Origin of the sequence: Streptomyces sp. SP18BB07 (genome assembly GCF_036322545.1) — a bacterium.
Classification (GTDB): Bacteria; Actinomycetota; Actinomycetes; order Streptomycetales; family Streptomycetaceae; genus Streptomyces; species Streptomyces deccanensis.
Genome location: NZ_JAQYWT010000338.1, coordinates 1 through 91,940, shown reverse-complemented (window position 1 = coordinate 91,940; position 91,940 = coordinate 1). Strand labels below are relative to the sequence as shown.

Annotated in this window: 85 protein-coding genes and 3 pseudogenes; 50 read left to right on the top strand and 38 right to left on the bottom strand. The window is 71.2% G+C overall.

Translation table 11 applies throughout. The annotated features are described in order from the left end of the window. The 5 genes and pseudogenes from PUR53_RS28130 to PUR53_RS28110 form a co-directional block, all read right to left on the bottom strand. Window positions 1-268, bottom strand: a pseudogene (locus PUR53_RS28130) (hypothetical protein); the annotation flags it as partial. Between the two features lie 96 nt (window positions 269-364). Then, complete coding sequence (locus PUR53_RS28125; protein ID WP_329897855.1) at window positions 365-1,618, bottom strand: FAD-dependent oxidoreductase; 1,254 nt, start codon at window positions 1,616-1,618, stop codon at window positions 365-367. 17 nt (window positions 1,619-1,635) lie between these two features. Then, the gene (locus PUR53_RS28120) at window positions 1,636-2,277 is read right to left on the bottom strand and encodes a maleylpyruvate isomerase family mycothiol-dependent enzyme (RefSeq protein WP_329910071.1); all 642 of its coding nucleotides are present in this window, start codon (window positions 2,275-2,277) and stop codon (window positions 1,636-1,638) included. Continuing rightward, on the bottom strand, window positions 2,274-3,110 hold the full coding sequence (locus PUR53_RS28115) for a fumarylacetoacetate hydrolase family protein (RefSeq protein ID WP_329897857.1): 837 nt from the start codon (window positions 3,108-3,110) through the stop codon (window positions 2,274-2,276). Before PUR53_RS28115 ends, PUR53_RS28120 begins: the two co-directional genes overlap by 4 nt. After that, complete coding sequence (locus PUR53_RS28110) at window positions 3,107-4,261, bottom strand: cupin domain-containing protein (RefSeq protein ID WP_329910070.1); 1,155 nt, start codon at window positions 4,259-4,261, stop codon at window positions 3,107-3,109. The genes PUR53_RS28115 and PUR53_RS28110 overlap by 4 nt, the downstream gene beginning before the upstream one ends. A gap of 89 nt (window positions 4,262-4,350) precedes the next feature. On the opposite strand from PUR53_RS28110, the gene PUR53_RS28105 reads away from it, so the two are divergent. Then, window positions 4,351-5,100, top strand: a complete 750-nt coding sequence (locus tag PUR53_RS28105) for an IclR family transcriptional regulator (RefSeq protein WP_329910069.1) — start codon at window positions 4,351-4,353, stop codon at window positions 5,098-5,100. Window positions 5,101-5,143: 43 nt separating this feature from the next. On the opposite strand, the gene PUR53_RS28100 is transcribed toward PUR53_RS28105, so the two are convergent. The 3 genes and pseudogenes from PUR53_RS28100 to PUR53_RS28090 form a co-directional block, all read right to left on the bottom strand. Further along, window positions 5,144-5,521, bottom strand: coding sequence for a DUF805 domain-containing protein (locus tag PUR53_RS28100; protein ID WP_329897860.1), 378 nt, complete (start codon window positions 5,519-5,521; stop codon window positions 5,144-5,146). Between the two features lie 119 nt (window positions 5,522-5,640). Further along, window positions 5,641-6,290: pseudogene (locus tag PUR53_RS28095) on the bottom strand (alpha/beta hydrolase). A gap of 71 nt (window positions 6,291-6,361) precedes the next feature. Next, the gene (locus PUR53_RS28090; protein ID WP_329897861.1) at window positions 6,362-7,036 is read right to left on the bottom strand and encodes an SDR family NAD(P)-dependent oxidoreductase; all 675 of its coding nucleotides are present in this window, start codon (window positions 7,034-7,036) and stop codon (window positions 6,362-6,364) included. Window positions 7,037-7,183: 147 nt separating this feature from the next. Between PUR53_RS28090 and PUR53_RS28085 the strand changes: the two genes are divergently transcribed. The 7 genes from PUR53_RS28085 to PUR53_RS28055 all read left to right on the top strand — a co-directional run bounded on the left by PUR53_RS28085 (window position 7,184) and on the right by PUR53_RS28055 (window position 14,374). After that, complete coding sequence (locus PUR53_RS28085; protein WP_329910068.1) at window positions 7,184-7,930, top strand: TetR/AcrR family transcriptional regulator; 747 nt, start codon at window positions 7,184-7,186, stop codon at window positions 7,928-7,930. Between the two features lie 154 nt (window positions 7,931-8,084). Beyond that, window positions 8,085-9,524, top strand: a complete 1,440-nt coding sequence (gene dctA / locus PUR53_RS28080) for a C4-dicarboxylate transporter DctA (protein ID WP_329910067.1) — start codon at window positions 8,085-8,087, stop codon at window positions 9,522-9,524. Then, the gene (locus tag PUR53_RS28075; protein ID WP_329910066.1) at window positions 9,524-10,675 is read left to right on the top strand and encodes a glycerate kinase; all 1,152 of its coding nucleotides are present in this window, start codon (window positions 9,524-9,526) and stop codon (window positions 10,673-10,675) included. Before dctA ends, PUR53_RS28075 begins: the two co-directional genes overlap by 1 nt. A gap of 41 nt (window positions 10,676-10,716) precedes the next feature. Further along, window positions 10,717-11,616: a LysR family transcriptional regulator gene (locus PUR53_RS28070; protein WP_329897865.1), complete on the top strand. Its 900-nt coding sequence runs from the start codon at window positions 10,717-10,719 to the stop codon at window positions 11,614-11,616. A 112-nt stretch (window positions 11,617-11,728) separates the two neighbouring features. Next, window positions 11,729-12,823 (top strand): tartrate dehydrogenase, encoded by a 1,095-nt coding sequence (locus PUR53_RS28065; protein ID WP_329897866.1) that lies wholly within the window; start codon window positions 11,729-11,731, stop codon window positions 12,821-12,823. A gap of 122 nt (window positions 12,824-12,945) precedes the next feature. Continuing rightward, the gene (locus PUR53_RS28060; RefSeq protein ID WP_329897867.1) at window positions 12,946-13,104 is read left to right on the top strand and encodes a CocE/NonD family hydrolase C-terminal non-catalytic domain-containing protein; all 159 of its coding nucleotides are present in this window, start codon (window positions 12,946-12,948) and stop codon (window positions 13,102-13,104) included. Between the two features lie 118 nt (window positions 13,105-13,222). Continuing rightward, a complete protein-coding gene (locus PUR53_RS28055; protein ID WP_329910065.1) occupies window positions 13,223-14,374 on the top strand; it encodes an acyl-CoA dehydrogenase family protein in 1,152 nt (383 codons plus the stop codon). 20 nt (window positions 14,375-14,394) lie between these two features. Here the strand turns inward: PUR53_RS28055 and PUR53_RS28050 are convergent, their stop codons facing one another. The 6 genes from PUR53_RS28050 to PUR53_RS28025 form a co-directional block, all read right to left on the bottom strand. Then, entirely contained in the window at window positions 14,395-14,919 is a 525-nt protein-coding gene (locus PUR53_RS28050) for a PaaI family thioesterase (RefSeq protein ID WP_329897869.1), read from the bottom strand. Window positions 14,920-14,935: 16 nt separating this feature from the next. Beyond that, window positions 14,936-15,910, bottom strand: a complete 975-nt coding sequence (locus tag PUR53_RS28045) for an LLM class flavin-dependent oxidoreductase (protein WP_329910064.1) — start codon at window positions 15,908-15,910, stop codon at window positions 14,936-14,938. After that, the gene (locus PUR53_RS28040) at window positions 15,907-18,315 is read right to left on the bottom strand and encodes a bifunctional acetate--CoA ligase family protein/GNAT family N-acetyltransferase (protein WP_329910063.1); all 2,409 of its coding nucleotides are present in this window, start codon (window positions 18,313-18,315) and stop codon (window positions 15,907-15,909) included. The genes PUR53_RS28045 and PUR53_RS28040 overlap by 4 nt, the downstream gene beginning before the upstream one ends. Before the next feature lie 22 nt (window positions 18,316-18,337). After that, window positions 18,338-19,420 carry an amidohydrolase family protein gene (locus PUR53_RS28035; protein WP_329897872.1) on the bottom strand — a complete coding sequence of 361 codons (1,083 nt, stop codon included), beginning with the start codon at window positions 19,418-19,420 and terminating at the stop codon, window positions 18,338-18,340. Window positions 19,421-19,506: 86 nt separating this feature from the next. Beyond that, the gene (locus tag PUR53_RS28030) at window positions 19,507-20,463 is read right to left on the bottom strand and encodes an electron transfer flavoprotein subunit alpha/FixB family protein (protein ID WP_329910062.1); all 957 of its coding nucleotides are present in this window, start codon (window positions 20,461-20,463) and stop codon (window positions 19,507-19,509) included. A 93-nt stretch (window positions 20,464-20,556) separates the two neighbouring features. Further along, window positions 20,557-21,321: an electron transfer flavoprotein subunit beta/FixA family protein gene (locus tag PUR53_RS28025; RefSeq protein ID WP_329910072.1), complete on the bottom strand. Its 765-nt coding sequence runs from the start codon at window positions 21,319-21,321 to the stop codon at window positions 20,557-20,559. Between the two features lie 162 nt (window positions 21,322-21,483). Between PUR53_RS28025 and PUR53_RS28020 the strand changes: the two genes are divergently transcribed. The 7 genes from PUR53_RS28020 to PUR53_RS27990 are packed head-to-tail and all read left to right on the top strand — an operon-like array spanning window position 21,484 to window position 28,471. Continuing rightward, a complete protein-coding gene (locus PUR53_RS28020; RefSeq protein ID WP_329910061.1) occupies window positions 21,484-22,806 on the top strand; it encodes a phenylacetate--CoA ligase family protein in 1,323 nt (440 codons plus the stop codon). Further along, entirely contained in the window at window positions 22,806-23,525 is a 720-nt protein-coding gene (locus PUR53_RS28015; RefSeq protein ID WP_329910060.1) for a hypothetical protein, read from the top strand. Before PUR53_RS28020 ends, PUR53_RS28015 begins: the two co-directional genes overlap by 1 nt. 14 nt (window positions 23,526-23,539) lie before the next feature. Beyond that, on the top strand, window positions 23,540-24,451 hold the full coding sequence (locus tag PUR53_RS28010) for an SDR family oxidoreductase (protein WP_329910059.1): 912 nt from the start codon (window positions 23,540-23,542) through the stop codon (window positions 24,449-24,451). A 1-nt stretch (window position 24,452) separates the two neighbouring features. Beyond that, on the top strand, window positions 24,453-24,929 hold the full coding sequence (locus tag PUR53_RS28005; RefSeq protein WP_329910058.1) for a Zn-ribbon domain-containing OB-fold protein: 477 nt from the start codon (window positions 24,453-24,455) through the stop codon (window positions 24,927-24,929). Next, window positions 24,926-26,074: a thiolase family protein gene (locus PUR53_RS28000; RefSeq protein ID WP_329897878.1), complete on the top strand. Its 1,149-nt coding sequence runs from the start codon at window positions 24,926-24,928 to the stop codon at window positions 26,072-26,074. The genes PUR53_RS28005 and PUR53_RS28000 overlap by 4 nt, the downstream gene beginning before the upstream one ends. Before the next feature lie 16 nt (window positions 26,075-26,090). After that, window positions 26,091-27,359: an acyl-CoA dehydrogenase family protein gene (locus PUR53_RS27995; RefSeq protein WP_329897879.1), complete on the top strand. Its 1,269-nt coding sequence runs from the start codon at window positions 26,091-26,093 to the stop codon at window positions 27,357-27,359. Further along, window positions 27,356-28,471, top strand: a complete 1,116-nt coding sequence (locus PUR53_RS27990) for an acyl-CoA dehydrogenase family protein (RefSeq protein WP_329897880.1) — start codon at window positions 27,356-27,358, stop codon at window positions 28,469-28,471. The genes PUR53_RS27995 and PUR53_RS27990 overlap by 4 nt, the downstream gene beginning before the upstream one ends. 88 nt (window positions 28,472-28,559) lie before the next feature. On the opposite strand, the gene PUR53_RS27985 is transcribed toward PUR53_RS27990, so the two are convergent. From PUR53_RS27985 to PUR53_RS27960, 6 genes are read right to left on the bottom strand one after another with little or no spacing between them, the layout of a single operon-like run. After that, window positions 28,560-29,717 (bottom strand): acyl-CoA dehydrogenase family protein, encoded by a 1,158-nt coding sequence (locus PUR53_RS27985; protein ID WP_329897881.1) that lies wholly within the window; start codon window positions 29,715-29,717, stop codon window positions 28,560-28,562. A gap of 14 nt (window positions 29,718-29,731) precedes the next feature. Further along, entirely contained in the window at window positions 29,732-30,256 is a 525-nt protein-coding gene (locus PUR53_RS27980) for a DoxX family protein (protein WP_329910057.1), read from the bottom strand. After that, the gene (locus tag PUR53_RS27975; protein WP_329897883.1) at window positions 30,253-31,164 is read right to left on the bottom strand and encodes an SDR family NAD(P)-dependent oxidoreductase; all 912 of its coding nucleotides are present in this window, start codon (window positions 31,162-31,164) and stop codon (window positions 30,253-30,255) included. Before PUR53_RS27975 ends, PUR53_RS27980 begins: the two co-directional genes overlap by 4 nt. Window positions 31,165-31,174: 10 nt before the next feature. After that, window positions 31,175-32,347, bottom strand: a complete 1,173-nt coding sequence (locus tag PUR53_RS27970; protein WP_329910056.1) for a CaiB/BaiF CoA transferase family protein — start codon at window positions 32,345-32,347, stop codon at window positions 31,175-31,177. 31 nt (window positions 32,348-32,378) lie between these two features. Beyond that, window positions 32,379-33,158, bottom strand: a complete 780-nt coding sequence (locus PUR53_RS27965; RefSeq protein WP_329897885.1) for an enoyl-CoA hydratase/isomerase family protein — start codon at window positions 33,156-33,158, stop codon at window positions 32,379-32,381. A 1-nt stretch (window position 33,159) separates the two neighbouring features. Next, window positions 33,160-33,915 (bottom strand): SDR family NAD(P)-dependent oxidoreductase, encoded by a 756-nt coding sequence (locus tag PUR53_RS27960; RefSeq protein WP_329910055.1) that lies wholly within the window; start codon window positions 33,913-33,915, stop codon window positions 33,160-33,162. Between the two features lie 101 nt (window positions 33,916-34,016). Here PUR53_RS27960 and PUR53_RS27955 point away from each other — a divergent pair, with 101 nt between their 5' ends. The 6 genes from PUR53_RS27955 (at window position 34,017) to PUR53_RS27930 (ending at window position 40,728) form a co-directional block, all read left to right on the top strand. Further along, a complete protein-coding gene (locus PUR53_RS27955) occupies window positions 34,017-35,159 on the top strand; it encodes an acyl-CoA dehydrogenase family protein (protein ID WP_329897887.1) in 1,143 nt (380 codons plus the stop codon). A gap of 76 nt (window positions 35,160-35,235) precedes the next feature. Further along, window positions 35,236-36,726, top strand: a complete 1,491-nt coding sequence (locus PUR53_RS27950; RefSeq protein WP_329910054.1) for an aldehyde dehydrogenase family protein — start codon at window positions 35,236-35,238, stop codon at window positions 36,724-36,726. A 40-nt stretch (window positions 36,727-36,766) separates the two neighbouring features. Then, a complete protein-coding gene (locus PUR53_RS27945; protein WP_329910053.1) occupies window positions 36,767-38,371 on the top strand; it encodes an AMP-binding protein in 1,605 nt (534 codons plus the stop codon). A gap of 7 nt (window positions 38,372-38,378) precedes the next feature. Further along, window positions 38,379-39,530, top strand: coding sequence for a thiolase family protein (locus PUR53_RS27940; RefSeq protein ID WP_329897890.1), 1,152 nt, complete (start codon window positions 38,379-38,381; stop codon window positions 39,528-39,530). 20 nt (window positions 39,531-39,550) lie between these two features. Next, window positions 39,551-39,961: a Zn-ribbon domain-containing OB-fold protein gene (locus PUR53_RS27935; RefSeq protein ID WP_329910052.1), complete on the top strand. Its 411-nt coding sequence runs from the start codon at window positions 39,551-39,553 to the stop codon at window positions 39,959-39,961. Window positions 39,962-39,978: 17 nt separating this feature from the next. Continuing rightward, complete coding sequence (locus PUR53_RS27930) at window positions 39,979-40,728, top strand: FadR/GntR family transcriptional regulator (protein ID WP_329897892.1); 750 nt, start codon at window positions 39,979-39,981, stop codon at window positions 40,726-40,728. A gap of 20 nt (window positions 40,729-40,748) precedes the next feature. On the opposite strand, the gene PUR53_RS27925 is transcribed toward PUR53_RS27930, so the two are convergent. From PUR53_RS27925 to PUR53_RS27915, 3 genes are read right to left on the bottom strand one after another with little or no spacing between them, the layout of a single operon-like run. Further along, window positions 40,749-41,771, bottom strand: coding sequence for an LLM class F420-dependent oxidoreductase (locus PUR53_RS27925; protein ID WP_329897893.1), 1,023 nt, complete (start codon window positions 41,769-41,771; stop codon window positions 40,749-40,751). After that, window positions 41,768-42,970 carry an acyl-CoA dehydrogenase family protein gene (locus tag PUR53_RS27920; RefSeq protein WP_329910051.1) on the bottom strand — a complete coding sequence of 401 codons (1,203 nt, stop codon included), beginning with the start codon at window positions 42,968-42,970 and terminating at the stop codon, window positions 41,768-41,770. Before PUR53_RS27920 ends, PUR53_RS27925 begins: the two co-directional genes overlap by 4 nt. A 59-nt stretch (window positions 42,971-43,029) precedes the next feature. Next, window positions 43,030-43,836: an enoyl-CoA hydratase/isomerase family protein gene (locus PUR53_RS27915; RefSeq protein ID WP_329897895.1), complete on the bottom strand. Its 807-nt coding sequence runs from the start codon at window positions 43,834-43,836 to the stop codon at window positions 43,030-43,032. An 83-nt stretch (window positions 43,837-43,919) separates the two neighbouring features. On the opposite strand from PUR53_RS27915, the gene PUR53_RS27910 reads away from it, so the two are divergent. The 3 genes from PUR53_RS27910 (at window position 43,920) to PUR53_RS27900 (ending at window position 47,965) form a co-directional block, all read left to right on the top strand. Further along, window positions 43,920-44,810 (top strand): crotonase/enoyl-CoA hydratase family protein, encoded by an 891-nt coding sequence (locus tag PUR53_RS27910; protein WP_329897896.1) that lies wholly within the window; start codon window positions 43,920-43,922, stop codon window positions 44,808-44,810. Continuing rightward, entirely contained in the window at window positions 44,810-46,411 is a 1,602-nt protein-coding gene (locus PUR53_RS27905; protein ID WP_329910049.1) for a GMC family oxidoreductase, read from the top strand. Before PUR53_RS27910 ends, PUR53_RS27905 begins: the two co-directional genes overlap by 1 nt. A 129-nt stretch (window positions 46,412-46,540) precedes the next feature. Further along, window positions 46,541-47,965 (top strand): family 1 glycosylhydrolase, encoded by a 1,425-nt coding sequence (locus tag PUR53_RS27900; RefSeq protein WP_329897898.1) that lies wholly within the window; start codon window positions 46,541-46,543, stop codon window positions 47,963-47,965. Here PUR53_RS27900 and PUR53_RS27895 read toward each other — a convergent pair. Then, the gene (locus PUR53_RS27895) at window positions 47,944-48,444 is read right to left on the bottom strand and encodes a MaoC family dehydratase (protein WP_329897899.1); all 501 of its coding nucleotides are present in this window, start codon (window positions 48,442-48,444) and stop codon (window positions 47,944-47,946) included. The genes PUR53_RS27900 and PUR53_RS27895 overlap by 22 nt on opposite strands. 26 nt (window positions 48,445-48,470) lie before the next feature. Continuing rightward, window positions 48,471-49,292: an enoyl-CoA hydratase/isomerase family protein gene (locus PUR53_RS27890; protein ID WP_329910048.1), complete on the bottom strand. Its 822-nt coding sequence runs from the start codon at window positions 49,290-49,292 to the stop codon at window positions 48,471-48,473. 122 nt (window positions 49,293-49,414) lie between these two features. On the opposite strand from PUR53_RS27890, the gene PUR53_RS27885 reads away from it, so the two are divergent. Genes PUR53_RS27885 through PUR53_RS27870 form a run of 4 tightly spaced genes read left to right on the top strand, consistent with a single transcriptional unit; the run spans window position 49,415 to window position 53,034 of the window. Continuing rightward, complete coding sequence (locus tag PUR53_RS27885; RefSeq protein ID WP_329897901.1) at window positions 49,415-50,536, top strand: acyl-CoA dehydrogenase family protein; 1,122 nt, start codon at window positions 49,415-49,417, stop codon at window positions 50,534-50,536. Window positions 50,537-50,564: 28 nt separating this feature from the next. Next, on the top strand, window positions 50,565-51,743 hold the full coding sequence (locus PUR53_RS27880; RefSeq protein WP_329897902.1) for an acyl-CoA dehydrogenase family protein: 1,179 nt from the start codon (window positions 50,565-50,567) through the stop codon (window positions 51,741-51,743). Continuing rightward, entirely contained in the window at window positions 51,740-52,279 is a 540-nt protein-coding gene (locus PUR53_RS27875) for a nuclear transport factor 2 family protein (RefSeq protein WP_329897903.1), read from the top strand. Before PUR53_RS27880 ends, PUR53_RS27875 begins: the two co-directional genes overlap by 4 nt. After that, window positions 52,279-53,034, top strand: coding sequence for an SDR family NAD(P)-dependent oxidoreductase (locus tag PUR53_RS27870; protein ID WP_329910047.1), 756 nt, complete (start codon window positions 52,279-52,281; stop codon window positions 53,032-53,034). The genes PUR53_RS27875 and PUR53_RS27870 overlap by 1 nt, the downstream gene beginning before the upstream one ends. A gap of 19 nt (window positions 53,035-53,053) precedes the next feature. Here PUR53_RS27870 and PUR53_RS27865 read toward each other — a convergent pair whose 3' ends face one another. Beyond that, window positions 53,054-54,250 (bottom strand): CaiB/BaiF CoA transferase family protein, encoded by a 1,197-nt coding sequence (locus PUR53_RS27865; RefSeq protein ID WP_329910046.1) that lies wholly within the window; start codon window positions 54,248-54,250, stop codon window positions 53,054-53,056. Between the two features lie 146 nt (window positions 54,251-54,396). Here PUR53_RS27865 and PUR53_RS27860 point away from each other — a divergent pair, with 146 nt between their 5' ends. From PUR53_RS27860 to PUR53_RS27835, 6 genes are all read left to right on the top strand, one after another. After that, window positions 54,397-54,942 carry a PaaI family thioesterase gene (locus PUR53_RS27860; RefSeq protein ID WP_329897906.1) on the top strand — a complete coding sequence of 182 codons (546 nt, stop codon included), beginning with the start codon at window positions 54,397-54,399 and terminating at the stop codon, window positions 54,940-54,942. Continuing rightward, complete coding sequence (locus PUR53_RS27855; protein WP_329897907.1) at window positions 54,939-55,823, top strand: enoyl-CoA hydratase-related protein; 885 nt, start codon at window positions 54,939-54,941, stop codon at window positions 55,821-55,823. Before PUR53_RS27860 ends, PUR53_RS27855 begins: the two co-directional genes overlap by 4 nt. A 95-nt stretch (window positions 55,824-55,918) precedes the next feature. Next, window positions 55,919-56,386, top strand: coding sequence for an FAS1-like dehydratase domain-containing protein (locus PUR53_RS27850; RefSeq protein WP_329897908.1), 468 nt, complete (start codon window positions 55,919-55,921; stop codon window positions 56,384-56,386). Next, window positions 56,383-56,805 (top strand): MaoC family dehydratase, encoded by a 423-nt coding sequence (locus PUR53_RS27845; protein ID WP_329910045.1) that lies wholly within the window; start codon window positions 56,383-56,385, stop codon window positions 56,803-56,805. Before PUR53_RS27850 ends, PUR53_RS27845 begins: the two co-directional genes overlap by 4 nt. A 4-nt stretch (window positions 56,806-56,809) precedes the next feature. Then, on the top strand, window positions 56,810-58,321 hold the full coding sequence (locus PUR53_RS27840) for a class I adenylate-forming enzyme family protein (RefSeq protein ID WP_329910044.1): 1,512 nt from the start codon (window positions 56,810-56,812) through the stop codon (window positions 58,319-58,321). Continuing rightward, a complete protein-coding gene (locus PUR53_RS27835) occupies window positions 58,314-59,411 on the top strand; it encodes a serine hydrolase domain-containing protein (protein WP_329897911.1) in 1,098 nt (365 codons plus the stop codon). Before PUR53_RS27840 ends, PUR53_RS27835 begins: the two co-directional genes overlap by 8 nt. Window positions 59,412-59,448: 37 nt before the next feature. Here the strand turns inward: PUR53_RS27835 and PUR53_RS27830 are convergent, their stop codons facing one another. Together PUR53_RS27830 and PUR53_RS27825 are read right to left on the bottom strand one after the other, a co-directional pair. After that, a complete protein-coding gene (locus PUR53_RS27830) occupies window positions 59,449-60,630 on the bottom strand; it encodes an amidohydrolase family protein (RefSeq protein WP_329897912.1) in 1,182 nt (393 codons plus the stop codon). 185 nt (window positions 60,631-60,815) lie between these two features. Then, window positions 60,816-61,619, bottom strand: a complete 804-nt coding sequence (locus tag PUR53_RS27825) for a FadR/GntR family transcriptional regulator (RefSeq protein WP_329897913.1) — start codon at window positions 61,617-61,619, stop codon at window positions 60,816-60,818. Between the two features lie 182 nt (window positions 61,620-61,801). On the opposite strand from PUR53_RS27825, the gene PUR53_RS27820 reads away from it, so the two are divergent. Both PUR53_RS27820 and PUR53_RS27815 read left to right on the top strand, forming a co-directional pair. Further along, a complete protein-coding gene (locus tag PUR53_RS27820; protein WP_329897914.1) occupies window positions 61,802-62,653 on the top strand; it encodes an enoyl-CoA hydratase-related protein in 852 nt (283 codons plus the stop codon). Then, on the top strand, window positions 62,650-63,231 hold the full coding sequence (locus PUR53_RS27815; RefSeq protein ID WP_329897915.1) for a DUF2889 domain-containing protein: 582 nt from the start codon (window positions 62,650-62,652) through the stop codon (window positions 63,229-63,231). The genes PUR53_RS27820 and PUR53_RS27815 overlap by 4 nt, the downstream gene beginning before the upstream one ends. Before the next feature lie 231 nt (window positions 63,232-63,462). Here the strand turns inward: PUR53_RS27815 and PUR53_RS27810 are convergent, their stop codons facing one another. Beyond that, on the bottom strand, window positions 63,463-64,689 hold the full coding sequence (locus PUR53_RS27810; RefSeq protein ID WP_329910043.1) for an acyl-CoA dehydrogenase family protein: 1,227 nt from the start codon (window positions 64,687-64,689) through the stop codon (window positions 63,463-63,465). A 123-nt stretch (window positions 64,690-64,812) separates the two neighbouring features. Between PUR53_RS27810 and fabG the strand changes: the two genes are divergently transcribed. Genes fabG through PUR53_RS27785 form a run of 5 tightly spaced genes read left to right on the top strand, consistent with a single transcriptional unit; the run spans window position 64,813 to window position 70,300 of the window. Then, on the top strand, window positions 64,813-65,559 hold the full coding sequence (fabG, locus tag PUR53_RS27805; protein ID WP_329910042.1) for a 3-oxoacyl-ACP reductase FabG: 747 nt from the start codon (window positions 64,813-64,815) through the stop codon (window positions 65,557-65,559). Between the two features lie 44 nt (window positions 65,560-65,603). After that, a complete protein-coding gene (locus tag PUR53_RS27800; RefSeq protein ID WP_329897918.1) occupies window positions 65,604-66,848 on the top strand; it encodes an acetyl-CoA C-acetyltransferase in 1,245 nt (414 codons plus the stop codon). Further along, entirely contained in the window at window positions 66,848-68,284 is a 1,437-nt protein-coding gene (locus PUR53_RS27795) for an OB-fold domain-containing protein (RefSeq protein WP_329897919.1), read from the top strand. Before PUR53_RS27800 ends, PUR53_RS27795 begins: the two co-directional genes overlap by 1 nt. Then, window positions 68,281-69,489 (top strand): acetyl-CoA acetyltransferase, encoded by a 1,209-nt coding sequence (locus PUR53_RS27790; protein WP_329897920.1) that lies wholly within the window; start codon window positions 68,281-68,283, stop codon window positions 69,487-69,489. The genes PUR53_RS27795 and PUR53_RS27790 overlap by 4 nt, the downstream gene beginning before the upstream one ends. Window positions 69,490-69,505: 16 nt before the next feature. Next, on the top strand, window positions 69,506-70,300 hold the full coding sequence (locus tag PUR53_RS27785) for an SDR family NAD(P)-dependent oxidoreductase (protein ID WP_329897921.1): 795 nt from the start codon (window positions 69,506-69,508) through the stop codon (window positions 70,298-70,300). Window positions 70,301-70,367: 67 nt separating this feature from the next. Here the strand turns inward: PUR53_RS27785 and PUR53_RS27780 are convergent, their stop codons facing one another. Further along, the gene (locus PUR53_RS27780) at window positions 70,368-73,118 is read right to left on the bottom strand and encodes a branched-chain amino acid ABC transporter permease/ATP-binding protein (protein ID WP_329910041.1); all 2,751 of its coding nucleotides are present in this window, start codon (window positions 73,116-73,118) and stop codon (window positions 70,368-70,370) included. Window positions 73,119-73,246: 128 nt separating this feature from the next. On the opposite strand from PUR53_RS27780, the gene PUR53_RS27775 reads away from it, so the two are divergent. The 4 genes from PUR53_RS27775 to PUR53_RS27760 are packed head-to-tail and all read left to right on the top strand — an operon-like array spanning window position 73,247 to window position 78,011. After that, window positions 73,247-74,485, top strand: coding sequence for an ABC transporter substrate-binding protein (locus PUR53_RS27775; protein WP_329897923.1), 1,239 nt, complete (start codon window positions 73,247-73,249; stop codon window positions 74,483-74,485). 16 nt (window positions 74,486-74,501) lie between these two features. Continuing rightward, a complete protein-coding gene (locus tag PUR53_RS27770) occupies window positions 74,502-75,260 on the top strand; it encodes an ABC transporter ATP-binding protein (RefSeq protein ID WP_329897924.1) in 759 nt (252 codons plus the stop codon). Window positions 75,261-75,270: 10 nt separating this feature from the next. Then, window positions 75,271-76,614, top strand: coding sequence for a hypothetical protein (locus tag PUR53_RS27765; protein WP_329910040.1), 1,344 nt, complete (start codon window positions 75,271-75,273; stop codon window positions 76,612-76,614). Next, window positions 76,611-78,011, top strand: coding sequence for an acyl-CoA reductase (locus PUR53_RS27760; protein ID WP_329910039.1), 1,401 nt, complete (start codon window positions 76,611-76,613; stop codon window positions 78,009-78,011). The genes PUR53_RS27765 and PUR53_RS27760 overlap by 4 nt, the downstream gene beginning before the upstream one ends. 243 nt (window positions 78,012-78,254) lie before the next feature. On the opposite strand, the gene PUR53_RS27755 is transcribed toward PUR53_RS27760, so the two are convergent. Beyond that, a complete protein-coding gene (locus PUR53_RS27755; protein WP_329910038.1) occupies window positions 78,255-79,304 on the bottom strand; it encodes a GlxA family transcriptional regulator in 1,050 nt (349 codons plus the stop codon). A 122-nt stretch (window positions 79,305-79,426) separates the two neighbouring features. On the opposite strand from PUR53_RS27755, the gene PUR53_RS27750 reads away from it, so the two are divergent. Next, window positions 79,427-80,275: a dienelactone hydrolase family protein gene (locus PUR53_RS27750; protein ID WP_329910037.1), complete on the top strand. Its 849-nt coding sequence runs from the start codon at window positions 79,427-79,429 to the stop codon at window positions 80,273-80,275. A gap of 37 nt (window positions 80,276-80,312) precedes the next feature. Here PUR53_RS27750 and PUR53_RS27745 read toward each other — a convergent pair whose 3' ends face one another. Continuing rightward, window positions 80,313-81,026, bottom strand: coding sequence for a TetR/AcrR family transcriptional regulator (locus PUR53_RS27745; protein WP_329910036.1), 714 nt, complete (start codon window positions 81,024-81,026; stop codon window positions 80,313-80,315). A 103-nt stretch (window positions 81,027-81,129) separates the two neighbouring features. Between PUR53_RS27745 and PUR53_RS27740 the strand changes: the two genes are divergently transcribed. Next, complete coding sequence (locus tag PUR53_RS27740; protein WP_329897930.1) at window positions 81,130-81,660, top strand: GNAT family N-acetyltransferase; 531 nt, start codon at window positions 81,130-81,132, stop codon at window positions 81,658-81,660. Here PUR53_RS27740 and PUR53_RS27735 read toward each other — a convergent pair. Further along, window positions 81,653-83,086 carry an eCIS core domain-containing protein gene (locus PUR53_RS27735; RefSeq protein WP_329897931.1) on the bottom strand — a complete coding sequence of 478 codons (1,434 nt, stop codon included), beginning with the start codon at window positions 83,084-83,086 and terminating at the stop codon, window positions 81,653-81,655. The two genes, PUR53_RS27740 and PUR53_RS27735, sit on opposite strands and share 8 nt — an antisense overlap. Before the next feature lie 466 nt (window positions 83,087-83,552). Between PUR53_RS27735 and PUR53_RS27730 the strand changes: the two genes are divergently transcribed. After that, complete coding sequence (locus PUR53_RS27730; protein WP_329897932.1) at window positions 83,553-84,233, top strand: adenylate kinase; 681 nt, start codon at window positions 83,553-83,555, stop codon at window positions 84,231-84,233. A 145-nt stretch (window positions 84,234-84,378) separates the two neighbouring features. Here the strand turns inward: PUR53_RS27730 and PUR53_RS27725 are convergent. Both PUR53_RS27725 and lpdA read right to left on the bottom strand, forming a co-directional pair. Beyond that, window positions 84,379-84,627: pseudogene (locus tag PUR53_RS27725) on the bottom strand (transposase); the annotation flags it as partial. A gap of 96 nt (window positions 84,628-84,723) precedes the next feature. After that, window positions 84,724-86,136: a dihydrolipoyl dehydrogenase gene (gene lpdA, locus PUR53_RS27720; protein WP_329910035.1), complete on the bottom strand. Its 1,413-nt coding sequence runs from the start codon at window positions 86,134-86,136 to the stop codon at window positions 84,724-84,726. Between the two features lie 642 nt (window positions 86,137-86,778). On the opposite strand from lpdA, the gene PUR53_RS27715 reads away from it, so the two are divergent. Both PUR53_RS27715 and PUR53_RS27710 read left to right on the top strand, forming a co-directional pair. Then, complete coding sequence (locus PUR53_RS27715; protein WP_329910034.1) at window positions 86,779-87,720, top strand: NADP-dependent oxidoreductase; 942 nt, start codon at window positions 86,779-86,781, stop codon at window positions 87,718-87,720. Between the two features lie 30 nt (window positions 87,721-87,750). Next, window positions 87,751-88,203, top strand: a complete 453-nt coding sequence (locus PUR53_RS27710) for an SDR family oxidoreductase (RefSeq protein WP_329910033.1) — start codon at window positions 87,751-87,753, stop codon at window positions 88,201-88,203. Window positions 88,204-88,249: 46 nt separating this feature from the next. Here PUR53_RS27710 and PUR53_RS27705 read toward each other — a convergent pair whose 3' ends face one another. The 3 genes from PUR53_RS27705 to PUR53_RS27695 form a co-directional block, all read right to left on the bottom strand. Beyond that, a complete protein-coding gene (locus PUR53_RS27705) occupies window positions 88,250-88,630 on the bottom strand; it encodes a DUF4982 domain-containing protein (protein ID WP_329910032.1) in 381 nt (126 codons plus the stop codon). An 18-nt stretch (window positions 88,631-88,648) separates the two neighbouring features. Further along, complete coding sequence (locus PUR53_RS27700) at window positions 88,649-90,376, bottom strand: glycoside hydrolase family 2 protein (protein WP_329910030.1); 1,728 nt, start codon at window positions 90,374-90,376, stop codon at window positions 88,649-88,651. A gap of 8 nt (window positions 90,377-90,384) precedes the next feature. After that, a partial coding sequence (locus tag PUR53_RS27695) for a beta-galactosidase (RefSeq protein ID WP_329910028.1) occupies window positions 90,385-91,940 on the bottom strand: 1,556 nt, incomplete at its 5' end.

Here is a 91,940-nt window from a genome sequence, read left to right as displayed (position 1 = left end):
GGAACTCCCGGTAGCGGTAGTCGTAGGACAGCACGCCCTCGGTGCTCACACAGACGCCGATTGCCTCCGGGAACCCCTCGGTGACCGGCCCGGCGGTCCAGGACGAGGTCGGGTGCGGCGGCAGCTGGGACGCCGACAGGAGCGTGGGCGCGGCGGCCTTCGACGCGGCGCCCGCGGCCGGCGCCATGAGGACCGTGCCGACCGCGAGGGCGGCGACGGTGAGGGCGGCGACGGCGAGTGCGGTGAGAGCGCTGGTTCGGATGCGCATGGACATGGGTTCGACGCCCGATCGAGCACCCTGGAACCATCTCACCCATCTGACCTGCAGATACTGGGGTGCCTGGGATGCCGTCCCGGGCCGCCGCTACCTCCGTCCGATGTCGCGCGGCAGGTCCGGCAACTGATTCGGGGTCAGCGCCGTCGGGCCGTAGACCCAGTCGGTGTAGGCGTAGTCGTACGGGTCGCGCGAGCGCAGCAGAACGTTGCGCCGCAGCCGCTCGATGCCGTCGAGGTGCCACAGCCTGCCCCACGCACGTGCGGTGAGGACCACCCGTCGGCAGTGTTCGGCGCGGACGGCTTCGTAGGCGGTGAGCGCCGTCTCCCAGTCGACTCCGGAGGAGTGCCCGGTGCGCTGCCGGCGTCCGGCACGCACGTGTTCGGCCAGGACCCAGCCGTCCTCGATGGCCATGACGGCGCCCTGTGCCATGTACTGCAGCGGGGGATGCGCGGCGTCACCGAGCAGTGCGATCCGGCCGGTCACCCAGTCCGGGATCGGATCGCGGTCGTACATACGCCACCAGCGGTCACGCCACATCAGCGGCAGCCCCTCGTGGATCTGGGCACACGTTCCCTCGAAGGCCCGGTCGAGCTCATCCGGGGTGCCCCAGTCCTCCTCGCCGGCCACCGCCTTGGGCGACTCGAAGACGGCGACCTGGTTGAACATCTCGCCGCCGCGCAGCGGGTACTGCACGAAGTGGCAGCGCGGGCCGACGTAGACCACGACGTCCTTCTCGTGCACCTCGTGGGCGCGCACCTGATCGAAGGAGACCGCACCGCGATAGGAGACGTAGGCCGAGTTCACCAACTCGTCGGCCACGACGAGCGGGCGGGCCACCGAGTGCAGCCCGTCGGCGGCGATGACGGCCTCGGCCTCGTCGGTCGTGCCGTCGGCGAAGGTGACCCGGGCTCCGAACGGGGTGTTCTCGTACGCGGTGCAGTGGGCGCCGTTGACCAGCTCCACGTCCGCCCGTCGGCACGCGCGCAGGAGGATGCCGTGCAGGTCGCCGCGGTGGATCACCAGGTACGGCGAGCCGTAGCGCCGCTCCAGGTCCGCCAGGTCGAGGAAGGTCAGCTCCTCGGCGTCCAGGGCGTCCTTCATCACGATGCGCTCGGGTACCACGCCCAGTGAGCGGGCCTCGTCGAGGAGCCCGTGGGCGTCGAGGATCCGCGTGCCGTTGGGGGCGAGTTGCAGACCCGCCCCGACCTCGCCGAACTCCGCGGCCCGCTCGTACACGCGCACCCTCAGTCCCTGACGGGTGAGCGCCAACGCCGTGGAGAGCCCGCCGATCCCGCCGCCGACGACCAGGACGTCGGGGCGGGAGGCGTCTGCCGTGTTCATGCCGTTCACCTGGGCGGTCACAGCCACGGTGTCAGGGGTTCGGCGGGGGAGCCGTCGACCGTGGTCACACCCGTGTAGGGGCGGCCCGCCAGATAGGCGGTGATTTCTGCGGGAGCACCGACTACAGAGGGAGTGCTCTCGCCCCGCCTTGCGCCGATGTCGTCGCGCAGGGCGGTGAGGAAGTCCTCCGGCAGATCGGTGAAACGCACGCCGGCGTCGAGGTCGACGGCGTGCACCATGACCTCTCTGCCGCGCAGCCAGGGGATGTCGGAGGCGGGCACCGTGCGTCCCTGCGCGGTGACCACATCGGCGCGCCACTGGGCGTCGGTCAGTCGGGTCATGGCGTCGTGCAGGGTCTGCGCGGACTGCTCGAACCACGCGGTGAGCCGGTCCGCGGGCAGACGCGCTCCCGACTCGATGCCGGCGTTCCGCTGTTCCGGGGACGAGTACATAGGGGTGCGCTCACCGGTGCGCGCCCAGTGCACCAGGTTGCCGAGCGCCTCGGCGTTGCCGGCCAGGTGGGCCACGACGTGCCCCCGGCTCCAGCCGGGCAGCAGCGAGGGCGCGCCGTACGAGGCGTCGTCGTATCCGGCGAGGGCCTTGCGGCACAGGTCGGTGCCTTCGGTGACCCAGGCGAGCGCCGTCCGCAGGTCGGTCATGCCGCTCCCTCGGTGATCACGCGGTTCTCCAGGCGGCCCAGACCGTCGATCTCGGTGACCACGGTGTCGCCCTCCCGCAGGTAGACCTGGGGCTTGCGGGCGTGGCCGACGCCGCCCGGTGTGCCGGTGGCGATGATGTCGCCGGGGTTCAGCCGGATCATCGTGGACACGTACCGCACCAGGTCGACCGGGTCGAAGAGCAGGTCGCCGGTGTTGTCCTGCTGCACCAGCTGTCCGTTCACCTCGCAGCGGATGTCGAGCGCGGGGCGGGGGCCGCCTACCTCGTCCGGTGTCACGAGGTAGGGGCCGAGGGGGGTGGTGGAGTCCCAGTTCTTGCCCTGCAGCCACTCGCGGGTGCGGAACTGCCAGTCGCGGCAGGTGATGTCGTTGAGCACCGTGAAGCCCGCGATCGCCGCCGCGGCCTCCGCCTCGTCGGCACGCCGGACCTGCCGGCCGACGACCACGGTGAGTTCGGCCTCCCAGTCGAACTGCTCGGTCTCGACGGGACGGTGGATGTCGTCGCGGGCGCCGACGAGGGTGTCGGCGAACTTGCTGAAAAGGGTGGGGTATTCCGGCAGGTCGCGGCCCATCTCCTTGATGTGGTTCCGGTAGTTGAGTCCCACGCAGACCACCTTGCCGGGACGCGGCACCAGGGGCGCGAACACCGCGTCGGCGGCGGACAGTACCGTTCCCTCGGTCCGCGCCGCCGCGTCGAGACCGCCGGGCGATGCCAGGACCGCACCCACGTCCGGCAGTCCGAGATCGATGAGTGAGTCGCCCTCGACCCGGACGGCTGCGGTCCGGCCTGCGAGGCGGATGGTGGCGAGCTTCACGCGAGTGTCTCCTCGGTGTGGGTGCGGAACAGGTCGAGCTTGGTGAAGATCGGGGCGTCGCTGAACTGGAACAGGTCCAGCGCTCCGGAGTCCGAGTCCGACGGCGACGCCTGCGACCGGATCGACAGCGGGGTCCACGACGGGACGACGAAGAGGTCGCCACGGGTGACCGACCAGGAGAGGCCGCCCGCGGTCACCTGGCCCGAGCCGTCGAACACCTGGTACACGGACGACCCGGTCTCCCGGCGCGGGGCGGTCTCCGCGCCGCTGCGGATGCGGTGGAACTGCGCGCGGATGGTCGGCAGGACGTCTCCGCCGTGGGTGGGGTCCGTGTAGCGCACCAGTGCGTGGCCGGGCTCGACGGTGCCGGGGTGTCCCGCGCGCTCCAGCTCCAGCTGGTCGGTCAGCGCGGCGTCGGTGTCCGCCCAGCGGTGGCACAGCAGCGGCGTCCCCTCTCCGCGGCCGAGCTGGGAGACCGGCACCAGCCCCGGGTGACCCCACAGCCGCTCGGAGCGCGAACGGTCGGGCGTCGCGTGCTCCTCGTCGGACAGCCGGTCGCGGCCGAAGTCGAAGAACTGCGCCTCGATGCCGTACTGGAAGGGGATGTCGAGACCGTCGATCCAGGCCATGGGCCGGTCCGTGGCGTTGTGGTGAGCGTGCCAGTGCATGCCGGTCTGCGGAAGGAAGTCGCCGCGGCGCATGGGTACCGGGTCGCCCTCCACGACCGTCCACACGCCCTCGCCCTCGACGACGAACCGGAACGCGTTCTGGGAGTGGCGGTGCTCGGGTGCGTCCTCGCCCGGCATCAGGTACTGGATGGCCGCCCACAGGGTCGGCGTGGCGTAGGGCCGGCCGCCCAGGCTCGGGTTGGCCAGGGCCATCGCGCGCCGTTCGCCGCCCCGGCCGACCGGAACCAGGTCGCCGGAGCGGCCGGCCAGGTCGAGCAGCGTCTTCCATTCCCACCGGTGGGGCCGGGCCTTCGAGCGCGGGTGCTCGGGCATCAGGTCCCCGATCCGGGTCCACAACGGCACCAGCAGGGCCTGCTCGAAACCTCGGTACAGGTCTTCGAGCGCGGGAGTCACAGGCGGCTGGTCCGGCCCTTCCTCGGCGATCAGTGAGACGGGGGAGGCCCCGTCGCGGAGTGCGGTCATACGCAGACCGTGCTCCGCGCGGCACCTCCTGGAACAGTGGATTCTGCTCAGCAGAACGCCATGAGAGGGTGGCGGTCATGGTGAGGTCGATGAAGAATCCGCCGTCGTACGGCGTGACGAGCGTGGACCACGCTCTGCAGCTGGCGGTCATTCTGCAGGTCGAAGGGCCCCTCACGGTCTCCGAGGCCGCCCGACGGATCGGAGTGGCCCGTTCCAGCGCCCATCGCCTGCTGTCCACGCTCGTCTACCGCGACTTCGCTGTCCAGGACGAGGACCGCAGCTACCGGGTGGGCCCCGTCCTCGAGATCGCGGCCCAGGCGCACTCGAACGTCTCGGCCCTCCGGGAGGCTGCTCTCGGCCCGCTGCGCGCCCTGGTCGACACCGTCGACGAGACCGCGAACCTGAGCATTCGCACCGGCCGCACCGCGCGGTTCGTCGCCTCGGTCGAGTGCTCCCAGGCGCTGCGGGTGGGGAGCCGTGAGGGCATGGTGTTTCCCGCACACCTGGTGACCGGGGGCCTGGTCATGCTGGCGGCCCTCACCGACGAGGAAGTGGACGCGCTGTACGCGGGCGCTCCCACGAGTCCGTCCGAAGAGCGCCCGGACCTGGACAAGCTGCGCGATGAGCTCCGCGCGGTCCGGCGCAGCGGCGTGGCCCTCAACCTGGAACGCTCCGAACGTGGCCTGGTCGCGCTCGGCCGCGGTGTGACCGACTCCCACGGCAACACGGTCGCCGCGGTGTCGGTGTCCCTGCCGAGCGTGCGCTACGAGCCGGAGCGCGTCCGGGAGCTCGCCGCGGCCCTGGCCACCGCGGCGGAGCGCATACGCGCCGCGCTCTGAGGCATGACGCGCGGCACGGTGTCGGCGGGCCCGCCGGGTGGGCTCAGCCGACGAGGTCGACGACGGCCTTGGGGGAGGGGCCGTACCGGTTGGTCGCCGGGTCGCTGTCCACGGCCATGGTCACGAGGTAGATGACCGGGCCGGCCACGGGGATGAGGGCGACGAGCATCCTCCAGCCCGGCTTGCCGGTGTCGTGCAGGCGGCGGACCGAGACGCTCAACATGGGCACGATGAACGGCAGGAGAAGGACGCTCAGGAGCGGGGTCCCGGCCCCGACGCTGATCCCGGCGACGGCGGCGGTGGCGATCACATAGAGCACTGAGAACCACCAGTACTCCGCGCGCCGGGCACGACCGGAGAACATGGCGTACTTGGTGGTGAGGCACACGCGTGCCGCGTCGGTGAACGACATGCTGGTCATGGCGACTCTTTCAGAGGAATGTCGTGGGGGAACTGATCAGGTGGACAGGTCGGCCGGAGTCGTCGCACGTCCCGTTCGATGCCATGCGGCGGCGACCTCGATACGCGGAGCCGAACATGTCAGCCGCCTCGCACTCCGAGGCCGCGGCGCAGTGCCGCGAGCGTGTCGGTGAGGATGCGTTGGCCCGTCGTCGACTCGGGGATGATGCCCCCGTGCAGAACGCCGGGGTAGAGGGCGAGTTCGGTGGGGACGTCGGCGTGGGAGAGGCGTTGGGCGTAGTCGACGTCCTCGTCACGGAACGCGTCGTACTGGCAGGCGGTGACGAACGCGGGCGGCAGCCCGGACAGATCCTGCGCGCGGGCGGGTGCGGCATACGGAGAGACCTCGGCGGTGCCCCGGCGGCCCTCGCCGAGGTAGCAGTCCCAACTGACCTCGCTGGCACGGCTGTTCCACAGCGGTACGTCGTCGTAGTCCCGCATCGACGGCGTCCGGAGGCGGTCGTCCAGTTCGGCGACGCCCAGGTACTGGAAGCAGAGCGCGGGCCCGCCGCGGTCGCGCGCGAGAAGGGTCACGGCGGCGGCGAGGCCGCCTCCCGTTCCGGCGCGAGCCGGTACTCGACGGAGACCACGACCGTGCCGACCTCGGCGGCGATGCGAGTGGCCTGGGCGTCGAACTGCTCGACGCTGCCCATGATGAACCCGCCGCCGTGGATGTAGAGCAGGCCCGGCAGTAGGTCGTCGCGCTCGGCGGGCGCGTAGACGCAGACCATGACGTCGGGTGCGCCGCCCCGTCCAGTCGAGGTGACTTCATGACCTACCCTGGCTCACTGCCGGTGGGCGGTCAGCGGCTGAAGACGAGTTCGGCCTGGTCGCGCTTGGTGGTGTGCAGGTCCCAGTAGACGGGGGAGATCTCCTCGGGCTGGGCCGTCGGGAACCCGGGGACGGCCGGGGTGCCGATCGAGACGTCGATGCCGACGTGGGCGGCCTGGACGCCGGTGCCGTCGAGTTCCTTGTGCAGGTTCATGACCCAGTTGCGCAGCGCCGCGGCGGCGGCGTTGACGTTGCCGACCTGCGGGACGGGGTCGATGGAGCCCGCGCCCGTGGTGTAGAGCAGAGTGCCCGCGCCGGCCTCCCGCATCGCCGGCAGCACCGCCTTGGTGGCGGCGATCGCCCCGTAGAGCTGGAACTCGATCTCGTGCTGGACGTGGGCCGGTTCGGCCTCGGTGGGCGTGACCAGTGTCGTGGTCAGGGCCGCGACCGGGGAGTACTCCAGGACGTCGATGCCACCGAACCGGGCGGCGGCGTCCTTGAGGGCCTGGGTGAGTGCGTCGCGGTCGAGTACGTCCGCGGGGAACGCGGCGGCGGTGATGCCCTCCGCGGTGAGCTTGTCCACGAGCGTGTCGAGGTTCTCGCGGCTGCGGGAGATCAGGGCGACATCGAAGCCCTGAGTGCCGAAGGTACGGGCTATGGCCAGGCCGAGCTGAGGGCCGGCCCCGATGATGGCGATGCTGGTCATGACGATCCTTTCCGGAGGGGCGAAGAACAGGGAGGGGTATCCGGTAAGACCTATCCGTTTCGCGAGATCGGATAGGCCTTTCCGGTTAACTGGAGCAACCGTACCACTAAAACTGGATAGGGCGATCCGGTTGCTAGACTTCCGCGCATGACCCCTGGTGACCAGCACTCCGACACCCCTACCGGGCAGTCCCTGCGCAGCGACGCCGAGCGCAACAGGGAGCGGATCATCGCCGCCGCCCGTACGGTCTTCGCGCGGGACGGTCTGAATGCCTCCATGGCCTCGGTGGCCCGCGAGGCTGGGGTGGGGATCGCGACCATGTTCCGGCGCTTCCCGACCAAGGCGGAGCTGGTCGACGCGGTCTTCATCGACCGCATGGGCGCCTACGCCGACGCGGTCACCACCGCCCTCGCGGACCCCGACCCCTGGCACGGCTTCGTCGGCTACATCGAGAACGCCTGCGCGATGCAGGCCGCCGACTACGGCTTCGCCGACGTACTGACCACGACCTTCCCCTCCGCCAAGACCCTGGAGCGCCGCCGCAACGAGGCGTACGAGGGCATGGTCGAGCTCATCGGCCGCGCGAAGGCCACCGGCCGCCTCCGGGAGGACTTCGACCCCTCGGACCTGGTGCTGATCCACATGGCCAATGCCGGCGTCGTCAACGCCACCGGCGACGCCGCTCCCGACGCCTGGCGACGCGTCGTCGCCCTGCTGATCCAGTCCTTCGAGGCCCCCGCCCGCGGCCCCCTGCCCCCCTCGCCCGAGCACGAGGCCCTCTACCGGGCCATGCTGCGTCCCGCTTCCACGGGTGCCGCCGCGTCCGGATCAGGTGCGTCGCGTACCGCCCGGGGGGCCGACAAGGAGGGTCCGGGCGGCCCCGCGCCCGAGTGACGCTGACGCCGCCGCCCTGCGCGCCCATCGATAGGCCCGGCCTATACGGGGCATCGATTTTTGGTCGTGGACCCCCTGCCCGGCCCCCGGTTCACTGTGGCGCAAGCTGGCGCGCGCCGATCGGGCTCGGTGTCGCGCGATCAGGGAGGCTGCAATGACGCATACCCCGGGCAACGGACGAGCCGAACAGGCCGTGCGTATCGCGGCGAAGCCGTGGTACCGGCAGTTGTACGTCCAGGTGCTGGTGGCGATCGTGATCGGCATCGTGCTGGGCTGGCGGTGGCCGGATCTGGCCACCGACATGGAGCCGATCGGCACGACGTTCATCACCGCGATGAAGATGCTCATCGGACCGATCGTGTTCCTGACGATCATCGGCGGCATCGCAGGCGTCGCGGACCTGAAGAAGGTCGGACGCACGGGCATCAAGGCGCTGACGTACTTCCAGGTCGGCACCATCGTCGCCCTGCTCACCGGTCTCGTGGCGATCAACCTCTTCCGGCTCGGCGACGGCGTGCACGCCAACCCGTCGACGCTCCAGACCTCGGGCGACGCGAGCCAGTACATCGAACAGGGTGAGCACCAGCACTGGTGGGAGTTCTTCACCGACATCGTGCCGGACAGCTTCTTCGGCCCGTTCGTCGAGGGGAAGATCCTCCAGGTCATCTTCCTGGCCGTCGTCTTCGGCATCGCCGTCAAGCTGGTCGGGAGGACGGGCGAACCGATCATCGCGGCCGTGGGGCGACTGACCGAGGTCGTCTTCAAGGTCCTGTCCTTCGTCATGAAGGCCGCGCCGCTGGGTGCCTTCGGCGCGATGTCGTACGCCATCGGGAAGTTCGGCCTGTCCACGCTGACCAGCCTCGGCTCGCTGATCCTCCTCTTCTACGTCACCTCGGCACTGTTCGTCGTGGTCGTGCTCGGGGGTGTGCTCGCCCTGTACGTGCGGCTGAACATCTTCCAGCTCTTCCGCTACTTCAAGGAGGAGTTCTGGCTGATCCTCGGCACCTCGACCGCCGAGCCCGCGCTGCCCGGGCTGATGCGCAAGATGCAGTTCATGGGGGCGGAGCGGTCCACGGTCGGACTGGTGGTGCCGACCGGCTACAGCTTCAACCTCGACGGCGCGGCGATCTACCTGTCGCTGGCCACCCTCTACATCGCCCAGGCCACCGACACCTCCCTCTCCGTCGGCCAGCAACTCGGGCTCCTGGCCGTCATGTTGCTGACCTCCAAGGGTGCGGCGGGCGTCGCGGGCGGTGGTTTCATCGCGCTCACCGCGACGTTGTCGACGGTCGGTACCGTCCCCGCCGCGGGCATCATGCTCATCTTCGGCATCGACAAGTTCATGTCGGAGTGCCGGGCGCTGGTGAACTTCTTCGGCAATGCCGTGGCCACCTTGTTCATCGCACGGTGGGAGAACGGCCTGGACCTGGAGCGGGCCCGGCTGGTGCTCTCCGGCAAGGCGGGCGAGCCGCCGTTGACCACCGAAGCCGAAGCCGAAGCCGAAGACGCCATCACCGGAGCCGAGGCGGAGGACGAGGACGTCCGGCCGGTCGCCGCGTCCACTGTTCCCAAGGCCGCCCAGGTGACGCCCTGATGGTGTCCGTGCTGGTCGCCCCGGACAAGTTCAAGGGCTCCCTCAGTGCCGACGAGGTGGCCCGTGCCCTGGAGCGCGGGCTGCTGGAAGCCGCCCCCGGGGCCCGGGTCACCCGCCTCCCGCTGGCGGACGGCGGGGAAGGAAGCGTGGCCGCCGCCTGCGCGGGCCGGTTCAGCCCGGAGGAGCTCACGGTGACCGGGCCGACGGGCCGGCCCGTCACGGCCGAACTCGCGGTGCACGGCCGTACCGTCCTCATCGAGGCGGCGGCCGTCTGCGGGCTCGGCGTGCTGCCGGGCGGCCACAAGGCGCCGCTCACGGCCACCAGCAGGGGCGTCGGCCAGGCCCTCCACCACGCACTGGCAGGCGGCGCGGACACGATCGTCCTCGCGCTCGGCGGGGTCGCCACCACCGACGGCGGCGCGGGCCTCCTGCAGTCCCTCGGCGCGCGGCTGGCCCGAGAGGACGGCACGCCGATCGGCCCGGGAGGCGCGGGCCTCGCCGAGCTCCGCACGGCCGACATCGCCGAGGCCCGCGCGGCCCTGGCGGGAGTCGACCTCGTCCTCGCCACCGATGTGGACAACCCACTGCTCGGGACGACGGGCACGGCCGCCGTGTACGGCCCGCAGAAAGGGGCGACCGCGGGCGAGGTGCGGCAACTGGACGACGCGCTCACCGGCTTCGTACGGCGACTGGAAGCGGGCGGAGTCGCGGAAGCGGCACGACACTCCGACGCCCCGGGGGCCGGCGCGGCCGGCGGACTGGGGTACGCCGGGATGCTCCTCGGAGGGCGGACGTGCTCGGGCGCCGACTACTTCCTCACCCTTCTCGGCGCCGATGACCTGCTGGCCGCGAGCGACTTCGTCGTGACCGGCGAAGGCAGCCTCGACGAGCAGTCCCTGTCGGGCAAACTGCCGGTCGCGCTCGCCCGGCGGGCCCGCCGGCTCGGGGTGGCGGTGCACGCGGTGGCCGGCCGCTGCACCCTGCCCGGGGACCGGGCCGCCGCCCATTTCGTTTCCGTGCAGGCCCTGACGGACCTGACCGATCAGGACTGCGCGCGGGACAGCGAACTGTCCGCGCGCCTGCTCGCCCGGTGCGGGCGCAGCCTCGCCGACCGCTGGATCGGACGGGGAGGGACGGAAGCCGACGGGTAGGCTCGCTCCGCCTTCGGACCAGCACAGAGCGGAGAGGTGCCGTGGACGCCCGGCAACTGGAGTACTTCCTGGCCATCGTCGAGCACGGCGGCTTCAGCAAGGCCGCCGCCGCCCTCCATGTCGCCCAGCCGTCGCTGTCGCAGGCGATGGCGAACCTGGAGGCCGATCTCGGGGTGGCTCTCTTCCACCGGGTCGGCCGGGGCGTCGTCCTGAGCGAGGCCGGCCGGGAACTGCTGGAGCCGAGCCGCCGGGTGCTGCGCGACCTGGCCGCCGTACGGGACACCGCCACCGCGCTCGCCGGTCTGCACGGCGGCACGGTCGAAGTCGCCACCATGCCCTCGCCCGGCATCGAACCGCTCACCACGCTCATCCACCGCTTCGCCGACCTGCACCCGGCGGTGACCGTGAGCACGCACGCCGCCTTCACCCCCGACGAAGTGGTCGCGCTGGTCCGCAGTGGCGCCTGCGAGCTGGGCCTCCTCGGCAGCGCGACCCCGGTCCACCCGACCGGCCTCGACGTGTTGCACGTCGAGGACCAGCCGTTCGTGGTCGTCGCCGCGCCCGGCGGGGCGATCGAGGACGACGTCACTCTCCGTCCCCAGGACCTGGCCGGACAGAAACTCATCGCCTCGCGCACGGGCAGCCTGATGCGCCACATCGTCGACGACATCACCGCGGGCGGCACCGGCACGGAGATCGTGACGGTCGTCGACCACCGCACGTCGATCCTGCCGCTGGTCCTGACCGGCGTCGGGATCGCGGTGCTCCCGTCGTCCTGGACCCGGCTGGCCCGCCGCTGCGGGGCGGTCGTGGCACCGCTGGCGCCGACCGCTCACCTCCACGTGGCCATGGTCAGCCTGCCGGCGCACCTCACACCGGCCGCGCGGGCGTTCCTCGCCCTGACCAGGTCGTTGGCCGGTCGGCGAACCCCGGCCGCCTGACGCGGAATCGATCGGCTCCGCCTATACGTGCCATCGAAAGCAGGTCTTGGACGCACCACCGCGCCGCTGTGTTGACTCGAACCGACCGCACGACAGCGAGCCGGAGGCACCCATGACAGCCGCACCCCGCACGTTCCGCATCGCCGCCATCCCCGCCGACGGGGTGGGCAAGGAGGTCGTCGCCGCCGGCCGGGCCGTCCTGGACGCGCTGGCCGACGGCTCCCGGAACTCGGCGGACCCCTTCGCCTTCGCCTGGGAGGAGTTCCCCTGGGGCTGCGAGTTCTACGAGCGCACCGGCAAGATGATCGACGACGACGGTCTGGAGCGGCTGAAGGACTTCGACGCCATCTACTTCGGCGCCGTCGGCTGGCCCACCGTCCCCGACCACATCAGCCTGTGGGGCCTGCGCCTGAAGATCTGCCAGAACTTCGACCAGTGGGCCAACGTCCGCCCCGTGCACTTCCTGCCGGGCGTCCAGAGCCCGCTGCGCAAGGCCGACGACACGGACCTCGACTGGGTCGTCGTCCGAGAGAACAGCGAGGGCGAGTACGCGGGCCTCGGCGGCCGCAACCTCGGCGGGCGTGGACCGGGCGGTGAAGTCGCCGTCCAGTCGGCGCTGTTCACCGAGGTCGGCTGCGAACGCATCATGCGGTTCGCCTTCGACCTGGCCCGTACGCGCAGCCGCCGCAAGGTCTCCTCGGTGACCAAGAGCAACGCGCAGCAGTACGGCATGGTGCTGTGGGACGACGTCTTCAAGCGGGTCGCGCTCGACTACCCGGACGTGGAGACGGAGAGCGTGCTGGTGGACGCGATGTCGGCGAAGTTCGTCCTGCGCCCCGAGGACCTGTCGGTCGTCGTCGCCTCGAACCTGAACGCGGACATCCTCTCCGACCTCGGCAGCGCGCTGGCGGGCAGCCTGGGCCTGGCGGCGAGCGCCAACCTCAACCCCGAGCGCCGCTTCCCCAGCATGTTCGAGCCGGTCCACGGCTCCGCCCCGGACATCGCCGGGCAGGGCCTGGCCAACCCCATCGGCGCGGTCGGCAGCGCCGCGCTGATGCTGGAGCACTTCGGCCTGCCGGACCAGGCGGCCCGCCTCCAGAAGGCGATCGAGACGACGACCGCGGCGGGCGTCCTCACCCGCGACGTCGGCGGCACGGCCACGACGGAGGACGTGACCAAGGCCCTGATCGACGCCCTCGGTGTCTGACCGAACAGGACCCGTACCGGGCGGTGCCCGCGGCCGGAGGCGTGGCCCGTGGACTCGCGGCGCGTGGCACGCAATTTCGCCGAAGGACTTCTCCGTCTGGACCCCACATCGCCCGTCACCAGGTGCGGACCGTACGCGTACGGCTGGACGCCTGCGCGCACGAGGTGAAGGCCGGACACCGGATACGTCTGCTGATCGCCGGCGGCTCCCACCCACGGTACGCACGCAACGAGGGCACCGGTGCGGTGTCCCGCGTGATCCTGCCGACGATGACCGGGTGAGGCCCTCGGCCGACAGCAGGCCGATCTCGCCGCGGGCGAGGGGGTACTCGCGAGAGCCTCATCCGTTAACATAGAATAATTAGATAGATGAATAGCCTAGTGGTGGCGAGGAGTGGCCGTGGATTTCGGGCTGACCGACGAGCAGGACCTGTTGCGCGCGACGGCACGGCAGTTCGTGGCCGACGTGTGCCCGGCCGAGAAGGCCAAGCAGTGGGACGAGGACGGCGTCGTACCGCCCGAACTGTTCCGGGGCATGGCGGAGCTGGGCTGGTTCGCCCTCCCGTTCGACGAGGAGGAGGGCGGAGACGGCGGCGGGCCGCTCGAACTCATCCTGATCGCCGAGGAGTTGGGCCGCGCCAGTTTCGACGTCGCCATGTGCTACATCGGCGTGCTCATCCCCGGGATCACGGTGTTCCGGTGGGGCGACGAGGCGCAGCGCGACTTCATCCGCCAGGAGGTGATGACGGGGCGCCACCGGCTCGCCGTCGGCCTCAGTGAGCCGGACAGCGGGTCCGACGCCGCCGCGCTGCGCACCACCGCCGAGGACCACGGCAACCACTTCCTCGTGCGGGGCCAGAAGGCGTGGTGCACCGGCGGTGGCCTGCCCGACACGACCATCGCCACGTACGTGCGGACCGGGCCCCGCGAGCCCAAGCACGGAGGCATCAGCCTGTTGCTCGTCGACCCCTCCACGCAGGGTGTCGAGGTACGCAGGACGCCGACGCTCGCCCGGCACATCCTCGGCACCAATGAGGTCTTCTTCAATGACGCCCTGGTCCCGAAGGAGAACCTCGTCGGCCCGCGCGACGAAGGCTGGAAGGTCATGCTCTCCAACATCGAGCTGGAGAAGGTGATCATCAGCGGTGGCTATCTGGGCGCCGCCCAGTCGACCCTGGACGAGATGCTGGAGTACGCCCGCACCCGGCACGCCTTCGGCCGGCCGATCGGCAACTTCCAGGCGCTCGCCCACGCCATGGCCGACCTGCAGACCGAGATCGACTCCGCCCGGCTGCTCGCCTACCGCGCCGCCTGGCTGCTCTCCCAGGGCAGACCGTGCACGCGGGAGGGCTCGATGGCGAAGCTGAAGGGGTCGGAGACCTATGTGGCGGCCGCCCGGCTCGGGATGCAGGTCCTCGCGGGGCACGGCTTCTCGACGGAGAGCGTGATGAGCTTCCGGTACCGGGAGTCGATCGTGGCCACCATCTCCGGCGGCACGAGCCAGATCCAGCGCAACGGCATCGCCCGCAGCATGGGACTGCGCTCCTACTGACACCCGGCCCGCGCCACCGGCTACTGGCCCTCGGCGTCGGCGCGTTGACCGGCGAGCCACTCCTCGTGACGGGCGAAGTGGCCCCGGTCGCGGGTCACCCAGATCCCGGACGCCCGGGCCAGCACCGCGCGCGTCGGCAGCAGCACCATCTCGCCCGCGATGTACCAGCGGGAGCCCTCGCGCCGCTCGACCCAGGCCCGGACCTCCAGCGGATGTTCCACCGGCACCGGCTTGACGAAGCTCACGGTCAGTTCCGCCGTCACGCTCAACACCCGGTGCAGCAGCGGGAGATGACCGAGGCAGTCGTCCAGCACAGCCGCCGTCCAGCCGCCGTGCGCCACATCGGGGCCACCCTCCTGGTCCCGCGGGCAGGCGAGCCCGAACCAGGCCACGCCGTCCTCGTCGAGCCGCTCACGCTCCACCCCGAGCCGGCAGGATCCGGCGGCGCGGCACGCACCGCACAGGGCCACCCCGCCGGGCGTGCGGGGCGGCTCCTGGAAGTCCGCCCCGGCCCACTGCCCGGTCCCGGGCGTCGTGCTCGACATGCTCGAACTCCTCGTGTCAGACATCGGCAAGCAACGGGCGCAGCTTCCCGGCGATGAGCTGTACCTGGCGGGCGACCATCTCCTCGGGCATCCCGGCCAGCGAGGCCCACAGGAACACGCCTTCCACGGGCAACCCTGCCACGTACGCCTTGATGGCCTCGGCGGTCTCCTGCGGTGTGCCGTACAGGAACTGGCCGACGCCCGTCGCGTTCAGCCCCGTCCGCCGCCACTTCTCGGGGTCGATGGGGCGGGGCAGGGGCTGGTCGGTGCCCTCGACCATGTAACGGCGGTAGCTGTCCCACTGGTACCGGAGATGTTCGCGCACCACCGGCCAGTCACCGTCGGGGTCCTCGGTGACGAACGTCGTGAACGAGCCCTGCATACGGGCCGCCGACACGTCGTACCCGCTCTCGGCGAGCCCGTCCCGGTACGGCGTCAGCAGCGCCGGGTTGAGCGAGAGCAGCCCCGTGCCGAGGCGGCCGGCCCGCCGGGCGCCCTGCGGGCCCTGGTAGCCGAGCCAGATCGGCAGCGGGTCCTGGACCGGGCCGGGGGTGACCAGGGACTCGGCCCACAGGCCGCGGATCTCCCGTACGCGCTGGTCGGTCGTGGTGTAGCGCCTGGTGAGGTCGGCGCCGTAGAGCCGGTACTCGGGCACGCGGTAGCCGGTGCCCAGCCCGAGGTCGAGGCGGCCGTCGCTGATGATGTCCACGATCGCGGCCTGCTCGGCGAGTTCGGGCGCCGCGTGCAGCGGGGCCGGGATCACCGCCGTGCCCAGGCGGACCCGGCGGGTGCGGGCCGCCGCCGCGGCGGCCATGGTGAGCGGCTGGGGAAGGTACCCGTCCTCGAAGCCGTGGTGTTCGGAGAACCATACCGAGTCGAGGCCCAGCCGGTCCGCCTCCTCGCACATCTCCAGGGCGAAGCCGTACACCCGCGACCAACTCCGTTGCCACGGCGGTGGGTTGCGCATGTCGAAGTAGATGCCCACCTTCATGAGGGGCCTCCTCCTGTCCTGTCGGCGGCAAGGCGGATCGTGGCGTGCGCGACGGCTACCCCGTCCCCGGGCGGCAGCAGCCGTACCGGTCGCAGTTCCAGTGCCTCGATCTCGGGCAGGTCCTCGACCATCGCCGAGATCCGCATGACGGTCTCCTCCAGGGCCGCGAACGCGACCCCCCGGCTCTCCAGCAGGGGAGTCGCCCGCAGCGAGCGGACCATCTCCCGGGCGTCGCGGTCGGTGAGCGGGGTGACCCGGTACGCGACGTCCGCCATGAGGTCGGCGTAGTCCCCGGTCAGACCGAAGGCGACCACCGGCCCGAAGACCGGGTCGGCGCTGACGGAGAGGAACGCGTCCGGGCCGGGACCGGGCTCCGTCTCCCGTACGGCGATTCCGTACGAGGCGAGCAACTCGGCGGCGACGGGCGCGGAGACCGGGCCGGGAGCGCATCCGGCCAGCAGCGAGCGGGCGCGTTCGGTGTCGACTCCGGGGAGGTCGGGTACGACGCCCGCCGGCGTGCTGCGCCAGGCCTGGTAGGCCGCCGCGTGCCCGAGCGAGCCGGCCGCCGCCTCCGGGAACGTGTACGTCGGCACGACCAGGTCGCCCCGGTGCAGGAGGTCGGCGACGCCGGCACCGCCCAGGAAGCTGGCCACCACGGGTTTCTCGGGCCGGGCGGCGGCCGCGTCGAGGATCGCCGAGGCCACTTCGTCGGGCTTGTCCGCCAGCGGGGGCATGAACAGCACGATGGCCGCGTCGATGTCGTCGTCGGCCAGGGCCGCGTCCAGGGCCCGCCGGTAGTGGGCGGCGGTGGCCCTCGGGGTCAGGTCGATCGGGTTGGAGACCTCCGCCTGGGGCGGGAGGGCCGAGCGGAGTTCCTGGCGGGTGTGCTCGCCGAGTGCGGGTACGCGCAGACCGCTCGCCGCGCAGGCCCCGACCGTCAGTGCCGCGGGCCCGCCCGCGTTGGTGATCACGGCGACCCGGTCGCCGGGCGGGGGAGGCTGGTGGGCGAGGAGCAGGGCCACGTCGAAGAGTTCCTGGAGGCTGCGGGTGCGGATCACGCCGGACTGGGCGAACAGCGAACTCACCGCCGAGTCGGCGTGGCCCGGGTGGACCGCGACGATCGGCTTGCGCGGCGCGATCCGGCGGGCCACGCGGGCGAACCGGCGTGGGTTGCCGAAGGTCTCGACGTGCAGCAGGATCACCGAGGTCCCCGGGTCCTCCTCCCACCACTGCAGCAGGTCGTTGGTGGACACGTCCACGGCGTGCCCCACGGACACGAAGCCGGAGAAGCCGAGCCTGAGCCGTCGGGCGAAGTCGAGCACGGCGAGCCCGAGCGGCCCGGACTGGCTGGACATCGCGACCCGGCCGGGCGTCGGCAGGGCGGGCGAGAAGGTCGCGGCCAGCCGCGCCTCGGGTGTCGTGTTGACGACGCCCATGCAGTTCGGGCCCACCAGCCGCATCCCGGACGCTCGGGCGAAACGGGCCAGCTCCAGCTCGGTCGCCCGGCCCTCGGCCCCGGTCTCCCCGAAGCCCGTGGAGACGACGACCACCGCCTTCACCCCGGCTTCGGCGCACTCGCGTACGACCTCGGGCACGGCCTCGGCCCGCACGGCCACGAGCGCCAGGTCCGGGGGCTCGGGAAGCTCCCGGAGGTCGGCGTACGCCCGTACTCCGGCGATCTGTTCGGCGCGCGGGTTGACCGGGAACACACTGCCGCCGAACCCGCCGCGCAGCAGGTTGGCCACGATCTCGTGGCCGATCGTCAGGGGGCTGCGGTTGGCGCCGATCACGGCGACCGACCGCGGTTCGAGCAGGGGCCGCAGGGAGCGCCGTACGGCCGTGTGCTCGCGGCGCTCGGCGCGGGCGACGGCCAGCGCCTGCGGGTCGATGGCGATCTCGAAGTGGATGATCTGGCCCGGCGGGCCACTCTCGATCCGGTAGCCGGAGCCGAGGAACACGTTGATCATCCGGGTGTTGTCGGCGAGGACGTCGGCCTCCAGCACCCGGATGCCGCGGGTGCGGGCGGCGCCCGCGATGTGCTCCAGGAGCAGCCGGCCGAAGCCCTCGCTCTGGTGGTCGTCGCGGATGGTGAAGGTGACCTCGGCGTGCTCCGGATCCTCCGGGTCGCGGACGTAGCGGACCAGGCCGGCGATCTCGTCGCCGGCCAGGGCGACGAGCGCCAGTTCGTTGAGGTAGTCCACCTGGGCGCCGCGCCGGATGACGTCGTCACGGGCGCGGACCACCGGGCCGAGGGAACGGTAGGCGAGCGTGGCCCGGGACAGGCTGCCGACGAACGCGACCAGGCGGTCGGCGTCCTCGGGCCGGATCGGCCTGACGAAGGTCGACCGCCCGGTCCGGACGAGTCCGGGCCGCTCCAGGTCCTCGGGGTACGGGGGAGTGGTCACCGTCGGTCCGTCCTGCTGCCGCTCAGACCGCCGCCTGCTGGGGTGTCTGCTCGGGCAGCTTGAACAGCTCGTTGAAGGTGCCGCGGGTGACGCGCTCGCGGACGTCGTCCGACACGCCGTCGAAGAGGTCGTGCAGCGTGGACTGGGTGTGGCCGTACGTGCCCTCGAGGTGCGGGTAGTCGTCGCCCCACATCACATTGCGGTAGCCGGTCGACTCGACGATCTCCACCGAGCTCTTGTCGTGCTGGAAGGACGCGTACACCTGCTGCCGGATGATCTCGCTGGGCAGCCGGCTCAGCTTCGGGCGGACGAACATGCCGTGCTGGCGGTAGGCCTCGTCCATCCGGTCGCCGATGGCCGGCACCCAGCCCGCGCCGCCCTCCGCGATGAGGATCCTCAGGTCCGGATGGCGGTCGAGGGCGCCGCCCGCGACCATGTGGGACACCACCCGCATGCCCGGGTAGGTCGTCTCCATGTAGTTGACGACCGCGCCGCCGGGGCCGCGGAAGACGACGTTCTCACCGCCCGTGCCGATGTGGAAGCCCAGTACCAGACCGGCCCGCTCGACCGCGGTCCACAGCGGCTCCCAGCGGTCGAGGGCGTACTCCTCGCCGGGCCGGGTCGCACACGGCATGAAGACCGCCTGGAAGCCCAGCTCCGCGACCCGCTCGACCTCGGCGACCGCGTCGTCGATGTCGGCGGTCGAGACGCACGCGGTGGTGATGACCCGCTTGTTCTTGCTCAGGATCTCCTCGTACGCCCAGTCGTTCCACGCCCGGACGGTCTCCCGGGCCAGCTCCCGGTCGGTGATCGACACGAGCCAGAACCCCATGGAGGGGAAGGCCAGTTGACCCCACACGCCTTCCTGGTCGAGATCCTTCAGGCGGACCTTCAGGTCCCAGGCGCCCGGCGGGCGCATGGCGTCCATGAAGTCACCGAGCTGACGGTCGATGCGCTCGCCGTCGATGTAGAGCAGCTCGTACTTCTCACCGCGCTCGCTGCGCGGGGCGCGGGCGCCGAGCCGGGCCGGCAGCCTCTCGGTCCACACGTCGGCGGGCTCCATCACATGGGAGTCCCCCGAGTTGACCCAGATCTTCGACGACATGACGCTCCTTCGAGGTCAATGGATGCAATCAGTTAGCGATTTTAGTTGTATGGGAGAGGGAAAGGGAAGGCCGGACGGGCGGTGGATCAGCTCCGGCGCCGTTCGATCTCCGCCACCAGCTGGGGCAGCACCGAGAAGAGGTCCCCGACCACACCGTGGTCGGCGAGTTCGAAGATGGGGGCGTCGGCGTCCTTGTTGACGGCGACGATGGTCTTGGACGTCTGCATGCCGGCCCGGTGCTGGATCGCGCCGGAGATGCCGGCGGCCAGGTAGAGCTGCGGGGAGACCTGGGTGCCGGTCTGGCCGACCTGGTAGCTGTGCGGGTACCAGCCGGCGTCCACGGCGGCCCGGGACGCCCCGACGGCCGCGCCCAGGGCGTCGGCGACCTGCTCGATCACGGTGAAGTCGCCGTTGACGCCCCGACCGCCGGAGACCACGATGTCGGCCTCGGTCAGCTCGGGGCGGTCCCCGCGCTCCCGGGGCGTGCGGGACAGCACCTGGACGGCGGCGGAGGCCGGACCGAAGGCGATGTCCTGCTTCTCGACGACCGGGCTGACGGGGGCGGGCTCGGGTGCGACGGCGTTGGGTTTGACCGTGATCACCGGCACGCCTCGGGTGACGTGGGCCGTGACCTGGTACGTCGCCGCGAACACCGACTGCTCGGTGACCGGGCCGTCCGGGCCGGGGCTGACGTCGACGGCGTCGGTGATGAGCCCGGAGCCGAGCCGGAGCGCGACGCGGGCCGCGACCTCCTTGCCGTCCGGCCCGGACGGCAGCAGGATCGCCGCCGGACCGGTCCGCTCGGCTATCTGGGTGAGGGCGTCGACGGCCGGGGTGACGAGCTGCTCGTCGACCTCGGGGGCGTCCACGACGTAGACCTTGTGGGCGCCGTACCGGCCCAGGACGTCGGTCGCGGTGTCCGCGCCCGCCCCCAGGAAGACGGCGGACGGCTCGCCCAACCGGCGGGCCAGGGTGAGGAGTTCGAGGGTCGGCTTGCGTACGGCGCCGTCGGTGTGGTCGACGAGGACGAGGATCTCGGCCATGGAGCCGCACTCCTTTCGAAGCGGGGTCGGGGAAGAGCGGAGGAGCGGGGGCGGGTGGGTCGGATGAACGGGCGGGGCAGATGAACGGGCGGGTCAGATGAACTTCTTGGCGGTCAGGAACGCGGCCAGTCCGGTGCCCGCCGCGCCCTCGTCGACGACGATCTCGCCCTTCGTGCGCGGCGGACGTCTGGTCGTGGTGTCGACGGCCGACCGGGCGGCGCTCCGCCCGACCTGCTCGGCGTCGAGCCCGAGGTCGTCGAGGTCGAGGGTCTCCAGCGGCTTCTTCTTCGCGGCCATGATCCCCTTGAAGGAGGGGTAGCGGGCGTCCCCGGTACGGTCGGTCACCGACACCACGGACGGCAGGGTGCCCCGGACGCGTACGGTCGCGCCGTCGCCCTCACGGCGCCCGGTCACCGTGCCGTCCGCCACCGTCAGCTCCTCGACATGGGTGACGGCCGGGACGCCGAGCCGCTCGGCCAGCAGCGCCGGTACGACGCCCATGGTGCCGTCCGTCGAGGCCATTCCGCACAGCACGAGATCGAAGCCGTGCCGCTCGATGGCTTTGGCCAGGACGAGCGACGTACCGAAGGCGTCGCTGCCCTCGATGTCGTCGTCGCTCACATGGATCGCCGAGTCACCGCCCATGGCCAGCGCCTTGCGCAGCGCGTCGCGCGCGTCGTCGGGCCCGACCGTCAGGTAACTGATCTCGACGTCGAGGTCGTCCGACTCGGCGATCCGCAGGGCCTGCTCGACCGCGTACTCGTCGAGTTCGGACAGCAGCGAGTCGACCGACGCGCGATCGGTGGTGCCGTCCTCGGTGAAGGTGCGGTCCGCCGCGGCGTCGGGCACATGCTTCACGCAGACAACGATCTTCACGGCGCCCTCCAGCAGGTTGAATGAGTGCTAATAGTTAACTATATAGAGGAGCGCAGTGCGAGGCCTGTCCTTGAATCCGTCCAATTGGTTGACTGATTGCGCTGATAGCTGGAAGATCTGGGCACTGAGCCGCGAGGAGGCGCCATGGTCGGTGACAGCGACACCGCTGACAGGTACTTCGAGCCCCAGGTGGAGACCATGCCCCGTGAGCAGCTGCGGGCGGGGCAGGAGAAACAGATCCTGGAGCTGGTCGAGTACGCCTACGCCAACTCGGCGTTCTACCGCGAGCTCTGGGGTGAGCACGGGGTGCATCCGCGAGACATCCGGACCCTGGACGACTTCCGGGAGCGCGTGCCGTTCATCACCAAGGACATGGTGCGCGCCTACCGGACCCGCACCGGCGACCCCTTCGGCGGTCTGCTCTGCGTGCCGGTGGAGGAGCTGACCTCGGTCTCCTCCAGTTCGGGCACCACCGGCGACCCGGAGTTCTTCGCCGAGATCTGGCAGGACGCCCCGCCCCTGGTGACCGCGCAGGTACGTGACCTGTGGGAACTCGGCCTGCGGCCCGGCGACCGGGTGCTGAGCCCGCCCGGCACCTTCCGCAACCTCATGGACCCGGGCTACCAGGCGCTGGGCGCCGTGGTGATCGAGGTCGACACCTGGATGGGGAAGATGCACGAGGTCGTCGAGGCCCTGCGCACCTACCGGCCCGCGTATCTGCAGATGATGTATCCGCAGATGGTGGAGCTGGAGCGCCTGGCGGAGAAGACGGATTTGAAGGAGGCCTTCTCCTCCCTCAAGGGCGCGTCCTGCGCCGGGCAGCCCCTCAGCCGGAAGATGCGCGAGCGGATCCGCGACGACTGGGGCATCGACGTCTACGAGTACACCAGCGCCGCCGACACCGGCACCGCCTGGGAGTGCCGTGAGCACGACGGCTTCCACCTCTGGGAGGACACCGTCTTCGCGGAGTGCGTGGAGGTCGGCGAGGACGGCTGGCGTGATGTCCCCGAGGGCGACCTCGGCGAACTGGTCGCCACCGACCTGGACAACCGGGCCGCACCGCTGATCCGTTACCGCAGCGAGGACCTGGTCCGGCTGTCCGGCCGGACCTGCGGCTGCGGCCGTACCCATGCCCGTATGTGGGTGGCCGGACGGCGCGGCGACGAGACGCTGGTCCAGGGGCGTTCCGTGGTGCTGCGGGACATCTGGCAGGCGGTGGAGGACCAACCGGAGACGGTCGCCGGAGTGTTCCAGATCGTCCGCGACCGCCGTGAGGTCGACGAACTGCGGCTGCGTGTCGGCTACGACCCCGCCCTCACCGGCGACGTCGACGCCCTGGCCGGCCGACTGGGCGAGGCCGTGCGGCAACGGACCGGCGTCGAGCCCGTGCTCGACCTGCGCACCGAGGAGGACCTGTTGAAGACCATGACCAGCGTCGCCAAGTTCCCCCGGGTGGTGAAGAGCTGATGGCCCGCGCCGACACCCTGGCCCGCGCCAGGACACTCGACCGCCCCGAACTCGCCTACCTCGTACGCTTCCCCACCGCCGACGGACCGCGGGAGACGGAACTGACCTGGGCCGAACTCGCCCGGGACACCGACTGGGTCACCGCCCGCCTGCGCGAACACGGCCTCGCCGCCGGGCAGCGGGCACTGCTGACCATGTCCGGCTTCGAGGGCTTCTGGGGACACGCGGCGATCGGCGCCCTGCGCGCGCTGAAGGTGCCGTACGGCATCGCCGAGGCGATGGGCTGGGACCACCGCCGCACCTCGGTCTTCCACCGCGAACTGCGGCCGGACGCGGTGATCGGCCTGTCCGCGGAGACCCTGGAGGGACTCGCCGGGGCCACCGACGTCGGCGAGATGTTCCGGCCGATGTCCGTCGTCCTGGCCCGGCCCGCCGCCATACCGAAGCTCCGCGCGGTGGGCGTCTCCGCCAGTCTGTTCTCGCCCGTCGGGCCGGCGCTCGCGCTGGAGTGCTCCGCGCGGAGCGGCGCACACGTCAACGCCGCCGAGTGGCGCGTCGGCGAACGGGACGGGGAATTGTCCGTCGCGGCCGGGGAGGGACGCGCCTCGCCGCTCCCCGAGACACCGCTCGGCATCGCCGGGCGCGTCGTCACCGGCCGGTGCGCCTGCGGCAGCGAGGACCCGAGGGTCCTGTTCTCCGAGGCCGACCAGCTTTCATGAACGAGGAGTTGAGGATGTCCGAAGGAGTGGTCCACGGCCGCGTCGTGGTGGTCACCGGCGCAGGCAACGGCATCGGCCGGGCACACGCCCTGGCCTTCGCCGCGCACGGGGCGAAGGTCGTGGTCAACGACCTCGGCGGCGCCCGTGACGGCGGCGGCGGATCGGCCGGCCCCGCCCAGACCGTGGTGGACGAGACCGTCGCGGCCGGCGGCGAGGCCGTGGCCAACACGGACGACATCTCCACCTGGGACGGCGCCGGCCGTCTCGTCCAACAGGCCGTGGACACCTACGGCGGCCTGGACGTGCTGGTCAACAACGCCGGCATCCTGCGCGACCGGATGATCGTGTCGATGACCGAACGGGACTGGGACAGTGTGCTCGCCGTCCATCTCAAGGGCAGCTTCGCCACCCTGCACCACGCGGCCGCGTACTGGCGCGAGCGCGCCAAGGCCGGCCACGCCAACGACGCCCGGGTCATCAACACGACCTCCCCGTCCGGCATCTTCGGCAACCCGGGACAGTCCAACTACGGCTCCGCCAAGGCCGGGATCGCGAGCCTCACCGTCATCGCGGCGGCCGAACTCGCCCGCTACGGCGTGACGGTCAACGCCATCGCACCCACCGCGCTCACCCGGCTCACCGAGGACATCGAGATGATGCGCCGGGCCGCGGAGAGCCAGGACCTCACCCCGGAGGCCATCTCACCCCTCGTGGTGTGGCTGGGCTCGGCGGCCTCGCGCGAGGTCACCGGCCGGGTCTTCGGCGTCGTCGGCAACCGGATCACCGTACTGGAGGGCTGGGTCAACGGCCCCGGCGCGAGCGCCGAGACCCGGTGGACGCCGGAGGAGCTGACCTCCGTCGTCCCGAACCTGGTGGCCAAGGCGGCTCCGAACGCCGACGCGCTGGGCAACCGGAACGGGGCGTGAGATGACGACACCAGCTGTCACAGGGGCCCAACAGCCGGTCGCCGAGGGCCTGTTCACCTGGCCGCCTGCCGCTGACCGGCCCACTCGGCTCATCGGCTCCGAATGCACGGGCTGCGGCCTGGTGAGCTTCCCCGCCGCCCCCGACTGCGTACGGTGCGCGAGCGCGGAGCCCGAGGAACGGCTGCTCGCGGACCGCGGGACGCTGTGGACGTACACGACGCAGGACTTCCGCCCGCCGTCGCCGCCGTACGACGGCCCCGAGACCTTCGAGCCCTACGCGGTCGGCTACATCGAACTCCCCGGCGAGCTGCTGGTCGAGGCCCGCCTCACCGAACCCGACCCGGACAGGCTGCGCATCGGCCAGGCCATGCGGCTGACGCTCGTGCCCTACACCGTGCGCGACGACGGCACCGAGGTCGTCACGTTCGCGTTCGCCCCGGACGAGGAGTCCGTCGAGTCCGAGGAGGAGACAGCATGACCGAGGCCGTCATCATCGGCGTAGGGCTCCACCCCTTCGGGCGGTTCCCCGGAAAGCCTGCACTGGACATGGGCGCGGACGCGGTGCGGCTCGCACTCGCCGACGCCGGCGTGCGGTGGCCGCAGATCCAGGGCGGCTACATCGGCAGCTACGAGGTCGCCAACCCCGACGCGATCGTGGGACGGCTCGGCCTCACCGGAATCCCGCTGCGCGGGGTCTTCAACGGCTGCGCCACGGCCGGTACGGCCGTCGCACTGGCCGCCCGCGCCATCGAGACCGGCGAGCACGACCTCACCGTCGCGATCGGCCTGGACAAGCACCCGCGCGGCGCCTTCGCCGCCGACCCGTCCGTGGCGGGCATCCCCTCCTGGTACGGGCAGACCGGGCTCTTCCTCACCACCCACTTCTTCGGCATGAAGATCAACCGCTATATGCACGAGCACGGCATCTCCCACGAGACGCTCGCCCGCGTGGCCTCGAAGAACTTCTCCAACGCGGCCGCGAACGAGAAGGCCTGGCGCCGAACCCCCCTCACACCGGAGGAGGTTCTCGCCTCCCCGGTCCTCAACTACCCCTTGCGGCAGTTCATGTACTGCGGGCCGAACGAGGGCGCCGCCGCCCTCGTGCTGTGCCGCGCCGACCAGGCCCACAAGTACACCTCCAAGCCCATACGCGTCCGCTCCACCGCCCTGCGCAGCCGCAGGCTCGGCGCCTTCGAGGTGCAGAGCCCGTCGTTCCCGGTCGGTGAGGTCGTCGAGAGCCCGACCGTGGACGCCTCCCGGGCCGCGTACGAACTCGCGGGCATCGGCCCCGAGGACGTCGACGTCGCCCAGCTCCAGGACACCGACGCCGGGTCCGAGGTCATCCACATGGCCGAGAACGGCCTCTGCAAGGACGGCGAGCAGGAACGCCTCATCGCCGAGGGCGCCACCGCGATCGGCGGCCGGCTCCCGGTCAACACCGACGGCGGACTGCTCGGCAACGGCGAGCCCATCGGCGCGTCCGGCCTGCGCCAGATCCACGAGATCGTCCTCCAGCTGCGCGGGGAGGCCGGGGCCCGGCAGATCCCCGGCAGCCCCCGCGTCGGCTACACCCACCTGTACGGCGCGCCGGGCGCGTCGGCGGTGACGATCCTCTCCACCTGACAGCGGAGCGAACGCGATGAACCCCCGTGACACGCAGGACCCGCAGGACTTCGCCGCCGAAGCGCGCCGCTTCCTCGACGCGCACGCCCCGAAGGCCCCCGACCGCGCCACCGTCACCTGGGGCGAGGGCGACGACTCGATGGCGTACTTCAGCAGCCTCCCGCCCGAGCAGGAGGCGGAGCAGGTGCGGCGGGGACGCGCGTGGCAGCGGACCCGCCACGAGAACGGCTTCGGCTGGATCACCGGCCCGCCCGAGTACGGCGGCCGGGGCCTGGCCCCCGTCCACGACCTGCTCTACGACGCCGTCGAGTCCGAGTACGCCGTCCCCGACACCGGTGTGCTCGGCGTCGTCGGCCTCGGCATGATCGGGCCGACGATCCTCGCCCACGCCCAACCCCACATCAAGGAACGCTGGCTGCCCGCGATGTACCGCGGGGACGCCATCGCCTGCCAGCTGTTCAGCGAGCCCGGCGCCGGATCCGACCTGGCGAGCGTGGCGACCCGGGCCGTCCGCGAAGGCGACAACTGGGTGCTCAACGGGCAGAAGGTGTGGACGTCGGTCGCCCAGCACAGCGAGATCGGCCTCGCGCTGACCCGGACGAACCCCGACGCGCCCAAGCACCGCGGGATCACCGCCTTCCTGGTCCCCATGGACGCCCCCGGCGTCGAGGTCCGGCCCCTGCGGCAGATGACCGGCGGCGCGGACTTCAACGAGGTCTTCCTCACCGACGTCCGCATCCCCGACGACCACCGCCTCGGCGAGGTCGACGGCGGCTGGACGGTGGCCCTGACCACCCTGATGAACGAGCGGAACACGGTCGGCAGCGAGGGCGCGGGACCGGTGACCGCCGCCCTGTCCCCGGAACACCTCTCGGCGCTCATGCGCGCCACCTGGACCTGGGACGACCGCGCTCTGCGCGGACGCCTCGCCGAACTCCTCGTGGACGCCATGGCCACCGGCTACCTCAACGACCGCGCCCAGCGCACGCTGCGCGCGGGGATCGCCCCGGGTCCCGAGAGGTCGATCTCCAAGCTGATGTACGGGCAGAACCTCACCCGTGCCGCGCACTTCGTGTCCGACTGCCTCGGCCCCCGGATCATCGCCGACACCGGGCAGTGGGGTACCTACTCCTGGGCCGAACTCCTGCTGGCCACCCCGGCGTTGCGCATCCTCGGCGGCACCGAGGAGATCATGAAGAACATCCTCGCGGAACGGGTCCTCGGCCTGCCCAAGGAACCGGTGACCACCGCCACCGCCACAGCTGCCAGGGAGGTGCGGTCGTGACCGCCGGCGAGAGTGAACTGCGTCAACTCCGCGCATCCGTACGGGAGTTCCTGGAGGACAAGTCGCCCGAGGAGGCCGTGCGCAAGCTCATGGAGAGCGAACCGCGCTTCGACCCCGACGTGTGGGCGCAGGCCGCCGACCAGCTGCGGCTGCCGGGCCTGGTGATCCCGGAGGAGTACGGCGGCGACGGCTTCGGACCGGTCGAACTCGGTGTCGTCATGGAGGAGATGGGCCGCGCCCTGCTGTGCGCGCCGTTCTTCTCGACGGTCGTGCTCGCGGCCCAGGCCCTCCTGGCCTCGGGTGACAGCGAGGCATGCGCACGTCATCTGCCCGGCATCGCCACAGGGCGGACCACGGCCACCCTCGCCGTCGCCGAGGACGGCGGCTCCTGGGACCCCGCGCTGATCTCCGCGCGCGCCGTGCCGGACGGGGACGGCGGCTGGAAGCTGAGCGGCCGCAAGTCCTTCGTCATCGACGGGACTACGGCCGACCTGATCCTCGTGGTCGCCCGCACCGTCGCCGGCCCCTCGTTCTTCGCGGTGGACCGGACGGCGCCGGGGGTGACGGCGGTGGCGATGGAGACCCTGGACGCCACCCGGGCGATGGCCCGGCTGACGTTCGACGCCGTGTCCGCGACGCCCGTCGGCGCGGACGGGGCGGGCGGGCGCGTCATGGCCAAGGTCCTGGACACGGCCTCGGTCGGGCTGGCCGCCGAGCAGGCGGGCGGGGCGCGCAGGTGCCTGGAGGCGAGCGCCGAGTACGCCCGTACCCGGCACCAGTTCGGCCGGCCCATCGGCTCCTTCCAGGCCGTCAAGCACAAGTGCGCCGACATGCTCGTCCAGGTCGAACTGGCGGAGGCGTCCGCCCGCGAAGCGGCCCGCCTGGCCGCCGAGGGGGCCGCGGACTTCCCGGTCGCCGCGGCCGTGGCCCACGCCTGCTGCTCACGGGCGTACATGTTCGCGGCGATGGAGAACATCCAGGTCCACGGCGGCATCGGCTTCACCTGGGAACACCCGGCCCACCTGTACTTCCGGCGCGCCAAGTCCTCACAGCTGCTGTTCGGGGGGCCGGCCGTCTACCACGAGCGACTGCTGGACCGGCTCGGGATCTGAGGATCCGACGGTCGCGGTACGAACGAGAAGGAAGGCCCCTGGAATCCGCCGGATTCCAGGGGCCTTTCTCCGTGCCCGCGTCGATCGGTCAGCCGCGTGCCGCCTCGCCCAGCAGCGCCTTCGCGATGATGACCTGCTGGATCTGGCTGGTGCCCTCGTAGATGCGGAACAGCCGGGCGTCACGGTAGAAGCGCTCGACGGCGACCCCGCGCATATAGCCCGCGCCGCCGTGGACCTGCACCGCGCGGTCCGCGACCCGCCAGACCATCTCGCTGGCGAAGTACTTCGTACAGGACGGGCCGATCTTGGTGTCGGTCCCGGCGTCGAAGGCGCGCGCGGCCTCCAGGACCGTGGCGCGGCCGGCGTAGTAGTCGGTCTGCGCGTCCGCGATGAGGCCCTGCACGAGCTGGAAGGAGCCGATGAGCTTTCCGGACTGTCTGCGGGTGCTCGCGTACGCGACCGACTCGTCGACCAGGCGCTCGGCCATGCCCACCATCAGCGCGGAGATATGGACCCGTCCGTGCGCGATGCAGCCCATCGCCGTGCCGAAGCCCCGGTGGAGCCCGGCCTCGCCGCCGACCAGCGCGGAGGCCGGTACGCGTACGTCGTCGAAGAACACGTCCGCCGTCCAGGCGCCGAACTGGCCCATCTTGTGGTCCCGGGGAGCCACGGTCAGGCCCGGAGTGCCGGCCGGGACCAGGAAGGTGGAGATGCCCCGGGTGCGGGGAGCGTCGGGGTCGGTGCGGGCGAAGACCATGAAGACGTCGGCGAGCGGGGCGTTGGTGATGTACCGCTTCGCGCCGTTGATCACCCATGTGTCGCCGTCGAGTCGGGCACGCGTGGTGAGCGTCGACGGATCGGAGCCGGCGTCGGGCTCGGTGAGCGCGAACGACGCCAGGACGTCGCCCGAGGCGATCCTCGGCAGCCACTGCGCCTTCTGCTCCTCCGTTCCGCCGACCATCAGGACATGGCCGGCGATGCCGTTGTTCGTCCCGAACATGGAACGCAGCGACGGGGTCGTGTACCCGAGCTCGAACATCAGCTGGGCCTCTTCGTACATCGACAGACCCAGTCCGCCGTACTCCTCGGGCAGCGCGAACCCGAACAGACCCATCTTTTTGGCCGCCTCGCGGATGTCCGCGGGCATCTCGTCCTTCTCGTCGATCTCCGCCTCCAGCGGCACGACACGTTCCCGGACGAAACGCCGGACCTCGGACAGCACCGCGCTGAAGTCAGCCGCGTCCATGTCGACTCCCTTACCTATTGATCCGTCTGTGTCTCGTCCGGCTTCCGCTCCGGCCGGTAGCACACCGCCAGGAGTGCCGCCGCGCTCGCCGTGCCGAGTCCCGCCGCCAGCAACGCGGGCCCCGCGCCCGCGTGTCGGCGTCGCAGCAGCCCGTCGAGCGAGTAGCGGCCGTTGCCCAGTGCGGCCAGGGCGACGGCGGCTCCGCCCACGACACCGGCGTACTCCCAGCCGCCCTTGAAGACGAAGAAGCCCTTGCCGCGGTGGTCGGTCCGGGCGGCCACGGTCATGAGGCCGACGGCCGCGGCAGCCGGGAGGGGGTTGGCAGCGCCCAGGACGATGCCGACGCCCGCCGCCATCTCGGTGCCGGCCGCCATCCGGGCGTGGACCTCGGCCGGCCGGAGGCCGAGCGCCTCGAACCAGCCCGTGGTGCCTTCGAGGCCACCGGGCCCGGCGACCTTGTTCCAGCCATGGGCGAAGAGCATCGGCCCGAGCGTCGCGCGCAGGACGAGCGCGGCGACGTCGTGCCCCCGCCCCTTCACTGGCCCACTCCCGTGGCCCGGCCCGCGGGCGCGACCCCGTACAACTGCGGTACGGCGTCGACGAGTTCCTCGTAGGTGAGGGCCTTGCCGGACTGGCTGGGGTGGACCGCTTCGACCGTCCAGCCCTGGAGGCGGTTGAGCCGGTTGCCCTCGATGCGCAGGACCTGACCGGTCAGCCAGGCCGCGCTGTCGGAGGCCAGATAGACGACGACACCGGAGGCGTTGGCGGGATCGCGCGGGTCGAAGTCGCCGGTGGCCTTGAGGGAATCGCCGACGGACAGACCGTCCGTCATCCGGGTGGCCGCGATCGGCGAGATGGCGTTCGCGGTCACGCCGTACCTGCGCATCTCCAGGGCGGTGAGGACGGTGAGGCCGGCGATCCCGGCCTTCGCGGCGCCGTAGTTGGACTGGCCCTGGTTGCCGAACAGGCCGGTCCCGGACGTCGTGTTGATGACGCGCCCGGTGACGCGCTCACCCCGCTTCGACACCTCGCGCCAGTACGCGCACGCGTGCCGGGTGAGGGCGAAGGTGCCTTTCAGGTGTACCGCGATCACGGCGTCGAACTCGGCCTCGGTCATCGAGAACAGCATGCGGTCGCGCACGATGCCCGCGTTGTTGACGATGATGTCCAGCCGGCCGAACTCCGCGACCGTGTCCGCCACCATCGTCTCCGTGGCCGCCCAGTCGCTGACCGAGGCGTGGTTGGCGACCGCCCGGCCGCCGAGCTTGGTGATCTCCGTGACCACGTCGTCGGCGGGGGAGTCCCCGGTCCGCTCGCCGTGCACGCCGGCGCCGAGATCGTTCACGACCACGGTCGCGCCGGCCTCGGCCAGGGCCAGGCAGTGCGCCCGGCCGAGCCCCCTGCCGCCGCCTGTCACGATGGCGACCTTGTCGTCGAGGATGCCCACGCCGTACCTCCTAAGCAGATGTGTCGGGTCGGTCGAGTTCGCGGAGTACGGCGTCGGTGTGCTCGCCGAGCGTAGGCGCGCCGGTGCGCGGCTTGTCGTCCACGCCCCAGAAGCTCACCGGCGTGGCCACCGTCCGCAGCGGCGGCCCGTCGCCCATGCCGGGCTGTTCGACGAACGCCCCCACGGCCTCCGCCTGCGGATCGGCGGACACCTCCGCCAGCGTCTGCACGGGCGCCCACCACACGCCCTCGGCGTCGAACCGCGCCGCCCACTCCGCCAGCGGCAGCCGCGCGAACTCCGCGTCGAACACGGCGATCAGTTCGGCCACGTGGCCACGCCGGGCCCGGCCGGTCGCGAACCGTTCGTCCGTCTCCAGGTCCGGGCGGCCCAGTGCCTTGATCATGCCGGGCCAGTGCCGGTTGCCCTCCAGGCCGACCAGCCAGAACCAGCGGTCGTCGGCGGCCCGGTAGCAGTTGTAGAGCGGGGACTCGTGTTCGGTGCGGTGGCGGGTGCGGCCGCGTTTGCCGAAGAAGTTCTGCAGGGCGAGGTCGTTGCCGTTGGCGTACGTCCCGGACCGGAGCAGCGACACATCCACCACACCGCCCTCGCCGGTGCGTTCGCGGCGCAGCAGGGCGGCCAGCACGCCCGCCACCAGGTTGGAGGCGGCGGTGCGGTCGCCGAGTCCGGGGCGGATCCCGGGCGGTGGCTCACCGGCCGGGTTGAGCATGCCGGCGATGCCGGGGCGGGCCCAGAACGCGGAGACGTCGTAGCCGGCCCGGTCGCGTTCCTCTCCCGTCCAGCCGTATCCCGTCAACGTGCCGACGACCAGGCGGGGATGACGGGCCCGCAGCTCGTCCGGGCCCAGCCCCAGCCGCTCCAGCGCGCCGGGGCGGAGGTTGGTGACGAAGACGTCGGCGCGTTCCAGCAGCCGTTCCAGCGCGTCCTTGCCGTCCGCCGAACGCAGGTCGAGGACGATGCCGCGCTTGCCGCGGTTGTCCGTCTCGAAGGGCGGCTCGCTGTCAATCTCCTGCCCGACGTGCTTGAGCGTGTAGCGGTTCGGGTCGCCGGTCGGCGCCTCCACCTTGATCACGTCCGCGCCCCAGTCGGCGAGCATGGTGGCCGCGGCCGGAGCCGCCACCCACATGCCCAGCTCGACGACGGAAACGCCTTCCAGTGGCCGCACGGCCCACCTCCAGATCTGTCGGGTCGGTTCGCTACACGCCGCGGAACTCGCCGGGGCGCCGCTCCCGGAAGGCCTTCAGCCCCTCGGCCCGGTCCTCGGTGGAGAACAGCACCGTGACGGTCTCCCGCTCGTAGGCGATCGCCGTCTCCAGGTCCATGCCGAGCCCGTAGTCGATCAGTCGCTTGCCCGCGGCGAGCGCGAGCGGGGCCCCGGCGGTCAGACCGGCCGCCAGCTTCTCGGCGGCGGCGAGTGCCCCACCGGGTTCGGCCAGTTCGTTGACCAGCCCTAGCTGCCAGGCGCGCTCCGCGTCGATCGGTTCGCCGGTGAGGATCATCTGCTTGGCGACCGCCGGGGGCACGAGGCGCGGGAGCCGCTGGGTGCCGCCCGCGCCCGGCAGGACGCCCAGTTTCATCTCGGGCAGGCCGAGCCGGGTGCCGCGCTCCGCCACCCGCAGGTCGCAGGCGAGCGCCAGTTCCAGGCCGCCGCCGAAGGCGAACCCGTGGACGGCGGCGACCGAGGGCTTCGGGAAGTTCTCCAGGAGCGCGTACGCGTCCGTCAGGCGCCCCACGAACGCACGGAACTGCCCCGGCGTCGTGCACGACTCGATCTCACCGATGTCGGCGCCGGCGCAGAAGGCCCTTCCCGCACCGGCCAGCACCACGGCGCGGACGTCGTCGTTGTCGCGGATGTCGTCCAGCGCCCGCGTGAGCTGCTCCACGGTCCCGGAGCCCACGGCGTTGAGCCGGTCCGGCCGGTCCAGTGTCAACACGGCTATCCTGTCGCGGAGTTCGACGCGCAGCACGGTCCTCACCTCACACCATCGTCAGGCCGCCGCTGACCGAGAGCGTCTGCCCGGTCATGTAGGCGGCGTCGTCGGACGCGAGGAAGGCCACCACGCCGGCGATCTCGGCGGGCTGGGCGACGCGGCGCAGCGGGATGGCCCGCACGGTCGCGTCGTACATCTTCTGGCTGTACTCGGCGACCTGCCCGAGCAGCGCGGTGTCGGTCGGCCCGGGGCAGACGCTGTTGACGGTGACGCCGTACCGGGCGACCTCGCGGGCGAGGGCCTTGCCGAAGGCGATGACACCGCCCTTCGTCGCGGAGTACACGACCTCGCCGGAGGAGCCGACCCGCCCGGCGTCCGAGGCGATGTGGACGATCCGGCCGCCGCCGCGCTCGATCATCGGGTCGAGCACGGCCCGTGTCATCGTGATCGTCCCGCGCAGGTTGACGGCGATGATCCGGTCCCAGGTCTCCTCGTCGCTGTCGACGAAGCGGCCGATGACGTCCACGGCCGCGTTGTTGACCAGCACGTCCACCGGGCCGAGCTCGGCGCTCACCCGCGCCACGGCCATGCGAACGGCGGCGCCGTCGGAGATGTCCGCGCCGACCCCGATCGCACGCACTCCGTGCCGCTCGGCGAGTCCGGCCGCGACCTTCCCGGCGGCCTCCGCGTCCACGTCGCAGACGGCGACCGAGGCTCCGGCGGCGGCCAGCGCGTCGGCGATCGCCTCGCCGATGCCCCGGCCCGCTCCGGTGACCAGCGCCACCCTGTCCCGTACGCTCACGCGTCCTCCCTCGCCCGACTCCGAAAACAGCGCTATCGTATAACTACTTCAGCTAAATAAGCGAGATGCAGAGCACGTGAGATGCAGGAGTGGAGTCGAGCATGCGCCGTACGATCTTCACCGAGGAGCACGACCTGTTCCGGGAGACCGCCCGCTCCTACTACCTGCGGGAATGCGTCCCGCACACCGAGGAGTGGGAGCGTGAGGGGCAGGTCGGCCGTGCCGCGTGGGCGGCCGCGGGCAAGGCCGGGCTCATCGGCTGGCAGTTCCCGGAGGAGTACGGAGGCCAGGGGATCCGGGACTTCCGCTACAACGCGATCATGGCCGAGGAGATGGCGGCCACGGGTGCCGTCGGCATAGGGCTCGGCCTGCAGAACGACGTCATCCCGCCCTATCTGATGAACCTCACCACCCCCGAGCAGAAGGCCCGTTGGCTCTCGGGTGTGATCAGCGGCGAGACGATCTGCGCGCTCGCGCTGTCCGAGCCGGCTGCCGGATCCGACCTCAAGGGCATCCGCACCACCGCCCGCCGGGACGGCGACGAATGGGTGATCGACGGGTCCAAGACCTTCATCACCAACGGCATCCTGGCCGACCTGGTCATCGTCGCCTGCAAGACCGACCCGGACGCCGGACACAAGGGCATCAGTCTGATCGTCGTCGAGCGCGGCGCCGAGGGCTTCGAGCGCGGACGCAAGCTCGACAAGGTCGGCATGAAGGCCCAGGACACCGCCGAGCTGTTCTTCCGCGAGGTCCGCGTCCCCGCCGAGAACCTGCTCGGGCAGGAAGGGCGCGGTTTCTACCACATGATGGGCAACCTCCCGACCGAGCGGCTCGCCATCGCCGTGGCCGCGCTCGCCTCCGCCGAGCGGGCCTTCGGATGCGCGCTCCAGTACGCCAAGGACCGCACCGCCTTCGGCCGGCCCATCGGCCAGTTCCAGGCCAACCGGTTCGCCCTCGCCGACATCAAGGCCAAGCTGGGGGTCGCCCGGGTCTACCTGGACGGCTGCATCATGGCCCTGGTCGAGGGCGAGCTGACGGCCGAGGAGGCCGCCGCGGCCAAGTACTGGACCACGGAGACCGGCTGGGAGGTCATCGACCGCTGCATGCAGCTCTTCGGCGGCTACGGCTATGTCAACGAGTACGAGATCGCCCGCATCTGGCGCGACAGCCGGGTGCAGCGGGTGTTCGGCGGCACCTCGGAGATCATGCAGGAGATCGTCGGGCGGTCGCTGGGACTGTAGCTCTTTGCATTGACTACCTCGGTTAAATAGGTTAGCTATTTAGCCTGGATGTGTGGGATCGGCTCAAGGAGTATCCATGGTCGCCGTCGATGTGAAGCTCCACCAGGACAGGGCCGCCCATGACCTGCCGCAGCCCCGGCTCGTCATCGGCGGCAAGGACGTCACCGACGCGAGCGGCGGTCTCTACGACCACATCAACCCCGCGACCGGTCTCGTCCAGGCCCACATCCCGCTCGCGGGACCCGCCGAGGTCGACCGGGCCGTGGCCGCCGCCCGTCAGGCCTTCGAGGTATGGGGCCCCATGCGGCCCGCCGAACGCCGCCGCCTGCTCACCCGCTTCGCCGGGCTACTGCGCGACCACATCCCCGACTTCGCGGCGATCTGCCCCCTGGAGAACGGCGTCTGCATCGGCGGCTGGGCCGAGAACGTCGGCCCGTACGTCGCCGAATGGACCGAGTACTACGCCGGCTGGGCGGACAAGATCGAGGGCATGGTCGGCGCGGCCTACAGCCCGCACGAGAACGTCGAGTACACGATCGCCGAGCCCTACGGCGTCATCGGCCACATCATCACCTGGAACTCGCCCGCGCTGTCCCTGGCGATGAAGGTCCCGCCCTCGCTCGCCGCCGGCAACACGGTGGTCATCAAACCGGCCGAGTCCACGCCGTTCTCCGCACTGCTCTTCGCCGACCTGGCCCGCGAGGCCGGCATCCCCGACGGCGTGATCAACGTCGTCACCGGACTCGGCGACGCGGGCGAGGCGCTGGTCTCGCATCCCGGCGTCGACAAGATCTCCTTCACGGGCGGCCCCGCCACCGCGCGCCGCATCATGACGACCGCCGCCCAGAGCCTCAAGCCCGTCCTGTTCGAACTGGGCGGCAAGTCCGCCAACCTGCTCTTCGCCGACACCGACCTGGACACGGTCGTGCCGTACTGCGCGGCCTTCGCGATGAGCAACACCGGCCAGGGCTGCGCCCTGCCCACCCGGCTGCTGGTCGAGCGCCCGATCTACGACGAGGTCGTCGCGCGCGTCGCCGGAGTCGTCGCCCATCTGCCCGTGGGCGACCCGCTCGACCCGACGACGTACATCGGGCCCCTGATCAACAAGGCCGCCCACGCCCGCGTCCAGCACGTGATCGACAAGGCGGTCGACGAGCGGGCGGGCCGGCTGGTGTACGGAGGCGAACGCATCGCCTCCGACGGCTACTTCGTCTCCCCGACCGTCTTCGCCGACGTCGACAACCGCAGCGACCTCGCCCAGCAGGAGATCTTCGGCCCGGTACTCGCCCTCACCCCGTTCGACACGGAGGAGGAGGCCGTCGCCCTGGCCAACGACACCGAGTACGGCCTGTCCGCCTACATCCAGTCCCGCGACATCGCCCGCGTCAACCGTCTGGTGCCTCGCCTGAAAGCCGGGACCGTGTACGTCAACCCCGGCCCCAACCCGATCACCTCGCCCGCCACCCCCTTCGGAGGGGTCGGCATCAGCGGGTTCGGACGGGAAGGCGGCAGGGCCGGGCTGGACGAGTTCATCAACGTCAAGGGCGTCGGCGTCGGCCGCGTCTGACGGCGCCCCCCTTCTTCTCCAAGCCCCTGGAGCCACCAGCATGCATCCCGCCCGCCGCCTGACGTTCGGCGACCTCATCCGCGAACACCGCAGGTCCTACCCCGACGGCGTCGCCCTCGTCGACGGCGACACCCGGCTGACCTGGCCGCAGCTCGACGAGCGCACCAACCGACTCGCCAACGCCCTCACCGACGCGGGCGTCGGCTCCGGCGACCGCATCCTGTGGCTGGGCCAGAACTCCTTCCGCATCTGGGAGCTGCTCGGCGCCGCCGCGAAGATCGGCGCCATGGTCTGCCCCGGCTACTGGCGCTGGGCGGCCCCCGAAATGGCCTTCGCCGTCGAGGACTTCGACCCCAGGGTCGTCGTCTGGCAGGACGAGGAGATCGGCGACACCGTACGCAAGGCCCGGGCCGAACTGGGCACCGACCACAGGGCGTTGTGGCTCCGCCACGACACCGAGGGCGCGTCCGGCACCCCGGACCCCGACACGTACGAGTCCTTCCTGGCCTCCGGCTCACCCGAGGACCCGGCCGCCGACAGCGACGCCGAGGTGGACCCCGACTCCGCGCTCCTGGTCATCTACACCGCGGCGATCTCCGGACGGCAGTCCGGCTCGATGCTCTCGCACCGCAACCTCCTCGCCATGGGCGCGAGCGCCGCCTGGATGGGCGACATCGGCACGGAGACCGCCTTCCTCGGCGCCGGACCGATGTTCCACATCGGCAACTACCAGTTCTGGGGCGTCCCGGCCTTCGTCCACGGCGGCAAGAACGTGATCGTCCGCCGCGTGGTCGCCGAGGAACTACTCCCGCTCCTCGCAGCCGAGCGCTGCACCCACGCCTATCTGATGCCACCGACCATCGCGCAACTCGTCGCCCTGAACCGCGAGGCCGGACACGACCTCTCCCACCTGCGGGCGAGCGTCGCCGCACCCCTGTGGCAGGGCACCGTGCCCACCGACACCAGCCGCTTCACCCGCAACGGCGGCGGCGAGGGACGCGGCTACGGGCAGACCGAGGTGACCGGCTTCGCCGTGACCGGCGCCTACGGCGGCACGGGCACCGGCAACGCGGGACGCCCCGGCCCCTTCACCGCCGTACGCGTCCTCGACGGCACCGGCAGGGAGTGCGAGGCCGGCGTGGCCGGCGAGATCTGCGTCCGCGGCGACCTGGTGCACCTCGGCTACTGGAACCGGCCGGAGATCAACGAGGAACGCTTCCGCTTCGGCTGGTGGCACACCACCGACCTCGGCCGACGCGAGAGCGACGGCACGATCAGCTTCCTCGGGACGACGACCCGCATGCTCAAGTCGGCGGCCGAGAACATCTTCCCCGCCGAGGTCGAGAACTGCATCGAGTCCCACCCCGGCGTCAAGGAGGCCGCGGTCATCGGCGTGCCCAACGAGCGCTGGGCACAGGACGTCAAGGCGGTCGTCGTCCTGCGCCCCGACGCCGAGCCGGTCACGGCGGCGGACGTCATCGAGCACTGCCGGGCGCGGATCGCCTCGTACAAGAAGCCCAAGACGGTCGAGTTCGTCGAGGCGCTGCCGCGCACCAAGGACTTCGCGAAGGACTACGACGCGCTCGACGAGCGGTTCGGCGGCGGCGGCTATCCCGGCGGCGACACGCTCGGCGCGGGCCGGTGACGCCCTGATGGACCGCAGACAGCCCGTCGTCGCGGGCGTGTACGCCACCGAGCAGGCCCTCTCCCTCCCGCACCGCGACGCCATGGACCTGGCCCTCGAAGCCGTGCGCGGAGCGATCGACGACGCCGGGCTGACCCCGGCGGACGTCGACGGCGCCCAGGTCGACTGGCCCGGCCCGGGCGGCGTGCCCGGCGAGGGCAGCTCCTGGGCGCGGATGCTGGGCCGGGACCTGCGCTGGACCAGCGACTCGATGCTCGACAACGCGGGCTCGCGGGGCCTGCTGAAGGCGGCGGCGGCCGTCCGCGCCGGCTTCGCGGACACCGTGGTGGTCGGCGGCTGCAAGCTGGTCGCGCGCGGGGCGGGCCCGGTCGGGGCCGGGACGCCGCTGGAGTTCGCCGATGTGTGGGGCAGCTATGTCGTCGCTCAGTTCGCGCTGGTGGCGGCACGCCACATGCACCAGTACGGGACCACCTCCCGCCAGCTCGCGGAGGTCGCCGCCACCGTCCGCAACAACGGCACCACCAACCCGGAGGCGATGATGTACGGGCGCGGCCCGTACACCGCCGAGGACGTGCTCGCCTCCCGCATGGTGGCCAGCCCCTTCCACCTGCTGGACTGCTGCATCGTCGGCGAGGGCGGCGCCGCGCTCGTCGTGACCACCGCCGAACGCGCCCGCGACCTGCCCCACCCTGCCGTCGCCGTACTCGGCGGCGGCATGGAGTACCACCAGGCCGCGTACGCCAACCCGGCCCTGTACCGCGAGGTCGGACAACTCGGCCGGGACGCCGCCACCCGCGCCTACGCGATGGCCCAGGTGAGCCCGCACGACGTGGACGTCTTCTCGCTCTACGACCCCAACTCCTTCGAGATCATCAGACAGTTGGAGATCCTCGGGCTGTGCGGGGAGGGGGAGGGCGGACCGCTGGCCGCGAGCGGTGCCATCGCCGTCGGCGGCAAGCATCCCGTCAACCCGGACGGCGGCTGCCTGGCGTACGCCTGGAACGGGACCCAGCAGATGACCCTCAAAGTCGTGGAAGCCGTACGGCAGTTGCGCGGCACCGCGGTGCACCAGGTCGAGGGCGCGGAGCTGGCCGTGGTGGGGAACGCCGGCTCGGGAGCCCAGCACTACGAGATGAGCGTCCTCGGGAGGATGCGGTGAGCGATGCGATGAGCGATGCGATGAGCAGGCCCGTCCCCGTCCCCACCGAGCTGTCCCGGCCGTTCTGGGACGCGGCCCTCCGCGGTGAGCTGGTCGTCCCGCAGTGCCCGACCTGCGGTCTGCGTTTCTTCGTGCCCGAGCCCGCCTGCCCCGGCTGCATGTCGCGGGACTGGCGGTACGCGCCCAGCGCGGGCCGGGGGACCGTCTACTCGGTGACCGTCGTGCACCGGGCGCCCGGCCCCGGCTTCGACACGCCCTTCGCACTGGCCGTGATCGACCTCGACGACGGGGGCGCCCTGCTCTCGCACGTGGACGCCTCAGGCTCCGACGGCGTCGACGGCGTCACCATCGGGCTGCGCGTCCGCGTGGACTTCCGCGCCCTCACCGACGAGATCGCGCTGCCGTACTTCGTACCGGAGAACACTCACTGAGGGCGGAGGTGGACGCGGTGGCGAACACGCCGGTACGGGTCCCCAAGATGGCCGAGCTGGTGGCGGCACGGTTGCGCCGGATGATCGTGCGCGGCGAACTGGCCGAGGGCGACGCGCTGCCGTCCGAGACGGCGCTGATGGAGGAGTTCGCCGTCTCCCGGCCGACCCTGCGCGAGGCGTTCCGGGTGCTGGAGTCGGAGTCGCTGATCACCGTGCGCCGCGGCGCCCGGGGCGGGGCACGGGTGCAGGTCCCGGAGGGCACGGTGGCCGCCCGCTACGCGGGCGTGGTGCTGGAGTACCGGGGCACGACCCTCAAGGACGTGTACGACGCCCGTACGGTGATCGAGGCGCCGTGCGCCGGACTGCTGGCCGAGCGGCGCACCGACGAGGACCTGGAGCGGCTGCGGGCCGCCGTCGCCGAGGCCGAGGGGCTCATGGACGACCCCTCGGCGTTCATCCGCGCCCATATGGAGTTCCACGCCCTCGTCGTCGAACTGGCCGGCAACGAGACGCTCGGTGTCCTCAACGGCATGGTCCGCCACATCATCGACCAGGCGAACTGGTCCCATGTCGACCTCGACGCCGGCAGCCCCGAGAACATCCGGGCCAACCGCCGGGGCTTCCGCGCCCACGGCGCCCTCGTCGACCTGGTCGCCGCGCGCCGGACCGAGGCCGCCGAGGAACTGTGGCGCGTCCATCTCCAGGAGGCGCAGGACTACCTGCTGCGGAGCAGGTCCATGACGACCGTCCTGGACCTGCTCGGCTGACCTGCCGCCAGATGTGCGTGTCAGCTGTCGCGCAGCTCCCGCACGATCGGCTCCCACACCTCGGCGTCGATCTCGTACGCGGTGTAGAAGGACACCCGGTCGACAAGAGCCCCGTACCGGCGCCGGATCTCGCCCGCGACCCGCTCCGGTTCCGCCACCACCGCGAAGGTGTGCAGCACGTCGTCGTCGACGAGCCGGCCCATCGCCTCCCACTTGTCCTCGCGGGCCGACTTCGACAGCGCGTTGAGCTCGTCCCCGAGTTCGCCCCAGCCGTGCAGGTCGAGGACCCCGCGATAGGCGGGCGTGCTGCCGTAGAAGGCGATCTGCCGGCGGGTGCCGTCCACGGCGCGGGCCATCTCCTCCTCGGTGCGGCCGGTCGCGGTCAGCAGCAGATGGGAGACGGAGAAGTCGGCGCGGGTCCGGCCGGTGGCCGCGAGGCCGGCCTCCACGGTCGGCAGCGTCACCTCCCGCAGATAGCGCTCGGTGGTGAAGCCGTGCGCGAGCAGCCCGTCGGCGACCTCGCCCGCCACCCGGGTCATCGCCTCCCCGACGGCGGCCACGAACACCTTGGGCGCGCCGCCGGTCGCGGGCGGGGGAGAGAAGAACGGGGCCATGAGGGTGTGCGTGTAGAAGTCACCGCGGAAGTCGAGCTTCTCGCCGTCGTTCCAGGCGCCCCAGATGGCGTGCAGCGCGCTCACGTACTCCCGCATCCGGGCCGCGGGCCGGCTCCACGGCATCGAGAACCGCCGCTCGATGTGCGGCTTGATCTGGCTGCCGAGGCCGAGGGAGAAGCGTCCGCCGGAGTAGGACTGCAAGTCGTGTGCGGTGTACGCGAGTTGCATGGGGGAGCGGGCGAAGGCGACCGCGATGGCCGTGCCGACCTCCAGCCGGTCGGTGTGCTCGGCGGCCAGCAGCAGCGGCAGGAAGGGGTCGTGCTTGGACTCGGACGCCCACAGCCCGTCGTAGCCGGTCTTCTCGTGGTGCCGGGCCTCCTCCACGACCCCCGCGGTGCTCCACACGTTCAGCTTGCCGTCGACCTTCATGCCGCTCCCTCGACCGGGACGGAGACCGTGTCCGCGTCCGTGACTGTGCCCAATCCGATGCGCCGCGCGAGCAGTTCCCGGTGGTACGCCGGGTCGCCGAACAGCAGCTGTGACGTCTTGGCCCGTTTGAGATACAGATGGGCCGGGTGCTCCCAGGTGAAGCCGATACCGCCGTGGACCTGGATGTTCTCCGTCGTCGCCCGCAGACAGGCATCCGAGCAGAAGGCCTTGGCCAGGCTCGCCACGGCGGACAGATCCGGGGCCTCGTTCTCGGCGGCGAGCAGGGCGTAGTGGGCGGCGGCACGCGCCGACTCCACCTCCAGCAGCACGTCGGCGAGCAGATGCTTGACCGCCTGGAAGGACCCGATCGGCCGCCCGAACTGGTGGCGCACCTTGGCGTACTCCACGGCCATGTCGAGCGCGCGGGAGGCCACCCCGACCTGCTCGGCGGCCAGTGCCACCGCGGCCCGGTCCAGGACCTCCGCGACCAGATCCCACCCGCCACCGTGCGTCCGCAGCCGGGTCGCCGGTACGTCGAGGTAGTCGAGGCGTGCCTGGCGGCGGGTCGGGTCCATCGTGGGGAGCGGCTCACGCGTCAGGCCGGGCGCGTCGCCGTCCACCAGGAAGACGCCGATGCCGTCGTCGGGTGCGTCGTCGGTTCCGCCCTCGATGCGGGGCTCCGTTCGGGCCACGGTGAGAACGACATCGGCGCCGGCGCCGTCGAGGACGAACGTCTTGTGCCCGGTGAGCAGCCAACTCCCGCCGGATTCCCGGGCGGTGAGCCCCACACCCGCCGCGTCCCAGCGGGCGGAGTCCTCGGTCAGGGCCAGCGTCGCGACCAGCTCACCGGAGGCGAGCCCCGGCAGCAGACGTTTGCGGGCCTCCTCGTCGGCGCACCGCAGCAGCGTGGTCGTCGCGAGCACGGCCGAGGAGAGGAAGGGCGCGCAGAGCAGCGCGCGGCCCATCTCCTCCATGACGACGCCCATCTCGACCGGCCCGCATCCGGCCCCGCCGTACTCCTCGGGTACGGCCAGCCCCTGAAGCCCCAGCTCCGCACCCATCCGGCGCCACAGCACCCGGTCGAAGCCCTCCGGGGTCTCCATCAGCCGCCGTACCTCGGTCTCGGGCGAGGTGTCCGCGAGGAACGCCCTCACCGTCCGCCCGAGTTCCTCCTGCTCCTCGCTGAACGCGAAGTCCATCGCAGTCTCTCCTCTCCGGCTCGACCCGCCGGTCCGACGCTTCGGTTCAGCGCCTCGGTTCAGCGGCTGCCGCGCGCCGCGATGATCCGCTCGACCGCGGCGATGTGATCCGGCGAGTGCATGGTCTCCCGCTCGGCGAGCAGGGCCGGTTCCATCACCGTGTCGAGGGCCTGCTCCAGATGCCGGTTGACCGCGCGCTTGGTCTCGCGCAGCGCCTGCGCCGGCAGCGCGGCCAGCCGCTTGGCCAGGTCCATGGCCTCGTCCATGAGCTTGTCCTTGGGCACGGCCCGGTTGGCGATGCCCATCCGGACCGCGTCCTCGGCCCGCACCCGGTCGCCCAGGAACAGCAGCTCCTTGGCCCGGGGCAGCCCCACGAGCAGCGGCAGGACGTACGCGCCGCCGTCACCCGCGACGAGTCCGACCTGGACGTGCGGGTCGGCGACATAGGTGTCGTCGGCGATCAGGACGAGATCACTCAGCAGGGCCAGGCTGCAACCGAGGCCCACGGCGGGGCCGTTGACCGCCGCGATCACGGGGAGTGGGCAGCGGACCAGGCCGGTGATGATCCGCCGGGCCTCGTCGACGTTCTGCTCCCGGAAGGCGGGGTCGCTCTGGACCCGGGTCATGACGCCGAAGTTGCCGCCCGCGCTGAACGCCCGGCCGCGCCCGGTCAGCACGATCACCCGTGCCTCCGGGTCGGCGGCGATCTCGTCCCACACCGACGCGAGGCCGGTGTGCAGCTCCTCGCTCATCGCGTTCAGCTGCTCCGGCCGGTTCAACTCGACCAGCCGGACCGGCCCGACGGCCGTCACCACCAGATCCGCCGTCTCCAGATCCGTCATCTCCACCGCCATCTCCACCGCCATCGTCCGGGATCAGTCATTAGAGTTGAATGCTATAACTAATTAAGCTTTCTGGAAACAAGCCCGTGGAGTGACGGAGGACGCGCATGGCGCACCAGGAGTACGAGACCGTGCGGGCCGAGGTGGCGGACCGGATCCTCACCGTCACACTGAACCGGCCCGAGAAACTCAACGCCTTCAACCCCCGGATGATGCAGGACCTGCTCGACGTCCTGGACGCGGCCGACGCCGACGACGACATACGGGTGATCGTGGTGACAGGCGCCGGACGCGGCTTCTGCGCGGGCGCCGACGTCAGCTCGGGCGGCTCGTCCTTCGACCACCGCAAGGCGGGCGCCTGGCACCGGGACACCGGCGGCCGGGTCGCGCTGCGGATGTTCTCCAGCGCCAAGCCGGTCATCGCGGCGATCAACGGCCCGGCGGCGGGCGTCGGGGCCAGCATGACCCTGCCCATGGACATCCGGCTGGCGTCGACCTCGGCGAAGTTCGGCTTCGTCTTCGCGCGCCGGGGCATCGTGCCGGAGTCGGCGGCCAGCTGGTTCCTGCCGAGAGCGGTCGGCATGCAGCGGGCCATGGAGTGGGTGGCGACGGGCCGCGTCTTCGGCCCGGACGAGGCACTGGCCGCCGGGCTGGTCCGTTCCGTCCACCCGCCGGAGGAGCTGTTGCCGGCGGCGTACGCACTGGCCCGGGAGATCGCCGAGAACACCTCCGCGATCTCGGTGGCCCTCGCCCGCCAGATGATGTGGCGGATGCTCGGCGAGCCGCACCCGATGACGGCGCACCGGCTCGACTCGCGGATCATGAGCCAGATCGGCGGCGGCCCGGACCCCGTCGAGGGCATCGAGTCCTTCCTCGCCAAGCGGCCCCCCGCCTTCCCGGGCCGGGTCAGCAAGGACATGCCGCCCCTCTACCCCTGGTGGCGGGACGAGGAGTTCCGCCCCTTCGGTGAGCCGGCGCCCGAGAGCCGGGAGTCGTGATGACGGTGTTCGACTACATCGTGGTGGGCGCCGGTTCGGCGGGATGCGTGCTGGCCCACCGGCTCTCCGAGGACCCCGGCACCTCCGTTCTGCTGATCGAGGCGGGCGGCCGCGACACCACTCCGCTGATCAGGATGCCCAAGGGGTTCGGCAAACTGCTCGGCGATCCACGCTTCGCCTGGCACTACCCGGTCGAACCGGTCGGCCCGACCGGACGGGTCGAGCACTGGGTGCGGGGCCGGACGCTCGGCGGTTCGAGCTCGGTCAACGGCATGGTCTACAACCGCGGCGACCGCGCCGACTACGACGAACTGGTGCGGCTCGGCAACCCCGGCTGGGGCTGGGACACGATGCTCCCGGTCTTCCGGCGGATCGAGGACCACGCGCTCGGCGCCGGCGAAGTGCGGGGCGTGGACGGGCCGTTGCCCATCACGACCGCACCGCGCCCGGAACCGCTGTGCGAGGAGGTCATCGCCGCCGGAACCGGACTCGGCTGGCGCCGCACCGACGACCTCAACGCGAGCGACGACGAGCGCGTCGGCTACGCCATGGCCACCCTCAAGAACGGACAGCGGTTCAGTGCCGCCCGCGCCTTCCTGCACCCCGTCGCGCACCGGCCCAACCTCACGGTGTCCGTGAACACCCTGGTGACGAGGATCCTGACGGAGAACGGCCGGGCCGTGGGCGTACGCACCCGCAGCGCGGGCCGCGAGGCCGAAGTCCGGGCCCGGCGCGAGGTGATCCTCTCCGCCGGCAGCATCGCCACGCCCAAGATCCTCCAGCTCTCGGGCATCGGCCCGGCCGAGACCCTGAAGTCGGCGGGCGTGGACGTGCTGGTCGACAGCCCCCACGTCGGGGGCCGGATGCGCGAGCACCGCTGTTTCGTCGTCCAGTACCGGCTGAGGGACGACCTCGGCTACAACAAGGCGCTGAGCACCCCGCTGCGGCAGGCTCTGACGGGAGCCAGATACCTGGCGACCCGCCGAGGACCACTGGCCGCGCCCGCCTTCGATGTCATCGCCTTCTTCAAGACCCGCCCCGAACTCGCCCGCCCCGACGCGCAGTTGCTCGTCGCACCGGTGTCCCTGCTGCCCGAGGTCCCCGGAAAGGAGACCGGCGTGGAGCGCGAGCCCGGGGTGATGGGCCTCGGCTATGTGCTGCGTCCGACCGCCGAGGGAGGCCTGCACATCACCTCGGCCGATCCCGAAGCCCCCCTCACGATCACGCCGAACTACTACGGCTCCGATCATGACCGCACCGTGGGGGCCGCTCTCTTCCGTCGTATGCGAGAACTCTTCGAGACCGAGCCGATCGTCGGCCGGATCACGGCCGAGACCCTGCCGGGCCCTGCCGTACGGGAGGACCCGGAGATCATCGACGCCGGCCTGGAGCACGGGCGCTGCGGCTACCACGCGATCGGCACGTGCGCGATGGGCCCGGCCGAGGACGACGTGGTCGACGCCGATCTCCGCGTACGCGGCGTAGAGGGCCTGCGGGTTGTCGACTGCTCGGTCCTGCCGACCATGGTCTCGGGCAACCTGAACGGACCGATCATGGCCATGGCCTGGAGAGCGGCCGACCTCGTCCTCGGGACGGCCTGATCCGGTACGCGGAGACCGAGGGCCAGGAGATCTGGCCGAAACATTGTCGTAGTTTGCTCGAAGTGTTAGCGTCCCGACGGCGGGCATTCAGTTGAATGCGCTGAACCATTGACCGCCTGGACGGTGACCATGAGCGATGGTTTCCTGAACGAATCCCTTCGCGGCGTCGACTGGGGTGTCGCCACCGCGGACACCATCGCGGCCCCTCCGCCGCCCCCGCCCGAACAGGGCGGACACTTCCGTCAGTGGACCGACGACATCGGGCAGTTGCTGGGCGTCACCCCGGACACGCACCGCATGGTCGCGGGATGGCCGCGGCTCCAGCCCGAAGGCCCCGAAGGCCCCGGCGGCCCCGGCGGCTGGGACCGGGAGGCGCTGGACCGCTGCGACCGCGCGCTCGACGCCCTGCTCGCCCAGGGCAAGCGCCCCGCGCTGACCCTGTTCGACCGTACGCTGCCGCCGTGGCTGGACGCCGCCGGCGGCTGGCTCGCCCGCGACACCGCCGAGCACTTCGCCGCCTACGCCGCCGAACTGGGCCGCCGGTTCGGCGACCGGGTGGAACGCTGGATCACCTCCACCGATCTGGCCGGCCCCACCCTCGCGGACCATGTGGCGGGAATGTACTCACCGGGCCGGGGCGCCGGCCGCGCCGGGCTGCCCGCCGTGCACCACATCCTGCTCGCCAACGGGCTGGCCACCCAGGCCCTCGGGGCCGTCGGCGTCCGGGGCCGGATCGGCACGACGATCACCCTCGTCGGCGGTTACGCGGCCACCGACGACCCCTACGACCGGCTCGCCCTGGAACGATTGGAGAGCTGGACCAACCGCATCTTCCTCGACCCCCTGCTGCTCGGCGAGCACATGGTGACCGAGGAGGATGTCAGCCCCGTGGCCGCCAGCGGCTGTGTACGCCCCGGCGACATGGAGATCATCGCCACCGCCCAGGACCTGCTGGGCCTGTCCTGGCACACCCCGTTCCGAGTGACCGCGCCGGAGAACCTGCCCCGCGTACTGCCCACCGCGAACTGCCGGAGCGCCCTGAACGAGGTCAACCGCCTGCTCGTGGGCCTCGGCTTCGCGATCGTCCCCTTCGACGATGTCGAGACGACCGCCTACGGCTGGCCCATCATCCCCGAAGGGCTCGCCGACGCCGTCGCCGGCCTGTACGAGCTGTACGGCGACCTGCTGCCCCCGCTGTCCATCGTCGACAACGGCATGGGCGACCTGGACCTCGTCGACGACACGGGACACAGCGACGACACCCGGCGCCGCGCCCTGCTGCGCGCCCGGCTCTCCTGGCTCGCGGGGATCGTCGCCGCCGGGGTGGAGGTGTGCGGCTACGAGTACTGGTCGGTCCTCGACAACCTGGAGGCCAAGTTCCGCTACACCCGCCTCTACGCGATGGCGGTCCCGGACCACGAGGTCGCACCGGGGCCCACGATGCCGTCCGACTGGCTGCGGAGCGGCACCTTCGCCGCGGCGCCCGCCGCCTGCCCGGAGTCCCGGTTGAGCCTCGTCCCCCGGACTCGGGCTCAGGGCGCCGGCGCCTCGTAGTCCCGGCCGCGGATCAGCCGTACCGGGCAGTAGACGAGGACGTCCTCGTTCCGCTGGTTGCGTACGGTGATCCGGCTGGTCACCACGCCCCGGCCGGGCTTGCTGGAGGGGCGGCAGCCTGTGGTCTCCACGATCGCGTGCAGGGTGTCCCCGACGTACACCGGGCCCCGCACGGTCAGCTCCATGTGCAGGAAGGCCAGACCGGTGCCGTGCAGGACGTTCGTCTGGAGGACGAGTCCCTCGGCGAGGCAGTACGTCAGGCCGCCCGGGACCAGCCGGCCGGTGTACCCGCCCTCCGCAGCGTGCGTGGCGTCCCAGAAGAGCGGTTCGGTGAAGCCGCCCCAGGTGACGAAGTTGACCAGGTCGGTCTCGGTGACGGTACGGCGGGCGGTCCGGAAGACCTGCCCGACCGGCATCTCCTCGTACGTCAGCCCCTTGACCAGCGGCGGGACCTCGGTGGTGATCTGCTGCGGCGTCATGATCGGTCGGTTCCTCTCGTGGGTGGTCAGAGATCGAGCGGGTGCTTGGTGCCCACGCCCTCGAAGTCGGGGGCGCGCTTGTCGCGGTGGGCGGCGAGTCCCTCCACGACCTCATGGCCGCCGAACCCGAAGAACTCCAGCCCGAGGGAGGCCTCGAAGATCGGCTGGGCGGTGCGGTACCAGTGGTTGAGGGACCGCTTGGTCCAGCTGATGGCACTGGTGGGACCGTCGGCCAGGACGGTCGCCACCCGCAGTGCCTCCGTGTGCACGTCGGCGTCGTCCACGCACTTCGACACCAGGCCGATCCGCTCGGCCTCCTCGCCGGTGAGCGCCTCGCAGGTCAGCAGGTAGTACTTGGCCTTCGCCATGCCGCACAGCAGCGGCCAGCAGATCGCCGCGTGGTCACCGGCCGCGACCCCGAGGCGCGTGTGCCCGTCGACGATCTTCGCCGTGCGGGCGGCGACGGAGATGTCCGCGAGCATGCCGATGACCAGCCCCGCGCCGACCGCCGGGCCGTGGATCGCGGAGACCACCGGCTTGGAGCAGTTGATCACCCCGTAGACCATGTCCCGTGCCTCGCGCATCACCCGGGCGCGCACCGCGTAGTCCCCGGTCATGGTCTCGATGGAGTCGAAGGTCCCGCCCGCCGAGAACGCCCGGCCCGCCCCCTGGACCAGTACCACCCGGGTCTGCTCGTCCCGGTCGATCACCGGCCAGATGTCGGCCAGTTCCCCGTGCATCCGGGGGTCGACGGCGTTGAGGTTCGGGGCGTCGAGCACGACGCGCAGCACGCCGGGCGCGGGCCGCTCGAAGGTCAGGCTCGTGAACGGGGCGTAGGGATCGGTCACGTCGCGCTCCTGGTGTCAGCGGTCTGGTGTAATCAGTGCGGATACTATAATTATCTAACTGTATCGAGCGCGAGTGCGGCAAGTGATCGGCAGACGCATCCACGGAGGACGGGAAGCCCGGCATGGATCTCACCTTCAGCCAGGAGCAGGACGAACTGCGCAAGGTCGTACGCTCGTTCCTGGCCAAGTACTCCGACGAGGCGGCCGTACGCCGCCTGGCCGCCACCCCGGACGGCCACGACGGCTTCGTCTGGCGCCGGATGGCCGGCGAGCTGGGCCTGCAGGGGCTCGCCGTACCGGAGGAGTACGGCGGCTCCGGTTTCGGCTACGTCGACCTCGGCATCGTCTTCGAGGAGGCGGGCCGCGCGCTGCTGTGCGGGCCGTACTTCGCCACGGTGGCCCTGGCCGCCGAGGCCCTGCTGCGCCGCGAAGACGAGCAGGCCCGCCGCGACCTCCTGCCGGGCATCGCGTCGGGCGAGACGGTGGCCACGCTGGCGCTCACGGAGGACAGCGGCCGCTGGGACGAGCCCGGCATCCGCCTCGCCGCACACGACACCGCCGCCGGGTGGCAGCTGACCGGCACCAAGACGTACGTCCCCGACGGCCACCTCGCCGACCTGCTCCTCGTCGCCGCCCGCACCCCCGGCGGCATCAGCCTCTTCGCCGTCGACGCCGCCCACGCGCCGGGCCTCACCCGGACCCCCCTCCCCACCCTCGACCAGACCCGCAAACAGGCCCGGCTGGAGTTCACGGACACCCCCGCCCGTCTGCTCGGCACCGAGGGCACGGCGTGGCCCGCCCTGGAACGCACCCTCGCCACCGCCTCCGTCCTGCTCGCCGCCGAACAGGTGGGGGGAGCGGCAGCGGCCCTGGACGCCGCCGTGGACTACGCCCAGATCCGGGTGCAGTACGGGCGGCCCATCGGCTCCTTCCAGGGGATCAAGCACAAGTGCGCCGACATGCTGACGGACATCGAGTCGGCCCGCTCGGCCGCGTACGGCGGACTGTGGGCGCTGGACGGGGGGGACGACACGGAGATCGCGATCGGGGCCGCGCTGGCGCAGGCCTTCTGCTCGGAGGCGTTCACCCGCGTCGCCGGCGACAACATCCAGGTCCACGGCGGGATCGGCTTCACCTGGGAGCACCCCGCGCACCTGTACTTCAAACGGGCCAAGAGCTCCGAGGTGCTGCTCGGCAGCCCGTCGTACCACCGGGAGCTCCTCGCCACCCGGCTCGGCATCTGAACCTCCACTCTGCAGGAAGGACGTTGGCATGGAGCTGGACTTCGGGCCCGCGGTACGCGACTTCCGCGACGAGCTGCGGGACTGGCTCGCGGACCACCTCGTGGGCGAGTTCGCCGAGCACCGGGGCGTGGGCGGCCCCACCGACGGAGCCGCCTGGGAGGTCCGCCTCGCCTGGGACCGCGAGCTGTCCGCCGGGAACTGGCTGGGCGTCGGCTGGCCGAAGGAGTACGGCGGACGCGGTCTCGGACTCCTGGAGGAGATCGTCTTCGAGTACGAGTACGCCCGCGTGAACGCCCCCTACCGGGCCACCGTCAACGCCCTCGACCTGCTCGGCCCCATGCTCCTCAAAGTTGGCAACGAGGAACAGCGGAAGCGATTCCTCCCGCCCATCCTGGCCGTCGAGGAACTGTGGGGCCAGGGCTTCAGCGAGCCCGGCGCCGGCTCCGACCTGGCCTCGGTACGCACCCGGGCCGAGCGCGAGGGCGAGGAGTGGGTGGTGAGCGGGCAGAAGGTGTGGACCTCCTTCGGCGTGCACGCCGACTGGCTCTACGTCCTCACCCGCACCGACCCGGACTCCGTCCGGCACAAGGGCCTGACCATGTTGCTCGTCCCCACGGACCAGCCGGGCGTGGAGATCCGCCCCATCCGCAACCTCGCCGGCCAGGACGAGTTCGCCGAGGTGTTCCTCTCCGAGGCCCGCACCGGCGCGGACATGGCCGTCGGCGAGGTCGGCCAGGGCTGGCGCACCGCGATGGCCACCCTCGGCATCGAACGCGGCACCACACTGTTGCCCCAGCAGCTCACCTTCGAGCGGGAGGCCGAGGCGCTGATCGCCCTGGCCCGGGAACGGGGCGCCCTCGACGACCCGATGCTGCGCCGCCGCATCGTCGACGCCTGGATCTCCGTACGCATCATGCGCACCACCAACCTCCGCACCATCGCCGAGCTGACCGCCGGCCGCATCCCGGGCGCCCAGGCCACCACGGCCAAGCTGTACGCCTCTACCCGCCACCAGCAACTCGGCCATCTGGCACAGGAGTTGGCCGGGCCCGCCGGGCAGATCGTCGGCGAGGACTACGGCCTGGACACCCGGCAGCGCTCCTTCCTGCTCTCCCTGGCGGAGACGATCTACGGCGGGTCGAGCGAGATCCAGCGCAACATCATCGGCGAGCAGGTGCTCGGTCTGCCGAAGGAGCCCCGGCCGTGACACCCGCGCCGTCTCCGTCTCCGTCTCCGTCACCGGAGGAACGTCTCGATCGCGTCGAGTCGCACCTGGCCGTCCAGCAACTGCCCGTCCGCTACGCGCTCGCCGTGGACGCCCGTGACCTGGACGCCTGGGTGGGCTGCTTCCGGCCCGACGTGGACATGGGGCGCCACGGCCGGGGCCGGGAGGCGCTGCGGGCGTACATCGATCCCCTCGTCCGGGGCTTCCACCGCTCGATCCACCAGATCTGCGGCCACCGCGTCGAGTTCACCGGCCGCGACACGGCCATCGGCTCCGTCTACTGCCGTGCCGAACACGAGGTGGGGGAGCGGTGGATCGTCATGGCCATCCGCTATCTCGACGACTACGCGCGGGTGGAGGGCGAATGGTACTTCTCCCGGCGCCGTGAGCAGCACTGGTACGCGGCGGATGTGACCGAGCGCCCTCAACAGGTGGGATTCGAGGGCTGGGAGGGTGCCGGACCACCGGCGCTGCCCGGCGCCTTCCCGTCCTGGGGCTCTTTCTGGAAGGAGACGTGATGCGGCGGTTGTCGGGGAGAACGGCACTGGTCACCGGCGGCGGGCAGGGGGTGGGCCGGGGTATCGCGCTCGCCCTGGCGGCCGAGGGGGCGGCAGTGGTGATCACGGGCCGCACCGAGGGCACCCTCAAGGACACCGTCGGGGAGATCACCGGGCGGGGCGGCCGGGCCCACGCCGTGGTCGGGGACGTCGGCGAACGGGACGACGTCGACCGTATGGTCGCCGAGACGGTACGGGAGTTCGGCGGCCTGGACGTCCTCGTCAACAACGCGCAGAGTTCCGTCCAGCGAAGACTGGAGGAGACGTCGTACGACGACGTCGAACTCACCTACCGCAGCGGCCCGTTGGCGACCTTCCATGCGATGCAGTCGGCCCTGCCCCATTTGCGGGCCAGTCGCGGCAGCGTCGTCAACCTCGGTTCGTCGGCGGCGGTGCAGGGAGAGGCGAGCTTCGCGGCGTACGCGATGGCCAAGGAGGCCATCCGGGGGCTGACGCGCGTCGCCGCCCGGGAGTGGGGCGCGTATGGGATTCGCGTGAACGTGGTCTGCCCCGCCGCGCTGAGCCCGGCGGCCGAGGCGTTCTTCGCCGCCCATCCGGAGAAGGCCGAGAGCGTAGTCGCCGGCATTCCGCTGGGCAGAATGGGCGACCCGGAGACGGACATCGGCCGAGCGGTGGCCGCGCTGGTCAGCGACGACATGGCCTATCTGACGGGGGCGACGCTGATGCTGGAGGGGGGCCGCACCCTGATCGGGTGAGGCCCTCTTCCCATGGGGTCTATACGACCCCGCGTGCCCGCAGCCCTGCCAGCTGATCGTCCGTCACCCCGGCGAGCCCGGTGAGGACTTCGGCGGTGTGCTCGCCCAGGGCGGGTGGCGGGGCGTACCCCTCGACCGGCGTCTTCGCGAACCGGATCGGATTGGCCAGCAGCGGCATGCGCCCCGACACCGGGTCGTCGACCTCCACCAGCATCTCCCGGTGCTGTATCTGGGGGTCGGCGAACACCTCGGGCAGCTCGTTGAACGGGCCCGCCGGGACGTCGTGCCGGTCGAGTACGGCCAGCCATGCGTCCCGGGTCCGGGTGCGCAGGATCGTCGCCAGGACGGGCAGGATCTCCTCCCGGTGGGCGATGCGCGCGGAGGTGGTGGCGAATCGGGGGTCCTGGAGGAGGTCGGTGCGGTCGGCCGCCGTGCAGAACGCGGCGAACTGCTTGTCATTGCCCGCCACCAGGAACAGCGGCTTGTCCGCGCACATGAAGGCCTGGGACGGGATGCCGCCGTACCCGCCGTTGCCGCGGCGGGCCGGCACCTCACCGGAGACCAGGTAGTTCATCGCGAAGTGCGACAGCGAGGCCAGTCCGCAGTCCAGCAGGGACAGGTCGATGAACTGGCCCTCACCGGTGACGTCCCGGTGCCGCAGGGCCGCCAGTACGGCTGTCGACGCATAAAGGCCGGTGAGGATGTCGACCATGCTGACGCCGACCTTCATCGGCTCCTCGGGGTGCCCGGAGACGCTCATCATGCCGGACATGGCCTGGAAGATGCCGTCGTAGCCGGGGCGTTCGGCGTACGGCCCGCTCTGGCCGAAGCCCGTCACCGAGAGGTAGACCAGCCGCGGGTTGAGCTCCCGCAGACTCTCGTGGTCGAGGCCGTACTTCGCCAGGGTCCCCGTCCGGAAGTTCTCGACCAGCACGTCCGACCGGGCGGCGAGGGCGCGGATCAACTCCTGCCCCTCGGCGGTGGCGTGGTTGACCGTGACCGACCGCTTGTTGCGGTTGCAGGAGAGGTAGAAGGCGGCGGTGTCCGTGCCGGCGGCGAACGGCGGCCCGTACGTGCGTGAGTCGTCGCCCGCGCCAGGTCGTTCCACCTTGATGACCTCGGCGCCCAGGTCGGCCAGCATCTGGGTGGCGAGGGGCGCGGCGAGGATACGGGACAGGTCGAGGACACGGATCCCGGCCAGGGCGGTCGACGGCATCGGGGTCTCCCTCTGTTCACAGGCAGCGAATGAGTTATATAAATAATACATCTAGCACCAGGATCAAGCCTCGCTTGATTGCTTTAACTATCCAATTCATGTAACTATATGGATCGGCCGACAGGCCGAGACCGGAGGGCGTGCTGATGACCGTCGCGGCGAGGACCCTCACCGAACAGGAACAGCGCGAACGCCGGGCGTGGTTCCGGGCCCGCTGGGAGCGCGGGGTCGCCTTCAACCGCCGTTGCCGCATGCGCGTGACCCGCTGGGACCCGGAAGCCGTCGAGATCGTGCTGCCCTACGCGGAGTCCCTCTCCGCCCACGAGGACGTCTTCCACGGCGGGGTGATCTCGGCCCTCATCGACACCGCCGGCTCCGGCGCCGTGATCGCCGGGCACGACTTCACCAAGGGCAGCCGACTCAGCACCGTGTCGATGTCGGTGCAGTACCTCGCGCCCGCCCGCGGCCAGGAGGCCGTCGCCTACGCGCGCTGCGTACGGCGCGGACACAGGGTGCACTTCGCCGACGTCGACGTGATGACCGACGGGCGCATCTGTGCCCGGGGACAGGTCGTCGTGACCATCTCCGGGGAGCGGGCGGGCGTCGGCGACCCGATACCCCCGGCCGACCCGATGGCGCCCGTCGACCCCATCGCCCCCATCGACCCCATCGAACCTCTGACGGAGGCATGACCGCGATGACTGACGAGCCCGCACAGGACGGCTCGGTGCCGTCCGCCCAGGACGACGACCTGGTGCTGTACGAGGTCGACGAGGACGGCGTCGCCACCGTCACCCTCAACCGGCCCGAGCGCAAGAACGCCTGGAGCATCCCCATGGAGCGCCGCTTCTTCGCGCTCCTGGACGAGGCCGCGCAGGACCCGGCCGTCCGCGTCGTGATCGTCACGGGCGCGGGCAGGGCCTTCTGCCCGGGCATGGACGTCCAGCGCCTGGAACAGAACTCCCAGCCGGGCCAGTCCCTCAACCTCCAGGCCCGCGTCCCCATGTACAGCAGGCGGAACATGCCGAAGCCGCTGATCGCCGCCGTCAACGGCGCCTGCGCGGGCATCGGCCTGGTCCAGGCGCTGATCTGCGACGTCCGCTTCGCCGCCCGCGGGGCCCGCTTCACCACCGCCTTCACCCGGCGCGGCCTGGCCGGCGAGTACAACCTGCCGTACGTGCTGCCGCGCGTGATCGGCCTGGAGAACGCGCTCGACCTGCTGCTGTCCGGCCGGGTCTTCGACGCCGACGAGGCCAAGGACCTCGGCCTCGTCAGCCGCGTCGTCGAACCCGAGGACCTGCTGGACGCCGCCCGCGCCTACGCCCGGGACATCGCCCGCAACTGCTCCCCGCGCGCCATGGCCGTCGTACGCCACCAGGTCTACGGCGACCTCGACCGCCCCTTCACCGACGCGCTCGCCCGGTCCTACTCCGCCATGGAGTTCTTCGCGGGCTCGCCGGACTTCCGTGAGGGCGTGGCGAGCTTCGTGGAGAAACGGGAGCCGAAGTTCGAGGGCCTGCCGCCGGACTTCGACCCGGACGAGGCCACGCGCGACGCGTTCCTGCCGTACTGACGTGTCGCAGCGATGTGTCGTACCGACATGTCGCACTGGCCTGCCCCAACCGACGTGCCGCAACCGACCTGCTGTTTCGACCGAGGAGTACGACGATGACAGGGGACCCGATGACAGGGCAGCCGTTCCCCGTCGAGGCCGGGCACATCATGATGTTCGCCCGCGCCATCGGTGACGAGAACCCGGCCTTCCGGGGCGCGAGCGCCCTCGCGCCGCCCACCTTCACCATGGCGAGCGCCCACTACGACCCCGACTACCACCTGCGGCCCAAGCCGGACGAGGAGTGGTTCGGATCCGGCGGCGGCCCCGGCGTGATGGCCGAGGGCGGCGGCGGGCTCCACGCCGAACAGCACTTCGAGTACCACCGCCCGGTACGCGCCGGCGAGACCCTCTACGCCCACACCGTGCCGGGCCGCAGCTGGGAGAAGCAGGGCCGCAGCGGCCGTCTCCTCTTCAGCGAGCGCATCACCGAGTACCGGGACGCCGACGGCGAGCCGGTCGTCAGCGCCGTCACCGTGGCCGTCGTACCCGAGGGCCCCGCGACCCCGAAGGACGCCAGATGAGCCTGAGCACGGACGAGATCAAAGTGGGCGAGACGCGCGAGAGTGTCCTCGTCGAGGACCTGAAGCGCACCCGGATCGTGCAGTACGCGGGCGCCTCCGGCGACTACAACCCGCTGCACACCGACGAGCGCTTCGCCGTCGAGGCGGCGGGCTACCCCGGCGTGTTCGCGCACGGCATGCTGACGATGGGCATGACCGGCCGGGTTCTCACCGACTGGGTCGGCACCGAGGCGCTCCTGCGCTACGGCGTCCGCTTCAAGGCCCAGGTCTGGCCCGGCGACACCCTGACCGCCACGGTCACCGTCGAGTCGGTCGAGGGCACCGACGCCGGACCGGTCGCCCGTTTCTCGCTGCGCACCGTCAACCAGGACGGCATCGAGGTGGTCACCGGCACGGCGACGGCCCGCCTGGAGCCCTGAGCCGGTGAACGCCACGCAGGCAGCGCAGGCGGCGATGGCGGCGAAAGCGGCGAAGGGTACGCCGGGATCGCAGGGAACGCCGGTGACCTGGACCGGTCTGGTGAGCCACGCCTACGACCACGCCCGCCCCGCCGTCCGGTTCGGTGACCTGACCTGGACCGGACGGGAACTCCTCGACCGCGCGGGCGGCGCGGGCGACTGGCTGGACACCCTCGGCCTCGAACCCGGCGCTCCGGTCCCCGCGTTGGTCGCCACCTCCGCCGACGCCCTCGCCCTGGTGATCGGCGGCGCGGGCTCCGGCCACCCGCTCGCACCGCTCGGCGTCCGCATGACCGCTCACGAGATCGCCACCGTGGTACAAGCAACGGCCTCCCAAGTCCTGCTGGCGCAGCCGGAGTTCGCCGACCTCGGCAGCCAGGTGGCCGCACTCTCGGGCCGGCGGCTCAGTGTGGTGCCCGAACTGAGCTGCTCAGCCAGGGAGTTGACGGCTGGGCCGGACGACCTCGCCGCTGTCCTCCACACATCGGGGACGACAGGCCTACCCAAACCCGTCCCCATGACCCAGCGACGCCTGGCCGCCCGTGCCCGCGTCAACGGAACCCTGTGCGCGCTCGACCCCGACAGCTTCTACGGCGGCAGCGCGCCCTTCCACCACATCGCGGGCCTCGGCAATATCGCCGTCGCCCTGGCGGCCGGCGCGCTGGTCACCGGGCTGCCCCGCTTCACCGTCGAGGGCTGGGCCCTGCTGCGGCACCTGGGCACCACGCACACCAGCATGGTCCCCGCGATGCTGGAGACCCTGCTGGCGGCCGGCGAGGCCCGGCACGAGACGCTGCGGACCCTGCAGTACGGGGGAGCGCCCGTCCGCCCCGGCACCCTGCGCCGGACGTACGAGGCGATGCCCGGCGTGCGGATGCTCAACATGTTCGGGCAGACCGAGGGCTCGCCGATCAGCGTGCTCACCCCCGAGGACCACCGGGAAGCGGTCGCGGGACGCACCGAACTGCTGCGCTCGGTGGGACGGCCCGCCCCCGGGGTCGAGATCAGGGTGGACGGGGCCGGGCCCGACGGCGTCGGCGAGATCCACGCCCGCGCCGACCATTTCTTCCGGATCGACACCGAGGGCTGGCTGCGCAGCGGCGACCTGGGCCGGATCGAGGAGGACGGCTACCTCTACCTCCTCGGCCGCAGCACCGACATGATCATCCGCGGTGGCGAGAACGTCCATCCGCTGGAGGTCGAGACGGTCCTGACCGCGCATCCCGGTGTGGCGGACGCGGCGGTCACGGGCGCGCCCGACGAGCGGCTCGGACAGACCGTCGTCGCCTTTGTCGTGCCGACCGACCCCGGCGCCCCGCCGGACCCTGCGACGCTCAGGAACCACACCCGCGCCCGGCTGTCCGGCTTCAAGGTCCCCGTCCGCTGGTGGTTCGTGGACGACCTGCCGCGCAACGCCAACGGCAAGGTCGTACGCCGCCGGCTGCGGGAGCCGCACGAAGGAGGAACCCATGCCTGACCAGGTCGACCCGCTCCGCCTCGACACCCTCCTGAGCCGGATCCGCCGGGAGGTCGAACACGGTCCCCTGCCGTCCGCCCAGGTCGCCGTCGCCCACGACGGGAGGCTGGTGGCCTTCGAGACCTACGGCGACGCCCACCCCGGCACCCGGTACGTCCTCCAGTCCGTCGGACGGTCGATCGTCGCGGGCGCGGTGTGGAAGCTCATCGGGGACGGGCTCCTGGACGTCGGCGAGCAAGTCGCCGCGATCATCCCGGAGTTCGCGCCCAACGGGAAGGAGACGGTGACGGTCGAGCAGGTGCTCACGCACACCGCCGGCTTCCCCTTCGCGCCACTCGGGTATCCGAAGATGCTCGACCGTGAGCAGCGGCTCGCCGCCTTCGGGCGCTGGCGGCTGGACTACCCGCCGGGCAGCCGCTTCCAGTTCCACCTCACCTCGGCCGCCTGGCTGATCGCCGAGATCGTCGAGCATCGCACGGGCCTCGCCTTCGCCGACTATCTGCGCGAGCAGGTCGTGGCACCGCTGGGTCTGTCGTCGATCGAGCTGGGGGTCCCGGTGGACCGTCAACCGGGCAGCGTCGCCCCGATGCTCGCCACCGACCGCACCGACGACGACCAGGAACCCGACCCCTGGGGGCCCTGGTACCTGTCCGACCCGAAGGTCCTGGCGGCCGGAGAACCCAGCCACGCCCTGGTCGCCACCGCCGCGGACGTGGCGCTCTTCTTCCAGGCCCTGGTCCACTCCGGCCTGTGGAAGCCGGAGGCGGTCGCGGAGGGCACCCGGATCAGGCTGACCGACCACCCCTACGGCGAGCAGATCTACGGCGGTGGCGGTGACCGGCGTACGAGCATGGGCCTGTTCGTGACCGTGGCCGGCCCGGACGCGGGAAGCAACCTGCCGTCGACCGGCTCCTCGGCACTCTTCGGCAGCGCCGGAGCGGCGTACCAACTGGGCTTCATGGACCCGGAGTCCGGCCTGTCCTTCGCCTGCCTCAGCAACGGCTACCCGCTCGCCGGGTACGACCAGACCCCTCGGGGCACCGCACTGCTCACCGACATCGCGAACCTGGCGGCGGGCCTGGTCGGTTAGACCGGGCCCGCCGCCAGGCGGGGAGCAGACGCGACGCTCAGCGGCTGATCAGCTGCTGGGCGTTGTTGTACATGATGTCGTCCTGTTCGGACACGTCGAGTTCCGCGATGAGCTTGCGGAAGTCGGCCGGTTCGGCGAGGCCCTCCGCGTGCGGGAAGTCGGAGCCCATGACGATGGACTCGTGGTGGCCGAGGCGCTTGATCACGCCCACGATGTCGTCCTCGGGGTAGGGCACCACACGGACGTGCTTGCGGAAGATCTGGCTCGGGCGCTCGTCCAACTGCCCGCCGATCCATGGGCCGTTGCGGCCCATGCCCCGGCTCTTGTCCATGTGGCGCACGAAGTGCGGCACCCACTCGGAGCCGAACTCGGAGACCAGGATGTTGATGTCGGGGAAGCGCCCGAAGAGGTTGTCGAAGATCAGCGCGGACAGCGTCTCCTCGATGGGGCGCTGGCCGTACGTGTTCTGCCACTGCCAGGCCGACATCCGGAAGTGGATGGGGTTGGGGTCGAAGCCCCATGAGGGCGCCACCTGCGAGTTGTAGTAGAACTCGCTGATGTGGTAACAGACGCTGGCCTTCGCCTCGTTGACCAGCTTCCAGAACGGGTCGAAGTACGGGTCGCCCGGCGAGCGGCCGTACATGGGTCCCGTGGGCAGCAGGATGAAACGGGCACCCTGCTCCAGGACGTACTCCAGCTCCTTGACCGCGCTGGGCAGATCGCGCAGGGACAGCAGGGCGGGGGCGTAGATGCGGTTCTGGTGGTCGAAGCCCCACACCTCGTTCATGTAGCGGTTGAACGAGTGGTAGTTGGCGTAGAGCGGCTCCACGCCCTTCACGTACTCCTCCGCGACCAGGGCCCAGCCGCCCGGGTACATGATCGACTGGTCGAGGCCCTGCTCGTCCATGACCCGCAGCCGGGCGTCGCGGTTCTGGTACGACTCGTGCATCGGCTCGAACTGGTACGTCTCCTCCGGGTTGCCCGAGGCCATGGCCTTGAGCATCTCCTTGAGCGAACCGGGACGGTAGACCTGCCCGAACTCCGGTTCCAGACATACGACGATCCGGTCACCGGCGAGGATCACCTCCCGCCCGTCCGGCAGTGTCACCGGTGCGACCGCGGTGCCGAGGAACTCCTTGGGGAGATAGCGGGTGAACGAGTCCCGCTCCTCGTACATGTGCTGGTCGCAGTCGAAGATGGGCTTGCGCTGTTCGGCCATCGCCGTCGCCTCCGGACCCCAGATCTAATCGGTACGCCTCCTATAATTATCTAACTGTTTCTCTGAGGCAAGGGGTAGGGCGGAGCCGGGTGAGGAGATGACGGAAAGCCGGGCCGGAGGGCGCCGGAGAGTGGGGGTGCAGGGGTGGTGGGGGAGCGGGACGGCGGACGGTGTCCCGCGCCAGGTCAGTCGAGGAGTTCGAGTACCGTCTTGGGGCCGGCGGAGTTCACGACGTCATCGGCGCTGGAGATGTGCCGCTGCCACAGCTTCTCGGCCTCGTCCGCCTTGCCGGACTCGATCAGGCCGACCATCCGGACGTGCGCCCGGTGACCCTTGAGGGCCTGCGCCTTCTGGGCCTCGGCGTCGACGGCCGCGGCGGTGTACGAGGCGTTGGCCCGGTCGATGATGTTGCGCACCATGCCGCACAGCAGGATCAGGGTCTGGTTGCCGGTGAGCTCGACCAGCAGGGCGTGGAAGGTGTCCTGCGCCTCGACCAGGGCCAGCGGGTCGTCCAGTACGGCCTTCTCCGCCGCCACCGCGTCACGCAGCCGCTTGATGTCGTCCGGGGTGTGCTTGGTGGCGAGCTGGCGGGCGCAGGGCGGCTCGATGAGGGCCGCCGCGCGGTAGAGGTCGCCCAGGGTGGCGCCCCGGTATTCGAGGATCAGGCCGGCGAAGCGGGCGGCGACGTCCGAGTCGGGCGCGCTGACCCGGGCGCCGCCGTGGGCGCCGCGGCGCACCGTGATCAGCGACTCCGACTCCAGTACGCGGAACGCCTCGCGCAGCGTCGGCCGCGAGATGCCGAACTGCTCCATCAGGCCCGACTCGGGCGGCAGCGCGTCACCCGGCTTCAGCTCACCGCGCACGATCTGGCGGCGCAGGTGCGCGGCGACCAGCTCGGCGGTCTTCGGGACCCGCACCTGGCGGCCGACCCTGTTGCGGGAAGGGGCGGGCACGGTCGCCGTTTCGCTTGCGCGGGCTGCCTCGGCCACGGTGGGCTCCTCATATAGCAAAATGAATCGTCTTAGTGCATCGAGGGTACCAGGTCAAGGGTTGCTTGATCTTCCCTCGGCGACGCCCGATCTGGTGCCCCGCCCGGTCTTTGGTATATAGATGATTCATCTAGCTATAAAACCTGGCTATAAAACCAACGGGCCCCGTGGGAGTGACCTCGATGACCGAGAATCCGACCCCGGTGATCCTCACCGAACTCACCGACGACGGGGTCATGCTCGTCACCCTGAACCGGCCGGACCGGCACAACGCCTGGACGCTGGAGATGGAGCTGCTCTACAACGAACTGTTCGACCGGGCGGAGGCGGACCCCCGGGTCCGGGCCGTGGTGCTCACCGGCGCCGGGCGCAGTTTCTGCCCCGGGATGGACATGAGTGTGCTGGACGGTGCGTCGTCCGGCGCCCGTCCGTGGCCCACCGACCAGCTGCCTCCGCGCACCCGCCCCATGACCTTTCCCAAGCCGGTCGTGGCGGCCGTCAACGGCGCCTGCGCGGGCATCGGGTTCAACCAGGCCCTGATGTGCGACGTCCGGTTCGCCGTGCCGCACGCCAAGTTCGCCGCCGCCTTCAGCGCGCGCGGGCTGGTGGCCGAGGACGGGGTGTCCTGGATCCTGCCCCGGCTGGTCGGCCACGGCAACGCCGCCGACCTGCTGCTGTCCTCGCGGCGGTTCACCGGGACGGAGGCCCACGCGATGGGGCTGGTCAACCGCCTCGTCGAGCCGGACGAGCTCCTGCCGGCGGCCCTCGCGTACGCGACCGAACTGGCTCGCTCGGCCAGTCCGTACGCGATGTCCCTCATCAAGCGGCAGCTCGCCGACGACCAGGCGCGGTCCTTCACGGAGAGCCGTGACGACGCGGCCGCGCTCCTGGCCGTGGCCAAGCGCGCGCCGGACTACCGGGAGGGCGTGCGCAGTTTCATCGAGCGCAGACAGCCGGAGTTCGCGGGACTGGGGGAGAGCGCGGCCGCAGGCCTCGTGGACGCCGTGGCCGAACTGGAGGAGACCTCGTCATGACCCGCGCCGAACTCCCGCTGCACCGCCGTACGATCAGCGTCACCGCCCACGAGGAGGAGGACGGCGAGATCTCCGTCGAGGCGGAACTGCGGGACGAGCGCCCCTGGGAGGAGCCGCCGGGTGGGGTCGTCCACCGGATGGGTCTGTCCGTGCGGATCCGCGTCGAGGACATGGTGATCACGACGGCCCGGGCGGACATGCGGAGCTTCCCGCACGCGGAGTGCCCGCTGATCTCACCGGTCTTCGACGGCCTGGTCGGGCTCAGTGTGGCCACCGGGTACAACAGGGCGATCCAGGAGCGCTTCCGCGGTGTCCTCGGCTGCTCGCACCTCTACGAGCTGTCCCGCGTCCTCGGCCCCGCGGCCGTGCAGGCCGCGATGTCGGCCGGCGCGCGGCGCCGGGCCGCCGCCGGTGACCACGAGCACGATCCGCGCGCCACCGCCGGCGTGCTGAACAGCTGCCACATCTGGGCGCCGAACGGGGCCGGCCTGCGCAAACTGGACGCGGGCTGGCTCCCCGGCAAGGGCCCCCGCCCGGTCCCGATGCTGAACACCTTCGAGCGGCCCGACCGGCCCTGACCGGCGGGCGCTCAGGCGCACGCTTCCCTGACCGGCCGAGACGCGTGATTGCCAAGCCGACCGACTCTCACGCCTGCCCAGCCGACCAGCCTCACGCCCGCCCGGCCGCTTGGTGCCGGCGCCCGCGCAGGCCCGAAACCCCCGTCTGCCGGCCGGTCGGCACTCACGCCCGCCCGGCCCGGCAGACCGGCACTCGCTCCCGCCCGGCCGGAGGCCACACCTCCCCGGACCCTAACCGGCGCTCACCCGCGGCTCACGCGGCAGCCCGAGCACCTTCTCCGCGAGGATGTTCCGCTGGACCTGCGAGGTGCCGGCGTAGATCGTGCCCGAGAGGGCGATCAGGTATGTCGTCGACCAGGACGCCGAGGAGTTCGCGGCGCCGGGGTCGTCGGTGCGGTAGGTGCGCAGCGGCGGTCGGCCGACCGGTACCTGGCCGTGCAGGCCCATGATGTCCATCGCCAGATCGGTGACCTCGGTGTGGTACTCGCTCCAGTACAGCTTGGCGATCGACGACTCGGGGCCGGGCTCGGCGCCCTTGAGCCAGCCGGTGAGGATCCGGTAGCCGAGGCAGCGCATGATCTCGACCTTGGACCAGCACCAGGCGATCCGTTGCCGTACGACCGGGTCCTGGTCCTTGCCGTACAGCCGCGCCAGCTCCACGAGCCGTTCCACCTCGGCCCGGAACAGGATGGGGTTGGTCGCCGCCTCCTCTCCGCGCTCGACGCCCAGCAGGCTCTGGGCGACCGTCCAGCCGTTGTCGACGCCGCCGACGACGAGATCGGCGCGGGTGCGGGCGCCCTCGAAGAACACCTCGTTGAAGTGCAGCTGCCCGCTCATCATGCGGAACGGTCGTACCTCCACGCCGGGTTGGTCGAGCGGGACCAGGAGGAAGGAGATGCCGCGGTGCTTGGGGGCGTCCCGGTTCGTGCGGGCCAGGACGAAGATCCAGTCGCTGTGATGGGCGCCGGAGGTCCACACCTTCTGGCCGTCGATCACCCACTCCTCGCCGTCGGGCACCGCGCGGGTCTTCAGGGAGGCCAGGTCGGAGCCCGCGTCCGGCTCCGAGTACCCCTGGCACCAGGTGTCCTCGCCGCTGAGGATGCGGGGCAGGAAGTGGCTCTTCTGCTCCTCCGTGCCCCAGCGCAGCAGCGTGTTCGCCAGCATCTTCACGCCGAAGGTGTCCTGCGGCAGCCCGAACGGCACCCCGGCGAGGGCGAGTTCCTCCATCAGGACGACCTGGTGGAGCTTGGACAGGCCACGGCCGCCGTACTCCTTCGGCCAGGTCAGGGAGAGGTAGCCGCGTTCGACCAGTCGGCCGCGCCAGTCGCGGGCGAAGGCCCAGGCCGCGTCCTCGTCGAGGGCCCCGATGCCCTTCCAGTCCGGCGGCAGCGTCTCGGCGAGGAACGCCCTGACCTCGGCACGGAACGTCTCGGTCTCCGGGGGATAGCTGATGTCCACCTGTGTTCGCTCCTCGTCCGGCGCCCTGCCCGCACAGCTGATCACTTGATCGCTGTATTGATTGTTTCAGCATAATAGGTTATCTATTTAACAGGAATGGTGTCGAGCCAGGGGCGGGCGGACATGGGACTGCTGGACGGCCGGAACGCGGTGATCACCGGCGGCGCACAGGGCATCGGCTTCGAGATCGCCGGCGTCCTCGGCGACGCGGGCGCACGCATCGTCCTCGGCGACATCAACGAGGACGCCGCGGCCGAGGCCGCCGCACGCCTCGCCGAGAACGGTGTGGCCGCCACCTCGCTGCGCTGCGACGTCACCGACGAGGACGAGGTCGCCGCCCTAGTCGCCCACTGCGGCGACACCTTCGGCCCGGTCGACGTCATGGTCAACAACGCCGGGATCACCCGGGACGCGACCCTGCGCAAGATGCCCCTGGCCGACTTCCGTGCCGTCGTCGACGTCCATCTCACCGGCGCCTGGAACGGCACCCGGTACGCCGCCGAGGCGATGCGGGCACACGGGCAGGGCGGCAGCATCGTCAACATCTCCTCCATCTCCGGCAAGGTCGGCAACTTCGGCCAGACGAACTACAGCGCCGCCAAGGCCGGACTCGTCGGCCTCACCAAGGCCTCCGCGAAGGAACTCGCCAAGGCGGGCGTCCGCGTCAACGCCGTACAGCCCGGCCTGATCCGCACCGCCATGACCGAGGCGATGCCCCCGACCGCCTGGGACGCCAAGCTCGCCGAGATCCCCCTGGGCCGCGCGGGCGAACCCGCCGAGGTCGCCCAGGTCGTCCTCTTCCTCGCCTCCGACATGGCGAGCTACATCACCGGAGCCGTGGTCGAGGTGACCGGCGGCCGGTACATGTGAGCCCCCGAACAAGAGATACGGCCCCCTCATGAAAGGCCCACGCGATGCCCGCCCTCCTGCGTGACGCGGTGATCTGCGAACCCGTGCGTACCCCCGTCGGCGGCTACGGCGGAGTCTTCCGCGACGTGACGGCGGCCGAACTCGCCGCCACGGTCGTCCGCGCCGTACTGGAACGCACCGGCATACCGCCCGCCGCCGTCGACGACGTCCTGCTCGGCCAGTGCTACCCCAACGGCGAGGCACCCGCCATCGGCCGCGTCGCCGCACTGGACGCCGGCCTCCCCGTCGAGGTACCGGGGCTCCAGATCGACCGCCGCTGCGGCTCCGGCCTCCAGGCGATCATCAACGCGGCGATGCAGGTACAGACCGGCGCGAGCGACCTCGTCCTCGCCGGCGGCGTCGAGTCCATGAGCCAGGCCGAGTTCTACACCACCGACGTCCGCTGGGGCGTACGCGGCGCGGGCACCACGCTGCACGACCGGCTGGCACGCGGTCGCGTCACCTCCGGCGGCGTCAACCACCCGGTGCCCGGGGGCATGCTGGAGACCGCCGAGAACCTGCGACGCGAGTACGCCATCCCCCGCGAGGAACAGGACCAGCTCGCCCTGCGCTCGCACGAGAAGGCCGTCGCCGCCCAGCGGGAGGGCCGCTTCGCCGACGAGATCGTGCCCGTCACCGTACGGACCCGGAAGGGCGAGACGGTCGTCGACACCGACGAACATCCGCGCCCCGACTCCTCGTTGGAGAAGCTCGCCAAGCTGCGCCCGGTGCTCGGGCGCCAGGACCCGGAGGCCACCGTCACGGCAGGCAACGCCAGCGGGCAGAACGACGGCGCCTCGCTCTGCGTCGTGACCCACCCGGAGCGCGCCGCCGAACTCGGACTGCGCCCCCTGGCCCGCCTGACCTCCTGGGCCGTCGTCGGCGTGCCGCCGGAGACGATGGGCATCGGGCCCGTGCCCGCCACGGCCAAGGCCCTGGAGCGCGCCGGGCTGAAGCTCGCCGACATCGACCTGATCGAACTCAACGAGGCCTTCGCCGCCCAGGTGCTGGCCTGCACCCGCGCATGGTCCCTGACCGAGACCGACTTCGAGCGGTTCAACGTCAACGGCTCCGGCATCTCGCTGGGCCACCCCGTCGGCGCCACCGGCGGACGCATCCTCGCCACCCTGCTGCGCGAACTCGACCGCCGCCAGGCCCGCTACGGCCTGGAGACCATGTGCCTCGGCGGCGGACAGGGCCTGGCAGCCATCTTCGAACGCACCGGCAACGACGCTCTTGGAGGACGCTGATGCCCGGACTGATCGCGTACGGCGCCCATGTGCCGTACCACCGCCTCGCCCGAGCCGATGTCGCCGCGACACTCGGCACCCCGGCCGCCAAGGGGACGAGAGCGGTCGCGGGCTACGACGAGGACACCACGTCCATGGCCGTCGAGGCGGCCCGCACCGCCCTCGCCCGCGACTGTCTGCGCCCCCGCGTCGGCCAGCTCTTCCTCGCCACCGCCGCGCCCGCCTACCTCGACAAGACCAACGCGACCGCCGTCCACGCCGCCCTCCGCCTCGACGAGCACGTGCTCGCCGTCGACATGGCGGGCTCCGTACGCTCCGGACTCGGCGCGCTCGTCACCGCCGCCCGCTCCGCCGTGCCCACCCTGGCCGTCCTGTCGGACCTGCGCACCGGACTGCCCGGCGGCAGCGACGAGATCGCGGGCGGGGACGGCGCGGCGGCGTTCGTCTTCGGCGGCCACCGCAACGGCGCGCCCGTCCTGGCCGAACTGCTCGCCCACGACACGGTCAGCGACGAGATCCTCGAACGCTGGCGGCTGCCCGGCGCGCCCGCCTCCCGGGTCTGGGAGGAGCGCTTCGCCGAGGAGATCTACGTCTCCCTCGCGGACAAGGCGCTCACCGCCGCCCTCGACCAGGCCGGGCTGGAGCGGGGCGCCATCGACCACCTCATCGTCTCCGGTCTGCACGCGCGCGCGTGCGCCGCCGTCCGACGGGGGGCGGGCACCCGCCCCGAGGCGGTGACCCCGGACCTCGCCACGTCGATCGGCAACGCCGGCACCGCCCAGCCGGGCCTGCTCCTCGCCGACGTCCTCGACCGCGCCGCACCCGGCGAGACCATCGCCCTCGTCGTCCTCGGCGACGGCGCCGGAGTCCTGCTGCTGCGCACCACCGACGCGCTCCCGGCCCACCGCAGCGCCCGCCCGGTCGCCGCCCAGATCGCCGCCGGCAGCGCCCCGATGCCGTACGCCACCTACCTCACCTGGCGCGGCATGCTCGACCGCGAGCCGCCCCGCCGGCCCGACCCCGAGCCGCCCTACGCCCCGCCCGCCCACCGGCGTACGGCCTGGAAGTACGGCTTCGTCGCCTCCCGCTGCGAGAAGTGCGGCACCCGGCATCTGCCGCCGGACCGGGTGTGCGCCTCCTGCCGGAGCGTCGACACCATGACCGACGAGCCGATGCAGCACGTGCGCGGCACCGTCGCCACGTTCACCGTCGACCGGCTGGCCCACACGCCGAGTCCGCCGATGCTCGTCGTGGTCGTCGACTACGACGGCGGCGGCCGGTTCCGCTGCCAGCTGACCGACGCGACCGAGGCGGACGCCGTCATCGGCGCCCGCGTCGAGATGACGTTCCGGCGCACGGTCACCGCCGCCGGGGTCCACAACTACTTCTGGAAGGCCCGCCCCGTGCGGATCGACGACGAGGAGACAGGCCGATGAGCTCGCACGGAATCCGGGACCGGGTCGCGATCGTCGGCATGGGCTGCACGCCCTTCGGCGAGCACTGGACCCGCTCGGCCGAGGACCTGCTGACGGACGCCGTGGGCGACGCGGTGACCTCGGCCGGCATCACCCTCGACGACATCGACGCGTACTGGTTCGGCACCCAGGCCTCCGGAGTGTCCGGCCTGACCCTGAGCCGGGCGCTGCATCTCCCCAACAAACCGGTCACCCGCGTCGAGAACATGTGCGCGACCGGCTCCGAGGCCCTGCGCAACGCCTGCTACGCGGTGGCCTCCGGCGCGTACGACGTCGCCATGGCCGTCGGCGTGGAGAAGCTCAAGGACTCCGGCATGTCCGGGCTGTCCGGCACCGCCATCCCGGGTGCCGGCGACGACAGCCGCGGCGAGATCACCGCCCCGGCCAACTTCTCCCTCCTCGCCCCGGCCTACGCCGCGAAGTACGGGCTCTCCGACGAGGAGATGAAGGACGTCATCACCCGCATCGCCTGGAAGAACCACGTCAACGGGGCCCGTAATCCCCGCGCCCAGTTCCGCAAGGAGGTCCCGCTGGAGCGCATCCGGTCGGCCCCGATCATCGCGGGCATGCTCGGCGTGTTCGACTGCTCGGGGGTTTCCGACGGCTCGGCTGCCGCGATCGTCGTACGGGCCGAGGACGCCTACGAGTACACGGACACGCCGATCTTCGTGAAGGCGCTCTCCTTCGTCGCAGGCCCGGCGGACGGGCTCCTCGACCCGGAGTACGACTTCACCACCTTCCCCGAGGTCGTCGCCTCCGCCCAGGAGGCCTACCGGCAGGCGGGGGTCACCGATCCGCGCGCCGAACTCGCGCTCGCCGAGGTCCACGACTGCTTCACGCCCACGGAGCTGGTGCTGATGGAGGACCTCGGGTTCTCCGAACGCGGTCAGGCCTGGAAGGACGTCACCAGCGGTGCGTTCGACCTGGACAGCTCGCTGCCGGTCAACCCGGACGGCGGGCTGAAGGCCTTCGGCCATCCCATCGGTGCCTCCGGCCTGCGCATGATGTTCGAGGCGTGGCTGCAGCTGCGGGGGGAGGCACCGCCCGAGCGGACCGTGAAGTCCCTGGCCGAAGGGCGTTCCCTCGCCCTGACCCACAACCTCGGCGGCGGACCGGGCGAGTGCGTCTCCTTCGTCTCCATCGTCGGCAACGCACTCACGGACTGAGAGAGGTGGTTCGGCCATGGGACGACTCGAAGACAGGATCGCGATCGTCACCGGGGCCGCGTCCGGCATCGGTGCCGCCACCGCACGTCGCGTCGCGGCGGAGGGGGCGCACACCGTCGTCGCCGACCTGAACCCCGACGGCGCCGAGGCGGTCACGGAGGAGATCCGCGCCGCCGGCGGTTCCGCCACGGCGGTCACCGTCGACCTGGGGGACGTCGACAGCGTACGAGCCATGGTGGCCGCGGCGGTTCAGACCTACGGCGGCCTCGACATCCTGCACAACAACGCGGCGGCCACCCACCTGGCCGCCCGCCAGGACCTCGCCGTCCTGGAGGCCGATCCGGCGGTCTGGGACGACACGATGCGGATCAACCTGCGCGGGACCATGGTCGCCGTGCAGGCCGCCGTCCCGCACCTGATCGCCCGCGGCGGCGGCTCGATCATCAACACCTCGTCCGGCTCCGGCCTCGCGGGCGACCTGCGCAACCCGGCGTACGGCGCCTCCAAGGCCGCCCTCATCAACCTCACGCAGTACGTCGCCACCCAGTACGGCAAACAGGGCGTGCGCTGCAACGCCATCGCGCCGGGGTTCATCGTCACACCGGCGAGCTCCGGCTCGGCGCACGGGGCGATCCGGGAGGCGATGCTGCGTCATCACCTCACCCCGCGCCTGGGCCGGCCGGAGGACGTCGCCTCGGCGGTCGTCTTCCTGGCCTCCGACGAGTCGGCGTTCATCACCGGCCACACGCTGCGCGTGGACGGCGGCCTGCTGTCCCACCAGCCGTACGTCGCGGACCTGCGCGACGCCTGAACGAAGCGAGCACGGCCGACGGCGCCTCCCGCGAGGGAGGCGCCGTCGGCCGTTCGTCCGAGCTGTTTCAGGCCAGCGTCTCCGGCTCCAGGTCGCCCAGGTAGGCCGCCCGCACCGCCGGATCGCGGCGCACCTCGTCCGGGGTGCCGGCGCAGATCCGGTGCCCGAAGTCCAGTACGACGACCTGGTCGCAGACACTCATCACCATGTCGACGTCGTGCTCGACGAGCAGCACTCCCATGCCCCAGTCCTCGGCGAGCCGCCGCACCAGGTGGGCCAACTCCCGTGTCTCGTCGTCCGAGAGCCCCGCGGCCGGTTCGTCGAGGAGCAGCACGGACGGTGAGGCCGCCACCGCGCGGGCGATGGCCAGCAGCCGCCGTTCCCCGTACGACAGGTCGCCCACCGGCCGGTCCAGACTGTCCTGGAGCCCGAACTCCCGTACAGCGACGAGCACTTGGGAGGGGAGCGGGCGGCTGCCGGGACGGACGAGGTCCGTGAGCCACGCCCACCGGCCGGGCCGGTCGCAGGCCGCGTACAGGTTGTCCAGGACCGTCATGTCCTCGAACAGTTCCAGCGACTGGAAGGACCGGCTCAGCCCCGCCGCCGCCCGTCGGTGCACGGGCAGGCGCGTCACGTCCAGGTCGCCGAGGCGCACCTCGCCGGACGCGGCCCGGGTGAATCCGGTGACGGCGTCGATGGCGGAGGTCTTGCCCGCGCCGTTGGGGCCGATGAGCCCCACGACCCGGCCGGGCTCGACGTCCAGCGAGAGCCCGTCGACGGCGACGACACCGCCGTAGCGGACGGTCAGTTCCCGCACCCGGAGGGGGAGCGGCGCGGCGCGGGGCACGTCCGAAGCGGCTGCCTCTCCCGCCTCCGACCGCCCGTGCGCGGGGTGCCCGGGTTCCGTCCGTACGCGGTCCGGCCGTCCGCTCGCGACGCCACCGGGCTTCGGCGCCAGTCTGCGCCGGACGCCCTCCGCCTGTCTGCCGACGTCCTTCGCGATGCCGTCCTGGTTGCCCACCAGCGTCAGCACCAGGATGACGCCGCCGATCAGCGGCATCCAGTCGCTCAGCCCGGGCAGCACCAGATCCCCGAACCGGGCGCCCACCGTGCCGGCGGCGAAGGTCGCGCCGAACAGCGGGCCGACGAGGAAGCCGACGCCGCCGATGACCGCCAGCCCGAGCGCGGTGATGGAGTCGAAGGAGGCGAAGTCGGTGAAGACGACCGAGGTCGAGCGGAAGCCGGTGAGCACTCCGGCGAGGGCCGCGATGGCCGAGGACAGACCGAAGGCGTAGAGCTTGGCGGCGCGGACGTCGATACCGAGGGCGGCGGCGGCCCGCTCGTTCGCCCGTACGGCGATCAGGCGGCGGCCGGTGCGGCTGCGCCGTACGTTGGCGACCACGAGGGCGGCCGCGACGAACAGCACGAGGACGACGGTGGCGTACCGCTGCGGATGGTCGACACCGGAGATGCCGATCCCGAAGAGGGTCTGCTTGCCCACCGCGATGCCGTCGCTGCCCGGGGTCGTGGCCAGGTCGGTGTTCTGGAAGACCATCGCCTCCAGCGTGGTGCCGAGCCCGAGCGTGATGATCGCGAGGTTGACGCCACGGGTGCGGACCGCCGGGAGCGCGAAGAGCAGTCCGATCGGCACCGTCCCCAACACGCCTGCCAGCAGGGCGAGTTCGAACGGCCATCCCCAGTCGGCCGCCGCGTGCCCGGCGATGAAGGCGCCGGTCCCGGCGAGGGCGTAGGCGGCGAGCGAGACCTGACCCGCGTAACCGGTCACCACGATGATCGACAGGATGATCAGTGACAGCACCAGGGTGGTGGTGATCGCGTCGGCCCACAGCGCCGTCGACAGGCTCACCAGCACCAGTGCGACCACGACGGCCGTCGCCAGCGCCACGGGGCGCACCCGTCCGGTGCCCAGGGCGGGCAGCCGGTCCAGGAACGTGCCGCGCAGCGGCAGTGCCCGGCCACGCGCGACCAGCACAAGGGCGATGCAGAGGAAGGGCACCGACGAGGCGAGGCCGGTGACGTCGGAGCCGAAGCGGGTGAGTTCGGACTGCACGATCCCGATGACCAGACCGCCCGCCAGGGTGACGGGGAACGACGAGAACCTGCCGACCAGGGCGGCGGCCAGCGCGCTCAGCAGCAGCGTGGTCAGCCCGGTCACCGACAGACCGATGACCGGCACGATCAGGATGCCGGTCAGGCCCGCGAGCGCGGAGCCCAGTGCCCAGTTGCCGGCGGCGATGAGATCCGGGGACCAGCCGAGCGAGGCGGCGGCGCCCTCGTTCTCGGCGACCGCCGTGGTGCCCAGGCCGAACAGGGTGCGCCGGTAGAGGAGATGGAGGATCGCGGTCACGGCGAGCGCGATGCCGAACAGCCAGACACGGTCCTCGGAGATCGTCGCGCCGGCGATCGTCAGCAGCTCGGTGGGCAACTGGCCCGGCGCCAGCTGCAGGCTGTCGCCGTAGCGTTTGACGGCGATCGCGGTGAGCACGATGAACACCGCCAGGGTGGCGACCAGCCGGGCCAGCGTGGACGCCCGGCGCAGCGGGCGCAGCACCAGCAGATGGGTGAGCACGCCCAGCAGCGCGGAGGCGAGCACCCCGCACACGGTGGCGGGCCAGTAGGGGACGCCGTGCTCGACGGACAGCTCCCACTGCACGTAGGCACCCGCCATCCCGATCGCGCCGTGCGCGAGGTTGAGGACGCCGGAGCCCCGGTAGACCAGCACGATGCCGTGCGCGGTGAGCGCGTAGAGGGCGCCGAGGCCCAGGCCCAACAGGGCGAAACGCAGGATGTCGTCCATCGGGGAACCTCCCGGAAATGAGGCCAGACAGCACATTCATTTAAATAATTGTGCCGAGAGTACTTCACTAACCTCGAAACGCACCCCATGCTGTTCGCCAACTCGACGAAGAGCCCAGCGGAGGAACCATGAACGACTCACGCCGACGCAGAACCGCCGCAGCGAGCTGTCTCGCGGTGACGGGAGCCCTGCTCGCCGCCGGCTGCGGGGGAGAGGCATCCGGCAGCTCGACGGAGACCTCCTCCCTGAAGGGCGCACCGGTCAAGGTGATGGTCTGGAACCCGGAGGACACCCAGGGCAGCGCCCAGCCCGGCGTCCGGCTCACCGCCCAGGCCTACGAGAAGTGGATCAACGCCAACGGCGGCATCAAGGGCGGCCCGCTGAAGGTCATCACCTGCAACGAGAAGAACGACCCCGACGAGGCCGAGAAGTGCGCCCAGCAGGCGGTCGCCGAGAAGGTGGTCGCGGTGGTGGGCTCCTACAGCCTCGCCGGCGACCGCTACATGCCCATCCTGGAGAAGGCCGGCATCCCCTACATCGGCGGGACCGGCGTCTCGGCGGCGGAGTTCTCCAACCCCCTGTCGTTCCCGGTCAACGGCGGCACCCCCACGGTGTTCGCGGCACACGGACAGCAACTGGTGGAGGAGGGCTGCAAGAAGATCTCCGGCGTCCGCTACGACGTGGCCGCCGCCGAGACCGTCGCACGGTTCCTCGCCCTCGGCGTGACCTCCGCCGGCGCTTCCGCACCCAAGGACCTCAAGGTCCCGGTCACCGCCACGGACCTCGCCCCGCAGGTCGCCGCCGCCACCAAGGGCCGCGACTGCGTGAGCGTCATCCTCGGCACCCACTCGGACCTGTTCGTCAAGGCATACGTACAGTCCGGCACGAAGACCAAGGTCGGCAGCGTCGTCGGCAACCTCACCCCGGAACTCGCCGAGACCACCGGTGGCAGCAGCAGCCCGCTGGAGGGCGCCACCATCACCGGCTACTACCCGCCGACCACCGACGCCGTCTGGAAGGACTTCGTCGCCGCCGCCGAGGGCTCCGACATCGACACCAGCAACGGCGCCAACGGGACGGCCTGGGTGGCCTTCAAGGTCTTCACCGAAGCGGCGAAGAAGCTGCCGACGATCTCGTCCAAGGCCCTGGTGGAGGAACTGAACACCACCTCCGGCATCGACACCGGCGGCCTGACCCCGCCCCTGACCTGGAACGAGGCGACAGCCCTGCCGATCAAGGGCATGAACCGCATCCACAACACGACCGCCACCGAACTCAGCATCCGCGACGGAAAGATCGAGTGGGCCAAGGAGGGCTCCACCTTCGTGGACGTCCGCAAGGTACTGACGGCGATGTCCGCCGGCTGACCGAAGGAGAACGTCCGTGCACGCCACCGGAACACCCCTGATCGAATCCCGCGCCCTGTCCGCCGGATACGGCACCCAGCCCGTCGTACGCGATCTCCACCTGGAGGTCCGTCCCGGCGAGGTGGTCGCCCTGCTCGGCCCCAACGGCGCGGGCAAGACCACGACGCTCCGGGCGCTCTCGGGCGACCTCACCCCGATGGGCGGCGAGGTGCGCTGGCTGGGAGAGCCCAGCCGCGCACCCCTGCACCGCCGTGCCCGCCAGGGCCTCGCGTACGTCGGCGAGCGGGCGGTCTTCACCCGGCTCGACACCGCGGACAACCTGCGGGTCGGCCGGGTGACGACCGAACAGGCCCTGGAACTCTTCCCCGAACTCGAGAAACGACTGAAGACCGGCGCCGGCATGCTGTCCGGCGGCGAGCAGCAGATGCTGTCACTGGCCCGCGCGCTGGGCCGCGCCCCCAAACTGCTCCTCGCTGACGAACTCTCCCTCGGCCTCGCCCCGCTCGTGGTCGACCGCCTCCTGCGCGCGGTGCGCGAGGCGGCCGACCGGGGCCTCGGCGCCCTGCTGGTCGAACAGCACGTGCGCAAGGTGCTCGACATCGCGGACCGCGTCTACGTCCTGCACCGCGGCCGCGTCACGATGACCGGCACCCCGCAGGAACTCCGCGGCGACCTGGACGCCATCGAGTCGTCCTACCTCGCCGACAGAACACCCGCCGACAAGACACTCGCCGACGCGACACTCGCCGAAAAGACACCTGCCACAACTGATTGAGGTGCGTGCTGTGGCCAGCACACGCGAACACATCCGGTCCCTGGTCCTGTCCGGCGACCCCTTCGACCAACTCTCCGAAGAGCTACGGCACCTGCAACTCGAAGCCGCCCGGGAGGCCTTCACCGCCCACCGCGAGCGCATCCCGCTGCTGCGTACCCGGGCGGAGGAGACCGGCGTGCACGAGATCACCGCTCTCGACGACCTCGTGCCCCTGCTCTTCTCGCACACCAGCTACAAGTCCTACCCCGTCTCCCTCATCACCGCCGGCCGCTGGGACCGGCTCCTGCGCTGGTACACGAGCGTGTCGGCGGTCGAGCCGGGCGACGTCGACCTGGACGGCGTACAGGACATCGACGAATGGACCGACCGCATCACGGCCGCGGGCCACCGCCCCTACATCACCAGCGGAACCTCCGGAAAGGTGTCCTTCCTCAACTGCGCCGCGAGCGACCTGTACTTCCTCCACGACATCCTGGAACACCTCACCTGCTGGCCCGACCCGCTCCCGCCGAAGCCCACCCGCCGCGGCTACCTGCTCGCGCCGGCGAGCGGCCCGATGCGCTCCATCGACGGCTTCCGCTGGCACGCCGACGTCTTCGCCCGGCCGGAAGGGACCCAGCTGCTCACCGAGGACCCGATGCGCGTCTCCGAGCTGATGAGCAGCGCGCTGCTGCGCCGCCGGATGGCGGACGGCACCGCGACCCCGCAGGAGATCAGCTCCTTCGAGACCGCGTCCGAGGCCCGGGAGGAGGAACTGGGCGCGGCCGTCGCCCGGATCGTCGACGACATCGCCGCCCACCGCGACGAACCCCTGCTGATCGCCGGCATGAACAACCAGCAGTTCACGCTCATCCAGGCCCTCCGCGCCCGGGGCGTGCCCGACGGCAGCCTGCACCCGGACACCCTCGTGCTCAGCGGCGGCGGCAACAAGGGCCGCGCGCTGCCCGACGACTACCAGGCCCAGTTCGCCGCCTTCTACGACGGCGTGCGGCGCGTCCGCAGCTACGGCATGACGGAACTCCAGGGCTCCTGCCTCGCCTGCGAGAAGGGCAAGTACCACATACCGCCGTGGGTGATCCCCCTCGTCCTGGACGAGCCGGGCGAGAAGCTGCTCAACACGGAACACGGCGTCGTGGAGGGGCGGTTCGCCTTCCTGGACGTCTCCCTGGAAGGACGCTGGGGCGGACTGATCAGCGGCGACCGGGTCTTCGTGGACTTCTCCCCGTGCGACTGCGGCAGAGCGGGTCCCGTCGTCCTCCCGGACATCCGGCGCTACGGCGATCTCGGCGGCGACGACAAGATCACCTGCGCCGCGACACTCGACTCCTATGTGCGGGGGATGATCCACGGATGACGTCCACGACACTCGACGGCACGGCGGCGGACCCGGTGGCCGTCGTCCACGTGATCCGCGGCGAGGTCGACGCGGGCCCGCACACCGCCCACGGCCGCGCGGACACCGCCTTCACGGCACCGGCGCTCGACCTGGACCGCCTCGTGTGGCCCCGCACCGAACCCGGCCCGGCCTTCCAGGTGCCCGTCGCGGAGATCGTCGACCTGCTGGTGGAGACCGGCGAGGCACTCAAGGCGGACCGCGAGGGCCTGCTGGCCGAGGCCCTGGACCGCATGGCCCGGGTCAGCCCCCTCCCCGAGGAGGTCCTGGAACGCGCCTACGCCGCCCTGTGGCGCACCTTCCAACGCCCCGGCCTGCACGCCCAGATCGACCACGAACTCGGCGGCGCGGACGTGCTCGACGGCTGGCGCGAGGTACGGCTGCCCGAGAACCGGATCGCGGCCACCCGCGCCTTCCCGCCGCGCCTGGTGCACATCATCGCCGGCAACGCCCCCGGCGTGGCCGCGATGTCCGTCGTGCGCGGAGCCCTGACCAAGGGCGTCAACCTGCTCAAGCTGCCCTCGAACGACCTGTTCACGGCGACCGCGATCCTGCGCACGATGGCCGCCGTGGCCCCGGGCCACCCGGTGGTCCGCTCCTTCTCGGCGGCGTACTGGCGCGGCGGCGACGAGTCGGTCGAGAGCGTCCTCTTCCGTCCGCAGTTCTTCGACAAACTGGTCGCCTGGGGTGGCGAGTCCACGATCCGTGGGGCGCTGCGGTACGTCGGTCCGGGATTCGAGCTCGTGTCCTTCGACCCGAAGACCTCCATCTCGCTGATCGGCCGCGAGGCCTTCGACTCGCCCGGGTCGCTGGCAGAGGCGGCCGACGCCGGAGCCGCCGACGCCACCTTCTTCAACCAGCAGGCGTGCGTCGCCAGCCGCTTCCAGTTCGTCGAGGGCTCGGAGGAGGACGCCGACCGGTACGCGGCCCTGCTGTGCGAACGCCTCGGTGTCGCCCGGGAGTTCAGCTCGGCCGACGGCCCACGGGTCGCCTCGGAACTCCGCGAGGAGATCGACGTACTGCGCTCCCTGGCACCCGACTACCGGGTGTGGGGCGGATACGACGGCCGGGGACTGGTCATCCGCTCCCCGGAACCGGTCGACTTCCACCCCGACGGAAAGATCGTCAACGTCGTGCCGGTCGCCGCCCTGTCCGATGCCGTCCCCCACGCCGGGGTCGCCACCCAGACGGCCGGCGTCTACCCGGACACCCGCAAGCCGGAACTGCGCGACGCCCTCGCCTGCGCCGGAGTCCAGCGTGTCGTGTCCCTCGGCAGAGCGGGCGGCATGCCGCCGGGCCTCTCCCACGACGGCTTCTACCCGCTCCAGCGGCTCATGCGCTGGGTGAACGACGAGTGAGACCCCGGCGATCCCTCGTTCCCCTGGGGTGAGTTGGCACCGGGAACCGTGCAGGTGAGGCGGCTGTGCGGGCGGCGTGGGCGCAGGAATCGGCGAGACCGTCGACGTCCTTGGCGATGCTCGCTTCGGTGAAAGGGCGCACCAACTCGCGTGTCCCGGCGTCCTGTTCACCGGCGGTCCAGTCCTGCCCCTCGGCGGGCAGGTGCTCCCGCACGCCGGCGAGCGCCCGCTGAAGAGCGCTGTTCACGGAGTTGACGGAGTCCCCGAGGGTGTCCGCGACGTCCTTCGCCGGCCGGCCGAGCACATCCCCCGTTCACGGCGGAAGCCGGCCCGGTAGTCGGTGGGGCGGACTCCGAAGTGTCGGGTGAAGAGCCTGGCGAATGTGCCGTGGTCGCGGTACCCGACTTCCAGATGGATCTGACGAGTGGTCCGGTCCGTGCTCTCCAGCAGGTGTTGGGCTCTGCGCATCCGGGCCCGCTGCAGGTGCACGAGAGGCGACTCGCCTGTCTCCTGCTTGTAGCGTCGTAGCAGGGTCCGCGTACTGACGTGGAAGTGCTCGGCGAGCGCGGGCAGGTTGTATCGATCCTGCAGGTGCTGGTCGAGGAATCGTCGCACCTGGGCGGAGAAGCCGTCGCCCGAGGTGGGCAGGAGCTTGTCGTCGACATAAGGGGCCTGGGACGCGCGCGCGTCATCGATCAGTGCGATCCGAGCCGTCCGGCGTGCCACGGTACGCCCGCAATGACGTTGGATGAGGTTCAGCACGAAGTCGTACATCGCGCTGAAGGCTGCCGTCGTGGTGACGCCGGCGTCACTGACGACCAACTCCCGTGGCACGACGTCGGCATCGGGAAACCTCCGGGCGAGTCGGCCCGCGAACAACCAGGCGGTCGTGGCCCGTCGCCCCGCGAGGAGACCGGCCTCGCCGAGCAGGAACGCACCGACGCAGATCGACACCACGGCGATTCCGCGGTCGGCATGCGCACGGATCGCTTCGATTTCCGGCCGCAGGGCGTCCAGCCCCAGGGCCGGGTCCTTTCCCGGGGCCGGTTCGAAACCCGGCACCACGAGGACGTCGACATCGCGAGGCGGGACCACCCCGAGCGCGACACCACCCGAGGCGATGACACGCCGTCTGGGCGAGACCACGACGGCCTCGAACGGTGTGGGCGAGCCCCCGCCCGCCCGGGTGACGTGGCTGCCCATCGTCAGCAGATCGACGACCCCGAACACCTCCGACGCGAAGCAGCCCGGGTAGGCCAGCACACCTACCCGCAGTGGACCGGACGTCCCCATGAGGCATCTCCTCTCGACACCCGGCGTGGCGGGATAGCCCTGGAGTATGGCGATCCCGCCCCTCGGCCGGAAGTGCCCACCCGGTCAGAATTCCCCTGACATCCCGTCGGGAGGAGCCGGTCATGACCAGATCCGAAGCGAATCACGATGATCCGCTGACCGACTTCCACTGCCACGAGATGGCGTTCAGTGGCGTGAGCAAGGCCGTTTACGTCACCGGAGCCGGTCCTGCGGTGATCGTGATGCCGGAGATGCCGGGCATCAGTCCCGACGTGGCCCGCTTCGCCCGTTGGGTGCGCGACGCCGGCCTCACGGTCTACGTGCCGTCGCTGTTCGGCACGGACGGCGCCTATCCGGCGGCGGGTTCCGGCACGTCGGTGATGAAGCGAGCCTGCGTGAGCGAGGAGTTCCGGGCCTTCGCAGGCGGCGGCACCAGCCCTGTCGTGGACTGGCTCCGTGCCCTGGCGCGGCGGGCGCACGGCGAGTGCGGTGGCCCGGGTGCCGGCGTGGTGGGGATGTGCTTCACCGGAAACTTCGCCCTCACGATGACACTCGAGCCCTCCGTGATCGCTCCGGTCGTCAACCATCCGTCGCTTCCCCTCGACGACCCGGCCGGGCTGGAGCTCTCGCCGGCGGACGCAGTGGCGATCAGGGAGCGCTTCGAGCGTGATGACCTCAGGGCCCTGGGCTATCGGTTCGACAACGACCGCTGGTGCACCGGTCAGCGTTTCGCCGCCTACGCCGCCCTGCTGGGCGATCGCTTCGACGGCCGGGTCGTGAGTGGCGCAGCCGCGAACACCGAGCCACCGCCGTTCTTCAGGGACATCGTCGGTACGCCGCACAGCGTGGTGACCGCCCACCTGGTCGACGAGGAGGGACACCCCACCCTCCGCGCTCGCGACGAGATCATCACGTTCCTGCTGTCGCGCCTGACGGATGACGAAACGGATGACGAAACGGATGACGAATAAGTACGAGGGCGGACGTCCGGCACGGCGCGGATGCGTCCTACGAGCCGGGGCCGCCACCCTGGGCGGTGTCCGGGCCCGTGCGGGCGAGGCGGACCATGGCGCGGTACAGGGCGGTGGGTTCCGGGGCGTCGGGCACCGCGGGGATCGGTGCGCCGGGAACGGCGTAGGAGCGGATCATGTGGCCGACGAGGCGGCGCCAGGCGTCGGCTGCCGCGTCGCCGGTGGCGGCGATGACGCCGGCGTTGGCCATGAGCAGGATGACGAGGTCCTCCGGGACGAAGTCCTCGCGGAGGTGTCCGCTGCTCTTGGCGCGGGCGATGAGTTCGAGGAACCCGTTGTACGCCTCGGTGCGGCGGGCTTCCAGTGCCTTGGCGGCGGGGAAGGTCATGGTCAGGACGTCGGCGAAGCCGCGGTCGGCGGCCTGCATGGCGCAGACGGCGTGGAGGTAGCCGGTGAAGCCGTGCCAGGGGTCGGGATCGGCGAGTGCCTCGGCGGCGGCGTCGGCGTAGGCGTCCATGCGGTCGGCGAAGACCGCGTCGACGAGTTCCTCCCGGGTGGCGAAGCGCCGGCCGAGCGTGGCTTTGCCGACACCCGCCTCGCGGGCGACGGAGGCCATGGAGACGCCGAGCCCTTCGGTGGCGAAGAGACGACGGGCGGCGGCCAGGATGCGGCAGCGGTTGCGCTCGGCGTCGACGCGCAGCTTCGCCTCTGGTTGCTGGTCCGAGGCCCGGCCGGAAAATGCGGAGGTCATGCCCCCACTCTACTAAGTGGGACGAGTGGGCCGTTTCTGCTGGTGCGCTCGGCGTCAGATGGAACCGGGAGCTCGATCACGGGTGCGCGATAGGTTGCCCGCCATGGATGAACTCGGGTCCGTCATCTGGCCGCCTGCCCCGATCGAGACCGAGCGGCTTGTGCTCCGTGGGTCCGAGGCTCGGGACCGTGCGGTGTTCGTCGACATGCTGGCGTCACCGGAGGTGCACACGTATCTCGGTGGCCCCCGCCCGCGAGACGAGCTCGAGCGCGAGTTGCCCAAAGTGCCCGAGCGGTGGCCCGGGAGCTTCGTCGTTGAACTCGACCGGGCCATGATCGGCCACATCCTGCTCCGGCGAACACCGGAGCACCATCGCCCGGCTGCCGCGGGGAAGGTCGATCTCGGCTATCTGTTCCTGCCGCGAGCGTGGGGATTCGGGTACGCCGCCGAAGCGTGCGCGGCGGCGCTCGACTGGTTGGACGGCGTCCTGCCCGGCGAGCCGGTCGTGCTCACCACCCAGACCGCCAACGCCGGCTCGATGCGCCTGGCGGCCAAGCTGGGGTTCACCGAGGTGGAGCGGTTCCGTGCCTGGGATGCCGAGCAGTGGCTCGGCCGACGGTCCCCGGTCACATGAGCTTGCGGCGGCCTGTCTCCTTCTTGAGGCCGCCCACGTTGATCGGCTGGAGGATCACGGTGATCGCGCCCACCGTGAAGTGTTGCACCGGACCGCCGGTGTTGCGCCCGTGGAAGCTGTGCGGCAGTGCCTGCCCGTTGGTCGGATCCGTGCCCGACGTATACATGTCGACAATGCCCTCGTAGCCTTGGCGGGCCTTCGCGTCGTTGCCGTCCGCGGCCTGCTCCACGGTGATGCGGTCGTCGCCGTCCACGGCGACCACGGCCGCCACGTGGTAGGGCCACCCGCTGGTGTTGGCGGGCCGGTCGTAGTCCCCGTGCCACGCGGTCTCCACGATGGCGAACGCCTGGCCGGGGCCCGGCCGTTCCTCGCCGTTCGCGTGGGGGCCACCGGGCCTGGCATGCGCGTAGGCCGTCGCGCCCTCCGCGTTCTCCTTGTCGCCCAAGCCGAACTGGCTGCCTCCCAGGGCGAATTCGCTGGCGTCCTGCCCCAGGGCCAGCCGCTGCTGGTGCATGATCTCCTCGGCCGTGTGGGCACAGTCCGCGAGGAAGGACGTCTCCGGTTCGTACTGCGCGTACGTGCGCCCCATGATCTCCCCGCTCTCCCCGGTCGGCCTGCAGTACCGGGGCGCTGGGGCACCCTCCGCGACCCAGAAGACGGTGGTGTCGGCCCCCGGAGTGACGTTCATGAGGTAGAGGCCGTTCTGCGAGACGCGGGCAGGCCCCAGCTCCGAGGTCGTGACCTCGGAGAAGCGCTGCACGACCGTCGCGTCGGTACCGTGCGACGCGCCCCTGGTCGTCGCGTCGGCCTCCCGCTGCACGGGGGCACCGCCCGAGCCCTGGGCGTTCTGCTCAGGCGTCCGCCGCATCACCCGGACGGCGTTGGCCTCGGCCTCGCGCTCGAAGCGGTCGCCGGGGTCGGAGACACTCAGCCCGGCCCCGTTGTCCGTACCGGCCACCGGGCCCTGGCGCTGTTGGATCACATGCGTCAGCTCATGGGCGAGGGTGTGCTTGTCACCGCCGCCGTCGCCGATGACGATATGACTGCCGGAGGTGTAGGCACGGGCACCCACCTCGGCCGCGGAGGCGCGGGCCGCGGAGCCGGTGTGCAGGCGGACGTCGGAGAAGTCGGCGTCGAGGCGGGATTCCATTTCCTGGCGCAGCGGTCCATCCAGCGGATCGCCCGGCGCCCGCAGCACGTCGTGCACGGCGGAGCGCTGCACCGGCTCCGCCGTGGGCTGCTGGTGACCGCAGTCCGCGCTGTGCTGGTGCCGACCTTGCTGGAGCATACGGGCGACGGCGGCGTTGCCGGCGGTGCGCTGCAGGTCGAGAAGCGCGTCGGGCACCCGACCTCCCGGCCGCGCTGCCGCGCTCCTGGCAGGGCGCTGCGGCTGCTTGTCGTTCTTCATCGGCTCTCGCGCGTGCATGGACTTCCGCTCGTAGGCTGGCAGTTGGGCTGACCTTCCCTACATACCCGGTGCGGCGGACGCGGGTGAGGGGCGCACGGGCACGATGCGGTGCCCCTATGGGCAGCGCATCCGTCCTGAGGGGCGGGTATGGGCGATTGCCGCCCCGGCGGGGGAACGGAGCCCGGATCCGAACGCGATGCCCTGCCACGAAGCTGCGATGCGGGCGCAGAGCCCTCAGTACGTATTTCTGAACCCTGATCGGCCACCGGAACGGTGCTCATCGTTTCGGCCTGGACCCGGCTCTGTCACGAACGATCAGGGAACGAGACTGGAGGAGCATCAACCTCAACGCGGCGATGTCCCATGGTGTGGTTATCCCCACCGCCAGGGGGTGGCCTACCGGATGGGCATGACATCGGTGCGCGGCGATCGTGTGTCACAGAGACGGCTTGATGGCCACGCATGACGAAGGGACACCTCATCGATGCGCATCCTCCTGATCGGGCCGCCCGGAGCTGGCAAGGGCACGCAGGCAGTGCGCCTTGCCGCGCATCTGTCGATCCAGCACATCTCCACCGGTGACCTGTTCCGAGAGCACATCGACCAGGGCACCGAGCTCGGGCAGAACGCCCACGCGTACATACGCGCCGGCCTTCTGGCACCGGACGAGGTCACCATCGAAGTGATCAAAGAACGCCTTGCGCGCCCGGACACCGATCGCGGATTCCTGCTGGACGGCTTCCCCCGCAATCTTGCCCAGGCGGAGGCACTGGACGGCATCCTGGCTGACTCGAAGTCGAGGCTGGATGCCGTGCTAGACCTGGAGATTCCCGAGGCCCAGGTGGTCAGGCGGATCGCTGGACGACGGCTGTGCCGTCAGGACCGCGAACACATCTTCCACGTCCACTACAGCCCGCCTGAAGTGGACGGAGCCTGCGACGTCTGCGGGGGTGAGCTGTACCAGCGAGATGACGACCGCGAGACAACCGTTCGTAAGCGACTGGAGGTCTATCGCAGCGAGACGGCGCCGGTCGTCGACCACTACCAAGCTCAGGGCCTGGTAACCACGATCTCGGCCCTCGGCCAGGTCCAGGAGGTCCTGGACCGCGCGCTGGTCGCGATCGGCCACGGTCACGTCGATGCCTCCGGCGCGTCAAGCTGCTGACCCCTCCGCTGGGAAGGTGCGGGGCTGCCGCCCCTGACTACCGCCGCCGAGGACTGTAAGCTCCGCCCGCCCGCTGGCTCTCTTCGACACCTCGACTTTCGGACCACGCGGCTGACCGGACCCTTGCGATGCAGCCCGGTCAGCCGTCGGCTGGCGCCGATTTTCTCGGCCAGCTGGGGGTGACACCTTTCCGTGCGAGGCGCCTGGTCATGAGGGTGACGGCTGCCCAGCTGATCAGGGTTTCGAAGTGCTGGATGAGCCGTTCGTAGTCCCTCGCGTGGCGGCGGGCGTGCATCATCCACGCAAGACTGCGTTCGACGACCCAACGGCGGGGCAGCACGACGAAGCCGGAGGCGTCCTTGGGACGGCTGACCGGCTTGATGGTGAGATTGAGGCCGCAAGGGCGACCTCACGGACGACGACTACCGGCACGCACGTGTCACGACAGCTGTGAACCCGTGGACATCCTCCCCGTCCAGCCGGAACCGCACTACATGTTGATCATGTGGCCGGCGAGGCCGTGGACGGCTTCCTTGACCGCTTCGCCGAGGGTCGGGTGGGCGTGGACGTTGCGGGCGACCTCGTGGACCGTGAGGTCCCACTGCTGGGCCAGCGTCAGCTCGGGGAGGAGTTCGGTGACGTCCGGGCCGATGAGATGACCGCCGAGGAGTTCGCCGTACTTGGCGTCGCTGATCAGCTTCACGAAGCCGCTCGCGTCGCCCAGGCCGTGGGCCTTGGCGTTCGCGGTGAACGGGAACTTGACGACCTGGACGTCGAAGCCCTTCTCCCTCGCCTGCGCCTCGGTGTAGCCGAAGCTGGCGATCTGCGGCTGGCAGAAGGTGGACCGCGGGATCATCACATAGTCCAGCTCCATGGTCTCCGCGTCCGCGATCGTCTCGGCGGCGACCATGCCCATCGCCTCGGCGGCGTGCGCGAGCATCAGCTTCGCGGTGACGTCGCCGATGGCGTAGATGTGCGGGACGGAGGTGCGGCAGCGGCCGTCGACGTCGATCGCGCCGCGCTCGGTGACCCTCACGCCGGTGTTCTCCAGGCCGTAGCCGGTGACGTTGGGCGCGAAGCCGATCGCCTGCAGGACCTTGTCGGCCTCCAGGACCTGCTGTGCGCCGTCCTTGCCGGTGACGGTGACCCGGACCTGCGGACCGGACTCGTCGATGGACTCGACACGGGTCGAGGTGAGGACGTCGATGCCCAACTTGCGGTACTGCTTGGCCAGTTCGGCGGAGACCTCGGCGTCCTCCAGCGGGGCGATCCGGTCCAGGAACTCGACGACGGTGACCTTCACCCCGTAGTTGTGCAGGATGTAGGCGAACTCGACGCCGATGGCCCCGGCGCCCGCGATGACGATCGACTCCGGCAGGTCCTCGGCGAGGATCTGCTCCTCGTACGTCACCACGCGCGAGGTACGGCGGGTGCCGGGCAGCAGCCTGGGGGTCGCCCCGGCGGCGATGATGCAGTGCTCGAAGCCGATGGTGCGGGTGTCGCCGTCGTAGTCGGCCACCTGGAGCGTGTGCGGGTCGAGGAAGGTGCCGCGACCGCTGATTTCCGTGATCTTGTTCTTCTTCATCAGGTAGTGGACGCCCTTGACCCGGCCGTCCGCGACCTTCCGGCTGCGGCGGAAGGCCTCCCCGTAGTCGAAGGAAACCTCGCCCTCGGCCTTGATGCCGAAGGTCTTCGCCTCGCGCGTGAAGATGTGCGCGAGCTCGGCGTTGCGCAGCAGCGCCTTGGTGGGGATACAGCCCACGTTCAGGCAGACGCCACCCCAGTACTTCTCCTCGACGACCGCGACACGCTTGCCCAGTTGGGCGGCCCGGATGGCGGCGACGTATCCGCCGGGGCCCGCGCCGAGTACGACGACGTCGAAGTGCTCACCCTGCTCGTCCATGGACGGCTTCCTTTCCCCTGGGGCGGCCGGCCCGCGAGGGCGCATCCGCTCCGATCGAACGATCTGTTCATCAACCCACCAGCGGCGGCCTTCACCACCGCCCGGCCACGAGGAACCGGTGGAGGCGACCGTATGGTCCACCATCTCAGCGGCTTCCCGGACGTCACCTTCAGCGCCACGCAGCGGTGATCTATGCCCGCCCAGTCATCATCGACGGCGGGCCGGCACCCCGTCGACTTCGTGTACTCCGGCCTCGGCGGCACCGAGCACGCGGGGAACCGCGCGAGGCGCACCCGCCGTCCGAAGCTCACCCAGGACGGTGCCGAACACGCAGGGCGGCCTTGGCGCGTGTCTACCGCGCCCGCAAGCAGCCCCTCCCGGGGTGGGCCGCCCGCCCGATCGCTGACGGGGGAGTGTCATGAGGGCCCGGGGCCGGTCAGCGCCCCGACCGAACAGGCGGCACCCCGCCGCCCCGTCCCTGAACAGGCTCCTGGACGTGCTGCGGATCCACCACCCGCCGCCGGCAGCCCTGCCTGGCCCTGCTGGACCCAGGTGACAGCGGACCTTCCTCGCGGCTCGTCGGTGGACGAACGTCGGATCCGCGCCATCCACACGGAACGCGCGGAGAGGAAGACAGGACAGATGCGTGCAGCAGTAGTCAGGGAGGCCGGCGGCCCCGAGGCGATCGAGATCGTGAACGTGGCGACACCCGAACCGGGGCCGGGAGAGGTACTGGTCAAGGTGGCCGGAGCCTCGGTCAACTTCGCCGACGTCATGGTGCGCATGGGCCTCAACGTTCAGTACGGCGCCACTGCGGCGCGCCCGCAGTTCGGCCTCGGCACGGATGTGGCCGGCACGGTCGCCGCGCTGGGCGAGGGTGTCACCAGGTTCGCCGTCGGGGACGCCGTCCTCGGTACCCAGGAGCGACTGGACCGGCCGTTGGGCACTCAGGCCGAGTACGTCGTACTCGAAGAGTGGGAACTCGCCCCCGCGCCGAGTGGAACGGACCTGGTGCACCTGGCCACCGTCGGGCTGAACGCGACCACCGCCGACCAGGCGCTGGACGCGCTGGCCCTGGAGCCGGGTCAGTGGCTGCTGGTGTCTGGCGCTGCCGGCGGGGTGGGGCTCTTCACGGTCGAACTCGCGCGGCTGCGGGGGCTGAACGTGATCGCCCAGGCCGGACCGGCCGACGAGAAGCTCGTCCTGGAGGCCGGCGCGCAGCTCTTCGTCTCGCGCGACGACGACCTGGTCCCCACGGTGCGCCGGCTGGTGCCCGGCGGTGTGGACGGCGCGGTGGACGCGGCCAACCTGGCCGCCGGGGCGGCGGACGCGGTGCGGCACGGCGGTGCGTTCGTGTCGCTGCTCAACTCCGCGCCCATGGCGCGCCGCGAAGTGCGGATGATCAATATGGCGTGGCACACCGACGCCGAGCGCCTGGCCAAGCTGGCGGCCTATGCGGGCACCGGTCTGATCAGCCTGCGGGTGGCGAAGACCTATCCCCTGGAGCAGATCGCCGATGCCCACCACGCCCTCGCCGCGGGCGGGCTCCGAGGCCGGATCGTACTGGTCCCCGACCATGCGTGACAGGAGCCTGGTCGCGAGGTAGCTCCACAGGTGAAGCTCCCGCCACCGGTATCCGGTGGCGGGAGCTTCGGCCTTCTGTCCGCCTCCCGACGAGACTGCCCTGGCTGTCGTAGCGACGCCTCCTCACCCACACCCGTACGGCAGTGCAGGAAACGGACCACGGAGCCTCGTGCACCTGAACCTCACCTCGAAGACGGCGGTCGTCACCGGCGCCGGCCGAGGCATCGGACCGGCCACCGTACCGATGACGCCCAGGGGGCCCGCTCCCTCGACCTCGACCTGCCCAGCACCGTCCGCGTCACCCGGGCCGCACTCGGGAAGTCCCTGGTCCAGCAGCTGCCGCAAGCCCTCGACATCACCAGCAAACGCGTCAGCGAGCCCGACGAAGTCGCGGCCCTGATCGCGTTCCTCCTCTCCGACGCCGTCGGCAACATCCTCGGCGCCGAATACGTCATCGACGGAGGCATGCTCAAGACCCTCTGACGTCCCGCCAAGAAGGCGTATCGCCGCACCGAACGTGCACACGTTCTCAGCCGAGTGTCCAGTTGACGCTGTCGGTGTGCGTGGAGCCGTTGATGGTCGCGGTCACCGTCACGGTGTTCTGGCCCGGTCTGAGGGTGACGTCGGTCCACCGGAAGATGCGGTCGCCGCTGCTCAGCGTGGACAGGGTGACGCCGTTGAGGGTGGCGGTGACCCTGTCCGCGTTGGAGTAGACCTTCAGTTCGGTCGTGGCATCGGTCCGCTGGGTCCAGCGGCGGCTGGTGATGTAGAGCGTGGGAGTGCTCGCCCAGTTGGCCTTGTACCAGTGGAAGGCGTCCTTGCGGATCTGGCGGTCGCGGGTGACCAGTCCCTTGTCGTTGATCCCGGGCCGGTCCCCTTCGTTGCGGCCGTCGGAGGCGAAGTCGAACATGGCCCAGACGAACGTGCCTCAGATGTACGGGCGGCTCGCGAGCTGCTTCCACGCCGCCTCGTGGAACAGCGACTGGTACTCCTCGGGGTGCCAGGATCCGCCCGGAGCCGGCTTGGGCGGGTTGAGGGCGTGCTGGGTGGTGCTGGCGCCGACGCCGTACTCCGACATGGCGATCCTGCGGGAGGGGGAGCTGGCGTGCAGGTTGTCGGCCCACGCGCCGAGGTCGCCGTCCTTGGAGCCGTAGTACCAGCCGTAGTACTTGTTGAAGCCCGTGGTCTCCGTGTGCAGTCCCGCCTGAGCGGTGTCGGGGTCCTCGCCACGCACCGCGTAGGTGGAGAGGCGGTCCGGGTCCTCGGACTCGATGATGCCGGCCAGTGACGCGAGCAGCTTGTTCGTGGCGGTGCCGTTGTAGTCGAGCAGTTCGTTGCCGATGCCCCAGAAGGCGATCGACGGGTGGTTGTAGTTCTGCCGGATCAGTTCCCGCAGTTGGTTCTGGGTGCTGGCGGTGAAGGCGGCCGAGTCGGTGACGATGTCGACCAGCGGGATCTCCGCCCACACGAGCAGCCCGCGTTCGTCGGCGAGGTTGTAGTCCTTCTGGTCGTGCTGGTAGTGCGCCATCCGGACGGCGTTGGCGCCGAGTTCCCGCAGGAGGTCGAAGTCCTGGGTGTGGTCGGCGTCGGAGATGGCCCAGCCCTTGACGGCCCGGTCCTGGTGCAGGTTGACACCGTGCAGGTGGAGATGGCTGCCGTTGAGGTGGAAGCCGGTGTCGGCGTCGACGGCGAGGGAGCGAAGACCCAGGCGCTCGGTCACCACATCGGTGATCCTGTCCCCGCCCCCGGTGACGTCATGGATCTCGACACTGGCGTTGTGGAGGTAGGGGTCCGCCAGGCCGTTCCACAGGCGTGGGTTGTCGATGCGGACGGTCTGCCCGATCTCCGCGCCGGTGGCCGCGGGGACGGTCCGCGCGGTACTGCTGGTCTCCGCGACGATGGTCCCGCTCCGGTCGGCGATGACGGTGCGGACGACCACCGATCTGGTGGTGCTGCTGTCGTTCCACAGCTTCGTGGTCACGGTGACCGTGGCCGACGCCGCGGTCACGTCGCTCTGCCGCAGGTAGATGCCGGGGCCCGCGTAGTCCGTCATCCGTACATGGAGCTCGTCGACGGCCCACAGGCTCACGTTGCGGTAGATGCCGCCCTGGAAGGTGTAGTCCGCGCTCACCGGCGCGATGTTGGTGTCGCGGGTGTTGGTCACCTTGACCGCGATGACGTTGTCCTGCCCCGGGACGAGCACGGCGGTGGCGTCGAACCTGAAGCGGGAGTACCCGCCCTTGTGCTGCCCGAGGTACGTGCCGTTGACCCAGACGTCGGCGACCTGGTTGACCCCGGCGAACTGCAGGTACAGCCTCTTGCCGGCCATGGTGGACGGCACGGTGTAGTGGCGGCGGTACCAGCCCACTCCGCGGTGGTAGTTGTTGCCGCCGTCGGCTCCGTCGGTGGCGTTCCAGGTGTGGGGCGTGGTGACGGACGTCCATCCGGAGTCGTCGAATCCGGAGGCCTGCGCACCTGTGACGTCTGCTCTGATGAATCGCCATCCGTCGTTGAGGTGGATCCACACCCGCGGATCGGGTGCCGTGTACGTCACGGCGGCGGACGCGGAACCGGCATACGGAATTCCGGCCAGCGAGGCCAGCGCTCCCGCGGCCGCCCCGCTCAGTACCCGTCGGCGACTGGGCAAACCTGTCATGTCAGAACTCACTTCCGTGGAGTCGAAGCAGGAAATTCCTCGCGGACGACGGCGACGCCTCCCTCGGGGACGGTGACCGAGCCGTTGACCGGTTTTCCGGTGAGGAGTTCGACCCCGTCGGCCGGGACCTCGGCGCCCCGGCCGGAGTGGTCGATCAGGAAGAGGTAGTCGGCGTCCGTGCCCCGCCGCCGCACCACCTCGACGCCGGCCGGAACCTCGCGCTCCGGGCCCACTCCGGCGTCCTGGCACACGCGCTGCAGGACGGTGGCCAGGGTGGTGGGGTCCGGGTGGGTGGCGAGGTACCAGGCGGTGCCGCTGCCGTACGAGTGGCGGGTGATGGCCGGGACGCCCGCCAGGGGGCCGTCCGCGTAGGTGGCGATGGCCTCCGCCCCGGTGAGCCGGAGGCGTTCGGTCCACAGGTCGGCGGTCGCGTCCTGCGGGACCTGGCCGGCCAGGCCGACCGACCGGCCGGGCAACAGGGGGAACAGTTCGTCGCTGTACACCCCGAGGATTTCTCGGAAGGCGCCCGGGTAACCGCCCAGCCGTACGTGGCAGTTCTCGTCCACCGCGCCGCTGTGGAAGCCGACGGCCAGGGTGCCGCCGCGCTCGGTGAACCCCGCCAGGTTGGCCGCTCCCGCGTCGTCGACCAAATACAGGCTGGGCGCGAGTACGAGCCGGTAGCGGTCGAGGTCGGGGGTGTCGGGACGTACGAAGTCGACGGCCACGCCGGCTCTCCACAGCGCGGCGTACCAGTGCCTCACCAGGTCCTGGAAGCGGAGTTCACCATGGGGTTGGCAGGGTTGTTCCATGGCCCAGCGGGCGTTCCAGTCCCAGACGATGGCGACCTCGGCGACGCCCGTGCTGCCCCTGACCTCCGCCAACGACCGCAGGTCCGCGCCCAGTTGGACCACGTCGCGCCAGATCTGGCTGTCGGTGCCGGCGTGCGGCAGCATCGCCGAGTGCCACTGCTCGGCGCCCGCCTTGGCGGCCCGCCACTGGAAGTAGGCGATGCCGTCGGCGCCGTGGGCGACGTGCGCGAGGGCGTTGCGGCGCATCTCGCCGGGCGTCTTGGCCCGGTTGACGGGCTGCCAGTTGATGGCTCCGGTGGAGTGTTCCATCAGCAACCAGGGCCGCCCGCCGGCCAGGGAGCGCGTCAGGTCGCCGCAGAGGGCGATGTCGATCTCCGACTCCGGGTCGGTGGCGAGCAGGTAGTGGTCGTTGGAGACGATGTCCAGCTCGGGGGCCCAGCGCCAGTAGTCCAGGGCGTCGAAGTTGTGCATCACCATGAAGTTGGTGGTGGCGGGCGTGTCCGGGGCGGCGCGGCGGAGTACGTCGCGCTCGGCGGTGAACAGTGACAGCAGTTCGTCCGAGCAGAAGCGGCGCCAGTCCAGCTGGTGGGTGGGATTGGGGTCGGCGCCGGTGACGCGGGGCGGGATGATCTCCTCCCAGTCGTAGTACCACTGGCTCCAGAAGGTGGTGCCCCAGGCGTGGTTGAGCGCGTTGAGGTCGTTGCCGTACTTCGCCTTCAGCCAGGTGCGGAAGGCGGCCGCGCTGGTGTCGCAGT

Bases quoted from the DNA above. Each gene is read 5' to 3' on its own strand.
- PUR53_RS28125 (WP_329897855.1), bottom strand. From the start codon at position 1,618: ATGAACACGGCAGACGCCTCCCGCCCCGACGTCCTGGTCGTCGGCGGC.
- PUR53_RS28120 (WP_329910071.1), bottom strand. From the start codon at position 2,277: ATGACCGACCTGCGGACGGCGCTCGCCTGGGTCACCGAAGGCACCGAC.
- PUR53_RS28110 (WP_329910070.1), bottom strand. From the start codon at position 4,261: ATGACCGCACTCCGCGACGGGGCCTCCCCCGTCTCACTGATCGCCGAG.
- PUR53_RS28105 (WP_329910069.1), top strand. From the start codon at position 4,351: ATGAAGAATCCGCCGTCGTACGGCGTGACGAGCGTGGACCACGCTCTG.
- PUR53_RS28100 (WP_329897860.1), bottom strand. From the start codon at position 5,521: ATGACCAGCATGTCGTTCACCGACGCGGCACGCGTGTGCCTCACCACC.
- PUR53_RS28090 (WP_329897861.1), bottom strand. From the start codon at position 7,036: ATGACCAGCATCGCCATCATCGGGGCCGGCCCTCAGCTCGGCCTGGCC.
- PUR53_RS28085 (WP_329910068.1), top strand. From the start codon at position 7,184: ATGACCCCTGGTGACCAGCACTCCGACACCCCTACCGGGCAGTCCCTG.
- dctA (WP_329910067.1), top strand. From the start codon at position 8,085: ATGACGCATACCCCGGGCAACGGACGAGCCGAACAGGCCGTGCGTATC.
- PUR53_RS28075 (WP_329910066.1), top strand. From the start codon at position 9,524: ATGGTGTCCGTGCTGGTCGCCCCGGACAAGTTCAAGGGCTCCCTCAGT.
- PUR53_RS28065 (WP_329897866.1), top strand. From the start codon at position 11,729: ATGACAGCCGCACCCCGCACGTTCCGCATCGCCGCCATCCCCGCCGAC.
- PUR53_RS28050 (WP_329897869.1), bottom strand. From the start codon at position 14,919: ATGTCGAGCACGACGCCCGGGACCGGGCAGTGGGCCGGGGCGGACTTC.
- PUR53_RS28045 (WP_329910064.1), bottom strand. From the start codon at position 15,910: ATGAAGGTGGGCATCTACTTCGACATGCGCAACCCACCGCCGTGGCAA.
- PUR53_RS28035 (WP_329897872.1), bottom strand. From the start codon at position 19,420: ATGTCGTCGAAGATCTGGGTCAACTCGGGGGACTCCCATGTGATGGAG.
- PUR53_RS28030 (WP_329910062.1), bottom strand. From the start codon at position 20,463: ATGGCCGAGATCCTCGTCCTCGTCGACCACACCGACGGCGCCGTACGC.
- PUR53_RS28020 (WP_329910061.1), top strand. From the start codon at position 21,484: ATGGTCGGTGACAGCGACACCGCTGACAGGTACTTCGAGCCCCAGGTG.
- PUR53_RS28015 (WP_329910060.1), top strand. From the start codon at position 22,806: ATGGCCCGCGCCGACACCCTGGCCCGCGCCAGGACACTCGACCGCCCC.
- PUR53_RS28010 (WP_329910059.1), top strand. From the start codon at position 23,540: ATGTCCGAAGGAGTGGTCCACGGCCGCGTCGTGGTGGTCACCGGCGCA.
- PUR53_RS28005 (WP_329910058.1), top strand. From the start codon at position 24,453: ATGACGACACCAGCTGTCACAGGGGCCCAACAGCCGGTCGCCGAGGGC.
- PUR53_RS28000 (WP_329897878.1), top strand. From the start codon at position 24,926: ATGACCGAGGCCGTCATCATCGGCGTAGGGCTCCACCCCTTCGGGCGG.
- PUR53_RS27995 (WP_329897879.1), top strand. From the start codon at position 26,091: ATGAACCCCCGTGACACGCAGGACCCGCAGGACTTCGCCGCCGAAGCG.
- PUR53_RS27985 (WP_329897881.1), bottom strand. From the start codon at position 29,717: ATGGACGCGGCTGACTTCAGCGCGGTGCTGTCCGAGGTCCGGCGTTTC.
- PUR53_RS27955 (WP_329897887.1), top strand. From the start codon at position 34,017: ATGCGCCGTACGATCTTCACCGAGGAGCACGACCTGTTCCGGGAGACC.
- PUR53_RS27950 (WP_329910054.1), top strand. From the start codon at position 35,236: ATGGTCGCCGTCGATGTGAAGCTCCACCAGGACAGGGCCGCCCATGAC.
- PUR53_RS27945 (WP_329910053.1), top strand. From the start codon at position 36,767: ATGCATCCCGCCCGCCGCCTGACGTTCGGCGACCTCATCCGCGAACAC.
- PUR53_RS27940 (WP_329897890.1), top strand. From the start codon at position 38,379: ATGGACCGCAGACAGCCCGTCGTCGCGGGCGTGTACGCCACCGAGCAG.
- PUR53_RS27935 (WP_329910052.1), top strand. From the start codon at position 39,551: ATGAGCAGGCCCGTCCCCGTCCCCACCGAGCTGTCCCGGCCGTTCTGG.
- PUR53_RS27925 (WP_329897893.1), bottom strand. From the start codon at position 41,771: ATGAAGGTCGACGGCAAGCTGAACGTGTGGAGCACCGCGGGGGTCGTG.
- PUR53_RS27920 (WP_329910051.1), bottom strand. From the start codon at position 42,970: ATGGACTTCGCGTTCAGCGAGGAGCAGGAGGAACTCGGGCGGACGGTG.
- PUR53_RS27915 (WP_329897895.1), bottom strand. From the start codon at position 43,836: ATGGCGGTGGAGATGGCGGTGGAGATGACGGATCTGGAGACGGCGGAT.
- PUR53_RS27910 (WP_329897896.1), top strand. From the start codon at position 43,920: ATGGCGCACCAGGAGTACGAGACCGTGCGGGCCGAGGTGGCGGACCGG.
- PUR53_RS27905 (WP_329910049.1), top strand. From the start codon at position 44,810: ATGACGGTGTTCGACTACATCGTGGTGGGCGCCGGTTCGGCGGGATGC.
- PUR53_RS27900 (WP_329897898.1), top strand. From the start codon at position 46,541: ATGAGCGATGGTTTCCTGAACGAATCCCTTCGCGGCGTCGACTGGGGT.
- PUR53_RS27895 (WP_329897899.1), bottom strand. From the start codon at position 48,444: ATGACGCCGCAGCAGATCACCACCGAGGTCCCGCCGCTGGTCAAGGGG.
- PUR53_RS27885 (WP_329897901.1), top strand. From the start codon at position 49,415: ATGGATCTCACCTTCAGCCAGGAGCAGGACGAACTGCGCAAGGTCGTA.
- PUR53_RS27880 (WP_329897902.1), top strand. From the start codon at position 50,565: ATGGAGCTGGACTTCGGGCCCGCGGTACGCGACTTCCGCGACGAGCTG.
- PUR53_RS27870 (WP_329910047.1), top strand. From the start codon at position 52,279: ATGCGGCGGTTGTCGGGGAGAACGGCACTGGTCACCGGCGGCGGGCAG.
- PUR53_RS27865 (WP_329910046.1), bottom strand. From the start codon at position 54,250: ATGCCGTCGACCGCCCTGGCCGGGATCCGTGTCCTCGACCTGTCCCGT.
- PUR53_RS27860 (WP_329897906.1), top strand. From the start codon at position 54,397: ATGACCGTCGCGGCGAGGACCCTCACCGAACAGGAACAGCGCGAACGC.
- PUR53_RS27855 (WP_329897907.1), top strand. From the start codon at position 54,939: ATGACCGCGATGACTGACGAGCCCGCACAGGACGGCTCGGTGCCGTCC.
- PUR53_RS27850 (WP_329897908.1), top strand. From the start codon at position 55,919: ATGACAGGGGACCCGATGACAGGGCAGCCGTTCCCCGTCGAGGCCGGG.
- PUR53_RS27845 (WP_329910045.1), top strand. From the start codon at position 56,383: ATGAGCCTGAGCACGGACGAGATCAAAGTGGGCGAGACGCGCGAGAGT.
- PUR53_RS27835 (WP_329897911.1), top strand. From the start codon at position 58,314: ATGCCTGACCAGGTCGACCCGCTCCGCCTCGACACCCTCCTGAGCCGG.
- PUR53_RS27830 (WP_329897912.1), bottom strand. From the start codon at position 60,630: ATGGCCGAACAGCGCAAGCCCATCTTCGACTGCGACCAGCACATGTAC.
- PUR53_RS27820 (WP_329897914.1), top strand. From the start codon at position 61,802: ATGACCGAGAATCCGACCCCGGTGATCCTCACCGAACTCACCGACGAC.
- PUR53_RS27815 (WP_329897915.1), top strand. From the start codon at position 62,650: ATGACCCGCGCCGAACTCCCGCTGCACCGCCGTACGATCAGCGTCACC.
- fabG (WP_329910042.1), top strand. From the start codon at position 64,813: ATGGGACTGCTGGACGGCCGGAACGCGGTGATCACCGGCGGCGCACAG.
- PUR53_RS27800 (WP_329897918.1), top strand. From the start codon at position 65,604: ATGCCCGCCCTCCTGCGTGACGCGGTGATCTGCGAACCCGTGCGTACC.
- PUR53_RS27795 (WP_329897919.1), top strand. From the start codon at position 66,848: ATGCCCGGACTGATCGCGTACGGCGCCCATGTGCCGTACCACCGCCTC.
- PUR53_RS27790 (WP_329897920.1), top strand. From the start codon at position 68,281: ATGAGCTCGCACGGAATCCGGGACCGGGTCGCGATCGTCGGCATGGGC.
- PUR53_RS27785 (WP_329897921.1), top strand. From the start codon at position 69,506: ATGGGACGACTCGAAGACAGGATCGCGATCGTCACCGGGGCCGCGTCC.
- PUR53_RS27780 (WP_329910041.1), bottom strand. From the start codon at position 73,118: ATGGACGACATCCTGCGTTTCGCCCTGTTGGGCCTGGGCCTCGGCGCC.
- PUR53_RS27775 (WP_329897923.1), top strand. From the start codon at position 73,247: ATGAACGACTCACGCCGACGCAGAACCGCCGCAGCGAGCTGTCTCGCG.
- PUR53_RS27760 (WP_329910039.1), top strand. From the start codon at position 76,611: ATGACGTCCACGACACTCGACGGCACGGCGGCGGACCCGGTGGCCGTC.
- PUR53_RS27755 (WP_329910038.1), bottom strand. From the start codon at position 79,304: ATGGGGACGTCCGGTCCACTGCGGGTAGGTGTGCTGGCCTACCCGGGC.
- PUR53_RS27750 (WP_329910037.1), top strand. From the start codon at position 79,427: ATGACCAGATCCGAAGCGAATCACGATGATCCGCTGACCGACTTCCAC.
- PUR53_RS27745 (WP_329910036.1), bottom strand. From the start codon at position 81,026: ATGACCTCCGCATTTTCCGGCCGGGCCTCGGACCAGCAACCAGAGGCG.
- PUR53_RS27740 (WP_329897930.1), top strand. From the start codon at position 81,130: ATGGATGAACTCGGGTCCGTCATCTGGCCGCCTGCCCCGATCGAGACC.
- PUR53_RS27735 (WP_329897931.1), bottom strand. From the start codon at position 83,086: ATGCACGCGCGAGAGCCGATGAAGAACGACAAGCAGCCGCAGCGCCCT.
- PUR53_RS27730 (WP_329897932.1), top strand. From the start codon at position 83,553: ATGCGCATCCTCCTGATCGGGCCGCCCGGAGCTGGCAAGGGCACGCAG.
- lpdA (WP_329910035.1), bottom strand. From the start codon at position 86,136: ATGGACGAGCAGGGTGAGCACTTCGACGTCGTCGTACTCGGCGCGGGC.
- PUR53_RS27715 (WP_329910034.1), top strand. From the start codon at position 86,779: ATGCGTGCAGCAGTAGTCAGGGAGGCCGGCGGCCCCGAGGCGATCGAG.
- PUR53_RS27705 (WP_329910032.1), bottom strand. From the start codon at position 88,630: ATGTTCGACTTCGCCTCCGACGGCCGCAACGAAGGGGACCGGCCCGGG.
- PUR53_RS27700 (WP_329910030.1), bottom strand. From the start codon at position 90,376: ATGACAGGTTTGCCCAGTCGCCGACGGGTACTGAGCGGGGCGGCCGCG.